General features: G+C 72.3%; 110 protein-coding genes, 1 tRNA gene, 1 pseudogene and 1 riboswitch (2 of these 113 running past the window's edge). Of the genes and pseudogenes, 58 read left to right on the top strand and 54 right to left on the bottom strand.

Translation table 11 applies throughout. From position 1 onward, the window contains the following. Window positions 1–132 carry the end of an ATP-binding protein gene (locus tag ABTW95_RS04230; RefSeq protein WP_396448912.1) on the top strand. The gene continues 279 nt to the left of window position 1, outside the view, so the window shows 132 of its 411 coding nt (coding positions 280–411); its start codon lies beyond the left edge, outside the window; its stop codon occupies window positions 130–132. A 35-nt stretch (window positions 133–167) separates the two neighbouring features. On the opposite strand, the gene ABTW95_RS04225 is transcribed toward ABTW95_RS04230, so the two are convergent. From ABTW95_RS04225 to ABTW95_RS04195, 7 genes are all read right to left on the bottom strand, one after another. Then, window positions 168–812: a choice-of-anchor P family protein gene (locus ABTW95_RS04225; RefSeq protein ID WP_500224441.1), complete on the bottom strand. Its 645-nt coding sequence runs from the start codon at window positions 810–812 to the stop codon at window positions 168–170. 24 nt (window positions 813–836) lie between these two features. Beyond that, on the bottom strand, window positions 837–1,664 hold the full coding sequence (locus tag ABTW95_RS04220; protein ID WP_500224439.1) for a L,D-transpeptidase: 828 nt from the start codon (window positions 1,662–1,664) through the stop codon (window positions 837–839). 144 nt (window positions 1,665–1,808) lie between these two features. Next, window positions 1,809–2,282: a MarR family winged helix-turn-helix transcriptional regulator gene (locus ABTW95_RS04215; RefSeq protein WP_396448915.1), complete on the bottom strand. Its 474-nt coding sequence runs from the start codon at window positions 2,280–2,282 to the stop codon at window positions 1,809–1,811. A gap of 100 nt (window positions 2,283–2,382) precedes the next feature. Further along, window positions 2,383–2,820 carry a response regulator gene (locus ABTW95_RS04210; RefSeq protein WP_500224435.1) on the bottom strand — a complete coding sequence of 146 codons (438 nt, stop codon included), beginning with the start codon at window positions 2,818–2,820 and terminating at the stop codon, window positions 2,383–2,385. Next, on the bottom strand, window positions 2,817–4,484 hold the full coding sequence (locus ABTW95_RS04205; RefSeq protein WP_500224433.1) for a sensor histidine kinase: 1,668 nt from the start codon (window positions 4,482–4,484) through the stop codon (window positions 2,817–2,819). Before ABTW95_RS04205 ends, ABTW95_RS04210 begins: the two co-directional genes overlap by 4 nt. Then, window positions 4,481–5,677: a PP2C family protein-serine/threonine phosphatase gene (locus ABTW95_RS04200; RefSeq protein ID WP_396448917.1), complete on the bottom strand. Its 1,197-nt coding sequence runs from the start codon at window positions 5,675–5,677 to the stop codon at window positions 4,481–4,483. The genes ABTW95_RS04205 and ABTW95_RS04200 overlap by 4 nt, the downstream gene beginning before the upstream one ends. Window positions 5,678–5,806: 129 nt before the next feature. After that, window positions 5,807–6,352, bottom strand: coding sequence for a CGNR zinc finger domain-containing protein (locus tag ABTW95_RS04195; protein ID WP_396448918.1), 546 nt, complete (start codon window positions 6,350–6,352; stop codon window positions 5,807–5,809). A gap of 84 nt (window positions 6,353–6,436) precedes the next feature. On the opposite strand from ABTW95_RS04195, the gene ABTW95_RS04190 reads away from it, so the two are divergent. The 3 genes from ABTW95_RS04190 (at window position 6,437) to ABTW95_RS04180 (ending at window position 9,164) form a co-directional block, all read left to right on the top strand. Beyond that, window positions 6,437–7,333: an alpha/beta fold hydrolase gene (locus ABTW95_RS04190; RefSeq protein WP_500224431.1), complete on the top strand. Its 897-nt coding sequence runs from the start codon at window positions 6,437–6,439 to the stop codon at window positions 7,331–7,333. Between the two features lie 140 nt (window positions 7,334–7,473). After that, window positions 7,474–8,022: an RNA polymerase sigma factor gene (locus ABTW95_RS04185; protein WP_500224428.1), complete on the top strand. Its 549-nt coding sequence runs from the start codon at window positions 7,474–7,476 to the stop codon at window positions 8,020–8,022. Then, window positions 8,019–9,164, top strand: a complete 1,146-nt coding sequence (locus ABTW95_RS04180; protein WP_500224425.1) for a CU044_5270 family protein — start codon at window positions 8,019–8,021, stop codon at window positions 9,162–9,164. Before ABTW95_RS04185 ends, ABTW95_RS04180 begins: the two co-directional genes overlap by 4 nt. Window positions 9,165–9,234: 70 nt before the next feature. Here ABTW95_RS04180 and ABTW95_RS04175 read toward each other — a convergent pair whose 3' ends face one another. Beyond that, complete coding sequence (locus ABTW95_RS04175) at window positions 9,235–9,561, bottom strand: hypothetical protein (RefSeq protein WP_396448922.1); 327 nt, start codon at window positions 9,559–9,561, stop codon at window positions 9,235–9,237. Window positions 9,562–9,695: 134 nt separating this feature from the next. Between ABTW95_RS04175 and ABTW95_RS04170 the strand changes: the two genes are divergently transcribed. From ABTW95_RS04170 to ABTW95_RS04160, 3 genes are all read left to right on the top strand, one after another. Continuing rightward, window positions 9,696–11,162 carry a pentapeptide repeat-containing protein gene (locus ABTW95_RS04170; protein ID WP_500224422.1) on the top strand — a complete coding sequence of 489 codons (1,467 nt, stop codon included), beginning with the start codon at window positions 9,696–9,698 and terminating at the stop codon, window positions 11,160–11,162. 127 nt (window positions 11,163–11,289) lie between these two features. Next, the gene (locus ABTW95_RS04165) at window positions 11,290–13,374 is read left to right on the top strand and encodes an RNA degradosome polyphosphate kinase (RefSeq protein ID WP_396453919.1); all 2,085 of its coding nucleotides are present in this window, start codon (window positions 11,290–11,292) and stop codon (window positions 13,372–13,374) included. Continuing rightward, window positions 13,367–14,236: an NUDIX domain-containing protein gene (locus ABTW95_RS04160; protein ID WP_500224419.1), complete on the top strand. Its 870-nt coding sequence runs from the start codon at window positions 13,367–13,369 to the stop codon at window positions 14,234–14,236. Before ABTW95_RS04165 ends, ABTW95_RS04160 begins: the two co-directional genes overlap by 8 nt. Before the next feature lie 12 nt (window positions 14,237–14,248). On the opposite strand, the gene ABTW95_RS04155 is transcribed toward ABTW95_RS04160, so the two are convergent. Beyond that, the gene (locus tag ABTW95_RS04155) at window positions 14,249–15,739 is read right to left on the bottom strand and encodes a CYTH and CHAD domain-containing protein (protein WP_500224417.1); all 1,491 of its coding nucleotides are present in this window, start codon (window positions 15,737–15,739) and stop codon (window positions 14,249–14,251) included. A 130-nt stretch (window positions 15,740–15,869) separates the two neighbouring features. Here ABTW95_RS04155 and ABTW95_RS04150 point away from each other — a divergent pair, with 130 nt between their 5' ends. From ABTW95_RS04150 to ABTW95_RS04135, 4 genes are all read left to right on the top strand, one after another. After that, entirely contained in the window at window positions 15,870–16,562 is a 693-nt protein-coding gene (locus ABTW95_RS04150) for an HAD family hydrolase (RefSeq protein WP_500224415.1), read from the top strand. Between the two features lie 152 nt (window positions 16,563–16,714). Further along, complete coding sequence (locus ABTW95_RS04145; protein ID WP_396451043.1) at window positions 16,715–17,023, top strand: hypothetical protein; 309 nt, start codon at window positions 16,715–16,717, stop codon at window positions 17,021–17,023. A gap of 62 nt (window positions 17,024–17,085) precedes the next feature. Then, complete coding sequence (locus ABTW95_RS04140; protein ID WP_396451042.1) at window positions 17,086–18,036, top strand: ATP-binding cassette domain-containing protein; 951 nt, start codon at window positions 17,086–17,088, stop codon at window positions 18,034–18,036. Continuing rightward, window positions 18,033–18,854, top strand: coding sequence for an ABC transporter permease (locus tag ABTW95_RS04135; RefSeq protein WP_396451040.1), 822 nt, complete (start codon window positions 18,033–18,035; stop codon window positions 18,852–18,854). Before ABTW95_RS04140 ends, ABTW95_RS04135 begins: the two co-directional genes overlap by 4 nt. Here the strand turns inward: ABTW95_RS04135 and ABTW95_RS04130 are convergent. The 4 genes from ABTW95_RS04130 to ABTW95_RS04115 all read right to left on the bottom strand — a co-directional run bounded on the left by ABTW95_RS04130 (window position 18,836) and on the right by ABTW95_RS04115 (window position 23,703). Beyond that, a complete protein-coding gene (locus ABTW95_RS04130; RefSeq protein ID WP_500224410.1) occupies window positions 18,836–21,865 on the bottom strand; it encodes an AfsR/SARP family transcriptional regulator in 3,030 nt (1,009 codons plus the stop codon). The two genes, ABTW95_RS04135 and ABTW95_RS04130, sit on opposite strands and share 19 nt — an antisense overlap. A 21-nt stretch (window positions 21,866–21,886) precedes the next feature. Further along, window positions 21,887–22,171 (bottom strand): putative quinol monooxygenase, encoded by a 285-nt coding sequence (locus ABTW95_RS04125; RefSeq protein WP_500224408.1) that lies wholly within the window; start codon window positions 22,169–22,171, stop codon window positions 21,887–21,889. Between the two features lie 86 nt (window positions 22,172–22,257). Further along, window positions 22,258–22,686, bottom strand: a complete 429-nt coding sequence (locus ABTW95_RS04120; protein ID WP_500224406.1) for a DUF6069 family protein — start codon at window positions 22,684–22,686, stop codon at window positions 22,258–22,260. An 18-nt stretch (window positions 22,687–22,704) separates the two neighbouring features. Further along, window positions 22,705–23,703: an RNA polymerase subunit sigma-70 gene (locus tag ABTW95_RS04115; RefSeq protein ID WP_500224405.1), complete on the bottom strand. Its 999-nt coding sequence runs from the start codon at window positions 23,701–23,703 to the stop codon at window positions 22,705–22,707. A 211-nt stretch (window positions 23,704–23,914) separates the two neighbouring features. On the opposite strand from ABTW95_RS04115, the gene ABTW95_RS04110 reads away from it, so the two are divergent. Beyond that, window positions 23,915–24,334, top strand: coding sequence for a hypothetical protein (locus tag ABTW95_RS04110; protein WP_396451038.1), 420 nt, complete (start codon window positions 23,915–23,917; stop codon window positions 24,332–24,334). Window positions 24,335–24,540: 206 nt separating this feature from the next. On the opposite strand, the gene ABTW95_RS04105 is transcribed toward ABTW95_RS04110, so the two are convergent. Continuing rightward, window positions 24,541–25,329 carry an SDR family NAD(P)-dependent oxidoreductase gene (locus tag ABTW95_RS04105; RefSeq protein ID WP_500224401.1) on the bottom strand — a complete coding sequence of 263 codons (789 nt, stop codon included), beginning with the start codon at window positions 25,327–25,329 and terminating at the stop codon, window positions 24,541–24,543. Window positions 25,330–25,591: 262 nt separating this feature from the next. Continuing rightward, window positions 25,592–25,797: riboswitch (cobalamin riboswitch) on the top strand. Between the two features lie 97 nt (window positions 25,798–25,894). Here ABTW95_RS04105 and metE point away from each other — a divergent pair. Further along, window positions 25,895–28,132, top strand: coding sequence for a 5-methyltetrahydropteroyltriglutamate--homocysteine S-methyltransferase (metE, locus tag ABTW95_RS04100; protein ID WP_500224398.1), 2,238 nt, complete (start codon window positions 25,895–25,897; stop codon window positions 28,130–28,132). 63 nt (window positions 28,133–28,195) lie between these two features. Here the strand turns inward: metE and ABTW95_RS04095 are convergent, their stop codons facing one another. The 5 genes from ABTW95_RS04095 to ABTW95_RS04075 form a co-directional block, all read right to left on the bottom strand. After that, window positions 28,196–28,951 carry an ATP-binding protein gene (locus ABTW95_RS04095; protein ID WP_396451030.1) on the bottom strand — a complete coding sequence of 252 codons (756 nt, stop codon included), beginning with the start codon at window positions 28,949–28,951 and terminating at the stop codon, window positions 28,196–28,198. A 344-nt stretch (window positions 28,952–29,295) separates the two neighbouring features. After that, window positions 29,296–29,493, bottom strand: a complete 198-nt coding sequence (locus ABTW95_RS04090) for a DUF397 domain-containing protein (protein WP_396451028.1) — start codon at window positions 29,491–29,493, stop codon at window positions 29,296–29,298. A gap of 6 nt (window positions 29,494–29,499) precedes the next feature. After that, complete coding sequence (locus ABTW95_RS04085) at window positions 29,500–30,342, bottom strand: helix-turn-helix domain-containing protein (RefSeq protein ID WP_396451026.1); 843 nt, start codon at window positions 30,340–30,342, stop codon at window positions 29,500–29,502. A 124-nt stretch (window positions 30,343–30,466) separates the two neighbouring features. Beyond that, window positions 30,467–30,682, bottom strand: a complete 216-nt coding sequence (locus tag ABTW95_RS04080) for a DUF397 domain-containing protein (protein ID WP_396451024.1) — start codon at window positions 30,680–30,682, stop codon at window positions 30,467–30,469. Then, window positions 30,679–31,509 carry an SAM-dependent methyltransferase gene (locus ABTW95_RS04075; RefSeq protein ID WP_396451023.1) on the bottom strand — a complete coding sequence of 277 codons (831 nt, stop codon included), beginning with the start codon at window positions 31,507–31,509 and terminating at the stop codon, window positions 30,679–30,681. The genes ABTW95_RS04080 and ABTW95_RS04075 overlap by 4 nt, the downstream gene beginning before the upstream one ends. Before the next feature lie 188 nt (window positions 31,510–31,697). Between ABTW95_RS04075 and ABTW95_RS04070 the strand changes: the two genes are divergently transcribed. After that, a complete protein-coding gene (locus ABTW95_RS04070; RefSeq protein ID WP_396451021.1) occupies window positions 31,698–32,525 on the top strand; it encodes an MBL fold metallo-hydrolase in 828 nt (275 codons plus the stop codon). Here ABTW95_RS04070 and ABTW95_RS04065 read toward each other — a convergent pair. The 7 genes from ABTW95_RS04065 to ABTW95_RS04035 form a co-directional block, all read right to left on the bottom strand. Then, window positions 32,516–32,782 carry a hypothetical protein gene (locus ABTW95_RS04065; protein WP_500224391.1) on the bottom strand — a complete coding sequence of 89 codons (267 nt, stop codon included), beginning with the start codon at window positions 32,780–32,782 and terminating at the stop codon, window positions 32,516–32,518. The genes ABTW95_RS04070 and ABTW95_RS04065 overlap by 10 nt on opposite strands. Then, on the bottom strand, window positions 32,775–35,378 hold the full coding sequence (locus tag ABTW95_RS04060) for an MFS transporter (protein WP_500224389.1): 2,604 nt from the start codon (window positions 35,376–35,378) through the stop codon (window positions 32,775–32,777). The genes ABTW95_RS04065 and ABTW95_RS04060 overlap by 8 nt, the downstream gene beginning before the upstream one ends. A 161-nt stretch (window positions 35,379–35,539) precedes the next feature. Continuing rightward, window positions 35,540–36,103 (bottom strand): hypothetical protein, encoded by a 564-nt coding sequence (locus ABTW95_RS04055; protein ID WP_396451015.1) that lies wholly within the window; start codon window positions 36,101–36,103, stop codon window positions 35,540–35,542. A 197-nt stretch (window positions 36,104–36,300) separates the two neighbouring features. After that, on the bottom strand, window positions 36,301–36,744 hold the full coding sequence (locus ABTW95_RS04050; protein WP_396451014.1) for a pyridoxamine 5'-phosphate oxidase family protein: 444 nt from the start codon (window positions 36,742–36,744) through the stop codon (window positions 36,301–36,303). Beyond that, on the bottom strand, window positions 36,741–36,968 hold the full coding sequence (locus ABTW95_RS04045; RefSeq protein ID WP_396451012.1) for a non-oxidative hydroxyarylic acid decarboxylases subunit D: 228 nt from the start codon (window positions 36,966–36,968) through the stop codon (window positions 36,741–36,743). Before ABTW95_RS04045 ends, ABTW95_RS04050 begins: the two co-directional genes overlap by 4 nt. A 13-nt stretch (window positions 36,969–36,981) precedes the next feature. Beyond that, complete coding sequence (locus ABTW95_RS04040) at window positions 36,982–38,406, bottom strand: non-oxidative hydroxyarylic acid decarboxylases subunit C (RefSeq protein ID WP_500224387.1); 1,425 nt, start codon at window positions 38,404–38,406, stop codon at window positions 36,982–36,984. After that, on the bottom strand, window positions 38,396–38,989 hold the full coding sequence (locus tag ABTW95_RS04035; protein ID WP_500224386.1) for a non-oxidative hydroxyarylic acid decarboxylases subunit B: 594 nt from the start codon (window positions 38,987–38,989) through the stop codon (window positions 38,396–38,398). Before ABTW95_RS04035 ends, ABTW95_RS04040 begins: the two co-directional genes overlap by 11 nt. Before the next feature lie 99 nt (window positions 38,990–39,088). Between ABTW95_RS04035 and ABTW95_RS04030 the strand changes: the two genes are divergently transcribed. Further along, window positions 39,089–39,994, top strand: coding sequence for a helix-turn-helix domain-containing protein (locus ABTW95_RS04030; RefSeq protein ID WP_396451006.1), 906 nt, complete (start codon window positions 39,089–39,091; stop codon window positions 39,992–39,994). 3 nt (window positions 39,995–39,997) lie between these two features. Here the strand turns inward: ABTW95_RS04030 and ABTW95_RS04025 are convergent, their stop codons facing one another. Together ABTW95_RS04025 and ABTW95_RS04020 are read right to left on the bottom strand one after the other, a co-directional pair. After that, window positions 39,998–40,468, bottom strand: a complete 471-nt coding sequence (locus tag ABTW95_RS04025; protein ID WP_500224383.1) for an STAS domain-containing protein — start codon at window positions 40,466–40,468, stop codon at window positions 39,998–40,000. 126 nt (window positions 40,469–40,594) lie between these two features. Continuing rightward, window positions 40,595–41,293, bottom strand: coding sequence for a GAF domain-containing protein (locus ABTW95_RS04020; RefSeq protein ID WP_500224380.1), 699 nt, complete (start codon window positions 41,291–41,293; stop codon window positions 40,595–40,597). A 1,048-nt stretch (window positions 41,294–42,341) separates the two neighbouring features. On the opposite strand from ABTW95_RS04020, the gene ABTW95_RS04015 reads away from it, so the two are divergent. Together ABTW95_RS04015 and ABTW95_RS04010 are read left to right on the top strand one after the other, a co-directional pair. Then, window positions 42,342–42,779, top strand: coding sequence for an Hsp20/alpha crystallin family protein (locus ABTW95_RS04015; RefSeq protein ID WP_396452752.1), 438 nt, complete (start codon window positions 42,342–42,344; stop codon window positions 42,777–42,779). A gap of 97 nt (window positions 42,780–42,876) precedes the next feature. After that, window positions 42,877–43,197: a MerR family transcriptional regulator gene (locus ABTW95_RS04010; RefSeq protein ID WP_396452751.1), complete on the top strand. Its 321-nt coding sequence runs from the start codon at window positions 42,877–42,879 to the stop codon at window positions 43,195–43,197. Window positions 43,198–43,215: 18 nt separating this feature from the next. On the opposite strand, the gene ABTW95_RS04005 is transcribed toward ABTW95_RS04010, so the two are convergent. The 3 genes from ABTW95_RS04005 to ABTW95_RS03995 form a co-directional block, all read right to left on the bottom strand. Then, entirely contained in the window at window positions 43,216–45,093 is a 1,878-nt protein-coding gene (locus ABTW95_RS04005) for a glycoside hydrolase family 97 protein (RefSeq protein ID WP_500224374.1), read from the bottom strand. 264 nt (window positions 45,094–45,357) lie between these two features. Then, window positions 45,358–45,834: a nitroreductase family deazaflavin-dependent oxidoreductase gene (locus ABTW95_RS04000; protein ID WP_500224371.1), complete on the bottom strand. Its 477-nt coding sequence runs from the start codon at window positions 45,832–45,834 to the stop codon at window positions 45,358–45,360. Between the two features lie 202 nt (window positions 45,835–46,036). Further along, window positions 46,037–47,353, bottom strand: a complete 1,317-nt coding sequence (locus tag ABTW95_RS03995) for a cytochrome P450 (protein WP_500224370.1) — start codon at window positions 47,351–47,353, stop codon at window positions 46,037–46,039. Window positions 47,354–47,470: 117 nt separating this feature from the next. Here ABTW95_RS03995 and ABTW95_RS03990 point away from each other — a divergent pair, with 117 nt between their 5' ends. Then, window positions 47,471–48,124 (top strand): TetR/AcrR family transcriptional regulator, encoded by a 654-nt coding sequence (locus ABTW95_RS03990; protein ID WP_500224367.1) that lies wholly within the window; start codon window positions 47,471–47,473, stop codon window positions 48,122–48,124. A gap of 193 nt (window positions 48,125–48,317) precedes the next feature. Here the strand turns inward: ABTW95_RS03990 and ABTW95_RS03985 are convergent, their stop codons facing one another. Both ABTW95_RS03985 and ABTW95_RS03980 read right to left on the bottom strand, forming a co-directional pair. Beyond that, on the bottom strand, window positions 48,318–49,508 hold the full coding sequence (locus tag ABTW95_RS03985; protein WP_500224365.1) for an RNA polymerase sigma factor: 1,191 nt from the start codon (window positions 49,506–49,508) through the stop codon (window positions 48,318–48,320). Then, window positions 49,498–49,836, bottom strand: a complete 339-nt coding sequence (locus ABTW95_RS03980) for a YciI family protein (RefSeq protein WP_500224362.1) — start codon at window positions 49,834–49,836, stop codon at window positions 49,498–49,500. Before ABTW95_RS03980 ends, ABTW95_RS03985 begins: the two co-directional genes overlap by 11 nt. A gap of 140 nt (window positions 49,837–49,976) precedes the next feature. On the opposite strand from ABTW95_RS03980, the gene ABTW95_RS03975 reads away from it, so the two are divergent. Together ABTW95_RS03975 and ABTW95_RS03970 are read left to right on the top strand one after the other, a co-directional pair. Further along, the gene (locus tag ABTW95_RS03975) at window positions 49,977–51,392 is read left to right on the top strand and encodes an MFS transporter (RefSeq protein ID WP_500224359.1); all 1,416 of its coding nucleotides are present in this window, start codon (window positions 49,977–49,979) and stop codon (window positions 51,390–51,392) included. A 30-nt stretch (window positions 51,393–51,422) separates the two neighbouring features. Next, the gene (locus tag ABTW95_RS03970) at window positions 51,423–51,965 is read left to right on the top strand and encodes a YciI family protein (RefSeq protein WP_500224358.1); all 543 of its coding nucleotides are present in this window, start codon (window positions 51,423–51,425) and stop codon (window positions 51,963–51,965) included. 9 nt (window positions 51,966–51,974) lie between these two features. Here ABTW95_RS03970 and ABTW95_RS03965 read toward each other — a convergent pair whose 3' ends face one another. Then, on the bottom strand, window positions 51,975–52,898 hold the full coding sequence (locus ABTW95_RS03965; RefSeq protein ID WP_396452924.1) for a Rieske (2Fe-2S) protein: 924 nt from the start codon (window positions 52,896–52,898) through the stop codon (window positions 51,975–51,977). A 177-nt stretch (window positions 52,899–53,075) separates the two neighbouring features. On the opposite strand from ABTW95_RS03965, the gene ABTW95_RS03960 reads away from it, so the two are divergent. Further along, entirely contained in the window at window positions 53,076–53,294 is a 219-nt protein-coding gene (locus ABTW95_RS03960) for a hypothetical protein (RefSeq protein ID WP_500224354.1), read from the top strand. Here ABTW95_RS03960 and ABTW95_RS03955 read toward each other — a convergent pair. The 3 genes from ABTW95_RS03955 to ABTW95_RS03945 all read right to left on the bottom strand — a co-directional run bounded on the left by ABTW95_RS03955 (window position 53,246) and on the right by ABTW95_RS03945 (window position 55,069). Then, window positions 53,246–53,596 (bottom strand): DoxX family protein, encoded by a 351-nt coding sequence (locus ABTW95_RS03955; RefSeq protein ID WP_396452922.1) that lies wholly within the window; start codon window positions 53,594–53,596, stop codon window positions 53,246–53,248. The genes ABTW95_RS03960 and ABTW95_RS03955 overlap by 49 nt on opposite strands. Before the next feature lie 3 nt (window positions 53,597–53,599). Next, complete coding sequence (locus tag ABTW95_RS03950; RefSeq protein WP_396452920.1) at window positions 53,600–54,436, bottom strand: sigma-70 family RNA polymerase sigma factor; 837 nt, start codon at window positions 54,434–54,436, stop codon at window positions 53,600–53,602. 393 nt (window positions 54,437–54,829) lie between these two features. Continuing rightward, a complete protein-coding gene (locus ABTW95_RS03945) occupies window positions 54,830–55,069 on the bottom strand; it encodes an Lsr2 family DNA-binding protein (protein ID WP_396452918.1) in 240 nt (79 codons plus the stop codon). A gap of 158 nt (window positions 55,070–55,227) precedes the next feature. On the opposite strand from ABTW95_RS03945, the gene ABTW95_RS03940 reads away from it, so the two are divergent. Both ABTW95_RS03940 and ABTW95_RS03935 read left to right on the top strand, forming a co-directional pair. After that, on the top strand, window positions 55,228–55,635 hold the full coding sequence (locus ABTW95_RS03940) for a hypothetical protein (RefSeq protein ID WP_500224352.1): 408 nt from the start codon (window positions 55,228–55,230) through the stop codon (window positions 55,633–55,635). Continuing rightward, entirely contained in the window at window positions 55,632–56,282 is a 651-nt protein-coding gene (locus ABTW95_RS03935) for a class I SAM-dependent methyltransferase (protein WP_500224350.1), read from the top strand. The genes ABTW95_RS03940 and ABTW95_RS03935 overlap by 4 nt, the downstream gene beginning before the upstream one ends. Before the next feature lie 606 nt (window positions 56,283–56,888). On the opposite strand, the gene ABTW95_RS03930 is transcribed toward ABTW95_RS03935, so the two are convergent. Together ABTW95_RS03930 and ABTW95_RS03925 are read right to left on the bottom strand one after the other, a co-directional pair. Then, window positions 56,889–57,170 carry a hypothetical protein gene (locus ABTW95_RS03930; RefSeq protein ID WP_500224349.1) on the bottom strand — a complete coding sequence of 94 codons (282 nt, stop codon included), beginning with the start codon at window positions 57,168–57,170 and terminating at the stop codon, window positions 56,889–56,891. Window positions 57,171–57,280: 110 nt separating this feature from the next. Next, a complete protein-coding gene (locus ABTW95_RS03925; RefSeq protein ID WP_500224347.1) occupies window positions 57,281–57,511 on the bottom strand; it encodes a hypothetical protein in 231 nt (76 codons plus the stop codon). 353 nt (window positions 57,512–57,864) lie between these two features. Here ABTW95_RS03925 and ABTW95_RS03920 point away from each other — a divergent pair, with 353 nt between their 5' ends. Both ABTW95_RS03920 and ABTW95_RS03915 read left to right on the top strand, forming a co-directional pair. Then, window positions 57,865–58,173 (top strand): putative quinol monooxygenase, encoded by a 309-nt coding sequence (locus ABTW95_RS03920; RefSeq protein WP_500224346.1) that lies wholly within the window; start codon window positions 57,865–57,867, stop codon window positions 58,171–58,173. After that, window positions 58,170–59,372 carry a helix-turn-helix domain-containing protein gene (locus tag ABTW95_RS03915; RefSeq protein ID WP_500224344.1) on the top strand — a complete coding sequence of 401 codons (1,203 nt, stop codon included), beginning with the start codon at window positions 58,170–58,172 and terminating at the stop codon, window positions 59,370–59,372. Before ABTW95_RS03920 ends, ABTW95_RS03915 begins: the two co-directional genes overlap by 4 nt. 290 nt (window positions 59,373–59,662) lie before the next feature. On the opposite strand, the gene ABTW95_RS03910 is transcribed toward ABTW95_RS03915, so the two are convergent. Continuing rightward, window positions 59,663–59,733, bottom strand: a tRNA-Gly gene (locus ABTW95_RS03910). Window positions 59,734–59,815: 82 nt separating this feature from the next. Between ABTW95_RS03910 and dcd the strand changes: the two genes are divergently transcribed. The 4 genes and pseudogenes from dcd (at window position 59,816) to ABTW95_RS03890 (ending at window position 63,690) form a co-directional block, all read left to right on the top strand. Beyond that, window positions 59,816–60,391 carry a dCTP deaminase gene (gene dcd, locus ABTW95_RS03905; protein ID WP_396448406.1) on the top strand — a complete coding sequence of 192 codons (576 nt, stop codon included), beginning with the start codon at window positions 59,816–59,818 and terminating at the stop codon, window positions 60,389–60,391. Window positions 60,392–60,565: 174 nt separating this feature from the next. Continuing rightward, window positions 60,566–61,813 (top strand): quaternary amine ABC transporter ATP-binding protein, encoded by a 1,248-nt coding sequence (locus ABTW95_RS03900; RefSeq protein ID WP_396448407.1) that lies wholly within the window; start codon window positions 60,566–60,568, stop codon window positions 61,811–61,813. A gap of 169 nt (window positions 61,814–61,982) precedes the next feature. Continuing rightward, window positions 61,983–62,630, top strand: a pseudogene (locus ABTW95_RS03895) (ABC transporter permease); the annotation flags it as partial. Window positions 62,631–62,802: 172 nt separating this feature from the next. Next, window positions 62,803–63,690, top strand: coding sequence for a glycine betaine ABC transporter substrate-binding protein (locus tag ABTW95_RS03890; RefSeq protein WP_396448408.1), 888 nt, complete (start codon window positions 62,803–62,805; stop codon window positions 63,688–63,690). Window positions 63,691–63,757: 67 nt separating this feature from the next. Here ABTW95_RS03890 and ABTW95_RS03885 read toward each other — a convergent pair whose 3' ends face one another. Beyond that, window positions 63,758–64,501: a ZIP family metal transporter gene (locus ABTW95_RS03885; protein ID WP_396448409.1), complete on the bottom strand. Its 744-nt coding sequence runs from the start codon at window positions 64,499–64,501 to the stop codon at window positions 63,758–63,760. 103 nt (window positions 64,502–64,604) lie between these two features. Next, a complete protein-coding gene (locus tag ABTW95_RS03880; RefSeq protein WP_500224338.1) occupies window positions 64,605–65,363 on the bottom strand; it encodes a hypothetical protein in 759 nt (252 codons plus the stop codon). Window positions 65,364–65,547: 184 nt separating this feature from the next. On the opposite strand from ABTW95_RS03880, the gene ABTW95_RS03875 reads away from it, so the two are divergent. After that, window positions 65,548–67,350: a BTAD domain-containing putative transcriptional regulator gene (locus tag ABTW95_RS03875; protein ID WP_500224336.1), complete on the top strand. Its 1,803-nt coding sequence runs from the start codon at window positions 65,548–65,550 to the stop codon at window positions 67,348–67,350. A gap of 77 nt (window positions 67,351–67,427) precedes the next feature. Here ABTW95_RS03875 and ABTW95_RS03870 read toward each other — a convergent pair whose 3' ends face one another. Next, complete coding sequence (locus ABTW95_RS03870; protein ID WP_500224335.1) at window positions 67,428–69,584, bottom strand: (Fe-S)-binding protein; 2,157 nt, start codon at window positions 69,582–69,584, stop codon at window positions 67,428–67,430. Between the two features lie 285 nt (window positions 69,585–69,869). Here ABTW95_RS03870 and ABTW95_RS03865 point away from each other — a divergent pair, with 285 nt between their 5' ends. The 5 genes from ABTW95_RS03865 to ABTW95_RS03845 all read left to right on the top strand — a co-directional run bounded on the left by ABTW95_RS03865 (window position 69,870) and on the right by ABTW95_RS03845 (window position 75,254). Then, window positions 69,870–70,469: a TIGR03086 family metal-binding protein gene (locus ABTW95_RS03865; protein WP_396448413.1), complete on the top strand. Its 600-nt coding sequence runs from the start codon at window positions 69,870–69,872 to the stop codon at window positions 70,467–70,469. A gap of 85 nt (window positions 70,470–70,554) precedes the next feature. Next, entirely contained in the window at window positions 70,555–71,079 is a 525-nt protein-coding gene (locus ABTW95_RS03860) for a PadR family transcriptional regulator (protein ID WP_396448414.1), read from the top strand. Beyond that, complete coding sequence (locus tag ABTW95_RS03855) at window positions 71,076–71,816, top strand: ABC transporter ATP-binding protein (RefSeq protein WP_396448415.1); 741 nt, start codon at window positions 71,076–71,078, stop codon at window positions 71,814–71,816. The genes ABTW95_RS03860 and ABTW95_RS03855 overlap by 4 nt, the downstream gene beginning before the upstream one ends. Before the next feature lie 5 nt (window positions 71,817–71,821). Next, complete coding sequence (locus ABTW95_RS03850; protein WP_500224331.1) at window positions 71,822–73,615, top strand: ABC transporter permease; 1,794 nt, start codon at window positions 71,822–71,824, stop codon at window positions 73,613–73,615. Window positions 73,616–73,721: 106 nt separating this feature from the next. Continuing rightward, window positions 73,722–75,254 carry a 3-hydroxyacyl-CoA dehydrogenase gene (locus tag ABTW95_RS03845; RefSeq protein WP_500224330.1) on the top strand — a complete coding sequence of 511 codons (1,533 nt, stop codon included), beginning with the start codon at window positions 73,722–73,724 and terminating at the stop codon, window positions 75,252–75,254. Window positions 75,255–75,297: 43 nt separating this feature from the next. Here the strand turns inward: ABTW95_RS03845 and ABTW95_RS03840 are convergent, their stop codons facing one another. Beyond that, window positions 75,298–76,776 (bottom strand): MFS transporter, encoded by a 1,479-nt coding sequence (locus ABTW95_RS03840; RefSeq protein WP_500224328.1) that lies wholly within the window; start codon window positions 76,774–76,776, stop codon window positions 75,298–75,300. Between the two features lie 105 nt (window positions 76,777–76,881). On the opposite strand from ABTW95_RS03840, the gene ABTW95_RS03835 reads away from it, so the two are divergent. Further along, window positions 76,882–77,583 (top strand): TetR/AcrR family transcriptional regulator C-terminal domain-containing protein, encoded by a 702-nt coding sequence (locus tag ABTW95_RS03835; RefSeq protein WP_396448419.1) that lies wholly within the window; start codon window positions 76,882–76,884, stop codon window positions 77,581–77,583. A 135-nt stretch (window positions 77,584–77,718) separates the two neighbouring features. Here the strand turns inward: ABTW95_RS03835 and ABTW95_RS03830 are convergent, their stop codons facing one another. From ABTW95_RS03830 to ABTW95_RS03815, 4 genes are all read right to left on the bottom strand, one after another. Beyond that, entirely contained in the window at window positions 77,719–78,924 is a 1,206-nt protein-coding gene (locus ABTW95_RS03830) for a hypothetical protein (protein ID WP_396448420.1), read from the bottom strand. Then, a complete protein-coding gene (locus tag ABTW95_RS03825; protein ID WP_396448421.1) occupies window positions 78,921–79,526 on the bottom strand; it encodes an RNA polymerase sigma factor in 606 nt (201 codons plus the stop codon). The genes ABTW95_RS03830 and ABTW95_RS03825 overlap by 4 nt, the downstream gene beginning before the upstream one ends. A 126-nt stretch (window positions 79,527–79,652) precedes the next feature. Further along, on the bottom strand, window positions 79,653–80,831 hold the full coding sequence (locus tag ABTW95_RS03820) for a hypothetical protein (RefSeq protein ID WP_500224325.1): 1,179 nt from the start codon (window positions 80,829–80,831) through the stop codon (window positions 79,653–79,655). After that, a complete protein-coding gene (locus tag ABTW95_RS03815; RefSeq protein WP_500224322.1) occupies window positions 80,824–81,435 on the bottom strand; it encodes an RNA polymerase sigma factor in 612 nt (203 codons plus the stop codon). The genes ABTW95_RS03820 and ABTW95_RS03815 overlap by 8 nt, the downstream gene beginning before the upstream one ends. Before the next feature lie 178 nt (window positions 81,436–81,613). On the opposite strand from ABTW95_RS03815, the gene ABTW95_RS03810 reads away from it, so the two are divergent. From ABTW95_RS03810 to clpB, 6 genes are all read left to right on the top strand, one after another. Continuing rightward, a complete protein-coding gene (locus ABTW95_RS03810) occupies window positions 81,614–82,336 on the top strand; it encodes a class I SAM-dependent methyltransferase (protein WP_396448424.1) in 723 nt (240 codons plus the stop codon). A gap of 291 nt (window positions 82,337–82,627) precedes the next feature. Beyond that, window positions 82,628–84,487, top strand: coding sequence for a molecular chaperone DnaK (gene dnaK / locus ABTW95_RS03805; RefSeq protein WP_396448425.1), 1,860 nt, complete (start codon window positions 82,628–82,630; stop codon window positions 84,485–84,487). 38 nt (window positions 84,488–84,525) lie between these two features. After that, window positions 84,526–85,146 carry a nucleotide exchange factor GrpE gene (gene grpE, locus ABTW95_RS03800; RefSeq protein WP_500224319.1) on the top strand — a complete coding sequence of 207 codons (621 nt, stop codon included), beginning with the start codon at window positions 84,526–84,528 and terminating at the stop codon, window positions 85,144–85,146. Between the two features lie 89 nt (window positions 85,147–85,235). Continuing rightward, window positions 85,236–86,393, top strand: coding sequence for a molecular chaperone DnaJ (gene dnaJ / locus ABTW95_RS03795; protein ID WP_500224316.1), 1,158 nt, complete (start codon window positions 85,236–85,238; stop codon window positions 86,391–86,393). 3 nt (window positions 86,394–86,396) lie between these two features. Then, window positions 86,397–86,843, top strand: coding sequence for a heat shock protein transcriptional repressor HspR (locus ABTW95_RS03790; protein WP_500224314.1), 447 nt, complete (start codon window positions 86,397–86,399; stop codon window positions 86,841–86,843). Between the two features lie 42 nt (window positions 86,844–86,885). Further along, on the top strand, window positions 86,886–89,483 hold the full coding sequence (gene clpB, locus ABTW95_RS03785) for an ATP-dependent chaperone ClpB (RefSeq protein WP_396448428.1): 2,598 nt from the start codon (window positions 86,886–86,888) through the stop codon (window positions 89,481–89,483). Between the two features lie 19 nt (window positions 89,484–89,502). Here the strand turns inward: clpB and ABTW95_RS03780 are convergent, their stop codons facing one another. Beyond that, entirely contained in the window at window positions 89,503–89,955 is a 453-nt protein-coding gene (locus tag ABTW95_RS03780; protein ID WP_500224308.1) for a hypothetical protein, read from the bottom strand. Window positions 89,956–90,451: 496 nt separating this feature from the next. Here ABTW95_RS03780 and ABTW95_RS03775 point away from each other — a divergent pair, with 496 nt between their 5' ends. The 3 genes from ABTW95_RS03775 to ABTW95_RS03765 all read left to right on the top strand — a co-directional run bounded on the left by ABTW95_RS03775 (window position 90,452) and on the right by ABTW95_RS03765 (window position 92,983). Continuing rightward, window positions 90,452–91,240, top strand: coding sequence for a lytic polysaccharide monooxygenase (locus tag ABTW95_RS03775; RefSeq protein WP_500224301.1), 789 nt, complete (start codon window positions 90,452–90,454; stop codon window positions 91,238–91,240). Next, entirely contained in the window at window positions 91,225–91,824 is a 600-nt protein-coding gene (locus tag ABTW95_RS03770) for a DUF305 domain-containing protein (RefSeq protein WP_396448431.1), read from the top strand. Before ABTW95_RS03775 ends, ABTW95_RS03770 begins: the two co-directional genes overlap by 16 nt. A 163-nt stretch (window positions 91,825–91,987) precedes the next feature. After that, entirely contained in the window at window positions 91,988–92,983 is a 996-nt protein-coding gene (locus ABTW95_RS03765) for an NAD-dependent epimerase/dehydratase family protein (protein ID WP_396448432.1), read from the top strand. A 39-nt stretch (window positions 92,984–93,022) separates the two neighbouring features. On the opposite strand, the gene ABTW95_RS03760 is transcribed toward ABTW95_RS03765, so the two are convergent. Then, the gene (locus tag ABTW95_RS03760; RefSeq protein ID WP_500224297.1) at window positions 93,023–93,637 is read right to left on the bottom strand and encodes a DUF6058 family natural product biosynthesis protein; all 615 of its coding nucleotides are present in this window, start codon (window positions 93,635–93,637) and stop codon (window positions 93,023–93,025) included. Window positions 93,638–93,927: 290 nt separating this feature from the next. Here ABTW95_RS03760 and ABTW95_RS03755 point away from each other — a divergent pair, with 290 nt between their 5' ends. The 3 genes from ABTW95_RS03755 (at window position 93,928) to ABTW95_RS03745 (ending at window position 97,999) form a co-directional block, all read left to right on the top strand. Then, window positions 93,928–95,550, top strand: a complete 1,623-nt coding sequence (locus ABTW95_RS03755; protein WP_500224294.1) for a DUF7800 domain-containing protein — start codon at window positions 93,928–93,930, stop codon at window positions 95,548–95,550. A 377-nt stretch (window positions 95,551–95,927) separates the two neighbouring features. Beyond that, complete coding sequence (locus ABTW95_RS03750) at window positions 95,928–97,268, top strand: NYN domain-containing protein (RefSeq protein ID WP_500224292.1); 1,341 nt, start codon at window positions 95,928–95,930, stop codon at window positions 97,266–97,268. Window positions 97,269–97,348: 80 nt separating this feature from the next. Next, a complete protein-coding gene (locus tag ABTW95_RS03745) occupies window positions 97,349–97,999 on the top strand; it encodes a tetratricopeptide repeat protein (RefSeq protein WP_396448436.1) in 651 nt (216 codons plus the stop codon). Between the two features lies 1 nt (window position 98,000). Here ABTW95_RS03745 and ABTW95_RS03740 read toward each other — a convergent pair whose 3' ends face one another. Then, a complete protein-coding gene (locus ABTW95_RS03740; protein ID WP_396448437.1) occupies window positions 98,001–98,513 on the bottom strand; it encodes a hypothetical protein in 513 nt (170 codons plus the stop codon). A 57-nt stretch (window positions 98,514–98,570) separates the two neighbouring features. On the opposite strand from ABTW95_RS03740, the gene pyrE reads away from it, so the two are divergent. Continuing rightward, complete coding sequence (gene pyrE / locus ABTW95_RS03735) at window positions 98,571–99,104, top strand: orotate phosphoribosyltransferase (RefSeq protein WP_396448438.1); 534 nt, start codon at window positions 98,571–98,573, stop codon at window positions 99,102–99,104. Here pyrE and ABTW95_RS03730 read toward each other — a convergent pair. Together ABTW95_RS03730 and ABTW95_RS03725 are read right to left on the bottom strand one after the other, a co-directional pair. Beyond that, window positions 99,101–99,466, bottom strand: coding sequence for a hypothetical protein (locus ABTW95_RS03730; protein WP_396448439.1), 366 nt, complete (start codon window positions 99,464–99,466; stop codon window positions 99,101–99,103). The two genes, pyrE and ABTW95_RS03730, sit on opposite strands and share 4 nt — an antisense overlap. Window positions 99,467–99,571: 105 nt before the next feature. Continuing rightward, the gene (locus ABTW95_RS03725; RefSeq protein WP_396448440.1) at window positions 99,572–100,297 is read right to left on the bottom strand and encodes a DedA family protein; all 726 of its coding nucleotides are present in this window, start codon (window positions 100,295–100,297) and stop codon (window positions 99,572–99,574) included. A 173-nt stretch (window positions 100,298–100,470) separates the two neighbouring features. Here ABTW95_RS03725 and fbaA point away from each other — a divergent pair, with 173 nt between their 5' ends. The 7 genes from fbaA to ABTW95_RS03690 all read left to right on the top strand — a co-directional run bounded on the left by fbaA (window position 100,471) and on the right by ABTW95_RS03690 (window position 106,492). Further along, entirely contained in the window at window positions 100,471–101,493 is a 1,023-nt protein-coding gene (gene fbaA / locus ABTW95_RS03720) for a class II fructose-bisphosphate aldolase (protein WP_396448441.1), read from the top strand. Between the two features lie 74 nt (window positions 101,494–101,567). Beyond that, a complete protein-coding gene (locus tag ABTW95_RS03715; RefSeq protein ID WP_396448443.1) occupies window positions 101,568–102,017 on the top strand; it encodes a winged helix-turn-helix transcriptional regulator in 450 nt (149 codons plus the stop codon). Window positions 102,018–102,062: 45 nt separating this feature from the next. Beyond that, window positions 102,063–102,587 (top strand): GNAT family N-acetyltransferase, encoded by a 525-nt coding sequence (locus tag ABTW95_RS03710; protein WP_500224284.1) that lies wholly within the window; start codon window positions 102,063–102,065, stop codon window positions 102,585–102,587. Between the two features lie 230 nt (window positions 102,588–102,817). Beyond that, a complete protein-coding gene (locus ABTW95_RS03705; protein WP_500224283.1) occupies window positions 102,818–103,681 on the top strand; it encodes a hypothetical protein in 864 nt (287 codons plus the stop codon). 103 nt (window positions 103,682–103,784) lie between these two features. After that, the gene (locus ABTW95_RS03700) at window positions 103,785–104,207 is read left to right on the top strand and encodes a DUF3151 domain-containing protein (protein WP_500224280.1); all 423 of its coding nucleotides are present in this window, start codon (window positions 103,785–103,787) and stop codon (window positions 104,205–104,207) included. Window positions 104,208–104,345: 138 nt separating this feature from the next. Further along, the gene (locus tag ABTW95_RS03695) at window positions 104,346–105,629 is read left to right on the top strand and encodes an adenylosuccinate synthase (RefSeq protein ID WP_500224278.1); all 1,284 of its coding nucleotides are present in this window, start codon (window positions 104,346–104,348) and stop codon (window positions 105,627–105,629) included. A 44-nt stretch (window positions 105,630–105,673) separates the two neighbouring features. Next, window positions 105,674–106,492 (top strand): glycerophosphodiester phosphodiesterase family protein, encoded by an 819-nt coding sequence (locus ABTW95_RS03690; protein WP_396453913.1) that lies wholly within the window; start codon window positions 105,674–105,676, stop codon window positions 106,490–106,492. Window positions 106,493–106,848: 356 nt separating this feature from the next. Here ABTW95_RS03690 and ABTW95_RS03685 read toward each other — a convergent pair whose 3' ends face one another. After that, window positions 106,849–107,934: a magnesium and cobalt transport protein CorA gene (locus ABTW95_RS03685; protein WP_500224276.1), complete on the bottom strand. Its 1,086-nt coding sequence runs from the start codon at window positions 107,932–107,934 to the stop codon at window positions 106,849–106,851. 368 nt (window positions 107,935–108,302) lie between these two features. Here ABTW95_RS03685 and purD point away from each other — a divergent pair, with 368 nt between their 5' ends. Together purD and purB are read left to right on the top strand one after the other, a co-directional pair. After that, the gene (purD, locus tag ABTW95_RS03680; protein ID WP_500224274.1) at window positions 108,303–109,550 is read left to right on the top strand and encodes a phosphoribosylamine--glycine ligase; all 1,248 of its coding nucleotides are present in this window, start codon (window positions 108,303–108,305) and stop codon (window positions 109,548–109,550) included. Window positions 109,551–109,624: 74 nt separating this feature from the next. Next, window positions 109,625–109,695 carry the 5' portion of an adenylosuccinate lyase gene (purB, locus tag ABTW95_RS03675; protein ID WP_500224272.1) on the top strand. 1,240 nt of this gene lie beyond the right edge of the window, so 71 of the gene's 1,311 nt are visible here — the first part of the coding sequence; it begins with the start codon at window positions 109,625–109,627; its stop codon lies off the right edge, out of view.

Below are 109,695 nucleotides of genomic sequence, written 5' to 3'. Positions count from 1 at the left end.
CAGGTGCCGCCGCTCGCCGAGCACGGCCGGGGGCTTCAGTTGATGCGGGCGTTCACGGAAGAACTTCATATAGCCGATCGGGTGCACCGCAACGGCTCGGTGGTGCATTTCGAGAAGTCCCTGGCGGGCTGACGGCCCGGCGGTCGCCCGCCGGGCCGCCGGGACGGTCAGCCGGTGACCGGGAGGTCGTGCCGCACCGGGGTCGGCGCGGGCGCCTCCGCCGGGCCCTGCGGCACGCCGCGGCCGCAGGTCGCGGACGCGACCCGGAGCGCGCCCTTGCCGCCGGGCAGCATCAGCTCCATCGCGGTGACGGCGAGCCGGCCGTCCGCCATGCGCCGCTGCTTGTTGAGGGTCAGCGACGCCCGGCCGACGCCGTCCACGTCGACCGGGACGGTGGTGTTCGGCGGCGGCGTGGAGTCGAGCCGCTTGCCGGCGAGGACGGCGTTCGCGAGGTTCGCGCTGCCCTGGCCGTCCGCGCACTTCGCGGAGACGGCGCCGGCCGCCAGCTTCGCCGCCGGGACGGCGAGCCGCGCGACGGACGAGCGCGCGCGGGCGGCGGAGGCGCTGACGTCCAGCCCGGACGCCCGGACCAGCTTGGTGCGGTCCTCCCGGAGGAGGCGCTTGCTGACCTCGCCGCTGCTGGACGAGACCGCGGGCACCGGCGGGACGGCGAGCGGCCCGGTGACCGCCAGCCCGTACGCGGAGCCCTCGCCCGCGGGGGCGGCGGCCTGGGCCGGCATCCCCGCGGCGACGAGTCCGCCGGCGAGCAGGCCGGCCGCGGCGAGGCGCATGACGGCATGGCTATAGCGCATGGATGTTCGCTCCGTTTCTTGAGATCAGGCGGTGATGAGCACCAGCGAGCCGAGCGGGACGCGGGACAGCGCCTTGAGCGCGTCCGCGGGCACCCGCACGCAGCCGTGCGTGACGGCCTTGCCGAACACGGACGCGTCGGGCCAGCCGTGCAGGGCGACGGTGCCGGGACCGCCGCCGAAGGTGTCCAGGGTCGCCGAGTGCGTGCCGAGCGGCAGGACGATCGGGCTCTGCTTCCGGTCGGACGGCACGATCGAGGCCATGACGAACGTCCGGCCGACCGGGGTCGGGGTCTCGGCGCCGCCGACGGCGACCCGCCACCGGCCGACCCGCCGTCCGGCCCTGTCGAGGGTGAGCCGCCGCTTCCGGAGCTCGACCCGGACGGTGTAGGGCGTGTGCGCGGTGCGGAGCCCGGCGCCGGAGATCCAGCCGCTCGCCTGGTTGGGGCGGCTCGGCAGCAGCACGCGCCGCCACTCGCCCGAGCTCTCCACCACGGGCACCCAGGTGGGGCCGCCCAGCTCGGTGGTGGGGAGCGTGGCGACACGGCGGCCGCCCGGCCGGTCCAGCACCGGCGCCGGCGCGGTCGGGTGGACGACCAGGCCGTCGGTGACGCCCTCGGGCGATCCGTCCCGGGGGACGCCGGAAAGGGTGCTGAACGTGGTGGCCTCGGGGACCTTGGCGGCCCCGGCCTCCACCGCCGGCGGCGCCGGCCCGGTGCTCTTCGCGGGCGCCGTGCCGTGCGCGGTGGAGCCGCCGCATCCGCCGAGCAGCAGAACGGCGGCGGCCGCCACCGGGAGCGCCCCGGCGGCGGTGCCGGCGCGGCGGGAATGCCGCGCTGCTTTTGTGGTCGCCATGGGCGGCGATATTAGCGGCGGCGGAGGCGCGCGTATGGGGAATGGCGAAAACGCGGCGCGAGTCGCCATTGCATAGAATGATAACCGCCATTTTGGCGGACGCTTAACGCGGCGTCGCAATTTGTCCGAATAAGGGTGGACGAGTCAGGCGAGCATGGAGAAGGGGCCGCCGTCGCCGTCCGGCCTGGAGGCGGCCTCGTGGAACTCCGCGAGCCCCCACAGCAGCGCGGCGCGTGCGGACGCCGGCATCTGCTCCAGCACGCGGGAGAGATCCTCCAGCCGGCGCACCCGGAGCCGGTCGAGCAGCGCCTGCCCGTCCGCGCTCAGCCGCAGGGTGACCTCCCGGCGGTCCCGGCCGGGGTCGCGGGCGAGCAGCCCGGCCGCCTCCAGCCGGTCGCACAGCCGGCTCGCGGAGGACACCAGCGCACCCAGCTCGCCCGCCAGGCTGCTGACGTTCACCGGGCCGCGCTCCAGCACGAAGAGCGCCCGCAGTTGCGTGGACGGGACGGGCACATCGGGGGCATTGTGGGCGCGCGACCAGATGTCCATGAGCGTGGATGCGGCGCCGTCCAGGGCCGCCGCGGAATTCGCGGCTCCCTCACCCGGCGTGTCCACCATGCCTTCCACTGTTACATACGACCTCGCCGAGGGCATCCCCCGGACCTGCGGGTCCGCCCGGCACCCCGCCCGGCACCCCGCCCGGCACGCGGCCGCGGTGTCAGCGCGGCAGCTTCACCACGGTGACGAAGAAGTTGTCGATCTGGCGGACGACGGAGATGAACCGGTCGAAATCGACCGGCTTGGTGACGTAGGCGTTGGCGTGCAGGTGGTAGCTGCGCAGGATGTCCTCGTCGGCCTCGGACGTGGTCAGCACGACGACGGGGATGCTGCGCAGGTCGTCGTCCGCCTTTATCTCGCCGAGCACCTCGCGGCCGTCCTTCCGCGGCAGGTTGAGGTCCAGCAGGATCAGGTCGGGGCGGGGCGCGTCCGCGTACTCGCCCTCCCGGCGCAGGAACGCCATCGCCTGCTCGCCGTCGTTGACGACGCTCAGCGTGTTGTTGACCTTGTTGTGCTCGAACGCCTCGACGGTCAGCAGGACGTCGCCGGGGTCGTCCTCGACGAGCAGGACCTCGATGGCGTGCGGGGATTCGTTCACGTGTCGTCTCCGTCGTCGGTGATGTGCGGCCGGACCGGCAGGGTCCAGCGGAAGGTGGTGCCCGGCGCGTCGCCGCGGTCGCCGGTGTCGAGCCAGATCCGGCCGCCGTGGAACTCGACGATCTTCTTGCAGAGCGCCAGGCCGATGCCGGTGCCGGTGTACTCGTCCCGCGGGTGCAGCCGCTGGAAGATCAGGAAGATGCGGTCGGCGTAGCGGGGTTCGACGCCGATGCCGTTGTCGGCGCACGCGAACACCCATTCGTCGCCGTCCCGGCGGGCGTCGATGACGACCCGGGGCGGCACGCCCTCGCGGCGGAACTTGATGGCGTTGCCGATGAGGTTCTGGAACAGCTGGGTGAGCTGCGTGCGGTCGCCGGGGACGCTCGGCAGGTCCCGCAGCTCCACCTCGGCGCCGGTCTCCTCGACCAGCGCCCCCAGGTTGTCCACCGCCCGCCGCGCGACGGCCGCGAGGTCGACGGACTCCTCGGGCTCGTTCAGCCGCCCGACCCGGGAGAAGCTCAGCAGGTCGTTGATGAGGGCCTGCATGCGCTTGGCGCCGTCGACGGCGAACGCGATGTACTTCCGCCCCCGCTCGTCGAGCTGGTCCCCGTAGCGGCGCTCGATCATCTGGCAGAAGCTCACGACCTTGCGCAGCGGCTCCTGCAGGTCGTGGCTCGCGACGTAGGCGAACTGCTCCAGCTCGGCGTTGGACCGGCGCAGCTCCTCGGTCTGCTCGTTGAGCAGCCGGGTCTTGTCCTCGCTGCTGCGCCACTGCCGGATGATCCGCTCCCGCATCGCGTCGATGATCACCGCGAGCTCGTAGATCTCGGCCGGTCCCGGGACGTCCAGCGGCGCGTCGAAGTCGCCCTGGGACACGGCGCGGACCCGCCCGGTCAGCGAGGACACCGGCGTCAGCACCGTCCGGCGGAACAGCACGGCGAGCAGCAGCGCGGCCACCACGACCATGAGCAGCGCGGCGACGGTCGACCACAGGGCGATGGACGCGCGGGACCGCAGGCTCGCGGCGGCCCGGTCGTGCAGCTCCGTTATGCCGACCTGGAGCGGGGTCATGTCGCCGCGCGCCTGGTTGAGCAGCCGCCGCGCCTCCCGGCTCCGCGCGGCGTCGATGCCCTGCCCGCCCGGGCCGGCCGCGATCTGGTCGGCGAACGCGGCGCGCCACACGTGCGAGTCGGCGGTCGCCTTCTCCAGCAGCCGGTAGACGTCCTCGCCGCCCTCCACCCCGGACAGCAGCCGGCGGATCCGGGCCGCGGACTCCGCCTCCCGCTGCACGGCCGCGCGGTATTGGACGAGGTGCTCGTCCCGGCCGTCCTGCGCGTAGTCGCGGATGGCGGCGTCCTGGTTGGTGACGGCGGTGGACAGCCGGAACTGCTCCAGCGTCGCCGGGTCGACCTGGTCGACGAGGACGTCCCGCGCCTTCCCGTTCCCGTACAGCGCGGTCCCGGCCTGCGCGAAGGCGGCCAGGAGCAGCAGGCCGAGGACGAGCGCGCCGATCTGGTAGATCCGGACGAGCCGCAGCCGGCCCATCCCGTGCCCCTCGGGCAGGTCCTCCGCGGGCAGCACGACGGCCGGCCCGCCGAGCCTGAGCTTGCGGGGGATCCCCCCGCCGCGCTCCTCCGGCCCGCTTCGCGGCCCCTCCGCGGTCATGCGCCGTCCCCCCGGCTCAGCAGCAGGACGGCCAGGTCGTCGGACAGGACGTCCCCGTTCAGCCGCTCCGCCTCGGCGATGAGGCCGTCGATGAGCACGTCGCCGCGCTGCCCCTCGCCGTGCGCGTGCTCGGCCAGCTCGACCAGCCCGGACAGGTCGAGGTACCCGTCGCCGTCGTGGCCCTCGATCAGCCCGTCGGTGTAGAGCAGCAGGGCCCACGACTCGCCGAGGTCGAGGTCGAGCGCGGGCCATTCGACGCCGGGGATCAGCCCGAGCGCCGGGCCGCGCGGCTCGTCCGGCACGGCGGCGACGCCGCCCGGCCGGAAGATCAGCGGCGGCGGGTGCCCGGCCCGGTACATCCGGGCCGCGCGCCGGTCGGGCGAGATCGTGAGCATGCACAGGGTGGTGAAGATCTCCTCGGCCCACCGCTCGTGCTGCAGGACGGCGTCGAGCGTGTCGAGGAGCCGGGGCCCGGTGTGGCCGGCGAGGACGAGCGTCCGCCACGCCATGCGCAGCCGCACCCCGAGGGACGCCTCGTCCGCGCCGTGCCCGCTGACGTCGCCGATGATGACGTGGACGGCGCCGTCGCCGGTCTCCACGGTGTCGTGGAAGTCGCCGCCGAGCAGCGCCCGGTCGCGTCCGGGCCGGTAGCGGGCGTGGTGCCGGAGGGCGGCGTCGTGCAGGATCGGGACGGGCAGCAGGCCGCGCTCCAGCCGGGCGTTCTCCCGGCTGAGCGCGCGCGCCTCGACGAGCTGCCGCTCGGACTCGTCGGCCCGCTGGCGCTCGATCGCGTAGCTGATCGCGCGGGTGAGCAGCGCGCCGTCCACGTCCTGCTTGACGAGGTAGTCCTGGGCGCCGGCGGCGACGGCCTCCACGCCGACGTGGGCGTCGGCGAGGCCGGTCAGCACGAGGACGGCGGTGGTGGGGGCGTGCGAGCGCACCTGGTGGAGCGCGTCGAGGCCGTCCGCGTCCGGCAGCGACAGGTCGACGATGACGCACTGGATCTCGGGCCGCAGCGCGTCGAGCGCCTCCCGCAGCGTCGTCGCGACGGTGATCCGGATGCCCGGCTGCGCCTCGGTCAGCAGCTCCTCGAACAGGAAGGCGTCGCCCGGGTCGTCCTCGACGAGAAGGAGGTGCGGGGAGCCGGCGACGCCGAGGAGTCGCTCCGCACCGCGACTGTGCATCGCGGCCATCTCTCAGCTCCTTCGTCCGGCGCGGCGGGGGATCAGGCGAGGGCTGTGCTTGTCGTCGTGCAAATATTAGGCCCGGTCGATCACCGCGATGCACGGCCGGCGCCCGAACGGCCGTCCTGGCCGCCCAACCTACTTGCGCCGCGCGTAGTAGCGCGCGACTCGTGCGCGATTTCCGCAGCGGGCGGCGGAGCACCAGCGGCGGCGGGGGTGCGCGGGCAGGAAGAGCATGACGCAGCCGTCCGCCTCGCACTCCCGGACGCGCCCGACCGCCGGATCGGCGAGCAGGTCGGCCACCGCCTCGGCGAGGTGCGCGGCGAGCCGCACGCCGTAGCGGCCCGTGCGCTCCGGCGTGGCGGTGACGGCCGTCCCGTCCCAGCCCAGCCGTTTGACCGCGGGTGCCCGCCGCTGCGCCTCGGTGAGGCCGGCGAGGGCGTCCTCGGGCGGGCGTCCGGCGCGGCGGGCGTGCCCGATGGCGATGGCCGCGCAGTCCCGGACGGCGTGGACGGGCGGCAGGTCGGCCGCGGTGAGGGTCTCCGGCTGCGGCACCCGCTCGCCTTCGAGGGCGAGCCAGGCGGCGAGCGCGTCCACGGTGGAGAGCAGGTCGGCGCCGGCCGGGCGGGTGTTGACGAGGTCCAGCGCGAGCGGCTCGCCGGTCAGCGGGACGGGATCGGTCATGACCTAATGCTACATCTGCCCATTGACGCATTAGGTCGTCCTGGGTTACTACTAATGCATCTTCGGACTCAGGAGGCATGTGAAATGACGGTCCCGGCCCTCGCCCGCACCGCGCACCGGCACGTCGACGTGGACGGGATCCGCGTCTTCTACCGCGAGTCGCTGCCCGCCGCCCCCGGCGCGCCGGTGCTGCTCCTGCTGCACGGCTTCCCGTCCGCGTCGCACCAGTTCCGGCGCCTCTTCGACGTGCTCGGCACCCGGTACCGGCTGATCGCGCCGGACTACCCGGGGTTCGGGCACAGCGACGTCCCCGAGCCCGCGTCCGCCGGAGGGACGTTCCGCTACACCTTCGACGGCCTCGCCGATGTCATGGAGGGATTCGTCGAACGCCTCGGCCTGGCCCGCTTCGCCATGTACGTCTTCGACTTCGGCGCGCCGGTCGGCTTCCGGCTGGCGCTGCGCCATCCGGAATGGATCGCGGGCCTCGTCGTGCAGAACGGCAACGCCTACGAGGAGGGCCTGTCGCCGGGGGCGCGGGACTTCATCGCGCTGCGTCCCGGCATGGAGGGGGCGGAGAAGACCGTCCGGGACCTGCTGACGCTTCCGGCCACGCGCGGCCAGTACGAGGGCGGCACCCGCGACCCCGAGCTGATCGCCCCCGACGGCTGGACGCTCGACCAGCACTTCCTCGACCTGCCCGGGCGGACCCGGCCGCAGCTCGACCTCGCCTTCGACTACCACTCCAACGTCGAGCAGTACCCGGCCTGGCAGGCGTGGCTGCGCGAGCACACCCCGCCGACCCTGATCGTCTGGGGGCGGAACGACCCGTTCTTCCCGGAGCCGGGCGCCCGCGCCTACCTGCGCGACGTGCCGGACGCCGGACTCCACGTCTTCGACACCGGCCACTTCGCCCTGGAGGACCACCTCAACGAGATCGCCCCGCTGATCGCCCGCTTCCTCGACTCGCTCTCCCCCGCGTGAGTCCGCGCGCGGGGAACTCGTCGGCGAGACCGCTCCCGGTGTAACAATGCGCCGTCCCCGGCCACTACCTCATGTCATGAACACCTGGACGGACGGAGGCGCGGTGGCGGACGACAGCGGACGACGGGCGGTGGCGCGGCGTGACCCCGGATGAGCGGCGCTTCACCGCGATCTACGACGCCTGCCGGCAGAACGTGTGGGCGTACGCCGCCGCCCGCGCCGGGCGGCAGGCCGCGGACGAGGCGGTGAGCGAGACGTTCGCGATCGCGTGGCGGCGGCTCGCCGACGTCCCCGACCCGGCGCTGCCGTGGCTGCTCGGCGTCGCGCGGAACGTGCTGCGCGACGGGCACCGGGCGCGGGTGCGGCGCGAGTCGTCCGCCGCCGAGCTGGGCCGGGCGGCCCGCCCGGCCGGCGACATCGCCGAGGACGTGGCCGAGCGGCTCGCGGTCCTGCGCGCGATGGCGGCGCTCCCGGAGGCGGACCGGGAGGTCCTGATCCTGATCGCCTGGCAGGGGCTCACGCCGCGCGAGGCGGCCGAGGTCGTGCGCTGCTCGCCCGCCGCGCTGCGGGTGCGGCTGCACCGCGCCCGCCGCCGCCTCCTCCGCGCCGCCGAGCGGGAGATGGCGGGCGAGCGGGAACCCGGCGGGGCGCGCCGGCAGGTGGGGATCGTCAGCGAGGAGATGTCATGAGGGACGTACTGCACACCCTGCGGCAGGCCAGGCCCGCCGAGCTGGACCCGGACGCGCCGGTGGACGAGGGCGTCCGGCGGGCGGAGCTGGCGCGCGCCATGGCGGGCGGCCGGGACGTCCACGGCGCGCCGCGGCGGCGGGTGCGCCCGGTGTGGGGGCTGAGCCTGGCCGGGGCGGTGGCCGCGGGGGCGATCGCCGCGGCGACGCTGGCCACCGCCGGCGGGGACCCGGCCGGCCCGGCGCCGCAGTCGGCCGAGCCCGTGCTCGACGCCAGGACCGTGCTGCTCGCGGCGGCGGACAAGGCGGCCGCGCAGCCCGAGACGATGCGGGCGTACTGGCATCAGTCGACCGTCTCCTCCCACCTCTACATGGTCGGGAAGGGCGCGGACCGCTACGGCGTGGTCGTCCGGGACAGGGCCGAGACCTGGACGCCCAGCAGGCCGGGCATGAAGACCTGGACGCTCCAGCAGAACCTCGGCGCCGCGCCGGCCACCCCGGCGGACGCGGCGGCGTGGCGGCGCGCCGGCTCGCCGGCCGCGTTCGAGATCGAGGTGCCCGTGGCGCCCGGCGCCGAGCCGGGGACGGGACGGGTGAAGACGTTCCAGGCGAAGACCGCGCCGGGCCGTCCCCAGGTGAGCAGTTCGCCGCTGGTCGACGGCGACAAGGTGTTCTGGCTGGGCCGGAACGTGACGATGAAGGAGCTGCGGTCGCTGCCGTCCGACCCGGAGCGCCTCAAGGCCGGGCTGCTGCGCCGGTACGAGGGGCACGGAACCGAGTCGGACCGGCCGATGGCGTCGGACGAATGGCTCTACCAGGTGGCGCGCGGCCTCGTGATGGACATGCCGGTGAAGCCGGAGGTCCGGGCGGGCGCGTTCCGGATGCTGGCCGGTCTGCCCGCGGTGAAATCGGTCGGAAGGGCCACCGACCCGAAGGGCCGGAAGGGAAACGCGATCGCGGTGGACGAGCAGACGGGCCGCGGCGTCATCCGCCATCAAATGATCATTGATCTGTCCTCGGGCGCCGCGCTGGCCAGTGAGGACATCGTGCTGAAGCCGGCCGCCGGGAGCGGGCTCGCCGCCGGGCGGACGGCGGACTCCACCGTCGTCCTCACCACGGAATGGACCGACGCGCACCCGAGGTGACGCGGCTGCGGAAGGGACGGTGCCCACTCGCGGTGCCGTCCCTTCCCGGCGTTTAGTGGCCGAGATGTGATCAAGCGCTTTTCGGGGTGCGGCGCGCGGTTCTCTGCGCGGCCCGGCGCTGCGCGGCGGCCGCCTTCGCGCGGTTGAGGCTTTCCCTGACCTTGGCGGCGCCGCGGGCCGCGGTCACGGTGTCCTTGGCGCGTCCCGCGTAAACGGCGAGGACCTCGGCGACGGGCGGCGGCTGCCATTCCTCCTTGGCGACGATGGGCACCGCGGGGACGGACGCGGGGACTGATACGGCGGAGTTTCCGGGCACGGCGTTACCAGGCACGGGGACGAGCGCGAGATGCGATTGGCAGTGCGGGCACTGCACCCCCGGATGGGTGTCTCTGCTCATAACAGAAATCATTACGCAAGGGTCTGACAAAACAACCCCGCCCTTTTATCGCGGCGCGGGTGGCCCCGGGGTCGCACGCACCTGACCGCGGGGAGACCTTCACTCCGCGCAGCGGCGTGGGTACAACGAGAACCGTGACCTATCCCGAGCCTTCCCCGCCGTCGGTGTTCTGGCCTCGATGTTCGGCCGTCCGAGGATGCAGCGGACGGGCGGCGGGGCGGTCCGGCGGCTGCCCCGCCCACCTGCGCCCCGGCGAGTTCGAGGAGTTCGTGCGCGCGCTGCGGCCGGGCGGCGACCTCGATCTGCGCGGCGTGACCGTCCCCGCGCGGCTGCTCGACGCCGTGCTGGACGCGGTGACCGGGCCGGACGGCCGCCCCCACCTCGGCCGGACGCGCTTCGACGGCGCCGTGCTGGCGTCCGACGCGGCGCTGCGCGGGGTGTGCGCAGAGGGCGACAGCTCGTTCGACGGCGCGTGCTTCCTAGGCGCGGTGTCGTTCTACGATGCGCGGTTCTTCGGCAACGTCTCGTTCCGCGGCGCCCGGTTCGGCCGCAACGCGTCGTTCCACGAGGCGCGCTTCCACCGCTACACCACGTTCGAGGAGGCCGTCTTCACCGGCGACGCGCTGTTCGGGGAGGCCCGCTGGCACGCCGACGCCTCGTTCCGGAAGGCCGTGTTCATGGGCGCGGCCTGCTTCGACCGCGCCCGGTTCGGCCGGGACGCGGCGATGCAGGCGGCGCGCTTCGCCGGTCCCGTGTCGTTCAAGCGCGTCCAGGTGGCGCGGCACGCCCGGTTCGAGCGGACGCGGTTCCGGCAGGGCGCGTCGCTCGGCCCGCTCGCCGCGGGCGGCCGGGTCGGGCTGGCGGACGCGACCGTGCACGGCCGGCTCCGCGTCCACGCCGCGGCCCCGCAGGTCGCGGCGCGCGGGGTGACCGTGCACGGGGAGGCGGGGTTCCGGCTGCGGCACGCGGAACTCGACCTGGAGGGCGCGGTGTTCGACGGCCCGGCGGCCGTCCGGTCGCTCGCGCGCCCGATCCAGGGGCTGACGCCCCCGCCCGGCCCGGCGGGCGTCCGGGTCACGTCGCTGCGCCGGGTGGACGCGGCCCGGCTGCACCTCGCCGACGTCGACCTGAGCGGATGCGGCTTCCTCGGCCTGCGCCGCCCCCACACGCTGGCGATCGCGGGCGACTGCTCGTTCGCGACCGTCCCGTACCGGCGGACGCTGCGGCCGTGGACGCGCGGCGGCCGGGCGGTGCTCGCCGAGGACCTGCGCCGGGCCGCCGGCGACGCGCCCGACGACGGCCGCCTGCACGCGCTCTACCTGGAGCTGGCCCGCGCGAGCGCCGCCGCCGACCGGGGCCGGCTGGCCCGCGACTTCCGGTACGGGGCGCTGGAGACGCGGCGGCGCGGCGAGCGCGACCCGCTGCGCCGGCTGGGCCTGCACCTGCTCTGGATCACCTGCGGCTACGGGCTGCGCGCGGGGCGCATGGTCGCCTGGCTGGCGGTGATCGTCGCGCTGGTGTGCCTCGGCGCGTCCGCGGTAAGCCACGGCGACCCCGCCGACACCGCGCACATCGCGCACCTGGGCGGGGGCGGCACGTAGCCGGCCCGCCCGGCGCGCCGGAAGACCGAATGATCAGCGGGAACCCTGGGCATGATCAAAGGGTCTGACACTTCGGAGAAACATCCGAGTTCGACCGCCGTTCATCTTGGTCAGGGAAAATCAGGGCATGACCGTCAATCCAGGACCGCTCCCCGCGCAACCCGATGCGCTGCCGGACGACCGCTTCCTCGATCGCGAGGAGAGCTGGCTGAGATTCAACCAGCGCGTCCTGGAACTCGCCGAGGATCCGAGCCTGCCCCTGCTGGAGCGCGTCCGGTTCCTGTCAATCTTCTCCAGCAACCTGGACGAGTTCTTCATGGTCCGCGTCGCCGGCCTCGCCCGCCGGATGGCGACCGGGCTCGCCGTCCAGTCCGCGAGCGGCCGGCAGCCCCGCGAGGTGCTGGAGCGCACCGGGGAGGTCGCGCACGAGCTGATGGCGCGGCACGCGTCCTGCTTCCGCGACGAGATCCGCCCCGCGCTCGGCGAGGAGGGCATCGACATCCTGCGCTGGGACGAGCTGGCCGAGACCGAGCAGGAGCGGCTGCGGCGGCTGTTCCGCGACCGGATCTACCCGGTGCTCACCCCGCTCGTGGTCGACTCCGCGCACCCGTTCCCGTACATCTCGGGGCTGTCGCTGAACCTGGCGGTGATCGTCCGCGACCCGGAGACCGACGCGACGATGTTCGCCCGCGTCAAGGTGCCGCCGCTGCTGCCGCGCTTCATCGAGGCGTCCCCGGACCGGTTCACCCCGCTGGAGGACGTCATCGCGGCGCACCTCGGGCAGCTGTTCGTCGGGATGGAGGTCGTCGAGCACCACGCGTTCCGCGTCACCCGCAACCAGGACCTGGAGATCGACGACGACATCAGCGAGGGCCTGCTGCAGGCCCTGGAGCGGGAGCTGCTGCGCCGCCGGTTCGGCCCGGTCGTCCGGCTGGAGGTCGAGGAGTCGATCTCCGAGGGCGTGCTGGAGCTGCTCACCTCCGAGCTGTCGGTGGACGACAGCCAGATCTACCGCGTGATCGGGCCGCTCGACCTCGGCGGGCTCGCGTCCATCGCCGACCTCGACCGCCCGGAGCTGAAGTACCCGCCGTTCGTGCCGTCGAAGGAGGCGCTGCCCGAGGACGCGAGCATCTTCAGCGCCATCCGCGAGCGGGACGTGCTCGTCCACCACCCGTACGACTCGTTCACCACGACCGTCCAGCGGCTGATCGAGGACGCCGCCGCCGACCCGCGCGTCCTCGCGATCAAGCAGACGCTGTACCGGACGAGCGGCGACTCCCCGATCGTGGACGCGCTGATGAGCGCCGCCGAGGCGGGCAAGCAGGTCGTGGTCGTCGTCGAGCTGAAGGCGCGGTTCGACGAGCGCGCCAACATCGCGTGGGCGCGCAAGCTGGAGACGGCCGGCTGCCACGTCGTGTACGGGTTCGTCGGGCTGAAGACGCACTGCAAGCTCGCGCTGATCGTCCGGCAGGACGACGAGGGCCAGCTGCGCCGCTACTGCCACATCGGCACCGGCAACTACCACCCGAAGACCGCCCGCCTCTACGAGGACTTCGGGCTCCTCACCGCCGACCCCGAGGTCGGCGAGGACGTCAGCGCCCTGTTCAACCACCTGACCGGCTATTCGCGGCAGAGCTCCTACAACCGGCTGCTGGTGGCGCCGAACAGCCTGCGGTCGGGGCTCGTCCAGCGGATCGAGCACGAGATCGACAACCGGCGGGCCGGGCATCCCGCCCGCATCCGGATCAAGTGCAACTCGCTGGTCGACGAGGTGGTCATCGACGCGCTGTACCGGGCGTCGCAGGCGGGGGTGCCGGTGGACGTCTGGGTGCGCGGCATCTGCGCGCTGCGTCCCGGCGTGCCCGGCCTGTCGGACATGATCCGGGTGCGCAGCGTCCTCGGCCGGTTCCTGGAGCACTCCCGCGTGTTCGCGTTCGAGAACGGCGGCGAGCCGGAGGTGTGGATCGGCAGCGCCGACCTGATGCACCGCAACCTGGACCGCCGCGTCGAGGCCCTCGTCACCGTCACCGACCGCGCCCAGCGCGACGACCTGCTCGCCCTGCTCGACCGGGCCATGGAGCCGGGCACCCACGCGTGGTCGCTCGCCGGCGACGGCACGTGGACGCGGGCGCGGCCCCGCCCCGGCGAGACGCTCCTCGACATCCAGACGCACCTCGTCAAGAGCCGCCGCTGGAGGACGATCGATGGCTGAGGTCATCCGCGCGGCCGGCGCGCTGCTGTGGCGGGACGGCGCGGAGCGCGGACCCGAGTTCGCGCTGGTCCACCGCCCCCGCTACGACGACTGGTCGTTCCCGAAGGGCAAGGTCGACCCGGGCGAGCACGTGCTGCGCGCCGCCGTCCGGGAGATCGAGGAGGAGACGGGCATCGTCGCCCGCCTCGGCCGCCGCCTCCCGACCAGCCGGTACCCGGTCGGGGACCGGACGAAGCAGGTCGACTACTGGGCGGCCCGGCCCGTCTCGGAGGGCGCCTTCACCCCCGGCCGCGAGGTCGACGAGCTGGTCTGGCTGCCGGCCGCCGAGGCCGAGGCCAGGCTCAGCTACCAGCACGACATCGACCTGCTGGACGAGTTCCTGCGCGGCCCGTCGCGGACGTCGCCGCTGATCATCCTGCGGCACGCGTCCGCCGGGCAGAAGCACGAGTGGCGGGAGGCCGACTCGCTGCGCCCGCTGGACGCCGCCGGCCGGCGCGAGGCCGCCGCCCTCGCGGAGCTGCTGCACGCCTACGGTCCGCTGCGGGTGATCAGCTCGGCGACGGCCCGCTGCCTGGAGACCGTCCTGCCGTACGCGCGCCTGGCCCGCGCTCCGATCACCACCGAGGCGGCGTTCACCGTCGGCGACGCCGGCCCGGAGGAGGCGGTGGAACGGCTGATCTCGCTGGCCGGCGCCCCGACCGTCGTGTGCACCCACGGCGAGATCGTCTCCGGGCTCGTCGCCGGGCTGTGCAAGGCGCTCGGCGAGAAGGTCCCGGACGATCCGAGCCTCGGCAAAGCGGAGTTCTGGGCCGCGCACGTCACCGGCTCGTCGATGCCGGCCCTGGAACGCCACAGCCCCTAGAACGCACAGCCCCTAGAACGACGGCCCGAGAGTCTGCGACCAGGTCGTCGCCAGCCGGTCGCGCGCGCTTTCGGCCTCGCACTGCTCCCTGCCGTACAGCACGCCGAGCGTGAACGCCTCCGCCGGGATCTTCGTGCGCTTCGCGGCGGCGGCGAGGTGCTCCATGGCGATCACGCCGTCCTGGTGGGCGCCGAGGACCTCCTGGATGCGCTTGGCGTCCTTCACCACGCGCTTCGCGGCGACGCCCAGCACCGGGACGGCCAGTTCCGCCGCGTACCGGGCGCGCTTGGCCGCCTTCCGGGTCTCGTGGCGGGCGGCGTCGGGGTCGTCGGCCGTCCTGATCGACGCGTACTCCCCGGCCATCCGGTCCCAGGCCCGCTCGACGAGGCCGGGCAGCTCCTTGCGGGCCTTCTTGCCCGCCGCGGCGGCCAGCGGCGGGTCCATGACCAGTTCGTCGAGCCGGTCGAGCAGGGCGAAGTACCTCGGTTCCTTCAGGCACAGGTTCAGCCGCCGGTACGCGGACCGCTCCTGCCTCTCCAGGTCGTCCAGGAGGAAGGCGGGGGCGCCCTGAAAGCGCATGCGCAGCACCTCGCGATCCCGGACCTCGCCGAGCTCCTGGGCCAGCCACCTCAGCTCCGGCCCCAGCGGCACGGTCCTCTCCGCGTCCAGGACGGACCGGTAGCTGCGCAGAGTGCTCCGCGTCCTGCGCACCGCGACCCGCATCCGGTGCACCGCGTCGTGCTCGCCCAGCCGCGCCTTCGGGTCGAAATGCATGATCGCCTCGACCTGCTCGGCGAGGTAGGCCATGACGACCTCGCCGGTCGTGATGGAGGGCGCCTTCCCGTTGCAGGTGGCCGCCGCGATCCGCGACCGGGCCGCGGCCCGCGCTGCCGCCGCCTCCGCCGGCCCGACGGCGTCGCCGAGCAGCCGCCCGAGCTTGGACGACGACTTGGCCTTCTTCGCGCCGGCCTTGCGGAGCCGCTTCCCCGCGGCCTTCAGCAGGTCGGGGGCGCCCGCGCCCAGCTCGACCTCGATCTCCCGCCACGTCCGCGGCCCGGCGTCGCCGCACCGCCCGGTCACCAGGTCGTCGGCGACCTCCGCCAGCTCGGTCCCGTCCGCGCCGAGCAGCCGGACGACCGTCCGCCGCGTCTCCAGCGTCGCGACCGGGCGCAGCTCCGCGCCCCGCGTGTACGCCGCGACCAGCCCGGCGAGCCGCGCCGGGACGACCAGCGGCCGGCCGAGCGGCGCCCGCAGCTCCCGCTTGCTGTCCGGCCCGGCGGGCATCTTCAGGTGCCATCCCGCGTCCGGCCCGCCCCTCCGCCGCCGCAGAGTGATCTTGTGGGCGGCCAGCCGGAGGTCCGCGGTGTCGAAATAGGTGGCGTGCAGCTCGTGGACGTGCGGCTCCCCGACCGACGCCACGCCCGGCAGCCCGTCCAGCTCCGGCAGGACGAAACCGGCGGCGGCGTCGTACTTCTGCTCGATCTCGAGATGCCCTTCGGCCACGCTCCGCTCCTTCGGGGACGCCCGGTGATCTACACGTACACCCAGATAACCAGCATTTCACGCCCAGGTCAGCGGCGGTGGAAACCTTTACCTGCGCCTTTCGCCCTGACATGCGCCCTACGATGCGATCGTGCGGACACTGGTGCTCTGGGACATCGACCACACGCTGATCGACGCCGGGGGCGTCAGCGCCGACATCTACGCGGCGGTCTTCCACCGCCTCATCGGGCACCGCCCCGCGAAGGTCGCCTCCATGGCCGGGCGCACCGACCTCGCCATCACCACCGACACGCTCCGCCACCACGACATAGACCCGACTCCCGCCCTGCTGACCTCCTTCACGACGGCCCTCGCCGAGGCGTTCGCGTCCCGCGGCCACGAAATCGCCTCAAGGGGCCGCGTCCTGCCGGGCGCCCTCGCCGCCCTGGAGGCCCTCGCCGCCCGCCCCGATGTGATCCAGTCGGCCCTCACCGGCAACATGCGGCAGATAGCGGCCGTCAAGCTGACCGCCCTCGCCCTCAGCGGCTACTTCGACCTGGACGTGGGCGCGTACGGCATGGACGGCGTCGAACGCCCGCCCCTGGTGCGCCTCGCGCAGCAGCGAGCGTCCGCCAAGTACGGCGACGCGTTCACGCCCTCCAACACGGTGCTGATCGGCGACACGCCGCACGACGTCCGCGCGGGCCACGAGGGCGGCGCCCGCGTGGTGGCGGTGGCGACCGGCGCCACCCCGGCCGCCGCCCTGCGCCTCTCCGGCGCCGACCTGGTCCTGCAAGACCTGACCGATACCCCCGAAGTCATCCGGGCCGTCCTGGACACCTGACGCAGGACCGGATGCGCGGTGCCCCCGTTGTCCCGTCCGGCACCGCCCCGGCCGCTTCACGCTTGCTGGGCCGCTTCGTGTCGGTTCGGCATGGAACCGGACGGGCGGGCGGCGCATCCATATGTCGACATTCATTCGACATGGGGGTTTTTGTGAAGCGTGCAGTTCCGGTTGTCGCCGCAGCCGCGCTCGGGGGCGTGCTGCTGCTCAGCGGATGCCAGACCAACTCGCACAGCTGCGTCAACGGCAAATGCCACGTGACCGTGAACGGCGCCGGGCAGACCGTTGAGGTCAACGACGTCGACGTCACCGTCTCGCAGATCTCCGACCAGGGGATGACGGTGTCGGCGGCCGGGTCCGCGCCGGCCGTGATCGCGAACGGCGAGCGCGCGCAGGTCGGGCCGGTACTGATCAGGGTGACCTCGATCGAGGGCCAGAAGGTCAAGTTCGACCTGGAGTAGCGGCCGGGGGCGGGCGCCGCCGTGTGAGCGGTTTGTGAGCGGCGCCCGGCAGCCTCCGAGGCATGGATTACGCGTTTCAGGCCGACGGCCTGGTCAAACGGTTCGGGAAGACGACCGCGCTGGCGGGGGTGGAGCTGGCGGCGCGTCCGGGGACGGTCCTGGGCGTCCTCGGGCCCAACGGCGCGGGCAAGACGACGGCGGTACGGATCCTCGCGACCCTGCTGCGCCCCGACGCGGGGCGGGCCGAGGTGTGCGGGCTGGACGTCGTCCGGGACGCGGCGAAGGTGCGGGAGCTGATCGGGCTCACCGGGCAGTACGCGTCCGTCGACGAGGACCTCACCGCGGCGGAGAACCTCGTCCTCATCGGGCGGCTCCTCGACATGCGGAAGGCGGAGGCGCGGGCCCGCGCCGCCGAGCTGCTGGAGCGGTTCGAGCTGACCGAGGACGCCGGGCGCCGCGTCTCCACCTACTCGGGCGGGATGCGGCGCCGCCTCGACCTCGCCGCCAGCATGATCGGCCGTCCCGCCGTCATCTACCTGGACGAGCCCACGACCGGCCTCGATCCGGGACGGCGGGAGGAGGCGTGGCGGCTGATCCGGTCGATGACGGACGGCGGCGGGACGGTCCTGCTGACCACCCAGTACCTGGAGGAGGCGGACGCCCTCGCCGACGAGATCACCGTCATCGACCGGGGGAGGGTCATCGCGTCCGGCACGCCCGCCGAGCTGAAGCGGATCGCGGGCGGGCAGACGATCACCGTCCGGCCGCGCGACCCGGGGCGGCTCGGCGAGGTCGCCTCGATCCTGCGCGCGGTGTCGGGCCGGGAGGTCGAGCCGCCGCGCCGGGACGTGGTGTCGGTGCCGGTCGGCGGGGACGGCGACTTCACCGAGACCGTCCGCCGCCTGGAGGCCGCCGGGATCGGCGTCATCGAGCTGTCGCTGCGGCTGCCCAGCCTGGACGAGGTGTTCTTCACGCTGACCGGCCACCACACAGACGAGGAGACCGCGGCATGACCGACATCGTTCTGGAATCCGGCACGACGGCGCGGGGCGCCTCGGCGGGCAGGCGGCGCTACCGGCTCGTCCGGCACAGCCTGCTGCTCGCCGGGCGGAGCCTGACCAAGACGCGGCGCAGCCCCGGCGTGCTGAGCGACGCGCTGTTCATGCCGATCATCTTCCTGCTGCTGTTCGTGTACCTGTTCGGCGGCGCGGTGTCCGGGTCGACGCACGCGTACCTGCAGTACGTGTTCCCCGGCGTGCTGGTCATGACGATGCTGCTCGCCGGGATGCTGGCGACCGGGCTCAGCATCAACACCGACATCAAGAAGGGCGTGTTCGACCGGTTCCGGAGCCTGCCGATCGGGCGTTCGGCGCCGCTCATCGGCATCGTGCTCGGGGACGTGATCCGGTACGTGGTCGCGGCCGTGGTGCTGTTCGCGACCGGCTACCTGATGGGCTTCCGCGTGGAGACCGACGCGGTGTCGGCGGTGGCGGCGGCCGGCCTGGCGACCGCGCTGGGCTTCGCGATGGGCTGGATCAACGTGCTCATCGGCGTGCTGATCAAAGAGGAGGTCATCGTGCAGACGGTGGCGTTCCTCGGCATCTTCCCGCTCGCGTTCGGCACGAACATGGTCGTCCCGACCGGCACGATGCCCGGCTGGCTGCAGGCGTGGGTCAAGGTCAACCCGGTCAGCGACGCGGTGGACGCCTCGCGGGGGCTGCTGCTCGGCGGGCCGGTGGCGCATCCCGCGACGGCGACGCTGCTGTGGTCGGCCGGATTCCTCGTCGTGTTCGGGCCGCTCGCCGTCCACGCCTACCGGCGGCGCAGCTGATCGTGCAGGAAGGCGAGCGCGCCGGCCACGTCCAGCCGCCGGCCGCGGTCGTAGGCGTCGCGGTGGGCGCGCTCGCCCAGGTCCTTGCGAAGCCGGCGGGTCAGCCGGACGACGTCGGGGTTGTAGGCGTCCGGCGCGCCGCGCAGCACGGCGGCGGCGCCGAGAGCCTCGGCCGCCGCGCGCGGATCCCCGGCGGCGGCGCGCAGCCGGGCGATCCCGTACCCGGCGACGGCGGCGATCGGCATGTCGGGCGCGGCGGCGGCGAGCGCGAGCGCCTCCCGCAGGTGCCGGCGCGCCGCCGCCGGGTCGTCCCGCTCGATCGCCAGCTGGCCGTACGCCGCCTCCAGCAGCGAGCGGGACTGCGGGTAGGACGGGACGCGGTCGAGCTCGCGTCCGGCGGCGGCGTAGTGCTCGCGGGCCTCGTCCGCGTCGCCGGCCTGCCGGGCGAGGTCGCCGAGCGCGAGCCGGGCCTGCACCAGGTGGCGGGACGGGGTCGCGGCTCCCGGCGCGACCATCGCCGCCAGTTCGTCCCGCGCTTTGCGGACGTCGCCGGAGCGGGCCCGCGCCATGGCGAGCATGACCCGCTGCATGCCGGTGCCGCCGTCCTGCCCGAGTTCGCGCAGCAGCCCGATCGACTCCTCCAGCGCGGCGACGGCGCCGTCGAAATGCCCGTCCACGGTCTGCACCTCGGCCGCGAACATGAGCGCGAGCGCCAGCCCGGCCCGCTCGCCCGCCGCGCGGAACCCGGCCTCGGCCGCGGCGATGTCCTTGCTCGCGGCGCCCATCTCGCCCCGGTTGCCGTTGAGCATGGCGCGCATCAGGCGCAGCGCGGCGCTCGTCCAGGCGTCCGGGTGGGGGAGGCGCCGGTCGATCGCCTCGACGCCGCCGGCGGGGTCGTCGTTCAGCAGTGCGGCGGCGGGCTCGATCAGCGCGGCGAGCGGGTGCCCCGACTCGGGGCGCTCGCCGATCAGCGTGTCGTCGCGGGCGCCGCCGCCGGACAGGACGGTGTTGAACGCGTAGCCGCCGAGGGCCGCCGCCTCCCCCGGCACCGGGCCGGAGCGCGGCACCCGCAGCGCGAGGCGCAGCCGCCGGGCCGCCTCCGCGTGGTCGCCCTGGATCATCCAGAACGTGGCCAGCGCGGCGCCCATCCGGACGGCCGTCCCCGCGTCGCCCTCGTCCACGGCGTGCTGCAGCGCGGCGAGGAGGTTGTCGCGCTCCGCCGCGAGCAGCGAGATCCACGTCAGCTGCTCGGGGCGCCGCAGGTGCGGCTCCGCCCGTTCGGCCAGCGCGAGGAAGCACTGGACGTGCCTCGCCCGCATCCGGTCGAGTTCCCCGGCGTCCGCCAGCCGTTCCAGCCCGTACTCCCGGATGGTCTCCAGCATGCGGAAGCGCGGCTCGGGTCCGTCGACGGCCTGGAGGAGCGACCGGTCGACGAGCGAATCGAGGAGGTCCAGGGCGTCCCCCATGCCGGTCACCTCGGCCGCGGTCTCCGGCGCGATCGTGCCGGGGAACACCGACAGGCCCTCAGCGAACCGGCGTTCCGCGTCGTCGAGGAGGTCCCAGCTCCAGCCGACGACCGCGCGCAGCGTCCGGTGCCGGGGCAGGGCCGTCCGGTTCCCGCCCGCCAGCAGGCGGAACCGGTCGTCCAGCCGGGCCGCGAGCTGCTCGACCGGCATCGACCGCAGCCGGGCGGCGGCCAGCTCGATCGCGAGCGGCAGCCCGTCCAGGCGGCGGCAGATGTCCTCGACGACCCGCCGGTCGGCCGCGAACCCCGGCTGGACGGCCTTCGCCCGCTCGGTGAACAGCCGGACGCACGACTCGGGTTCGAGCGGCGGCACCGGGCAGAGCGCCTCGCCGTCGACGCCGAGCCGCTCCCGGCTCGTCGCGAGGACGCGCAGGCTGGGGCAGGCGCCGAGCAGCTCGTCCGCCAGCGCGGCCGCCGCGTCGACGACGTGCTCGCAGTTGTCCAGGACGATCAGCGTCTCGTCCGCGGACAGCGCCTCCACCAGCCGCCTCGTCCCGCCGCGGATCCCGAGGGCGCTCGCGACCGCGCCCGGCACCTCGGCGGCGCTCTCGACCGCGGCCAGCTCGACGAGCCACACCCCGCCCGGGAACCGCCCGGCCAGATCGGCCCCGGCCTTCGTGGCGAGCCGGGTCTTGCCCGCCCCGCCCGGCCCGACCAAGGTGACGAGCCGCCCGTCCCAGAGCGCCTGCGCGACCCGCGCGCACTCGGCCGCCCGCCCGACGAAGCCGGTCGGCGGCACCCGCAGGTTGCCGCGCACCCGCTCCCTGGGGGCGGCCCGCAGGACCGCCAGGTAGGCGTCCTGCAGCTCCTTTCCCGGATCGGTGCCCAGCTCCTCCGCCAGCGACGCCCGGAAACGCTCGAACACGGCCAGCGCCTCGGCGGACCGCCCGTCCTCGCGGAGCGCCTCGATGAGCAGGGCCCGGGGGCGCTCACGCAGCGGATGCAGCGCCGCCAGCTCCTCCAGTTCCGCGATCAGCGGGGCCGGCTCGGCCCCGAGGGCCAGCTCGGCGGCGACCCGGTCCTCGACCGCCGACACCCGGAGCGCCTCGTAGCGCACGGCCGCCGCGTCCGCGAACGGGAGCCCGGCCGCATCGGCCAGCGCGTCCCCGCGCCACAGGCCGAGCGCCTCCCGCAACCGGAGCGCCGCGCCGCCGGCGTCCCCGTCCCGGAGCGCCCGGCGCCCCTCCCCCGCGAGCCGCTCGAACTCGGGCGCGTCGACCCATTCGACGTCCAGGACGTAGCCGCCGGGGACCGACCGCAGCCGCCCGTCCGGCAGGCACCGCCGCAGCCGCGAGACCAGGGCCTGCAACGCGTGCACGCCCGGCCCGCCTTCCGGCCACAGCGCCTGGACGAGGGCTTCGGCGGTGACCGTCCGCCCCGGCTCCAGCGCCAGCCGGATCAGCAGCGCCCGCAGCCGCGTCCCCCGGACGGCGGCATCCGCGCCCCGGTCCGTGACCGTCAGCGGCCCGAGGATCCCAACCCGCACCCCTCAACTCTGCCATCGCGGCTAAGGGGCCTCGACCCCCGAGATGGAATAGCGCATCACCTCGGCGCGCCGGATCTGCGCCGCCTGCTCCGGCTCCGGCCCCGCACCCCGGAACCGCTCGACGTCCTCACCGCTCTCCCACCGCTCGTACACGTTGATGCGATCGGGCTCGACGAGATCGGCCGACAACGCGAAGTCGAGGCATCCGGGCGCGGCCCGCGCCTGCTCGACGACCTCCCGGCACCCGCCCAGATAAGCGTCACGAGCGCCGGCGTCCACGTACAGCGCTCCCGAAATGATGATCACCTGGCCTCCCTCCAAGACCCGCCCGCAAGTCTGCCGCGCCGCACCGACACTCCGACCACCCGCGCGCACCGTCGCATCGCGGTTCGTCAGCCGATTCGGGGGCGGAGGGCGCGGGTCAGGGTGGGGATCATCACCGCTGCGGAGACGAGGTGCAGGCCCAGGAGGGTCGCGATGGTGGCGGCGTCCGCCCCGGAGAGGAAGGGCGGGACGAACGAGAGCGCGGTCAGCGGCACCGCCGTCCACAAGAACCGCGTGGCGGGGCGGGCGCTCCAGCGGAGCAGCGCGGCGGCGATGGCGACGCCCACCGCCGAGAAGAAGCCGGTCACCACGGCGAACCCGGGCAACGGGATCGACTCGCCGCCATCGGGGATCTCGAAGTCGACGCCGGCGGCCTGGGCGAGCGCCGCCGCGACGGTGGTGGCCGCCATCGCCGCGAGCACGGCGACCGCGCCTGCGGCGGCGAGTCTGCGGTAGCCGGCCCGGCTCGTCGTCGAGCCTACGACGGTGTCAGTCATGTCGTCTTCCATCCGGGGCTACTCCGCGCCGTCCGCCGGCAGGCGCTCCGGCAGCCCGAGCCGCGGGAACCGGTCGCCGTGGAACATGATGATCTCGGTGATCGCCCCGCCGGTGACGCGCAGGGCGTCGATCGTCAGCGGCAGGTACGCGCCCTCGTGCTCCCGCCACAGGTAGAAGGCGACGGCGGGCTGCCGGTTCACGGCGGTCTGGACGGCGCGCAGGCCCGACATGCTCTCGTAGCCGTCCGCGATCCAGTCGTCCACCACCGCGTCGCGGCCGATCCGCAGGCCCGGCGTGGGCGGCATCGAGCAGCGGACGTCCTCGCGCAGCAGGGCGGCGAGCCCGGTCACGTCCACGGCCACGGCGGCGTCGGTGAAGCGGCGCACCAGCTCGCGGGTCGCGGCGTCCTCCTCGCCGCCGGTCCAGTCCTGCCGCTCGGCGGGCAGGTGCTCCCGCATGCCGGCGCGGGCGCGCTGCAGCGCGCTGTTCACGGAGTTGACCGAGTCGCCGAGGAGTTCCGCGACGTCCTTCGCCGGCCAGCCGAGCACGTCCCGCAGGATCAGCACGGCCCGCGGGCGCGGCGCGAGGTGCTGCACCGCGACCAGGTACGCCAGCTCGATCGTCTCCCGCGCGAGGGCGGCGCCCTCCGGCCCGTCCGCGTCGCCCGCGGGCAGCTCGTCGAGCAGCCGGTCCGGGTAGGGCTGCAGCCACGGCACCTCGCCGCCGGCCGCGGGCTCCGGGCGGCGCTTGGCGAGCAGGTCGAGGCAGGCGTTGGTGGCGATCCGGTACAGCCAGGCCCGGATCGTCGACCGCCCCTCGAAGGTCTCCCGCCGCCGCCAGGCGCGCAGGAACGTCTCCTGCACGGTGTCCTCGGCGTCCTCGAACGACCCGAGCATCCGGTAGCAGTGCACGTGCAGCTCCCGCCGGTGCCGCTCCGCGAGCCCCGAGAACGCCGGCTCGTCGACCTCGTCCAGCCCGCTCACGCCCAGCTCCTTCAGCCGCGTGTCCGCACCCATCACGTCATCCTTTCCCCGTCGTGTCCCGTCGTAGGTGTGACGGGTCCGGGCGCGACAACTCATCACTCGGACGGCTGGACGACCGGCCGGGGCCGATGGCCCGGCGGGGAGCGCCGCCGCCAATAGGGTTGGACCGATCTCGGAGGTGGGGATGGATCGGCTTTACGAACGCTCAAGCAGGCGATGCGAGCCCGGGAGTCTCGACCCGGCGGTGCGGGACGCGATCACCGCGCATGCCGAGGAGCATCAGCTCGGGGACGTGCTGGGCGCCGCGGTGCGGTGCTGCGCGACCCGCAGCGTCCGGCTGAAGCGGCCGGGCCTGCTGGCGAGGCTGACGAAATCGGGCGACCCGGACACCGAGCACACGACGATCGCGCTCCTGCTGCCGCGCTACCTGGTGGTGGCGGTGGCCGGAGAGCAGCGGGGCGTCCACGTCCTGTCGATCAGGCTGGAGGACGTGAGCATCGGCTCGCCGCTCGCCGGGGGCCTCGACACGGGAGTCAGCGCGACCGGACGCTGGTCCGGAAGCCCGGAACCCTCCTCATTCCACATCGGCCTCGGCGACGACGCCGACGGCAAGGCGTTCCTCGCCGCCCTGCGCGAGGCCGTCACCGAGGCGAAAACCGCTTGAAAAGACCGCGGCCCGGCCCCGTGTGCGAGGGCCGAGCCGCGGTGCGGAAAAGGTCAGCAGTACTTCGAAGAGCCCTTCTTCCCCCGGGAGCACTTGTCGGCGAGCCGGTTGGAATGGAATCCCTATTTGTACCGGTATCCCGCGCCGGTCGGGAGGTCCTGGCCAGCTCTGGGTCTGCTGTCAACCGGGCCCGGCGCCGGCGCGTCCTACTTTTCGCGTTTCTGCAGGTCGTCCGGGAAAACACGGACTTCTTCGGGGTCCCGGCCGACCGCGTGCCGCCCGCCGTCCACGGGCAGGACGGCGCCGTTCACGAAACTCGCCTCGTCCGAGAGCAGGTACGCGACGGCCGCGGCCACCTCGGCCGGACGACCGACCCGGCCCAGGGGATGGAGCAACCGCATCTCCTCCTCGATTCGCGCCCTCTCCTCCGGCGCCTGGTTTTCCAGGAACGCCTCATAGCGACCGGTCGTGATCGAGCCCAGGGCCACGACGTTCGTGCGGACGCCATGCGGCCCGTAATCGACGGCCATGGCCCGGCTGAGCCCCTCAATGGCCGCCTTCGCCGTCGCATAAGGCAGCGATCCCCGCACCGGGCGCTGCGCCTGATGGGACGAGACATTCACAATGGCGCCGCCCGTCCCGGCCTCCAGGAAACGGCGGACGGCGGTCACGCACCCCACCACCGCCGGGTTGAAGTTGAGCGCGACCAGATCCAGGATCTCGCCCGCCGAGGGTGAAGGCACATCACGGAAAACGGCGGCGTTGTTCACCCACCCGGTCAGCGTCCCGGCCTCCTGCGCCAGATCGGCCGCGCGCTCGGCGACGTCCTCCTCCGCCGCACTTCCCACGACCGGGATCACCGGGCCGTCCGCCCATTCCAGAGCCGCCGGATCGAGTTCGACCACGACGACCTTGCCGCCGTCCGCGACCAGCCGCTCGACGATGCCGCGCCCGACACCGCGTCCACCGCCCGTGACCACATAACTCCGCCGCACAGGGACCTCCTCGAATTCCGGAACGCCCCCATGATCACCCTGCCCGACGGCGCCCGTTCACGGCCGGGTGGGCGGCACTAGCCGACCTTCCATTCGGCGGCGGAGCCGAAGCCGGACGACGCGGCGAAGCGGATGCGTTCGATCGTCGCCTTCTTGCCGACTTCGAACGTCACGCAGCCGCGCTGGGTCTCTCCCTTGGTCAGCCGGTCGTCTGTACCATGCGCGGCCGCCCACTCCGCGGGGGCGGGCGGTGGGAGGTGGGTAGGGTGTGTGGTGCGGATGGTTCGCTCGATTTGAGTGTCGTAAGAGGGAACCCGGTGCGAGTCCGGGACTGCCCCGCAGCGGTGAGCGGGAACGACCGCCGTCATATGCACTGGGCCCGCGCGGCCTGGGAAGCGACGGCCAGTAGGACGCCTCGAAGAGGCGGTGCCCGCGAGTCCGAAGACCTGCCTCCGCCCGCGCACCGGCCGGTGCGCGGTGGTCTGCGGCCTCGCGGGAAGGCCCGGCGGCGGCCCGTCGTCGCGCCGTTCCCGGGGTCGCCCGTGGCACAGCGAGGGAAGCCGCCATGAACACGACGATCCTCGGATACCCCCGAATCGGGGCGGACCGGGAGCTGAAGGTCGCCACCGAGAACTACTGGGCGGGACGGGCGGGCGCCGACGACCTCGGCAGGACCGGCGCCGAGCTGCGCGCCGAGGTGTGGACGGGCCTGCGCGACGCCGGCGTCGACGCGATCCCGTCCAACACCTTCTCGTTCTACGACCAGATGCTCGACGCCAGCGTGCTGGTCGACGCCGTCCCCGAGCGGTACCGGCACCTGGACGGGTTCGACCGGTACTTCGCCATGGCCCGCGGCGTCCAGGACGTCCCGCCGCTCGAAATGACCAAGTGGTTCGACACGAACTACCACTACATCGTCCCCGAGCTGGGGCCGGACACGCGGTTCCGGCTGGCGGACGGCGCAGCCGCCAAGCCGCTCGCCGAGTACCGGGAGGCGAAAGCGCTCGGCATCGAGACGCGGCCCGTGCTCATCGGGCCGCTCACCTATCTGCTGCTGGCGAAGCCGTCGGCGCCGGGATTCCGGACGCTGGAGCTGCTCGACGGGCTCGTGGACGTGTACGCCGAGATCCTGGAGCGGCTGGCGGGGTCGGGCGCGCAGTGGGTGCAGCTGGACGAGCCCGCGCTCGTCGAAGACCGCGGCGAGGAGGAGATCCGCGCGCTGGCGCGGGCCTATGCGCGGCTCGGGCAGCTGAGCTGCCGGCCGCATCTGATGGTCGCCACCTACTTCGGCGCCATCGAGGCGGACGCGTTGCGCGTGCTGGCCGGGAGCCGCGTGGAGGCCGTCGCGCTCGATTTCGTCGCCGGGCCGGGCAACGTGGACGTGCTCGCATCGGTGGGCGGGCTACCGCGCAAGACGCTCGTGGCGGGCGTTGTCGACGGGCGGAACGTCTGGCGCACCGACGTACGGAAGGCGCTGTCCACGTGCGCGTCCGTGCTGGGGCTCGTCGATCAGATCGTGGTCGGGACGTCCTGCTCGCTGATGCACGTACCGCTCGACCTCGACCGGGAGACCGCGCTCGACCCGCGGGTCCGCGGGCGGCTCGCGTTCGCGCGGCAGAAGGTCGACGAGGTCGTCGCGATCGGGCGGGCCCTGCGGGAGGACGCCCCCGTCCAGGAGGCCGCGCCGCTCCCGGAGGCCGGTGTCGACCGGGCGGTCCGCGAGCGGCTCGGGTCGGTGGGCGAGACGCGGCGCAGCGGGCACGCCGTCCGGTACGCCGCGCAGCGGGAGGCGCTCGGCCTGCCCGATCTCGCGACCACCACGATCGGCTCGTTCCCGCAGACCGCCGAGATCCGCCGGATCCGCGCCGACCGCCGCGCCGGGCGCATCGGCGAGGACGAGTACGTCGCCGCGATGAAGCGGGAGATCGCCCGCGTCATCGCGCTCCAGGAGGACCTCGGCCTGGACGTCCTCGTGCACGGCGAGCCCGAGCGCAACGACATGGTGCAGTACTTCGCCGAGCAGCTCGACGGGTACGCGGCGACCGAGCACGGGTGGGTGCAGTCGTACGGGTCGCGCTACGTGCGGCCGCCGATCCTGCACAGCGACGTCTCGCGGCCCCGCCCGATGACCGTCGAGTGGGCCGCGTACGCGCAGTCGCTGACGGGCAAGCCGGTCAAGGGGATGCTGACCGGGCCGGTGACGATGCTCGCCTGGTCGTTCGTCCGCGACGACCAGCCGCTCGCCGAGACCGCCCTGCAGGTCGCCCTCGCGATCCGGGACGAGATCGCCGACCTGGAGGCGGCCGGGATCCGCGTCATCCAGGTGGACGAGCCCGCGCTGCGCGAGCTGCTGCCGCTGAAGCGGAAGGACCGCGCCGCCTACCTCGACTGGGCGGTCGGCGCGTTCCGGCTGGCCACGTCCGGCGTCCAGGACACCACCCAGATCCACACGCACATGTGCTACTCGGAGTTCGGCGAGATCATCGGCGCGATCGGGGCGCTGGACGCCGACGTCACCAGCGTGGAGGCGGCCCGCTCGCGCATGGAGCTGGTCGGCGACCTGCGCGCCGCCGGGTACGAGAACGGCATCGGGCCCGGCGTGTACGACATCCACTCGCCGCGCGTCCCGTCCGCCGAGGAGATCGAGGAGAACCTGCGCCGCGCGCTGCGGGCCGTCGAGCCGGGGCGGCTGTGGGTCAACCCCGACTGCGGCCTGAAGACCCGCGCCTACCCGGAGACGGAGGCGTCGCTGCGCAACCTGGTCGCGGCGGCCCGCCGGGTGCGGGCCGGGCTGGCCGGCTGATCCCCCCCCCGCCGCCGCATGGCCCGCCCCCACCCCGGGCCATGCGGCGGCCGACCGGCGGCCTCAGTCGTGCATGCACTCCCAGATCCGGACGAGCTGCTCGCACACCTCGGTGATGTCCTCGATCGGAAGCTTGCCGGACTCCCCGGACGCGGCGCACCAGCGGAACGTCGCCGACTCGCACCAGACGGTCAGGTCACCGCGCCCGGACAGGAGGGAGATGCCGAGTTCGTCCCGCAGTGAGAGCTCGTCGATGCCGCGCTGGAGGAGCAGCGCGTGCAGGTCCTTGGCGGCGTGCGGCTCGTCCATCCGGACGGTGCGCCGGTGGCGGCGGGCGGTGCGCGGCAAGGGCAGCGCGAACCAGGTCGCCTTCCCCCGGACGGCCGGCGTCCGGAGCCGGGAGCGGGACGGGTGGTGCCCCCACCGCCCCTGGGTCAGCAGGTCGATGATCTCCAGGCCGCGGCCGTGTTCGAGCATCGGCCCGGCGGGCGCCTGGGGACGCCAGGAGCGCAGCGTGTCGAACGCCTTGACGACGAGCTCGTCCCGGCCCCGCCCGTCCGTCCGCTGGTAGACCCACAGCTCGGCGCCGGACTGCCCGTCGCCGGGCGTGGCGTGCTGTAAGACGTTCGTGGCCAGCTCGCTGACCATGAGGATGACGTCGTCGACGTCCTGGACGCAGAGCCCGAGCGCGGGGAGAAGGCCGGTGACGTGCGCGCGGGCGACCCTGGCGATGGAGTCGTCCGCGGGCAGCGGCAGGGCGGCGCAGCCGCCGTTCTCCAGCCTCCACGGAATCCCGCACGTCGCTGCGGCCTTCGTCATGACGCCACCTCGGTGGTTACGGAGACATTCGCGATTCAGGCATTCGCGGCTTGAACCTCAACGGTTCGCGACTCGCTATGTGTGAATCACAGAACCCAGCTTCGCACATTTCTGGCCGTCTGGCGCGGCAGACGGCAAGGATCATGCATTTGAAGTTGAGACGTTCACCGATGTGCCCCAAAGCGTCCAAACCACGTTGCCGTCCGGTTCCGCAAGCGTGTACCGGCGGACATGGGACGGCCGGGCCGCGGCGCTGTAGCGTTGACCGCGCCTGAGAGAGGGCCGCACACATGAAGATCCCCCAGGGGTGCCGCCCTGGGGGATCGTGTGTGCGGCCCGGTCAGTCAGCGGTCGTACCTGCCCGCCCGCACGTCTTCGAGGAACGCGGCGAAGACGGATCGGGGCACGACGTGCGCCCCGGCCTCCGGCGTCCTGCTGTCGCGCAGCCCGGTGGCGGTGTCCAGGTCGGCGACCTCGACGCACCCCCCGTTGCTGCTCGCGCTCGCGGTGGCCTTGAACCACCGTGCCTGAGAGAGGTCCATGAGTTCTTACTCCAGCTTCGCGATGAGTGCCTCCAGGTGAACCGCGGTGTCGGCGGGGCTCAGCGCCGCCGCGCGGATCTCTTCGAAGATCTCGCCATACGCCTCCACTTTGCTCGCGTCGTCGATCTCCTGGATGTCGGCGTCGTTCTCCAGGAAGACCATGGACGGTTCGTCGCCGGGGAAGTCGAAGATGTTGACCAGGGTCGACATGCCGGGGTGCAGGCCGTCCGACAGGCGCAGCAGCCGCAGCTCGACGTTCGGCCGGCCGGACATGGTCAGCAGGTGGCGCAGCTGGGCGCGGCGGTCGCCGGGGTCGCCCCACTCGTACATCAGGGACGCCTCGGTGATCAGCGCGACCAGCTCCGGCGCGTTGCCGTCGTCGCGGTCGAGGATCTGCTGGCGCCGCAGCCGGGCCCGCAGCGCCTGCTCGCGCCACTCCGGCGACTGCTGCCCGGTGCTCAGCAGCGCCTGCATGTACGGGAGGGTCTGCAGGAGCCCCGGCAGCACCAGCGGCATGACCACCCGGATCCGCGACGCGTCCCCCTCGTAGCCGGGGAACTCGTTGTGGAACACGTCCGGGTAGTCACGCCACCAGGCCCGCTGCCTGGCGCGCGTCGCGAGTTCCTCGAGCTCGTCGAGGTCGCTGCCCTCGTAGATGCGCGCCAGGTCGCGGATGTCACTGAGCTCCGGACGAACCCAGTTGTTGGCCTCGAACCGGCCGACCTTGCCCCTTCCCCAGTTCAGCCGGTCGCAGACCTGGTTGGCCGTGTATCCGGCCTCGACGCGCAGCTCCCGCAGGCGGCGCGCCAGCCCCCGCTTGGCGATCGTGGCGCCGTACGCCTCACTCATCGGCGCCACCTCCCTTGACATACGGCCGGCATCAGCATACGCCTTCCGAATTTGTGAATCACAGATTTGGCCGGATCAGGAAGCGCATCACGAATCCCGTCGGGTAACAGCACGGGAGCCCGCCTCAGGATGCGGCCCGGTCGAACTCGCCCTTCTTGACGCCGTCCAGGAAGCACGCCCATTCGTGCTGGTCGAAGACCGAGATCAGCTCCCCGGACGTACGCAAAAGCGTCCATTCCCTGACAAAAGCGACTTCGATGCCGCCCTCGTCGCTCCCCGAACGCTGCCAGTCGAGGGCGTCCGGATCGACGCCCAGTTCCTCCGCCGTCGGCTTCCTCATGCCGGCTTCCTCGCCACAGCGGCATAACCCAGCCGTGAGCCATCACTGTTGGCCTCGTCAGGGTCCTCGGCGCCCCAGACCCCGATGTGGCACACCTCCGCGGGCGCCCCCTCATACGGCGGGACGATCTCCAGACCGGTGAAGAACCGCTCGATCTCGGCGCGCGGCCGGGGGTAGGCGCCCTGGGACGACGACTTGGCGTACACCGCGGTCACCTGGTCGAGCTCCTCGCTGACCTGGCGGTCGCTGCTGATCGCGGACAGCGCGATGTAGCTGCCCGGCGCGATCTCGCTGACGTACCGCCGGACGAGGCCCCACGGGTCGTCCTCGTCCGACACGAAGTGGGTCACGGTGACCAGGAGGAGCGCCACCGGCTGCGTGAAGTCGATCATCGCCCGGGTCTGCTCGTGGCCGAGCAGACCCTCCGGGTCGCGGAAGTCGGCGGTGATGAACGCCGTCCCCGGCACCCCCTCCAGCAGGGACTTCGCGTGGATCTCGACGAGCGGGTCGTTGTCGACGTACAGGATCCGCGCGTCGGGCGCGACCCTCTGCACGGCGTCGTGGGTGTTGTTTCCGGTGGGCAGGCCGGCGCCGATGTCGATGAACTGCCGGATGCCGTTCTCGGCCAGCCACTTGACCGAGCGCTGAAGGAACCCGCGGTTCGCCCACGCCGCGTCCTCCAGGTCGGGCATGTGCGCGCGGACCTTCTCGACGGCCTGGCGGTCGACCTCGTAGTTGGCCGTGCCGCCGAGGATGTAGTCGTACATTCGAGCGGGGCTGGGGACCGTGCTGTCCACCCCGGGTGGAGCCTGCTCGATGTCGCTCACGCTTCGCCTCCATTGCCACAACTTGTGATGCACGAATTATGAGGCCTCTGTCCGCCCGAGGCGATGCCGCGGCACCGAACGGTATCCGTCCAGTGCGGGGGACATCGCCCGTGGCCTGCGCATGGTCCCGCCCAGGATTCGACGCGGCACCCCAGGGCATCACGGGGCCGAAAAGGGGGGAATCGAGCATGAAGACCGCACCTGACCTCGCACTACGCCAGCTCACGATGCAGTTCGTCGGCAATGCCACGACGCTGCTGCGCTGCGGGCCGTTCACCTTGCTGACCGATCCCAACTTCCTGCACCGCGGGCAGCGCGCCTATCTGGGGTTCGGGCTTTCGTCCAGGCGGCTGACCGAGCCCGCGCTGCGCATCGAGGAACTGCCGCGGCTCGACGCCGTCGTCCTGTCCCACCTGCACGGCGACCACTGGGACCGGGTGGCGCGCACGAAGCTCGACCGCGGCCTGCCGATCGTGACGACGCCGCACGCGGCCCGCCGGCTCCAGGGGTGGCACCGGTTCCGGCACGCGACCGGGCTGCGCTCCTGGGAGTCGCACACGATGGTGAAGGACGGGGCGCTCCTCCGGATCACCGCCATGCCGGGACGGCACGCGCCCGGTCCGGCCCGCATGCTGCTGCCCCCGGTGATGGGCAGCCTGCTGGAGTTCGCCCCGGCGGCCGGCGAGGTGCAGTTCCGCCTCTACATCACGGGCGACACGCTGATGTTCGACGGCATCCGGCAGATCGCCCGGCGGAACCGGGACATCGATCTCGCCATCCTCCACCTGGGCGGGACCAAGCTGCCCGGCGGGCTCCTCGTCACGATGGACGCCGAGCAGGGCGCCGACCTTTTCGAGACGGTCCGCCCCGGGCGCGCCGTGCCCGTCCACTACGGCGACTACGGCGTCTTCACGTCACCTCTGGACGACTTCCGCCGCGAGATGGAGCGCCGCGGCTTCGGCGACCAGGTGTCCTACATCGAGCCGGGCCAGACCCACACGTTCCTTCAGTCCTGACGCCGGCTCACGCGGTCGCGCATGGCGCGGGCCATGCGCAGCGGGAACAGGCCGACGAGCGGTGCGCGCCGCCCGAGGGCGTCGGTGTCCTTGCGGTCGAAGGCGCGGGCGTAGCGCTGCGCCCGCGCCGCCGTGTCGTACTCCTTCGCCCCTCCGGCGCCGCACCCGCGGACGCACGACCAGCGCAGCGTCGTGCCCTCGGCGGTGAACTGGTAGTCGTGCCCGAATATCCGGCAGGCCAGCATGGGGTCACTCACTCTCACTCCCGGTGTTCCCGGGAGGCCCGTACCGGTTGCGGGCGAGCGGCCTGGCCCGCCCCTCGTGGACGGCCTCGCGCAGCGCGGCGCGGAACCGCCCCGGCCCCCAGTAGCGCGCGCCGACCAGGTCGGCGAGCCGGTTGCGCGGCGTCGGCCCGTGCTCGGCGAGCGCCTGCGCGATGGTGTTGACCTCCCGGTCGAGGGCGAGGTCGGCGTCGGACGCCCAGTCGGTCGTCCACCCGGTCATCATCGTCGGCGAGTAGAACGCGCGGCCGGGGCCGGGACGGAACCGGCGCAGCCCCGCGCGCTCCTCCCGCTCGCGGCGCAGGACCCGCCGGCGGATGCGCTCGTCGCGCTCGCGGGCCGCCCGCTCCCGCTCGGCCGCCGCGGCGCGTTCGCGCTCCTCCTGCTCCATCGAGCCGGACTCCGCGGCCAGCGACTCCGCGGTGGAGCGGTGCTGCGCGGCCTCCATCCGGTCGGCGGCGGACTCGGCGCGCATCCGGTGGACGCCGGCCTCCCGCTGATGCCTCTCGGCCGCGTCGCCGTCTCCTTCGGCGCGGGCCGCGTGCGCGAGCGCCAGCTCGGTGTGCATGCGCTCCCACTCGTCGTAGGTCTCGGCCTGGCCGAGCGCGATCTCGGCCTCGGTCCCGTCGAGCCCTTCGGCGCGGCCGCGGGTCTCGGCGGCCATGGCCCGCTGCTCGCGGGCCCGCGCCCGCTCCGCCGCCGCCTCCGCGAGCGCCGCGTGCACCTCGGAGTCCCGGTCGTTCTCGGCGGCCAGCGCCTCCGACCGCTCGCGCAGCGCGCGAGCACGCTCGTCCGCCGCCGCGGCGCGCTCCAGGGCGCTCGCCCGCTCGGCGCCGGCGCCGGCGCGCTCGGCGGCGTCGCGCTCGTCGTGGGCGGCGGCCTCCTCGATGAGGCGTTCGGCGTCCCACTCGGCGATCTGCGCGAGGACCTCCTCGGCGCGCAGCCGGGCGGCGGCGCCGTCGCCCCCCTCCTCCGCGCGCGGCCTGAGCTCGTGGATGGCGGCGCGGTGCTCGGCGGCGCGCGCCCGGGTCTCCTCGGCGTGCCGCCGCGCCTCCAGCGCGGCGTGGCGCCCCGGGCCGCCGCCGGCCGCCTCCGCTTCCTCACCGGCCGGCGCTTCTTCCTCGTCCGCCTCGTGGACGGTGAGGGGTTTGGCGATGTTCTCCAGCGACGCCTGCTCGGCGCGGACGCCGTAGACCACCTCGGCGATGCCGCCGAGCATCATGATCACGGCGCCGATGAGGAAGCCGATGGCGACCCGGCTCACCATGCCGCTGTCGATGAAGCTGCCGAAGATCAGCGGCCCGGTGATGCCGCCGACCGCCGTGCCGACCGCGTAGAAGAACGCGATGGCGAGGGCCCGGGTCTCCATCGGGAAGATCTCGCTGACCGTCAGGTAGGCGGAGCTGGCGCCCGCCGAGGCGAAGAAGAACGTCACGCAGACGAGCAGGATGAACGACCAGTTCGACAGCGCCTCCGTCCACAGGAAGACGCCCAGCAGGATCGTCAGCGCGGCCGACATGAAGTACGTGCCGGAGATCATCGGCTTGCGGCCCACCGTGTCGAACATCCGTCCGAGCAGCAGCGGGCCGAGGAAATTGCCGATGGCGAACAGGGCGATGTAGTACGGCACCGCCCCGGACGCCACGTCGAAGTACTTGCTCAGGATCGTCCCGAGGTCGAACGTCACCGCGTTGTACAGGAACGCCTGCCCGACGAACAGCGCGAACCCGAGCGTCGCCCGCTTCGGGTAGACCTTGACCGCGACCTGGGCGATCTCCCGGAACGGGATGGCCTTGCGCTGCCGGACGGTGATGCTCTCGCCCGCTTCGTCCAGGACGTGGTCGGTCTGCTCGCGCACCTCCGCCTCGATGTCGTCGACGATCCGCTCGGCCTCCTCCTCGCGGCCGTGGATAAACAGCCAGCGCGGGCTCTCCGGGACGTGCCGCCGGACGAGCATGATCGCCAGCCCGAGGACGGCGCCCATGCCGAACGCGTACCGCCAGCCCATGTCCTGGGCGAAGATCGAGGTGTTCAGGAAGAGGACCGCGGCGAGGGCGCCGAGCGCGGACCCCACCCAGTAGCTGCCGTTGATCGCGAGGTCGACGCGGCCGCGGTTGCGGGCCGGGATCAGCTCGTCGATCGCCGAGTTGATCGCCGCGTACTCGCCGCCGATGCCCATCCCGGTCACGAACCGGCACGCGAAGAAGTACCAGGGCGCGAACGCGAACGCGGTCGCCACCGTGGCGAGGATGTAGACGGCGAGCGTGAGGATGAACAGCTTCTTGCGGCCGAACCGGTCGGTGAGCTGCCCGAAGAACAGCGCGCCGAGGCACGCGCCCGCGACGTAGATCGCCGCCGCGACCCCGATGTCGCCCGCGGTCAGCCCGATCCCGCTGCCCGACTCGGTGAGCCGCGCCGCGACGGACCCGACGATGGTGACCTCGAGGCCGTCGAGGATCCACACCGTCCCCAGGCCGACGACGATCATCCAGTGGAACCGCGACCAGGGCAGCCGGTCCAGGCGCGCCGGAATTCTCGTGGTGATGGTCCCGACGCGCGTATCAGCGGTCATGGTGCAGCCCTTCCGACGAACCGGCGGTCGATCACGACCGGCGAAACACCGGTATGGCTACCCGCCACCCGGAATTCACACCTGGCGGCGCCGCCGGAAATGCGGTGCGCTCCGGGCACGCGAAAAGGCGCCCGCCGCGGCGGGCGCCTCTCGGATGGGTGTCACTTGAGGAACGGGAGCCGTTCGACCAGGCGGGTCTTGCCCCACCAGCGGCCGAGGCCCAGGGTGTCGCCGGCGCTGACCAGGGCCAGCCCGACGATCAGGAGTGCGTAGATCAGGTGGTCGTCCATGAAGACGTTGTTCTCCGGGGGCAGGACCGCCGTCCACATCAGGACCAGCAGCGCCGCGCCCGCGGCGGCGGCGATCCGCATCCCGATGCCGAGCAGCAGCGCCGCGCCGATCCCGGCGAGGCCGATCATGAACAGCCAGTCGGCCCAGGCCGCGCCGGCCAGGTCGTTGTAGAACCCCGCGAACGGGCCCTTGGGCGCGTGCGCCAGGAACCCCTCGGTCGGGCTTCCGCCGTCCAGCCATCCCTTGCCCGCCGGGGTCTCGTGGCCCAGCCCGAACAGCTTGTCCACGAACGCCCAGGCGAACACCCAGCCGAGCGCCAGCCGGGCCGCGGCCCAGATGTAGCGGGCGGCGGGCGTCTCGGTCAGCGGTTTGGGGGTCACCACCCGGATCAGAGTGCTGCGGCCCGCGTGCGTCTTGTGCTCTGAGACTGCCATCGCCGTCTCACCTTCCATCACGTCGCCGGTTTCTTTCACCTCCTACTCAACTCCGGGGGGCGATTTCGCCGTAGGCCCGTTCGGTCCGTTTTCAGCGGGACCAACGTCCCCCTTATCCGGGCGGCGTCCCCGGATTTACGGCGCACCCGGCAAATGGACGATCGGAATGGCGGGCCCCGAATGTGACCGGCGTCGCTCTACGGCCATTCGGTCTTGTGGCCGAAGCCCCGCGAGTTGTCGATGAGCCGGAGCCACGCCGGGCGGACGCCCCAGTGGTCGGCCGCCGCCAGCGCCCGGGCCGGCCCGGCGTCGTCCGCCGCGAAGGGGAAGCGGGCGGCGTAGGCGGCGCGGGCGGCGTCCAGGTCAGCGCCGGTCAGGCGGCGGCAGAGGCCGCGCCCCTGGACGCCGCGCAGCGTCCGCCAGTCCTGGTCGTCGGCCTGGACGGTGAAGGCCACCGGAACGCCTCCGGGGTCGGACGCCAGATGGCGGCCGTGCCGGGTCTCGCGCGAACTGACGAACACCAGGCCGCCGTCCGGGGCCGGGGCGAAGAAGACCGCGCAGACCTGCGGGCCGTCCGCGTCCGCGTAGGCGAGGTTGAGCACGGTGCAGGCGGCCAGCGCATCGCGGAACGCGCCGGTCATCGGTTCTTCAGCGGCGGGACGGCCGGCACTTCCGGGGCGGACGCGATGTCCTCGGCGGTCAGCTTGAAGGCGTCGGGGTAGCGGTCGCGGCGGGTGCGGCGGTCGGGCTCGGTCGTGCGCCAGCAGTACAGGCAGCGCTCGCACTGCAGCACCTCCCACACCCCGGGGACGGGGGAGGCGAACAGCAGCCCGATCTCCTCGTGCGCGCAACGCGGGCAGATCATGTCAGGACTCCGTTCAGCGATCGGCGGCCAGGGCGCGGAGGCGGGTCAGCCATTCGGCGGCCTCGGGCAGGTCGCGGACCTGGTTCCCGTAGTTTCCGCGCGGGTCGGGGGCGACGGGGGTGGTGGCGTCGATGACGAGCTTGTCGGTGATGCCGGGCGTGGTCGCCTGCGGCGCGAGGCCCAGCACGGGCATGTTCGGCACCCGGATCAGGTCGCCGGCGGGGTTCATCTTGGTGGACACGGCCCACATGACCTGCGGGAGGTCGAACGGGTCGACGTCCTCGTCCACGACGACGACCGTGGCGGCGTAGCCGAGCCCGTGCGGGGTGCTCAGCACGCGCAGCCCGACGGCCTTGGCGAAGCCGCCGTAGCGCTTGGCGGTGGAGACGATGACGACGAGGCCGTGCGTGTACATGGCGTTGACCGCGCGCACCTCCGGAAACTCGGCCTTGAGCTGCTGGTACAGCGGCACGCAGGTGTTGGCGGCGATCAGGTAGTCGACCTCCGTCCACGGCATGCCGATGTAGAGGTGCTCGAAGACCGGGTCGGTGCGGTGGGAGATCCGGTCGACGCGGATGACGGTCATGTTGCGCCCGCCCGAGTAGTGCCCGGTGAACTCGCCGAACGGCCCCTCGATCTCGCGCTTGCGGCCCTCGATGACGCCCTCGATCACGACCTCCGACCCCCACGGGACGGGCAGCCCGGTCAGCGGCGCCGCGGCGATCGGGGCGGGCGCGCCGCGCAGCGCGCCCGCCAGCTCGTACTCGTTCTCGTCGTAGCGCATCGGGGTGGACGCGGCGATGGAGATGACCGGGTCGTTGCCGATGGTGATGGCGACGGGCAGATCTTCGCCGGCCTCTTCGGCTTTGCGGAGTTGCAGCGCGATGTCGTGCATCGGGACGGGCTGGAGCGCCAGCTTGCGTTTCCCCTTCACCTGGATGCGGTAGATGCCGACATTCTGCTTGCCGCTGTTTTCCGGGTCTTCGGGGTCCCGGGAGACGACGGCGGCCTTGTCGATGTAGAAGCCGCCGTCGCCGTCATTCAGCCGGACGAGGGGCAGCACTTCGAAAATGTTCACGTCGTCGCCGTCCATGACGTTCTCCGCCCACGGCGGGGAGTCCCGCCATTCGGGTGCGACGGGGAACGCGTCCCAGCGGCGGCTGAACTCGCCGACCTGCTCCTTGACGCCCGTCCCCTTGGGAAGGTCCAGCGCGAGCGCGTGGTTGGCCCACGACCCGTGGACGTTCATGGCGATGCGCGCGCTGGTGAATCCGGCGACGTTGTCGAAGTACAGGGCAGGGGCGCCGTCGCCCATCCGGCAGGCCGCGTTGGCCGCGGCGGCGATGTCGGGCTCGGGCATCACCTGGTCGGTGATGCGCAGCAGCTGCCCCTCCTTGTCGAGGGTCTCCAGGAAACTCCGCAGGTCGTCAAAGGGCATGTTTGTTGTTCCTTTCACGGGCGGCCCGCATTCCCGTCCAGCGGCGTGCCGGGGCGGGCAGGTCGAACTGGTCGAGGACCCTGGCCGTGATGTGGTCGACGATGTCGTCCACCGTTTCGGGATGGTTGTAGAAGGCGGGCATCGGCGGCACCATCCGCACGCCCATGCGGGACAGCGTGAGCATGTTCTCCAGGTGGATCTCGCTGAGCGGCGTCTCCCGCGGGACGAGGACGAGCCGGTGCCGCTCTTTCAGCACCACGTCGGCGGCCCGCGCGACGAGCCCGTCCGAGTAGCCGGTCCGGATCGCCGCCAGCGTCTTCATGGAGCACGGGGCGATGACCATGCCGTCCGTCCGGAAGGAGCCGGACGAGATGGGCGCGCCCTGGTCGTCGGGCGCGTACACGGCGTCGGCGAGCGCGCCGACCTCCCGCGCCGACAGCCCGGTCTCCAGCTCGACGGTCGCCCGCGCCCACCGCGACAGGACGAGGTGCGTCTCGACGTCCGGGAGCCGGGCCAGGTGCTCCAGCAGCCGGACGCCCAGCACCGCCCCCGTCGCGCCGGTCATCCCGACGATGAGTCGCATGGCCGTCCACTCCCCTGAGATTTCGGTCACGCCTGTCCGGCGCCGCGACTCACGCTAAGGCGGGGTCAGATAATCGCTGTCATAGATCAAGGACAGCGGATGAAGAAAAACGGACAACCTCTGCGGGCGGACATTCCGCAGATCCCGTACCGTCCCGCCGCGGGCGCGCCTCCCGGCGTGGAGGTCCTGGACCTGCCCCGGCTGATGGAGCGCGCCCGGGGCCACGAGGTCGACATCTACGCTCCGCGGCGTCCGGTGTTCCACGAGTTCATCGCCGTGAAGGCGGGCACGGTGCACTGCTCGGTCGACTTCAACGAGTACCGCGTGCCGGCCGGGAGCTGGTTCTGGATGCGCCCCGGCCAGATCCACCGCTACATGGGCGACCTCACCCGGGCCGAGGCGACGGTCGTGCTGTTCACCTCCGACTTCCCGGACGCCGCGACCCGCGAGGCCGTGGGCCTCGACCTGCGCGTCCACCACCGTCCACTGACCCCGGCGGGCCCGCAGAAGGCCGCGCTGGACGGCACGCTCCGCCTCCTGGAGGACGAGGCCGGACGTCTCGCCGACCTCCCCCTCGAAGCGCACATCGACGTCATGCGCCACCTGCTCGGAGTCATCCTGCTGCGGCTGACCCACCTGAACGGCGGGCCGGGCGACCCGGCCGCCGACAACGAGGTGTTCCGGCGTTTCCAGCAGGCCGTCGGCGAGGACCTCTCCTCCAGCCACCGCGTCGCCGACTACGCGGCCCGCCTCGGCTACAGCGTCCGGACCCTGACCCGCGCCACCCGGGCCGCGACGGGATGCGGCGCCAAGCGCTTCATCGACGACCAGCTCCTGCTGGAGGCGAAGCGCCTGCTCTCGCACACCGACCTGCCGCCGTCCGCGATCGCCGAGCGCCTCGGCTTCAGCTACCAGACGTCGTTCAGCGCGTTCTTCCAGCAGCGCACCGGGATGCCGCCGACCGCGTTCCGCGCCGTCTCGCGGGGCGCCGCCGGCGGGCCGTGACGGTCAGCGCGCGAGGCGGCGGTGCGCCCCGGCGGCGCTCCGGGGGCCGACCGGGGTCGACTCTGTGATGTGCAGGCGGGTGTGGAGGCCGGTGATGTGCAGGACGCGGAGCACGCGCCCCTGCGGGTGCTGCAGGCGGAGCTGGCGCCCGCGCGCGGTCATCGCCTTGTGCGCCCACACGATCGCGGCGAGGCCGCTGGAGTCGGCGAAGGTCAGTCCGGAGAGGTCCAGCAGCAGCCGGTGCGGATCGTGCTCGACGATCACGTCCTCGATGTGCCGGCGCAGCGTGTCGGCGCCGCTCACGTCGAGCTCGCCGGTCAGCCGCAGTTCCACGGTCGTCCCGTCGGAGAGGGCGCCGATGGAGAGCAGCAGGGTGCCGCCCGCGTAGGTGGCGGGTCTTTCGGCCGGCCCGCCGGGGGGTTGGGCGGGTGTGGATTGCAGGGTGCCGGGGGGGCACCTGTCTGCCTGGGTCATAGAGCCTCCAAAGAGGTGAGGGAATCTCCGACCGGGCAGGGACAGGGACCGGACCGAGGTATCGGATGGAAGGTCGGGTTGGGGGAGCGCACCGGACGGCCGTGGGGGCGCGCCGGTGCGCCGTGGCTAGGCGGCGCCGTCGCTGAGGATCTCGGCGGCCAGGTCGGCGACCCGGCGGCGGCTGTCCCGCGCCTGCTTGCGCAGCAGGTTGAACGCCGAGACGGCGTCCAGGCGGTGGGTGGCCATGAGGTAGCCGATGGCGCGTTCGATGACCACCCGGTAGTCCAACGCGTACTGGAGCTGTGAGGCCGTGGTGCTGTGCTCATGGGACGACAGCGCCGCGGCCATGAATTCACCGATCAGCCCGGCGTAGGCGTGCAGCGCCGCGATGTCCGAGTCGTCCCACCCGTAGGGCTGGGACCGGTAGACGTTCAGCGTGCCGACCGGGCTGCCGCCCAGCAGGAGCGGGACTCCGGCGACCGCGCGCACCCGCTCGTCCAGCACGTCCACGAGTTGCGGCCAGCGGGGATCGGAGCGCACGTCCTTGGTGGAGACGGGCCGGCCTTCGACGTAGGTGTCGTAGCAGGGCCCCTGGTCGGCGTGCGCCTGGGCCTCCTCCAGAGATCGTCCGACCTCGTCCGAGGCGGCCACGTAGAGCAACTGCTCCTTGTCGTCGATGAGCATGATTCCGGCGCCGTCGTGGCCGAACAGGCGCCCGACCGAGCCGACCACCCGTTGGAGAACGCGGGCGACGTCAGCCTCGTGCTGCGCCTTGCGCAGCACTTCCAGGCTGGCGTCCAGCGCTCGGGTGTCGATATGCAACATGCTCCACATCCTTGAACGAGAGAACCGCAGGAACAAGATGTGGAGGCACCACGGCCGACCCCGGACGCCGTCCGCGAGCGGACGGGCCGGAAGGGAAGATCGTCGTCATCGAGTTCGGGGCGCGCCGGGCGGCCGCGACCCTGGTCGCGCGCTGGTCGTTCGCCATGTGCGATCACCTCGGACAGCACTCCGTGGCCGATCCGCGGACACAGGACGGAACTTCTGAACGCCACACTACCCGCTGCACGCCGTTCTAGGCGTCCCGCGCACGAGGAGATCGGCGGCGGCGCCCGCCCCGGCGCCGCCGCCGATCTGGTCCGAAGCTGAGGAATGGCGATATACGGACTGGTCCGATGCTGCTGGGTCCCTCCTTTCCCTGACGATCGGGACGGGACGTCTTCGCGGAAATCGGAGGGGAGCGCTGGCGGCGCGGCGGACGCCGCCGCCCGGCCGCGCGGCCGGGCCGGCCCGGCATCGGGGCGTCGGGGACACCGGGGGGATATGGGTACGGCCGACCGGACGGCGGCGTGCGGGGAGGCGCGGGCGGACCGGGCCTGCCGGGTGAGGCGCCGAAGTTCGCCGCGACCAGGGCGTCGAACGCGTCCCGGACCCACTGGTCGTCGGCGCGGATCAGGTCCGCGAACCTTGCGCCCGCCGGCAGGGTGCCCGAGACCGCCATGTCGATCACTCCCCGGAACCACTCTCAGCGCCACCAGGTCATTGACCGCTTCTATTGTTCCTATAGCCGAAGCTATAGGTAGTTGTCAAGTGCTTCCTCAGCTTGACGGAGGCTCCGCGGTGTCCGCCTCCACTAGATGTATTGCCGAGTCCGCAGATCAAGTAACATCCCGCGGCCTGCGACGCCGACCCGGCCACCCGGACAGCGGCCGTCGAGCGACCGCGTGCACCGGGCGGACTCCCGACTCGGAGGCGGTGCGGGTTGACATGGTGCGCGAAGTAACCTATAAATGAAGTTGAAGGTTTCCTCTTCTGCGAGGAGCAGGACATCGGCGCCCGCCAGGCGCCGACGATCTTCGGAGGTGATGGCATGTTGCTGACGTCGATCGACCCGTTCGTGCAGGAGTTCGAGCGCCAGTTCGACCGGGCCGTCCGGCAGTTCAGCGGGCTGGCCGACGGGAACCTCATGCCGATGGACGGCATCCGCCGCGCCGACGACGTCGTCCTGCGGTTCGACCTGCCGGGCATCGACCCCGGCTCGATCGAGGTCACCGTGGACCGCGGCGTGCTCTCGGTGACCGCGCGGCGCGAGGAGGAGTTCGGCGAGGACGAGCGCGTGTTCGTCCGCGAGCGGGCGATGGGCTCGTTCACCCGCCGGGTCTACCTGTCGGAGCACCTGGACGCCGACGGCATCGAGGCGGCCTACAACAACGGCGTCCTCGCCGTCCGCATCCCGGTCCTGGAGCAGGCCCGGCCCCGCAAGGTCGCCGTCCAGCAGGGCGACGCCCTGAAGGCGATCAAGAGCTGACCGCCACGGTTCCGGAGCCGGCCCCGGCCCGCGCCGGTCCCCCCGAGCGCGCCGGGGCCGTTCTGGTGATCGCGGCGCAGGTGAAGGAGGAACCCCCATGACCCTGCCGATCGACGACGAGCACGCCGCCCTGTTCACCGTCGGCCAAGTCGCGGAGATGCTCAACGTGCAGCAGGCGTTCCTGCGCCGCATCGACGTCCACCGCGTCGTCTCGCCGCAGCGCTCCGCCGGCGGGCAGCGCCGCTACAGCCGGCACGAGATCGGGCGCATCCAGGAGGTCGTCACCATGATGGGCGACGGCATGACCCTGCCCGCCATCCGCCGCATCTTCGAGCTGCAGCACCGGCTGGCCGAAGTGACCCGCGAACGCGACGAGCTCGCCCGCCGCCTCGCCGCCCGCGAATCCGGCGACGCCTGACGCCTTCGCCGGCGGCGCTCACGTCACGCGCCGGAACCGGACGGCCTGGCCGCCGCCGCTCTTGAGGACGGCGGTGAAGGCGTCGTCGCGGGTGACGGCGGACCGGCGGACGTCGAGCCCCGCGTCATCGTCTCCCGCGTCGGAGTAGGACTCCGCGGTCCACGTGCCCTTGCCGAGGAAGGACAGCGGGTAGCGCAGCGTCTGCGCCCGGTCCCCCGTCATGGAGCCGACGTACCAGTCCGCGCCCGAGCGCCGCGCGACGACCAGATGGTCGCCGATCCCGGCTGAGAGCACCCTGGTCTCGTCCCACGTGACCGGCACGTCCTCGATGAACTTGAGTCCGGGCGACCTCGCGTAGTGCTCGGGCAGGTCGGCGGCCATCTGCATGCCCGAGAAGTAGGTGACGTAGTAAGCGAGCTGCTTGGCCGCGGTGGTGTGCACCCGGTGCCCGTCGCGGCGCGGGTCCCACAGGACGTCCATGATCCCGGGCGTGTAGTCCATCGGGCCGGACAGCATGCGCGTGAAGGGCAGGATGAGGGTGTGCTCGGGGGTGTTGCCGTCCCCGATGGCGTCCCATTCCTGCCCGCGCACGGCCTCCCTGGCGAGGGCGTTGGGGAACGTCCGGGCCTCCCCGGTCGCGTGGACGCACTCGTGGCAGTCGACGTTGATGCGATGCCGCGCGGCCTTTTCGAGGACGAGCCGGTAGTGGTTGACCATCCGCTGGTCGTAGTGGTGGTGCCCGGTGATGTTCCCGACGTAGCCGGTCTTCACGTAGTGGATGCCGAGCCGCTCGTACAGCGCGAACGCCGCGTCGAGCTGCTGCTCGTAGTTCTCGACCCCCGCGCCGGTCTCGTTGTGGACGATGAACTCGACGCCCTTGCTCTTCCCGTACGCGACGACCCCGGGGAGGTCGAAGTCCGGGGTGGCCTGCGTGAAGTCCTGGTCGGCCCACGAGCCCTCCCACCCCCGGTTCCACCCCTCGACGAGCAGGCCCTCAATGCCGTGTTCCGCCGCGAAGTCGATGTACTCCTTGGCGCGCTCGGTCGTCGCCCCGTGCCGCGGCCCCGGCTTCCACGTGGCCTGCCCGTGCTGGATCAGCCACCAGATGCCGGCGTACTTGATCGGCTTGATCCACGACGTGTCCCCCTTGCAGATCGCACACGGCGGATTGAGGTTCTCCACCAGGTGCGACTCGATCAGCCCGCCCGCGTTCCCGGCGATGGTCAGCACCCGCCACGGGGTGGCGCGGCCGGTACGGGTGATGACGGCGGCCGCGCGCCCGGGCGTCGGCACGAGCTCGACCCGCAGCCGCCCGAGATCCGGTGCCACGGTCATGGCCGCGTAGTCGTCCAGATCCGCCTCATGGATCGACAGGTAGGTACCGTCCTCGTACCGGAAGGTCACCGGGGTATTGGACGCCCCCATGGCGCTGTAGGGGGACGACTGCCAGGTGTTCTCGTCAGTGTCGAAGTCCCGCCGCGTCCACCAGGCGGTCGGGTTCCCGGCGAGGGCGAACTCGGTGGCCTCGTCCACGATCTCCAGCGACCGCAGGCCGGCCTGCTCCGGCACCTGGTAACGGAACGCCACCCCGTCGTCGTAGGCGCGCGCGATGACGTTGAAGACCCTCCCGCCGGCCTGCCGCAGCCGGACGGTGAGCTCCCGGTAGTGATCACGCACCCGCGAGTCGGCGCCCCACAGCGGCCGCCACGTGCCGTCCCCGGCGGTGACCCGGGCGCCGGTCACCTCCACGTCGCCGCCGAGCACCGACCCGTCGGTGAGCCTCAGCCCCAGGACGGACCATCCGACCAGGACGGACCCGCCCCGGCTGACGGAGTACCCGAGCCGCCCGCCCTCGGCGGACACCGCCAGCGCCAGAACCCCGTCCGGCGACCGCACGGTCGGGCTCCGCGGATCCTGTGCCCGGACGGCCACCGCGCCACCGGCAAGCGTGACAAGCGAAACGAAGGCCGCAAACAGGACGCGAAGCACACGAGATCCCAACAGCGCCCTTCGCACACCACAAACCTCGGCGCAACGCACCCCCCACGTCAAGATCCCTTCCACCCGAACCCGCAGCCCACACGCCCAGAGGCGCTCGCCGGCCCGGGTTCGCGGGTGGTGGTCCGTGCGCCGCCGGAGCCGAACCGTCCGCCCGGATGATCAGGCGGGTTCGCAGATGACGACCGGGATGGCGCGGTCGGTCCAGCGCTGGTAGTCGCCGTACTCGGGATAGAACTCGACCAGGCGGCGCCACAGGCCGGCGCGCTCGTCGCCCTCCGCTATGCGGGCGATCATCGGGCGGGGCCGGCGGCCCGTCTGGACGGCCACCTTCGGGTTCGCTTCGAGGTTCAGGTACCACTGGGGATGGCGCCCCGTCCCTCCCCTGGACGCGACCAGGATGACGCGGTCGCCGTCCGGGAGGTACAGCAGCGCCATCGTCCTCGGCTTCCCGGATTTGCGGCCGCGCGTGGTGAGCAGGCAGACCGGCACTCCGGACGGGAAGGCGCTGCCGAAACGGAAACGGCTCCCGAGCCGTCCGCCGGTGGCGCGGAAGAGTGCGACGTGCCCGCGCGTGAGGGCCTTCATCGCCGGGGCGAACAACGCGGAATCGAAGAACTTCGGCCTGTCGTCGGGCACCGCTCACTCCATCCTCGGGGACGCGTGATCATTGTCCTTCGTCCGCCGGGCGGGGGACGGTACTTCCCCACGGCAAGCCACTTCCTGATGGCGAGAAGTACACGTCGACTCTTACTCCGAAGCCAGGGCAGAGGACCCGTCACATCTGATTAGCTACGGTCCGTGATGCGGAGGGACGGACCGGGGGGGCCGTCCCTCCGCGTCAGGACGCCGGCCGGGTGAAGGTGCACGGCAGCCGTTTGTAGCCGTTGATGAAGCCGGACATGAGGCGGTCGGGTTCGCCGGCGGCGATGTCGGGCAGGCGGGTGAACAGCTCGCGGAACATCACGGTGATCTCGCGGCGGGCCAGGTTGGCGCCCAGGCAGAAGTGCGGGCCGGGGCCGCCGAAGCCGACGTGCGGGTTCGGTGAGCGCAGGATGTCGAAGCGGTCGGGGTCGGCGAAGACCGCCTCGTCGCGGTTGGCGGACCAGTAGAACAGCGTCACCCGCTCGCCCTTGCGGTAGGTGTGGCCGTTCATCTCGTAGTCGCGGGTGACGTTGCGGCGCATGAAGATGACGGGGCTGCTGTAGCGGACGATCTCCTCGACGGCCCCGGCGATGCGGCCGTCGAAGTCCTCCAGCAGCAGTTCGCGCTGGTCCGGGTGCTCGGTGAACAGCTTCAGCCCGTGCGCGATGGCGTTGCGCGTGGTCTCGTTGCCGGCGACGACGAGCAGGAGGAAGAACGCGGCGAACTCGCGCGGGCTCAGGCGTTCGCCGTCGACGTTGGCGTTCACCAGGGCCGAGGTCAGGTCGCCCGTGGGGTTGGCGCGGCGCTCCCGGCCGAGCTTGAACGCCAGCCGGTGCAGCCGCCACCCCGCCGACGCGATCGTGCCCAGCATGCGGAGCGTGGCGAGCCGCCCCAGCCGCGGCCCGTCGCCGCCGTACTCGACGGTGGCGCCCACGTACTCGGGGTCGCTGTACCCGACGATGACGTTGGTCCACTCCACGACCCGGCGGTGGTGCTCGACGGGGATGCCGAGCATGTCGCAGATGACCTCGACCGGCAGCCGCGCCGCGCACCGGGACACGAAGTCGCCGCCGCCCGCCTCGATCAGCTCGTCCACGATCCGGGCGGCCCGCCGCGCGATGTCGTCCTCGGCCTTGGCGAGCATCTTCGGGGTGAACGCCCGCGACACGATCCGGCGGATCTTGGCGTGCCGCGGATCGTCCATGTCGATCATCGAGTTGAAGTACTTGTCCATCCAGCGCGGCATGTCGGCCGGGCTGGTCGCGCTGGGCTCGCTGCTGAACACCTCCGGGTTGCGGCTGGCCTCCGTCACCTCGGCGTGGTGGGTCAGCGCCCACGAGCCGGGGCTCTGCGGGAGGAACGGCAGCTTGGGCAGGGTGAAGAACACCGGCCCCGGCTGGGCGCGCAGCAGCGCGAACGCCTCCGCCCGCTCCGTCAGGGGGCGGGCCCAGAACCGCAGGTCGCTCACGTCGATGTCGGCCAGTGTCAGCTGTCGGGGGGTCTCCGTGGCCACCGGACCTCACGCTCCCGTCTCGACCGCGATTTCTGGTGAAGCCATACACCAGAAATATCCGTGCTCAGCGTCCTCAGATTCGCGGGCGAAGTCAAGGGATGCGGCACAATCGGGGCTGTGACGTCCGAGCCCGCGCCCGCGCGCCCGTACCGGGGCGTGCCCGCCGACCAGCGCCGGGCCCGCCGCCGCGCCACGCTGCTGGCGGCCGGGCTGGAACTGCTCGGCACCCAGGGGTGGGGCGCCACGACCGTCCGGAAGGTGTGCGCCGAGGCCGGGCTCAACGACCGCTACTTCTACGAGAGCTTCCCGGACCGGGACGCCTTCCTCCTCGCGGTCGTCGACGAGCAGGTCGCCCTGGGCACGGACGTGATCCTTTCCGCGGCGCGCCGGGCGCCCCGCGACCCGCAGGCCCGCACCCGCGCCGTGGTGACCGCCGTCCTCGACTTCCTGACCGACGACCCGCGCCGCGCGCAGATCCTCACCCATGCGTTCCCGGCCTCACCCCTGCTCCAGCGCCGCCGCATCGAGATCATCCGGACGCTGGCCGCGATCTTCGCCGCCGAGACCCGCGAGACGCTGGACCGGGTCCTCCTCTCCGACATCGACGTGGAGCTGACCGGCCTCACCCTCACGGCCGGTCTCTGGGAGCTGTTCACCACCTGGTTCCGCGGAGACCTCGACATCGACCGCGACCACCTGACCGATTACACGGTCGCCTTGATCCTGAGCACCACCGAACTGGCCGCCCCCCTCCACCACCGCCTCCGCTAGCCGCCCGTGCCGGACGGATCGGAGCAGGTCGGACTCCTCCTTCAGGTTCCCGGCCCCGGAGCCGAGGACCAGCCGCACGCCGCGCGGCCGGCCGAGCGTCCCGCAGCGCTCGGCGATCTCCAACTCCGGCGCTGCGGCTGAGCTTCGCGCGGCGGTTCCCGGCGGCCGTCCGGATCCCGTCCTGCGGGACGGTTCAGCCTTCGGCCGGGGGTCTCAGTTCGGCCAGGCGGGTCTCCAGGAAGCGGCGCTCGGGGGCGGTCCGGGTGAGCTCCAGTGCGCGCCGGTAGGCGCGTTCGGCTTCGGCCGTGCGGCCGGCGCGGCGGAGCAGGTCGGCGCGGGTGGAGTGGAAGTAGCGGTACTGGCCCAGGTCCAGGCGGTCGAGGATCGCGAGGGCGGCTTCGGGGCCTTCGAGTTCGGCTATCGCGACGGCCCGGTTCATCTCGACGACCGGGGAGCCGGTCCGGCGGGCCAGGACGTCGTAGAGCGCGGCGATCTGCCGCCAGTCGCGGGGCTGCCGCAGGTGCAGGTCGGCGATGGCCGCCTGGATCGCATAGGGGCCGGCGGTGCCGCGGGCCAAGGCGCGCTGGAGGACGCGCCGGCCCTCGTCGATCTGGCCCGCGTCCCAGAGGGATCTGTCCTGGTCGTCCAGGAGGACGAGGCGGCCGTCGCGGAAGCGGGCGGCGCGGCGGGCGTCGTGCAGGAGCATCAGCGCGAGGAGCGCGAGCACCTCCCCCTCGTCCGGCATGAGGTCGGTCAGGGCCCTCGCCAGGTGGATCGCCTCGGCGGCCAGGTCGACGCGGCCGCCGCCCCAGCCCTCGTTGAAGATCAGGTACACGACCGCGAGGACGGCCGCGAGGCGGTCCGGGAGCTGATGGTCGGGCGGCACGGCGAACGGGATGCCCGCGTCGCGGATCTTGCGTTTGGCCCGGGTCAGCCGCTTGCTCATCGTGTCGGGCGGGACGAGGAACGCGAGCGCGATCTCCTCGGTCGACAGGCCGCCGAGCGTGCGCAGGGTGAGCGCCACCTGCGCCTCCAGCGCGAGGGACGGGTGGCAGCAGGTGAAGATCAGCTCCAGCCGCTCGTCCCGGAAGGCGGGCGGGTCGTGCATGGTCGCCTCCGGTGCGGTCTCCAGGCCGCGCGCCAGCAGCCGGGTCTTCTCCGCGAGCAGCCGCCGCCTGCGGAGCTGGTCGACGGCCCGGTTGCGCGCGGTCACCACCAGCCAGGCGTTCGGGTTCGCCGGCTCGCCGTCGCGCGGCCAGCGCTCGGCGGCGATCGCGAACGCCTCCGCGGCGGCCTCCTCGGCCAGCTCGATGTCGCCGAGGATGCCGACGAGGGTCGCCAGGACGCGCGCCCAGTGCTCGCGGAAGACGGCGTCAAGCGCCACGCGGGCACCCCTCGCGGAGCGGGCGGACCTCGATCGCGCCGCCCTCCCGCGTCTCCTGCAGCTCGGCCGCGACGGCGAGCGCGCCGTCCAGGTCGTCCGCCTCGATCATGACGAGCCCCGCGAGGAACTCCTTGCTGTCGACGAACGGCCCGTCGGTCAGCAGCATCCCGGCCTCACCCGCCCGGACGGTCGTGGCCGAGCCGGCGGCGTGCAGGCGGGCCCAGCCGGTCACGTACGGGCGGGCGAGGACCGCGGCGACGGCCTCGTCCATCGGGCGGTCGGGCGGGGCGTCCGGGTCCCCGCCGTAGATCAGCAGTGCGTACTGCATCGGCTCTCCTGTCGGTCGCGGGTCGGTGCCTTCCGAGTATTGGACGAACGGGCGCGCCGCGAACGGACATGCCCGCGGGCGTCCGTCCGGCGCCCGGTCGTTCGTCATCACTCCGAGCCGTCCAAGACTGGAGAAGAACGATGACATCGACCGCGCCACGGCCGGGGTGGGTTCTGGTCCTCACCTCGACCGCGTATTTCATGGTGGTCCTCGACTCGAGCGTGGTGCTCACCGCGTTGCCGCGGATGCGGCTCGACCTGCACGCGGACCTGGCGTCCCTGCAGTGGACGGTCAACGCGTACGGCATCGCGTTCGCCGCCGGGATCATCACCGCCGCCGCGCTGGGCGACCGGTTCGGGCGCCGCCGGACGTTCAACGCCGGGCTGGCGCTGTTCACCGCCGCGTCCGCCGCGTGCGCGGTGGCGCCGCACTCCGCCGAGCTGATCGCCGCGCGCACCCTGCAGGGCCTCGGCGCCGCGGTGGTCACGCCGCTCAGCCTGACGATCCTGACCACCGCGTACCCGCCGCACCGGCGCGGCATGATCGTCGGCGTCTACGGCGGGCTGGCCGGGCTGGCGGTGGCGGCCGGGCCGCTGATCGGCGGCGCGGTCACCGAGGGCCTGGACTGGCACTGGATCTTCTGGCTGAACGTCCCGATCGGGCTGGTCGCGGCCGCCCTCGCGACCCGGCTGCTCCCGGAGAGCCACGGCGCGCCGGAGCGGCTCGACCTGACCGGCGTGGCGCTCGGCACCGCCGGCGTCGTCGGGCTGGTGTGGGCGCTGGTGCGGGCGGACGGGGCCGGCTGGTCCAGCCCGGAGGTCGTCGGCACGCTGGCCGCGGGCGCCGCGCTGCTGGCGGCGTTCGCCGCCTGGGAGCACCGGGCCGCCGCGCCGATGGTTCCGCTGCGGCTGTTCCGCGACCGGGCCTTCGCCATGGGCAACGGGACGATGTTCTTCATGTCCGGCGCCACGTTCGCGGCGGCGTTCCTGATCGTCCAGGAGTTCCAGTTCGCCCGCGGGTACTCGCCGATCTCGACCGGCGTCCGGCTGCTGCCGTTCTTCGCCACCCCGATGGTCGTCTCGCCGGTCGCCGGCGTCGTGTCCGACCGCGTCGGGCGGCGGCCGGTGATGGTCGCGGGCCTGACGCTGCAGGCGCTCGGCTTCGCGTGGGTCGCCGCGCGCGGCTCGCTCGCCGCGAGCTGGGTCGAGGTCACGCTCGCGCTGCTGGTCGCGGGCGTCGGGATCTCGATGGCGCTGCCGACCGTGCCCACCGCCGTCCTCAACGCCGTCGCGCCGGACGAGATGGGCAAGGCGTCCGGCGTGACCAACATGGCCCAGCGGCTGGGCACCGTCTTCGCCATCGCGATCGGCAGCGCCGTCTTCTCCGCCAACGGGCGCCTCGGGTCACCGGACGCCGTCACCGCCGGTTTCCGCGCCGCGCTGTGGTCGGCGGTCGTGTTCGCCGCACTCGCCGCGGCGTGCTCGACGGCCATCGCCTCCCGGGTCCCGGCCGGCGCCGCCGAAGCTCGGCCGGCCGACACCCTCACGAACGCCTGACCGGGGCCGGCGCCGTGGATACTGCCGGGCATGGAGTTCTTCTGCTACCACCGCGACCGGCCCGGTTCACTGGCGCTGCGCCTCGAACTCGCCGAGGCGCACTGGTCGTACATGGACCGGTTCGCGAAAGAGCTGATCGCGCGGGGGCCGACGTTCGCGGACGACGGCGAGACGCCCACCGGCAGCGTCCACATCGTCGACCTGCCCGACCCCGCCGCCGCCCGCGCGTTCGCCTTCGACGAGCCCAACTACCAGGCCGGCGTGTACCGGGACGTCCTGCTGCGCCGCTGGCGCAACCTGCTCGGCCGGACGATGTGGGACTTCCCGGGCGACCCCGGCGACCGGTTCCTGGTGCTCGGTCTCGGGTCGGCGCCGGCCGCCGACCTCGACGTGCCGTCCGGCCGGGACGACCTGATCGCCTACGGGCCGCTGCTCTCAGACGACGGCGCCGCCTGGCTGGGGACGGCCGCGCTCGTCCAGGCGCCCGGCCCGGACGCGGCGCGCGCCGTCCTCACCCGGGAGCGCTACGCCGCCGTCGAGGTCCACCGCTGGCAGTTCGGCGGCCGCCGCTGACCGCCCTCGTCAGGGCGTGTGGACGGGGATGCGGCGGCTCGCCCGGCGGGGGCGCGCCTCGTCCGCTCCCCCCGGGAGACCGGCCGGGGCGATGCGCACCTCGATGCGGCCGCCCTCGATCCGCGTCTCGTAGCAGGGCTGCGGCGAGCTGGCCGGGCCGCGCTCGATGCCGCCGTCGGAGAACCGGAAGGTGCTGCCGTGCCACGGGCAGGTGACGCAGCCGTGCTCGAACGTCCCGTCGCCGAGGGGGCCGCCCATGTGGCTGCAGGTCGCGGCGATGCCGTACACCTTGCCGTCCATCTTGTGGAGCAGGACCCGGACGCCGCCCGCGTCGACCGTGCGGTGGTCGCCCTCGGCCAGCGAGTCCTCCGTGATCGTCGGCGTCCACTCCTCCGGGCCCTCCTGCCAGGCGGTCCGGTTGACGTTGACGCCCTTGACGAACGCCAGGTGCCCGCCGAGATAGGCGCTCACCGTCAGCATCCCGAACCCGGCGAACCCCAGCGCCTTGCCCATCCCGCGGTTGCCGCGGGCACGGGACACGAGCGACGCCACGTACAGGGACAGCGCCGTGGTGTTGGCGGCAGCGTGGACGAACCCGACCCGCCTGTCCCCGCCGATGGTGTCGGACCAGTCGTTCAGGCCGGTCAGCGCGGTGGGCACCGCGGAGATCACTCCGGTCGCCACCAGGATGTCGGACGCCATCTCGGTGTCGCGTCCGCCGGCGGCGTCCAGCAGCGCGGACATGCACCACGCGCCGACCGTCACGTCCGTGAGCGGAGGGTGCGCCGGATGCCCGGCATATGTTCCGCTGAGCAGATTGCGAATGATGCGGGGCTTCACTGCCCACTGGGTCGCCTTGCTCACCGGTTTGGCGACCCTGTCGAGCGCCTCCGCCCGCTCCAGCCGACGTACCATCCTCTGCGGCATGCTCATCCCGGCCTCCCCCAGGGGCACGACATCACTGGTCGGCAGCACCCTTACCCCCCACCGCCCCCCAAAACCTGCCCCGAGCGGAGCACCGTTGAGCAGCGGGCACGGCCGCTCGACCGGGCCGCCGCCACCGAGTACGCGTCCTGGTTCAAGGCCCCGGCCGACCCGGCGCGGATCCAGATGGTGTCGCTGCCGGCCCGCCGCATCGTCGAGTCCGTGGACGTCGGGCAGTCGACCGTCTCGGCGCACCTGAAGGTGCCGGCCGATACACGCGGCACGGCCCGCTTCTACCGGATCAACGACGAGGGCGCGGTCTTCGCCGCCGACGCCATCATGGGCCGCCCGGCCCCTCAGTTGGCGAGGGCGAGGCCCAGTGAGGAGGCGGCCAGGGCGAGATAGGCGCCGGGGAAGGCGATGTTGTAGAAGACGCGGGCCCGCACATGAGCGGCGACCGCGCAGATGAAGAAGGCCACGAGGCCGGCCGCCGCCGCTATGCCGATGGCGTCCAGGCCCAGCAGGCCGAGGACGAGACCGGCCGCGCCGGCGCCCTTTAACGCGGCCAGCAGCGGCAGCGCCTCGCGCGGCACGCCCACCTCGGCCGAGTTGGCCACGACGAACCGCGCCTTGGCGAGGTCGGCGGCGACGATCGCGGCATTGATCGCGACCGTGACAAGGGTGACGGCGACGTAGGTGCTGAACACGGGTCAGTCCTCGATGTGCAGCAGCGCCAGCCGCAGTGGGTCGGCGACGACGTCGTAGCGGACGATGAGGCCGTCGGCGATGTGGAAGACCAGGGCGGCCTGCGGGCCCGTCCCCACGGCGATGCCGGGCCGCCCGTCGATGAGGGCCAGGCGCGCCCGCTGGGCACTGGCCTGCATCATGCGGGTCTCCTCGACCACGGCCTTCCTCCCGCGCACCCGCTGCGGGGCGCCCGGCCGGAGGACCTGCGGGTCGGCCGTCCTCGTCACGTCCGGGTGGAGGACCTCGACGAGGCCGTCGATATCGCCCTGCCGCGCCGCCTTCATGAAGGCGCTGACCACCCGGTGCGCCTCGGTGGACTCCACGTCCGGCCACGCGGTCCGCCGCACCCGCCCCCGGGCGCGGCTGGCGAGCTTCTTCGCCGACTCCGTGGTCGTCCCCAGGATGTGGGCGATCTCCTCGAAGGGCGCACCGAACACGTCGTGGAGGATGAGCGCGACCCGCTGCGGAGGCGTCAGCTCCTCGACCACCACGGTGAAGGCCGCGGTCAGCTCACCGGCGAGCAGCACCACCTCCTCCGGGTCCTCCCCGGCGCCCGGCTCCGGCAGCTCCTCGGGACGCCGGGGCTGCTCACGGGAGCGCCGCAGCAGATCCAGGCACAGCCGCGTCACCACGGTGGTCAGCCACGCCTGCGGGTTGCGGATCTCGTCGACGTCGGCGCGGACGTACCTCGTCCACGCCTCCTGGACGACGTCCTGCGCGTCGGCGTCCGAACCGAGGATGCGGAACGCCACCGCCAGCAGATGCCGCCGCTCCCGATCGAAGACCGCGACCCGATCCATGCACTCCCAACCTTCCGTTGTCACCTACCCACCAGACGCACCGGACGCGCAAAAGGTGACCCGGCCACCCCGGATCACGCCCACGGACGCATCCAGGCGGGCCCCCTTCGCCAGGCCCGGAGGAGCGGTCACCGGGTGCGGCTCGCCGCGGAAGGCGGTCTTCTCGTCCACGTAGATGACGACGTAGGCGAGTCTCGCCAGACAGCCTCGCCCGCCTCAACGGCCTGGCTGCCCCGCTACGAGCCGTCCGGCGCGCTCGTGTCCGCCCGCGAACGCTTCCCGTCCCTCGCGCCGCGGGCCGAGAGGGTTCATGCTCGGCACACCGGCCGACGAGACCGACCGGCACGCCGCACTGCTCCACGGGGTCGCCCCGCTGCCGTGACCGGAGGTCAGTCAGTCGGTGCCGCCTTGCCCATGCTCCCGGTCGATGCGCGCAAGCGTCGCGGTGAGATCGTCCCCCGTGGCCTCGGTGTACATGGCCACGACGGCGCTAGGGATACGCCCTCTCGTGTTCACGCTGATCCCCTGCTCCTCCGCCCATGCGCGCAGCCTTCTCGCATACTCGGCATAGGCGATCCGGCGCGCATAGGAGTGATCGGTCTCCGACTCGTCTCGCTCGTAGATGTCGGACATGGTGATCACTCTGCACGTTGAAGGCGGACGACGTACAGCGAAGAAAGAGGCTCGTGAGCGAGCATCCGGCGGTGGGGAGCGTGCGAAGCCCCGTTTCGCGGACGCCCGACCAAGCACCACTGGCATAGCATCGGATGCCGCAGCGATGTGAGGTGTTCATGGCGGTTAAGCAGCCAAGTGCTCGACGCCTCGCCCTCGTCGGGCTGGGTGCGTTCCTGCCCGTGGCCGTGATCGCCAAGATGGCGCTCGATGGCGATACCAAGTCCTACGTCCTGCAACTCGGCGCGTTCTTCCTCGGCGCGGGCGGGATGATGCTGATGTTCCACCGGTGGCGGCAGCATAGAGATACGCGTGCGAGGGCGTTGCTCTTGGCGGCGTTCGCGGTATGGACGCTGTCGGTCGGCGTTGCCTCAGTCACCGACTCGGGGGCGAGCCTCGGCGGCCCCGGCTCCTGGCTGGCGGGCCTCGCCCTTATGATCGGCTTCGGGGGCGGCGTGATCACTCTGTGGACCATGTACCGCGACCGGCCGAAGAGCGACGACCTCGCCTCTCAGGTGGACCAATGACACTGACCTTGCCGCGCCTACTCCCGAGCCCGCCCGACAAGCCCATCCCGCCACCGGACACCACCGATCTGCTGCGCACCTTCGCCCGTGACCTCGCCACCGGTCACCAGGCCTGGACGCGGGAGACCGCACAGTTCTTCCGGGACCTGTTCGATCAGCTCGCCGCCACCTGGGACACGGGCCAGGCCACCGGACGCGATGACCCGGTACGTGACGCGCTGGCCCGCGGCGGCCCCTTCCCCGACCAGTCCGCGGCGCCGTGCCTGGAACTCGGCTCGGGCACCGGTGCCTACACCCCTCTGCTGACCGACGCCTTCGGCCGAGTGGTGAGCCTGGACATCTCCGCCAACATGCTGCGGCAGGCGGCCGGACGCTCCCCGTCCCGCATCCAGGCCGATGCCGCCGCCCTGCCCTTCCCCACTGGCTCGATCGCGGTCGTGGTCGCCATCGACATGCTGCTGTTCCCGGCAGAGATCAATCGTGTTCTGGCCCCCGGCGGTGTGCTGCTCTGGATCAACCAACTCGGCACTGATGGCCCCCTGTACCTGCCTGCTGCGGACGTCGCCGACGCCCTACCCGGGCAATGGGATGCGGTAGAAGCCGAGGCCGGCTGGGGGACCTGGGCCACCCTCCGCCCGACGGGCTGACCGCCGTGCAGCACGGGGAACGGTGCGGGCACCGTGGGTTCCTATGCCGCGCGGTCATCAGTCGACGCCGGGCTGGAGGCTGGCAGGACGGCTCAGATTCCCCTGCCGGCCCATGCTCCGACCTTCTGGGCGTGCCTGCCTGCTCATGATGCGGGTTCCGCCAGCGCCGAACCAGCGCAGCCGCCCAGCGGCCTCGTAGGAGGCGCTGACAATCCCCCTCCGCCTCACCACGTAAGGAGATCGTACGGGTGTGGGAAGGTCCGGGTCGGCGGGTGATCACGCTGGCTGGATCGCAGATCAGCTTGGGTCGGGTGCTGTTGTAGCGCGGGGCCTTGGCGGTCCTAGTCGACAGGTTCAGGCATGGCGACGTCCAGATGGGGCGGGTGGTGGTCGGTGTGGTTGTTCACCTGGGTTGCCATGCGCGGGCCGTCACGTTGGTGATCTCGTCGCGTAGCTGACGGACGTCGGGGGCGGACAGGAGGCGGTGGCCGCCTGGTAGGGGGACCATGGCCCACCACTGCCGGGTCTGCTGGCCGTACCAGGCGTGGACGCCGGGGAACTGTTGGGCGAGTTGATAGGCGGCTCGCCGGTGCTCAGGGGTGGTGTTCATTGCGCGGGGCCCGTGTCGGGGCTGGCCTTGGCGAGGCGTCGCCAGATGATGTGTTCGATCTCGGTGACCGCGTCGGCGAGGTCAGAGCATGGGATGGGGAGGGGGCTGCTGCGGGCGAGATAGACCCACCGGCCGAAGCGGACGGCGGTGAGTTCCTCGGTCGCCGGCGCGTGTTTGGTCGGGCCGACTCGCAGTGTTGCCGGGGTGACGTGGAAGCGGCGTCGTATCCGCCATCCGTTTGCGGCGAGTGCTTCGGCGAGGCGGTCAAGGTGCCACATCGCCAGGCGGTCGTGGCGGTCTCGGGTGCCGATCCAGCGGACGAATCGGCGGGCGCGGCGGCCTCATAGCCGCAGGGTCAGGGTGGATTCGTCGATCATTGGTCGCTCGCTTAGGTGAGGGCGAGGACGCGTCGGATGCGGTCGGCGGCGTGCTCGGTGTCCCAGAGAGGGCAGAGCGGTTCAAGCTCGGGTTCGGACTTGCGGGTCGGGCCGGTCCAGACCCAGTGCCACCACAGGGTGCCGTCGGGGCCGTGCGGGCGGCACCTGATCTCTTGGCGTAGGCCGGGGCTCATCGCCTGGCCCAGCGGGTTGTCGGGTGCGGGTTCGCCGTTCGGGTTCACGGCCAGGATGGCGCCGTGGCCCCATACCTTGGCGGTTAAGCCGCGTTGGTCCAAGGCGGCTATCAGGGCTGTGGCCGCGTCTCGCCACTCGCGTTGGCTGCTGGGCGGGCGCGTGTGCGCATCGGTGGTGTCCGGCATTGGGGCATCTGGTTGGAGAGTCATCGGGGTCCTTCGGACGTCTGCGTGGAGTGCTCTTGGCGTGGGCTCCTCATCGTGATCTTGCTGGTCAAGAGCCCTGCACTCAGCGGCTGATACTAAAAGTACGTGTACAGTACTTCAAGTACAAGCTACTTACAGTACTTGCGCCGCACAATAAGTACTGGTCTGCTGGAGATCGACGGAGGAGGGTGCCGATGTTCGGCTTGATGGTCCGGTTCACCTGCAAGGACGAAGCGAGCGCCGGAGCGTTCGACCAGTTGGTGAACGAGACGATCGGGAAGATCGAGACGCAAGAACCGGGCACGCTGATCTACGCGGTGCATAAGGTCGACGGGCAACCGCTACAGCGGATCTTCTACGAGCTGTACCAGGACCGGGCGGCCTTCGACGCGCACGAGGAACAGGAACACGTCAAGCGGTTCCTCAGCGCCCGTGAGGAGTTGCTCGCCTCGGTGGAGGTCGACTGGTTGGACCTCCAGGTAGGCAAGGGAACGACAGGGTGAGCACTGAGTACCAGAGAGCGCTCGGGCGACGGATCGCTCAGGAGCGCAAGCGGCGGGGGCTGTCTCAGCCTGAACTGGCGCGGCTGATCGATCGGTCGGTTGCCTGGGTCTCCCAGGTGGAGCGCGGCGTGCGTAAGGTCGACCGGATGTCGGTCTTGGAGAAGGTCGCCGAAGCGCTGGAGCTTCCGCTCTCGGAGTTGGCGGCTGAGGCGCCGGTCGTTGCCGCGACCACTGAGGAACTGCCGGGGTCAGCCGGGCTGCGGCTCGTCCTGTCGGGGGCTCACTCGCTGCGGGCCATGCTTCACCCGGCGCCCGTCCCGCCTACAGCGGAGATCAAGCCGCGGGTGGATCGCGCCTGGGAACTGACGCATGAGAGCCAGTACGTAGAGCTGGCGGACCTGCTTCGGGGACTGGTGCCCGCGCTGGAGTCGGCCGTGCGCTCGGCACCAGACGAACGGCGGGCAGAGCTGTTCGATCTGCTGGCGACGACCTATCAAGCGTGTTCGGCGGCGCTGTCCAAGCTCGGCGAACCGGAAGCGGCGTGGATCGCCGCCGATCGCGCCATCGTGGCGGCCGAACGCGCGGGCGACCCGCTGATGATGGCCGCCGGCGCCTTCCGACTCGGATTCGTCTTCCTGGGGGCGCGCCACTTCGACCAGGCCGAGGAGAACGCCCGGACGGCTGCTGAAGCGTTGTGGTTCCTGGTCGACCAGGGCAAGCCCGAAGCGATGTCGCTGTGGGGCGGCCTGACGCTGCAACGCGCCGTGACCGCGTCCCGTCTCAATCAGGCCGACGAGGCTTACCGGCATCTCGCGCGTGCGCGGCAGGTCGCCGAGCGGCTCGGGGAGGGGCGCAATGACTACAACACCGAGTTCGGCCCGGCGAACGTGGCCCTTCATGAGATCGCCGTGGCGGTCGAACTGGGGGACGCCGGTCATGCGCTCCGAGTGGGCGGCGAGGTCGACACCTCGACGTTGTCCGGGGAGCGTCGAGCGCGGCTGAAAATCGACCTGGCGCGTGCGCATGCCCAGCGGCGGCAGGTCGACGAAGCGGTTGCGGCGCTGCTGGAGGCCGAGTCGATCACACCGGAGCAGATACGGAACCACCGAACCGTGCGTCAGGTCGTGTCCGACCTGCTGACAATGCAGGATCCACCCTCGTCTGACCTGCGGGAACTCGCTGACAGGGTGGGCGCATAGGACGAAGCGGAGCGTTCGTGTTGGCCCTGAAAGCACTCCTGATGGAGGTGAAGGCCCGACACGAACGCGCCGCGTGCGGGGTGCCGGCGCCGAAGAGCCATCCTCACCGCGGCGCACGTCTTCGAGCTGGCTGAGGGTCGGCGTGCGGCCGGTCGGCAACATCCGCAGACTCGACACCGGCGGCCGGGGGGCTGGTGGGCTAGTTGCACGCACGGCGGGCTCGTGGGGGTGCTGACAAGAATGAGGCCCGGGTCGGGGGTGGTGCCCTCGACCTGGGCCTTTGCGCTGCGAGCGGGTGACGGGAATCGAACCCGCGTTATCAGCTTGGGAAGCTGAAGTTCTACCATTGAACTACACCCGCGTGGGGCCTCTGGGAGGCCGCCATGGCTGTGGATACTGTACCGGATCACCGGGTGGGGTGCCGCCTGAGATAGCTTTTCAGCGTGCTGCTCTCCGATCGCGACATCAGGGCCGAGCTCGAGACCGGGCGGGTGAAGATCGACCCGTACGAGCCGGGGATGGTCCAGCCCTCCAGTGTGGACGTCAGGCTGGACCGGTACTTCCGGGTGTTCGAGAACCACAAGTACCCGCACATCGATCCGGCTGTGGAGCAGCCTGACCTGACGCGGCTGGTGGAGGTCGAGCCCGACGAGGCGTTCGTGCTGCACCCCGGGGAGTTCGTGCTCGCGTCGACGTACGAGGTGTTCGGGCTGCCGGAGGATCTTGCGGCGCGGCTGGAGGGGAAGAGTTCGCTGGGGCGGCTCGGGCTGCTCACCCATTCGACGGCCGGGTGGATCGATCCGGGGTTCAGCGGGCACGTGACGTTGGAGCTGTCGAACGTGGCGACGCTGCCGATCAAGCTGTGGCCGGGGATGAAGATCGGGCAGATGTGCCTGTTCAGGACCAGCTCGCCGGCGGAGTACCCGTACGGGTCGCAGCGATACGGGTCGCGGTACCAGGACCAGCGGGGGCCCACGCCGTCGCGGTCGTACCTGAACTTCCACCGGACGAAGGTGTAGCCGGTTTGTGACCCGAATGTGACGCAAGTCCCCGAAAGATGAAACATGTTCTCCGGCCGGGTAGTTTCGGGTGACGCACGTGTACAGCGTCCGGTTTACGGTCTCTTCGACTGAGACCCCGGCGCTCAGGGCGACCCGTTTCCGCGCGTCGACGTGGAAACCCGGAAGGAGATCGTGTCAGTACTCCGCGCGGAAAGCGTCACCAAGCTCTTCGGCCGTAAGGCGGCAGAGGCACAACGGAAACTCGACGCGGGCGCCGATCTGAAGGCGATCCGCGACCTCGGGGTCACACCGGCGGTGGTGGACGCCTCGTTCGAAGTCCGGCAGGGCGAGATCTTCGTGGTCATGGGCCTGTCGGGGTCGGGGAAGTCGACCCTCATCCGGATGCTGAACGGGCTGCTCGGGGTCACGTCGGGAAGCGTCGAGATAGACGGCCAGGACATCGCGAAGATGTCGCCGAAGGCGCTGCGGGCGCTTCGGCAGAACAAGGTCAGCATGGTCTTCCAGCACTTCGCGTTGTTCCCTCACCGGACGGTTCTGGCGAACGCCGCGTATGGGCTCGAGGTCCGCGGTGTCGCCAAGGAAGAACGAGAGAAGAAGGCCCGGGAGTTCCTGGCTCTGGTGGGTCTCGAAGGCTGGGAGGACAGGCTTCCCGGGCAGCTGTCCGGCGGCATGCAGCAGCGGGTCGGGCTCGCGCGGGCGCTGGCGTCGGGCACCGACATCATCCTGATGGACGAGGCGTTCAGCGCCCTGGACCCGCTGATCCGGCGGGAGGTCCAGGACCTGCTGCTCGATCTGCAGGGCCGCTTCGGGAAGACCATCGTCTTCATCACGCACGACCTGAACGAGGCCATGCGCATCGGCGACCGCATCGCGGTGATGCGCGAGGGCCGGATCGTGCAGATCGGCACGGCCGAGGAGATCCTCACCGACCCGGCCAACGACTACGTCGCCCAGTTCGTGGCGGATGTGGACCGTACCAGAGTGCTGACGGCCTCGTCCGTCATGGAGAAGCCGCTGGTCACGGTGCTGGCGTCCACGGGCCCGCGGACGGCGCTGCGGACGATGCGCGAGCACCAGACGTCGGCCGCGTTCGTGGTGGGACGCGACCGCAAGCTGGTCGGCCGCGTGCGGGCGACGGTGATCGCCGACGCGGTGCAGGAGAACGTCCAGAAGCTCGACGGGCTGATCGACCCCGAGGACCCGGTGCCGGTGGCGCCGGACACGCCGGTCGCCGACCTGTTCGGCCGCTGCGCCGAGAGCGACCTGCCGGTGCCCGTCGCGGACGACGACGGGACGCTGCTCGGCGTCATCCCGCGGGTGACGCTGCTGGCGGCGCTCGGCGCGATCAACGCGCACGTGGAGGACGTCGTCGAGGAACCGGAACTCGCGCTGGCGAAGGAGGGCGGCGACGGTGATTGACGCGATCGAGCTGCCCCGGGTGCCGGTCGGCGACTGGTTCGACAGCCTGGTGAGCTGGTGCACCGACAACCTGTCGTGGCTGTTCGACGGGATCGGGTCGGCGATCGAGACGTCCGTCGACGCGCTGACGGACGTCCTGACGGTCCTGCCGCCGCTGGCGCTGACCGGGGTACTGGCGGTCATCGCGCTCGTGATCAGCGGCTGGAGGCTGGGCGTGTTCACCATCGCCGGCTTCGCGCTGATCGACAGCATGGAGCTGTGGGACGCGTCCATGGACTCGCTGGCCCTGGTGCTGGTGTCGGCGCTGGTCTCGACCGTGCTGTCGATCCCGATCGGGATCGCGGCGGCGCGCAGCGACATGGTGAGCCGGGTCGTCCGGCCGGTCCTGGACTTCATGCAGACGATGCCGGCGTTCGTCTACCTGATCCCGGCGATCTTCTTCTTCAGCATCGGCTCCGTGCCGGGCGTGGTCGCGACGGTGATCTTCGCGATGCCGCCGGGGGTGCGGCTGACCGAGCTCGGCATCCGCGGCGTGGACCCGGAGATGGTGGAGGCGGGCGAGGCGTTCGGCACGCCGCCGAACCGTATCTTGACCCGGATCCAGATCCCGCTTGCCATGCCGTCCATCATGGCGGGTATCAACCAGCTGATCATGCTGTCGCTGTCGATGGTCGTCATCGCGGGCATGGTCGGCGCCGGCGGTCTCGGCGGCGTGGTGCTGGAGGGCATCAACCGGGTGGACGTCGCGAAGGGCTTCGAGGGCGGCATCGCCGTCGTCATCCTGGCCATCTACCTGGACCGCCTCACCGGCGCCCTGGGCGGAGGCCCCAGCATGCTCCGCGCGCTGTTCGCGCGCGGCAAGGCCACCCGCGGAGCGGCCCCCCGCGACGTGGCCACCCCGTCGGCCGACCTGGTCGGCTGATCCCACCGGCGGCGTAATGCCCCCGCTCCCCCTACCTCTCACGATGCAAGCCGACGAAAGGACGGGCATGCGTTTCAAATTCAAGGGTCTTACGGTCGCGGCGTTGGCGCTGACGCTCGGTATGAGCGCCGCCGGCTGCGGCGACTCCGACTCGGGTGGGGGTGAGAACGACAAGAGCATCACCATCGGCATGGTCTCGGGCTGGGCCGAGGGCGAGGCGGCGACGCAGCTGTGGAAGCGGCTGCTGACCGACAAGGGCTACAAGGTCGAGGTGAAGACCCTCGACACCGGCCCGCTCTACGCCGGCATGTCGAAGGGCGACGTCGACCTCTTCCTGGACTCGTGGCTGCCCGGCACCCACGAGGACTACTGGAAGCAGTACGGCGACAAGCTGGAGAAGGTCGGCGCCTGGTACGACTCGGCGCCGCTGACGATCGCCGTCCCGGACTACTCGCCGCTGCAGTCCCTTGAGGACCTCAAGGGCAAGGGCGACCAGTACGGCGGCAAGATCGTCGGCATCGAGAAGAGCTCCGGCCTGTACCGGGTGTCGCAGGAGAAGATGCTCCCCGCGTACGGCCTGCAGGACGAGTACAAGGTGACGACGTCCTCCACGGCGGCGATGCTGACCGAGCTGAAGAAGGCCATCGACGCGAAGAAGGACATCGTCGTCACCCTGTGGCGTCCGCACTGGGCGTACGCGAAGTTCCCGATCCGCGACCTGAAGGACCCGAAGGGCGCGATGGGCAAGCCGGACGCGATCTACACCGTCGCCCGCAAGGACTTCGCCAAGGACCAGCCCGATGTCGCGGGCTGGCTGAAGAAGTTCAAGATGGACGACGCGAAGCTGGGGACCCTCGAGGACCTCATGGAGAACAAGTACAAGGGCAACCCCGACCAGGCCGTCGACGAGTGGCTCAAGCAGAACCAGAGCTACGCGACGTCCCTGACGGGCTGACCGTCCGGAAGTCTCCACCAGCGGAGGAAGGGCCGCCCGGCGATCCCGGGCGGCCCTTCGCCGTCCGTCAGCGGGCGAGGCCCACGATGAACAGGACGGCGGCGAGCCCGGCCCCGGTGGCGCAGAGCGTCATGATCCGCGGGTGGACGCTGTGCGCCTCCGGCAGGATCTCCGCGGCGGCGAGATACAGCAGGACACCGGCGAACGTCCCCAGGTAGGGGCCGAGGACGGCGTCGGGGACGGTCGCCAGGGTGCCGAGCGCGGCCCCGGCGACGGGCGCGGCGGCGTCCGCGAGCAGCAGCAGCACGGCGGGCCGGTGGTCGGCGCGGTGCAGCGAGGCCGCGGTGAAGGTGTTGAAGCCGTCCGCGAAGTCGTGCGTGACCACGGCCAGCGCGACGAGGAACCCGACTTCGGCGCCGGACTGGAAGCCGAGGCCGATGCTGATGCCGTCCACCAGGCTGTGCAGGACGAGCGCGGACGCGGCGAGCAGCCCGCCCGCCCCGGCCCCGACCCGGTGCGCGTGGACGTGCGGCGCGTACTCGTCCTCGTGCGCGCGGTGGATCGCCACGGCCTGCTCGACGACGTGCAGCAGCACGAACCCGGCCGCGAAGCCGATCATCGGCGCGGGCACGCCGAGCGGGCGGTGCCGGGTCATCTCCAGCGACTCGGGGATGAGGTCGAAGGCGACGACGCCGAGCATCAGCCCGCCGGCCAGCCCGAGGACGAGGTGCCGCCGGTCCCGGACCCGCATCGCCGCGAGACCTCCGGCGAGCGTCATCACGAACGCGAGGACGGACACGAGCACGGCCATCCCCGTGTCCTACCAGGAACACCGCCGGCAGAACATCACGGCGCGGGAAGGCCGCCCGCCCGGCGGGCGCACGCGGCCCCGAGGCCGCCGGGCGGGCGGCCGGTCATTTCAACCCGTCGACGTCGACCACGGTGCCGGCGGGCGGCCGCCGGATGTCGGCCGGCGACTCGGACGGGAGGTACTCGATGCGGTTGCCGGGGCCGCCGTCCACCGTCAGGACGTACGGCGCCCCCCGCGTCGCCACCTGCATCTCGTCGCCGGTCGCCGCGACCAGGCTGATGGTCGGCGTGCCGCCGACCATCCCGGCCTTGCCCTTCTTCCAGGGCTTCCCGGCCTTCACGGCCTCGTCGAAGATGGCCGTGCTGTCGGTGAAGAACGACAGCTCCTTGAAGCCGGCGGACTTGACGGTCGTCTTCATCTGCTTGCCGGCGAGCAGCTGCACCGCGCTCTTGCCGCCGACCGTCTTCAGGAACGCCTTGTTGCCCTTCAGGTAGACGTCCTTGCCGACCCTGATGATCTCGACGCGCTGGGCGCCGTTCCGGAACCAGCCGGACGCCTTCGTCTTGCCCGCGTAGCGGAAGTCGAACGCGTACTTCTCGCCGTCCTCCTCGCTGGTGCCGCGCACCCGCAGCGCGCGCGCCGAGGCGGTCGCCTTGCGGGCGCGGGCGAGGATGGCGGCGCCGTCGAGCTTCTCCACGCCGTTGGACGCGGGCGCCGCCGACGCGGCGGAGGACGCCGCGGGCGCGGAGCCCGTCTTCGACGTCGTCGCGGCGTCCTCCGCCGGCCCGCAGGCCGCGGCGGTCGCGAGCGCGAGAACGAGTGCGGCGGGCGCGTGACCGCGCCGCAGCCGGTGATCTGGCATCTGAGGACCCCTTCATGTACTTCACGGACATCACCCCCGATGTCCGGAAAGATCCTGTTGCCGATCAGTGCGGGACCAATGTCGTTATGCTGCGGTCACTGCGGCCCCGCTGCCGAACGACTGCGGCAGCGCGCCGGAGCAGGGGTACTGGGAGGTGGTCGCGCTGCCGGGGAAGGCACCAGCGGTGCGCTTCGAGATCCTGGGCCGACCCGCCGCCTGGCGGGACGGACGGGAGCTCGACCTCGGGCCGGGCAAGCAGCGGGCCGTTCTCGCCGTGCTGCTGCTGTCGCCCGGTCAGCCGGTGCCGACCGCCTCCATCGTCGAGGCGGTGTGGGGGGACGAGCCGCCGGACAACGGCGCGAACGTCGTCCAGAAGTACGTGGCCGGGCTGCGGCGCGTCCTGGAGCCGGACCGTTCCCCGCGCTCTCCGGGACGGCTGCTGACCCTGACCGGTGGCGGGTACGCGCTGCACGTCCCGCCGGAGTGCCTCGACACCGAGGTCTTCGAGGAACGGGTGAAGGCGGCGCGGGCCGTGCACGCCGAGGGCGACCCGAGGCAGGCCGAGGCGATGCTGCGCGAGGCGCTCGCCATGTGGCGGGGTCCGGCGCTGGCGGGGCTCAGCGGCGCGTTCTTCGACGCGGCGCGCGGCCGCCTGGAGGAGATGCGCGCGGGGGCGCTCGAAGCGTGCGCCGAGGCCGCGCTGGACGCCGGCGAGCACGCGCGGCTGGTGCCCGAGCTGCTGCGGCTGGTCGCCGAGTTCCCGCTCCGGGAGGGCTTCCGGTACCTGCTGATGCTGGCCCTCTACCGGTGCGGCCGCCAGGCCGAGGCCCTCGCCGCCTACCGGGACGCGCGCGACTTCTTCGCGGACGAGTTCGGCGTCGAGCCCGGCGAGCGGCTGCGGAACCTGCACCTCGGCATCCTGCGCTCCGACCCGTCGCTGGCGTCGCCGCCCGAACCGGAACCGGCACCCGAACGGGAACCCGCGCCCGAACCGGAACCGGCGCCCGAACCGGCACCGGCACCGGCACCGGACGAGGCGAAGGAACGTCCAGAACCGCCCGCCGCCGCTCCCGGCTTCGCCCCGCCCGACTCGCCGCTCGCTCCCCACGCGCCGACCGGCCTGCTCCCCCCGCCCGCCGACGCCCTCTCCCCGCAGCCCATCGGCTTTCCGCAGCCCATCGGCTTTCCGCAGCCCGCCGATCCCATGGCGCACCACCACCTCGCCGGCGGGCCACCGGGGTGGGCGCCGCCGCCCCCCGGGCGGCGGATCGCATGGCCGCTGCGCGCGGTCCTGATCGCGCTCCCGCTGTTCAGCCTGGGCGTGGCGACGTGGGCGCTGATCACCTACTACGCGGCGCGCGGCCGGAGGCGGCTGCTCGGCCTGATGGCCGCCGGCTACCTGGCGCTCACGGTCGTCTTCCTCGTCGGCGCCGTCAACAGCGACCCGGACGGGACCGGCCCCTGGGAAGGTCCGATCACCGTCGCGCTGCTGGCCACGACGGTCGGCGGCGCCGTGCACCTCGCGATCCTCACCGCCGACCCGCTGCCCGCCGCGCCGCAGAGCGGCACGCCCGTCCCGAACGTCCAGATGATCGAGCGGAGGGTCCGCCGGGAGCAGGCCCGTGCGCTGGTGCGGCACCACCCGTCGATCGCCCGCCGGCTCGGAATCGGACGTCCCGACATACCGGGCGAGTTCGACGACGGCGGCCTCGTCGACGTGAACTCGGCGCCCGAGCACGTCCTCGCCTCGCTGCCGGGCATGGACGCCTACCACGCGAGGCTGATCGTCGTGGCCAGGGCGACGCACGGACCGGTCGCCTCGGTCGGCGAGCTCATCACCCGCGGTGTCCTGCCGTACCAGGCGGCCTACGCCCTCGGCGACGTCCTGACGGCCATCCCCCCGGCCGGGGAGGCGGGACTCGACCTGCGGAAGCCTCCCGTAGAGCCCGCCCCCGGCCCTCCGGTGGAGCCCGCCCCCGGCCCGTAGACCCGCAGGGGCGGGCGCGATGCAGACGCGGAAGGACCCCGAGCCCTGGGGGCGCGGGGTCCTTCCTCTTCTCTTCGCTATTCGGCGGCCACGGTCTCCTTCTCGGGGGCGCGTCCCTCGCCGCCGCCCTTGATGGAGCGGATCAGGAGCTGGGAGACGTCCACGACTTCCAGCGACTCCTTCGCCGCGCCCTCGTTCTTCTTCTCGTTGATGGCGTCGCCCAGCATCACCAGGCAGAACGGGCAGGCGGTGGAGACGGTGTCGGGATCGGTCTCCAGCGCCTCGTCCACCCGCTCGGTGTTGATGCGCTTGCCGATGCGCTCCTCCATCCACATCCGGGCGCCGCCGGCGCCGCAGCAGAAGCCGCGGTCCTTGTGCCGGTGCATCTCCCGCGTCTTCACGCCGGGGACGGTCGCCATGATGTCGCGCGGCTGCTTGTAGACCTTGTTGTGCCGGCCCAGGAAGCAGGGGTCGTGGTAGGTGATGTTCTCCTCGATCGGCGAGACCGGGGTGAGCTTGCCCTCCTCGACCAGGTGCGCGAGCAGCTGCGTGTGGTGGACGACCTCGTAGTTCCCGCCGATCTGCGGGTACTCGTTGGCCAGGGTGTTGAAGCAGTGCGGGCAGGTCGCGACGATCTTCTTGACGCCCGCGTCGTTCAGCGTCTCGACGTTCTGCTGGCCGAGCATCTGGAAGAGGAACTCCATGCCGAGGCGGCGGGCCGGGTCGCCGGTGCACGCCTCCATGGGGCCGAGGACGGCGAACTTGACGCCCGCGATGTGCAGCAGCTCCGCGACGGCCTTGGTGGTCTTCTTGGCCCGGTCCTCAAGGGCGCCGGCGCAGCCGACCCAGAACAGGTACTCGGTGTCCTCGGAGACCTTGTCGTCGACGACCTCGACCTCGAAGTCCAGCTCCTCGATCCATTCGAGGCGCTTCATCTCGGACATGCCCCACGGGTTGCCCTTGTTCTCCAGGTTCTTCAGCATGACGCCGGCCTCGCTCGGGAACGAGGACTCGATCATGACCTGGAAGCGGCGCATGTCCAGGATGTGGTCGATGTGCTCGATGTCGACCGGGCACTGCTCGACGCACGCGCCGCAGTTGGTGCAGGACCACAGGACGTCCGGGTGGATGACGCCGTCCTCGCCGACGAGCTCCTTGTCGACCTGCATGGCGGCCTTCTGCTCGTCGGTGAAGGCGCCGCGGGCCTCCTCCGAGGCGAGGATGTACGGCGCCTTGGCGAGCGCGTGGTCGCGCAGCTCCAGGATGAGCATCTTCGGCGACAGCGGCTTGCCGGTGTTCCAGGCGGGGCACTGCGACTGGCAGCGGCCGCACTCGGTGCAGGTCGCCATGTCGAGGAAGCCCTTCCAGGTGAAGTCCTCGATCTTGCCGCGGCCGAAGACGTCCTCGTCGGGGTCGGCCTCCTCGAAGTCGAGCGGCTTGCCGCCCGACATCATCGGCTGCGCGGCGCCGAGGCCGTCCGGGCGGCGCTTGAACATGACGTTCAGCGGCGCCAGGAAGATGTGCAGGTGCTTGGAGTGGACGACGAACACCAGGAAGACGAGCGCGACGCCGATGTGCAGCAGCAGCCCGACCGACTCCAGGACCTCCAGGGTCGAGTCGCTGCCGATGCCGTCGAACAGCTTGCCGGTCAGGTGCGAGAAGTACGCGGCCCCGCCGTAGCCGAAGTTGTCGCGGGCGACCTCGACGCCGCGGAAGAAGAACATCGTCCAGATCACGTTGAAGATCATGAACAGCGTGATCCAGGCGCCGGACAGGTGCGAGCCCTTGAACCGCGACTTGCGGCCGATGCGCTTCGGCGAGTTCTTGATCCGGATGGCGGTGAAGACGACCAGGCCGGCGAGGCACGCCAGCGCGATGGTGTCCTGGACGAACCCGATCGGGCCCCACGTCTGCAGGCCGGGGATGTGCGCCTCAAGCCCGAAGAGCAGCTGGACGCCCGCTTCCAGGTACACGGTGGCCAGCAGGAAGAACGCCCACATGACCGCGAAGTGCGCGGCGCCGGCGACCGTCCACTTCAGCAGCTTGCGCTGCCCCAGGACCTCGACCGCCTGGCCCTCGACGGCCTTCGCCGGCTCCCGCTTGACCTGGAGCGTCCGCTCGGGGTCGGGCTGCCCGCTCATGGCGATCCGGTACAGGAACAGCACCCGCCGGCCGGCGAGCGCGAGAGCGACCGCCGTTCCGGCGAGCCCAATGACCAACGTGATCCAGAACACTGTTCCGTCCTCCTGGGGTACGGGCGATGGCAGTCAGCGTAGGGCTCGCGACAGACTGCTCGTCATCCGGGTCCCGAATACTACTCGGTAGTAGCTTACGCGTCACATGCCCTGGTCAGACCGCTCCCGCCCCTTTCCCGGCCCCTCTCCACGCCGACCGGACGCGTGCCGTCCGTCATACCTTAGAGATTTCGCGCACCGATGAGTATCGGCGGGTTCCCGAGTCCATACCCCCGGACGGGACGCGTCCAGCCCCGTCCCGCGGATCGGAACGGAGGAATCCGGATGAGCTCGACGCCCGACCTGGCTCCCGCGGCCCGGCGGATGGCCGCGCTGCTCGCGAACGTCCCCGACTACCGGCTCACCGCCCCCACCCCCTGCGCCGACACGTCCCTCGGCGCGCTCATCGACCACGTGAACGGCCTGGCGCTCGCCTTCACCTGGGCCGCGGAGAAGGACTTCCCCGAAGGCGGCTCGCCGCCGCCGTCCGCCGACGCGGCCGGCCTTCCCCCGGACTGGCGCGCCCGCATCCCCGAGCGGCTCGACGCCCTCGCCGCCGCGTGGCGCTCCCCGGACGCCTGGCAGGGCATGACGAAGGCGGGCGGCATCGACCTCCCCGGCCGGGAGGCCGGCCATGTCGCGCTGAACGAGCTGGTCGTGCACGGCTGGGACATCGCCCGCGCCGCCGGCCAGTCCTACGCCGCCGGCGACGACGAGATCGAGGCATGCCTGGCCTTCGTCGCCCCGGCCGTCGAGCAGAGCAACGGCGAGGGCGTCCCCGGCCTCTTCGGCCCCGCCGTCGACGTCCCCGCCGACGCCCCGGCCCTCGACCGGCTCATCGCCATGACCGGCCGCAGCCCGTCCTGGACCGCCTCGCAGACCTGACCGGCCGCACGCGGACCCGGCGCCCTCCGGCTTGACGAACCCATCAGCTAACCGCTAGCTATTGGCTAGCCGTTAGGGGTGGTGCATGCAGGACGCGTTGCTGGCGATGCTCGCGAAGGAACCGTCGCACGGGTACGGGCTGCGCATGCGGCTGCGGCGGGCTCTCGGGCCGCTCGGCGAGTCGATGAACGCGGGCCAGGTCTACGTCACGCTGGCCCGGCTGGAGAAGGCCGGGCTGGTCGTCTGCGAGCGGGCGGACGGGCTCCCCGACCGGCCGGACCGCAAGGTGTACGCGCTGACGCCGGCCGGGCAGCGGCGCGTGTCGGCCTGGCTGACCGAGGTGAACTGGCCGAAGCCGAACCTGGCGGAGTTCCATCTCAAGCTCGCCGCCGCGGCGGCGGCGCGGCTCGCCGACCCCGTGGAGCTGGTGGACGCGCAGCGCCGCGAGCTGCTGCGGCGCCTCGCGGAGGTGCAGCGCGCGGTGCTGGCCGAGCCGGACGGCTCCACCGCCGGCCTGCTGCTGGAAGGGGTCGCGCTGCGGCTGCAGGCGGACCTGCGCTGGCTGGACGCGTGCGAGCGCGTCTGGTCGAGGACGGGGGACGGCGCGTGAACGAGTCCGGCTGCGTGCTGCAGGTCCGCGGCCTGTGCAAGGAGCACGGCGAGGGGCAGGGCCTGGTCCGGGCGGTCGACGAGGTCGACCTGGACGTCCCGGCGGGGCAGACGCTGGCGGTGATGGGGCCGAGCGGCTGCGGCAAGTCGACCCTGCTGCACCTGATGGGCGGCCTGGAGCGCCCCACCCGCGGGGAGGTGCGGCTCGCGGGACGGCGCATCGACACCCTGAGCGAGCGGGCGCTGGCCCGGCTGCGACGCCGGTCGGTGGGCTTCGTCTTCCAGTCGTTCCACCTGGTGGAGGAGCTTTCGGCGGCGGAGAACGTGGAGCTGCCCGCGCTGCTGGCCGGGTGCTCGCCGCGCGCGGCCAGGCGCCGCGCCGCCTCGCTCCTGGAGCGGTTCGGGCTGGCCGACGGCGCCCGCCGGCTGCCCTGGCAGCTGTCGGGAGGGCAGCGGCAGCGGGTCGCCATCGCCCGCGCCATCGCCAACGAGCCGCTCGTCCTGCTGGCGGACGAGCCGACCGGCAACCTCGACACCGCGGCGACGCTCGACGTGCTGCGGCTCTTCGGGGAGCTGCGGGCCGCCGGGCAGACCCTGGTGATCGTCACGCACGACGAGCGGGTCGCCTCCACCGCGGACCGGCTGATCTCCATGCGGGACGGGGCGTTCGTCGACGACACCCGGCTGGCGGGGCACGGCCCCGGGCGGCTCGGCGGGATGCTCGGGCTGGGGGACTGACCGCCGTGGGCCGCATCCTGCTCGTCCTGCGCCTCGTCGTGGCCGACGTCCGGCGGCATCCGGCCCAGGCCGCGATCCTGCTCGTCTCGATCACCGCCGCCACCGCCATGCTCAGCCTGGGCGGGTCGCTGCACGGCGCGACCGAGAAGCTCTACCGGCACACGCGGGCGGCCACGGCCGGACCGGACGTCGTCGCGTATTCACCCGGCACGCGCCGGACCACGATCACGGCCCTGGAGTCGCTGGGGCGGGCGCCCGGGGTCGTCGCGCACAGCGGACCCCACCGCCAGTACTACACGACGCTCACGGCGCACGGCGCCACGGGCGCCGCGGTGGTCCAGGTCGCCGACCAGGCGCCGGGCCCGGTCGGCCGTCCGCTGCTGACCTCGGGCGGCTGGGTCCGTCCCGGGGGCGTCGTGATCGAGCGCGGCTTCGCCACCGCGCTGGGCGTCCGCGTCGGCGACCGCGTCACCGTCGCGGGCCGATCGCTTCCCGTCACCGGGATCGCCGTGACCGCGGCCCGCTCGGTCTACCCGTGGGCGCCGGGGATCGGTCCGCACGGCGGGCCGAGCGACGGCGGCGGCCTGGTCTGGGCGGCCGAACGGGACACCCGGGCGCTGGAATCGCCCGATGTGCCGGTGACGTCCTTCATCAACCTGAGGCTGCGGGATCCCGCCGCGGCACGGGCGTTCACCACGCGCGATCCCGCGATCGCACCGGCGTTCGAGCACACCTGGGTGAACGTCCGCGCCTGGCAGGACGTGGCCCGGCAGGACTCGGTCATGCTCCGCGACAGCCAGCCGATCCTGGTCATCGGCAGCTGGCTGCTCGCCTTCCTGGCCATCGGCGGCCTGGCCACGCTGGCCGCGGGGCGCGCCGCCGCGCAGACCCGCCGGGTGGGGCTGCTCAAGGCGGTCGGCGCCGCTCCCGGCCTCATCGCCGCCGTCCTGTTCGCCGAGTACGTGACGCTGGCGCTGCTCGCCGACGCGCTGGGGCTGGCGGCCGCGCGCCTGATCGAGCCCGCGATCGTGAACCCCAGCGCCAGCCTGATCACCACGGCCACCGGACCGAGCGCCGGCACCATCGTCCTCACGACCACCGCCGCGCTGGCGGTGGCCGTCCTCACCACGCTCGGCCCGACCGTCCGGGCCCTGCGCACCGAGACCGTGGCCGCGCTCGCCGACGGGGCCCGCGAGCCGCAGCACCGGGCCCACCTGACGAGGATCTCCGCGCTGATGCCGACCTCGCTCCTGCTGGGGATACGCCTGATCGCCCGCCGTCCCGGCCGCGCGGTCCTGCACGCCTGCGGCACCGCCGCCACTATGGCCACGGTCACCGGCCTGATGGTGATCTACGCCCAGCCCGCGAAGGGCTACCCGGGCTCCCCCATGGCGAACGAGCTGCGGGACGCCCAGCAGCACCATGTGATCCTGGCCGTCACCGCCGCGCTGATCGCCCTCGCCGCCGTCAACACCCTCACCGCCACCTGGACCACGGCCGAGGAGGCCCGCCGCACCATGGCCGTCGCCCGTACCCTCGGCGCCACCCCCGGCCAGGTCACCGCCGGGCTGTCCGCCGCGCAGGTGCTGCCGACCCTGCCCGGTGCCCTGGCCGGCATCCCGATGGGCCTCATCCTGTGCCTGCCCTTCTCCGGCCCGGACACGATCTGGCCGCCCGCGTGGTCCCTGCTCGCCGCAGCGCTCACCGCGCCGCCGGTCACGGCCGCCCTCGCCGCCATCCCCGCGCGCGCCGCGGCCCGCCGCCCGGTGGCATCGACGCTGAGCGCCGAAGTGCCGTGAACCGTCCCCGGCCGTCCGGGTGCCGGGCCGGTTCCCGAGCCCGGAGCCTGCCGTGTTGAACCGCCATGCTGAAATGCGTGGTGAGCGGAACGAGCGAGGAGGCGGCGTGGAGCAGTGGGCGCGGCGGGCGGCGACGGTCCGGGTGATCGGCACCGGGGCGATGGGGCGCGGGATCGCGCAGCTCGCCGCGGCGGGCGGGCTGACCGTGGAGCTGGCCGACATCCGGATGGAGGCCGTGGTCGCCGCGACCGAGTACATCGGCGCCATGTTCGACAAGCTGGTGGCCAAGGGACGGATGACCGCCGAGGAGGCGGAGGCGGCCAAGGGGCGGCTCCGGCCGGTCGGCGAGCCGCTCACCCCGTTCCAGGAGTGCGACCTCGTGGTGGAGGCCGTCCGCGAGGACATGGACACCAAGCGGGAGCTGTTCAGCTCCTTGGAGAAGGTGTGCCCGAAGCACACGATCCTGGTGACCAACACCAGTTCGCTGCCGGTGACCGCCATCGCGGCCGCCCTGGAGGATCCGTCCAGGGTGGCGGGGCTGCACTTCTTCAACCCGGTGCCGCTGATGCGCCTCGTGGAGGTGATTCCGGGGGCGCGCACGGCGGAGTGGATCCCGGACGCGCTGGCCGATCTCGTCAGGCGCCTCGGCCACGAACCGGTGCTCGCGCCGGACGCGCCAGGATTCCTCGTCAACCACGCCGGGCGCGGCCTGGTGACGGAGGCCCTGCAGATCCTGTCCGAAGGCGCCGCGGAGCCCGTGGACATCGACCGGATCGCGCGGGACGTCCTGGGCCTCAAGATGGGGCCGTGCGAACTGCTCGACCTCACCGGGATGGACGTGTCGCACCCGGTGATGGAGTCCATCTGGACGGGGTTCTACACGGAGCCGCGGTTCCGTCCGTCCAGGATCGGGCGGGCGCGCCTGGAGGCCGGCCTGTACGGGCGCAAGACAGGCGAGGGCTTCTACAAGTACGTGGACGGCGCCAAGCAAGAGCCACCGGAGGTCACGGCCCCGGCGGTGGAGCCGCGCCCGGTGTGGGTGCACGGCGACGTCCGCGAAGAGCTGGGCGCGTTGCTCTCCAGCGCGGACGTGGAGGTCGAGTCGGGGGACCGGCCGTCCGAGCGCGCCGTCGTCCTGGTCGCACCGTTCGGCCAGAGCACCGCGGCCGCCGCCGAGGGCCTTCCCCTGGAGCGCACTTTGGGCGTCGACCCGTTCGGCGGGTTCTTCACCCGCCTCACCGTGATGGTGCACCCGGGCGTGGACAAGGACGCGGGACGCGCCGGCCTCGCCGCCCTCGCGGCCACCGGACGTGCCGTGACGGTCGTCCGCGACGCCCCGGCCCCCGTGGCGCAGCGGCTCCTCGCCTCGATCGTCAACGTGGGCTGCGGGATCGCCGAGCAGCGCCTCGCCCGGCCGCAGGACATCGACACCGCCGTCCGGCTCGGCCTCGGCTACCCGCGCGGACCGCTGGAGTGGGGCGAGCACGCCGGCGCCGACCGCGTCCTGACCATCCTGCGCGGCCTGCACCGAGGCACCGGCGACCCCCGCTACCGGCCGAGCACCTGGCTGACCGAGCGGGCGGCGCTCGCCCTCCCGCTGACCGAAGCGGGCACCTCCCCGTCCGACCTCACCCCCTGACCTCGTCCCCCGGCCTCGTCCCCCTGACCGCTGCGCTCCAGCCTCAGACCTCGACGGGATCCGGGACGTCGGCGGGAGCCGGGCGGCGCGGCCGGAGGACCGCGGCGGCGAAGAGCGCGGCGGTCAGCATCGCGGCGCAGGCGGCCCAGGAGGCGACCGCGACCGCGTGGGTGAAGGCTTCGCGGGCCGCGCCGGCGAGGGCGGGGTCGCCGAGCGCCAGCGCCTCGCCCAGCGAGTGGCGGGCGGCGGCGGAGGCGGTGCCGGGGAGGGCGCCGGCGTAGGCGGCGGAGACGATGCTGCCGAGGACGGCGACGCCGAGCGCGCTGCCGAGTTCCTGGCCGGCGTCGTTCACCGCCGAGCCGACGCCGGCCTCCTCGCGCGGGACGGCGGCCATCAGCGTGCTGTACGCGGGCGGGGTGCCGAGCCCGGCGCCGAAGCCGAGGACGGTGAGCCCGGCGGCGAGCACGCCGTAGCCGCCGTCCCCGGTGACGGCGAGGACGCCGAAACCGGCCGCGACCGTGGCGAATCCGGCGATGAGCGCGGGACGGGCGCCGAAGCGCGACTCCAGGGACACGCCGAGGCCGTTGCCGAGCCCGGCGGAGACCGCGACCGGCAGCAGCGCCAGACCCGCCTTGAGCGGGCCGTAGCCGAGGACGAGCTGGAGCTGCTGGGTCAGCGCGAACAGCATCCCGGCGAGCGCGAAGCCGAACAGCGCGATCATCGTGGCGGCTCCGGCGAAGTTCCGGTCGCGCAGCAGGCGCAGGTCGAGCATCGGTTCGGGGTTGCGGTGCTGCCACAGGGTGAACAGGCCCAGCGCGGCGGCCCCGGCGAGCAGCCCGCCGGCCGTGCGGGCGCCCGTCCAGCCGTGCGCCGGGCCGGAGATGATCGCCCAGACCAGCGCCGCCATGCCGGCCGTGGACAGGACGGCGCCGAGCACGTCCGGGCGGCGGCGCGGACCGCGCGACTCGGGGACGAGCACCAGCAGTCCGGCGACCGCGGCGGCGGTGACGGGCACGTTCACCAGGAAGACCGATCCCCACCAGAAGTGCTCCAGCAGGAACCCGCCGAGCGTCGGCCCGGCGGCGAGCCCGACCATGGACGTCGCGCCCCAGATCGCGAACGCCTTGGCGCGCTCGTCCGGCCCGAACACCTGCGCCATGATCGACAGCGTCCCGGGCATGAGGAGCGCGCCGCCGACGCCCATGAGCCCGCGCATCGCGACGAGCTGGGCGGGGCTCGCGGCGAACGCGGCGAGCAGGGAGCCGGCGCCGAAGAGCGCGAAGCCGGCCAGCATGGCGCGGCGTCGCCCGAAGCGGTCGCCGAGGCTGCCCGCGGTGATCAGCAGGCCGGCGAAGACCAGCGAGTAGGCGTCGATCACCCACTGGACGTCGGAGGTGGTGGCGTCCAGGTCCTTGAGCAGGGACGGGATCGCCACGTTGAGGATCGTGTTGTCCACCACGACCACGAAGAGGCTGAGGCACAGGACGCCGAGGATCTGCCAGCGCCGCGGATGGGGAGTCATGTCGATTCCTTCTCGTACACTGTTCGAGATAACTCGCACACTGTACGACTATCCTCGTACAGTGTTCAAGTCTCGTACCCTGTACGAGAGAGGAAGGGGCATGCGATGGCCGAGGAGAAGGCGGCGTCCGTCTGGCTGCGTCCGGAGCGGCCGCGGCGCGCGCAGCCCGCCCTCACCCGGACGCAGATCGTCGACGCCGCGCTCGAACTGCTCGACGCCGAGGGGCTGGACGGCCTGAGCATGCGCCGCCTCGGCGCCCGGCTGAACTCCGGCGCGACCTCGGTCTACTGGCACGTCGCGAACAAGGACGAGCTGCTGGAGCTCGCCCTCGACCGGGTGATGGCGGAGGTGGCGGTCCCGTCGGGGGGCGGCTGGCGGGACGCCGCGACCGGCTACGCGCGCAGCCTCCGCGCGATGATCCACCGGCATCCGTGGACCGTCACGCTGTTCGGCGGCCGCCCGATGATCGGCCCGAACGCCACCCGCGTCCTGGACGAGGTGCTCGCCGCGTTCGGCGCCGCCGGGTTCACCGGATTCGACCTCGAATACGCCTGGTCGGCGGTGGTCGACTACGTGATCGGCGCGGCCGGCAGCGAGGCGAGCTGGCAGCGCAACCAGCCCGGCACGTCGTCCGCCGACTGGATCCGTGAGCTCGGCCCGTACCTGTCCCGGCTGGACGAGGAGCGGCCGGGCCTCGCGTCCCACATCCGCGACATCTGGATGAAGGAGACCGGCGACGTCCTGGAGGGCCGGTTCGCGTTCGGCCTGGCCTGCGTCCTCGACGGCCTCGAAGCCCGCCGCCCCTGACGACGCCGCCCCTGACGACGGACGCACCTGGCGCCGCGATGCCCCCCGCCCGGACGGTGGGCGGGGGGCATCGCGCAGGGAGGCGGCTTTCGCCAAAGGGACAACGCGGCGGTCACCGCCCCCGGTCCGGACGGGTCAGAAGGGCAGGTCCGCGGGCGGCTCCGGCTTGGTGTCGGTCCAGCCCGACGAGCGGACCGCCACGTAGTTGATGACGAAGCCGGGCCTCATCTCCGCGTACGGGCCCCCCGGCCTGGTCAGCGTGTCCTGGACCGACAGGACGCCCCCGGTCTTCTCGTCGAAGACGATGACCAGGCGGTGGCCGTAGGCGCCCCGCTCCGCCTTCGGCCCACCGTACTCGCCGGTGATCGTGGCGGTGCGCTCGGGGGCGGCCAGCGCGACGCCGCGGCGGCCCAGCGGGTCGGCGACGCGGCCGATCGCCTCGATGCCCGGCCGGGAGGCCAGCGCCCGCATCAGCCCCGCCCGCACCTTCGGCGGGACGGGGGTGCCGCCGAGGATCGACGACGTCCGCCAGATCCCGGCGGAGGCCGCCTGCGCCGGGCTCGGCGTCCGGCCGCCCTTCGCCCCGGGGTCGATGCCCCGGGCCGCCTCCTCGCCGCTCAGGAACCGCTCGGCGAGTTCGGCCGGGTCGGTCGGCAGGTTCTGCCACTCCTCGGCCGGCCTGCCGAGGAACTCGCCGCCGCCCTCCGGGTCGATGCCGACCTCGGGGCCGTCCGACCGCCACTGCGTGGCCTCGGCGGTGTAGGTGTAGTAGTGGTCGTTCGACCAGACCCGGAACCTCGACGGCGACCCGGCCTTCTTCCACAGGGCCTCGTCCCGCGCCGTGAGCGGCCGGGCCGGCAGGTCGCGGCCGTAGTACGCCTCGCCGGTCCCCTTCTTCACACCGGTCCAGCCGAACGACTCGCTCGCCGCGCCGACGATCGCGTACGTGCCGGTCTTCGCCCGGATGACGTACGACTGCCCGTCGACGCGGTCGGTGTACCAGTACTTGCCGGTCGGGGTCAGCTCGGCCTTGGCCGCCGCCGCGAGCACCGCCTGCTTGTCGAGGTCGACGCCGGCGGGCGTGCCCGGCGAACCCGGCGAACCCGGAGTCCCCTGGCCGGTGAGCGCGACCGCGACGGCCGCCGCGGCTCCCGCCGCGACCAGCCCGAGCCCCAGCCCGGCCGGCCGGCCGAGCCGGCGCCGTCCCGCCCGGGACGTCCGTGCGCGCCCGCCCGCCATCTCGTCCTCCAGCACGGCCAGCGCCTTCGCCGACGCCTCCGCCGACGGGGGCGGCGCCTCGCGCAGCAGGCTCCGGACCCGGTCCATCTCGTCCATGTTCATGCGGGGCTCTCCTCAACGATCAGCGCGGGGTCGGTTCCGCCGAGCGCCTCCCGCAGGCGGCGCCGGGCGCGGTGCAGCCGGGACGCGACCGTGCCCGTCTTCAGGCCGAGCGCCTGCCCGACCTCCTCGTAGGACAGGTCGGCCAGCGCCACCAGCAGCAGGACGTCCCGGTCGCCGCGCGGCAGCCGGGCGAGCGCGTCCGCCAGGTCCGCGCCCGCGCCGCCCGCCGTGACGCGCGCCGCGACGGCGTCCTCGTGGCCGTCGTGGAAGCGGTCGGCGGGCGTGCGCGCCAGGGCCCGGTACCGGCGGCCCTCGGCGCGCCGGTGCGACCCGATCAGCCGGGTCGCGATCCCGTACAGCCAGGGCCGGACCGTCCCGCGCTCGGGGTCGAACCGGCCGCGCCTGCGGAACGCGGCGAGGAAGACCTCGGCGGCGACGTCGTCCGCCGCGTCCGCGCCGAGCCGCCGCGCCGCGTAGCCGTGGATCGCGGGGAAGTGGCGGTGGAAGATCTCCGCGAACGCGGCGGGATCGCGCCGCGACCGCACGATCGCCTCCGTGTCGGGGTCGTCCCCGCCGGGATCCGGCGGGCGCTGCTGGGCCATGGAGTGATCCTCGCTGTGGGGGTGCTCGATTGCTCGGTCACCCCGTTCTCCGCCGAACCCCCGATCCGCCTTCGCGCCGGGACGCCCGGCCGCCCGGACACCGGGCCGCCGGGCGTCCGCACCCGGTCAGAAGGGCGGTTTCGCGGGCGGCTCCGGCACGGTGTCCGTCCAGCCCGTGTCCCGGACGATCCCGTAGCTGATGACGAACCCGGGTTCCCGGTCCCTGTACGGGCCGCCGGGCGCGGTGAGGACCCTCTGCGTCGCCAGCACCCCGCCCGTGGCCCGGTCGAAGATGATCTCCTCGCGGCTGCCGAACTCGCCCTGCTCCTCCGGCGGCGCCCCCCACTCGGCGGTGATCTTCGTGGTGCTGCTCGCGGACGCCAGCGCGACGCCCTTGCGGCCCAGCGGGTCGGCGGTCTCGCCGATCGCCGTGATCCCGGGCTGCGCGGCCAGCGCCCGGATGAACGCGGCGCGCACGTCCGGCGGGACCGGCGAGCCGCTCAGGACGCGCCCGACCAGGAGCACCTTGTTGCGGGGCCCCATCACCGCCTCGCGCTTCTGCCTCCGCATCTCGGCGAGCTTCCGTTCGCGCTCGTTCGTCGGCGGTTTCGCCGGCTCCCGGCTCTCGTCCGGGTCGAAGAACATCTCGGCGAGCGCCCCGGGGTCGGCGGGCAGGGCCAGGATGTCCTCGGTGGTCCTGTCATCGTTCAGCCACGTGCCGCCGCCGTGCGGGTCCGGGGCGTTCGCCCGCCATGGCGTCCTCGACGTGTCGTAGGTGTAGTAGTGGTCGTTCGACCAGACCCGGAACTTCGCCGGGGAGCCGGCCTTCCTCCACAGCCTCTCGTCCCGCGGGGTCAGGGGCCGGGCCGGCAGGTCGCGGCCGTAGAACGCCTCCCCCGTCCCCGCCTTCGCCCCGGCCCATCTGAAGGACTCGAAGTGCGCGCCGACGATCGCGTAGCCGCCGGTCTTCGCCCGGACGATGTACGACTGGCCGTCGATCCGGTCGGAGAACCAGTACGTGCCGGTCGGCTGGGCCGCGGCCTTCTCCGCCGCCGCGAGCACGGCCTGCCGGCCGAGATCGACCCGGGACGGCGGGGCCGGCGAGCCGGATCCGGTGACGGTGACGGCTACGGCGACGGCCGCACCGGCGGCGACCGCGCCGAGCCCGGCCTTGATCCGCCATCCGTGGCGCTTCCGGCGGAGCCCCGGCTCCGCCAGCACCCGGGCGCGGGCCTCGGTCATCTGCCGCGGGGTCGGCGGCTCGGGCTCCCCGTACGCCTCGCGGATCATCTGCAGTTCATCCATGGTCGTCCCGCCCTTCGCGCATCGGGTTCGTCCCGCCGAGTGCCTCGCGCACCTTTCTCCTGGCCCGGCTCAGCCGCGACCCGACCGTCCCGTAGGGGATGTCCAGGGCCGCCGCGACCTCCTCGTGGGTGAGGTCGGCGAGCGCGACCAGGAGCAGCACGTCGCGTTCGCCGGACGGCAGGCCGGCGAGCGCGGCGGCCAGCCGCCCGCGCAGCCCCTGGGCGCTGACCCGGGCGTCCACGCGGTCGGCGTGCCCGCCCTCGTCCCGGACGGGACCGAGCCGCGAACGCGCCCGCAGCCCGCGGACCTCGTCGCGCCGGTGCCTGCCGATGACGTTGGTGGCGATGCCGTACAGCCAGGTCCGCACGTTCGCCCGCGCCGGGTCGTAGCGGTCGCGGTGGCGGAACGCCTCCAGGAACGTCTGGGACGCGATGTCGGGCGCGGCGTCGGGGCCGAGCCGCTTGGCGGCGTACCCGTGGATCTCGGCGAAGTGGGCGTCGAAGACCTCGCCGAACCGTTCGGGGTCGTGCAGGGAGGGCCGCGCCGCGGCCGGGCCGGCGGGAGGCCGGTCCGGCCGCGCCGCGGCGAGGGGGTTCCCCGTCATGTGGTGCCTTTCCGTCGCGCGGATGGCGGTCGCAGACGTATCACCCGGAGCCTCGCGCCGCTTTCGTTCCCGGCCCGCGCCCGCCGGACGCGGTGGGCGCGGGCCGCGCGGTGGCGGGCGCATTCGCCGGGGGCGTACGGCATGCCGAGTCCGGGCCGCGTCAGTACGATCTTGAGCCATGGGACGGGCCCGTTATGGTGTCGATGCCCCAGGCGCCCTGATCGGGCAGATATCGGGCGGCCTCGCCGGCTCGCTCGTCGCCGCGGGGCTACTGGCGGCCGGCTGGTGGATCGGCTGGATCGTGCTCGCCGGCGGGCTGTTCGGCTTCGCCTCCGCGGCCGTCTACCTGCACACCACCCTGCGCGGCAAGTTCGCGGTCTGGGCCCGGGAGCTGCGGCGGCTGGAGCTGGACGGCGGCGAGCGGGCGCTGGACCTCGGCTGCGGGCGGGGCATGGTGCTGATCCAGGTCGCGAAGCTGCTGCCGCGCGGGCGGGCCGTCGGGATCGACCTGTGGCGCGGCAAGGACCAGTCGGGCAACACCGGCGAGGTGGCGCGGCGCAACGCCGAGGCCGAAGGGGTGTCCGGCCGGGTGGACCTCGTCACCGGCGACATGCGCTCGCTGCCGTTCGAGGACGGTTCCTTCGACCTGGTCGTGTCGAGCCTCGCCGTCCACAACGTCCCGGACGCCGAGGGCCGCGCCCGCGCGGTCGCGGAGGCGTACCGGGTGCTCGCCCCCGGCGGGCGGCTGCTGCTGGCCGATTTCCAGCACGTCCGGGACTACGCCGCCGAGCTGCGGGCGCTGTCGGGCACCGAGCCGGCCGTCCGCGGTCTCGGGTGGCGCTTCTGGTACGGCGGCCCGTGGTTCGGCACGCGCATGGCGACCCTCCGCAAGCCCGGCTGAGCGGCCCGCGGGACGTGCGGAGGAGACGCTCCTCCCAGCGGGTGACGGCGGCCGGCCCGGCCCTCCTCCATCTGGTCGATATGTGAATCGACGGGCCCGTTCGGGGAACCGGAATACGGGGCTCAATCGTCCTGTTGTAGAGGTCGTCAGCAAAGTTGAGTCGGGTACGCTCAAGTCATTTGACAGCGGGGCGGGCGTCCGGGCAACCTTGCGGGCAGAGAAGACGAACCGGCCGCGCCCTGGGGGCGACCGGGGCTGCGATAACCACCGGAAACGACGGAGGACGAGAACATGGCACGTGCGGTCGGCATCGACCTCGGGACGACCAACTCGGTCGTCGCGATCCTGGAGGGCGGCGAGCCCACGGTCATCGCGAACGCGGAGGGGTCGCGGACCACGCCGTCCGTCGTCGCCTTCGCCAAGAACGGCGAGGTTCTGGTCGGCGAGGTCGCCAAGCGCCAGGCGGTCACCAACGTGGACCGCACCATCCGGTCGGTCAAGCGCGAGATGGGCACCGACTGGAAGACCAAGATCGACGGCAAGGACTTCAACCCGCAGCAGATCAGCGCGTTCGTGCTGCAGAAGCTGAAGCGGGACGCCGAGGCGTACCTGGGCGAGACCGTCACCGACGCGGTGATCACGGTTCCCGCCTACTTCTCGGACCACCAGCGGCAGGCCACCAAGGAGGCCGGCCAGATCGCGGGCCTGAACGTCCTGCGCATCATCAACGAGCCGACCTCGGCGGCGCTGGCCTACCACCTGGAGAAGGAGAACGAGGCCACCATCCTGGTCTTCGACCTCGGCGGCGGCACGTTCGACGTCTCCCTGCTGGAGGTCGGCGACGGGGTGGTCGAGGTCAAGGCCACCAGCGGTGACAACCACCTGGGCGGCGACGACTGGGACAACAAGATCGTCGACTGGCTGGTGGACAAGTTCAAGAACGCCAACGGCGTCGACCTGTCCAAGGACAAGATGGCGCTGCAGCGGCTGCGCGAGGCCGCGGAGAAGGCGAAGATCGAGCTGTCCGGCTCCTCCGAGACGCAGATCAACCTGCCGTACATCACCGCGTCCAGCGAGGGCCCGCTGCACCTGGACGAGAAGCTCACCCGGGCCGAGTTCCAGCGGATGACCTCCGACCTGCTCGACCGGACCAAGGCGCCGTTCCACTCGGTGCTGAAGGACGCCGGCATCTCGGTGAGCGACATCGACCAGGTCGTCCTGGTCGGCGGCTCGACCCGCATGCCCGCCGTGTCCGACCTGGTGAAGGAGCTGACCGGCGGCAAGGAGCCCAACAAGGGCGTCAACCCGGACGAGGTCGTCGCGATCGGCGCCAGCCTCCAGGCCGGCGTGCTCAAGGGCGAGGTCAAGGACGTCCTGCTGCTGGACGTGACCCCGCTGAGCCTCGGCATCGAGACCAAGGGCGGCATCTTCACCAAGATCATCGAGCGGAACACCACGATCCCGACCAAGCGGTCGGAGACGTTCACCACCGCCGACGACAACCAGCCGTCCGTGGAGATCCAGGTCTACCAGGGCGAGCGCGAGATCGCCGCGTACAACAAGAAGCTCGGCACCTTCCAGCTCACCGGTCTGCCGCCGGCGCCGCGCGGCGTCCCGCAGATCGAGGTCACCTTCGACATCGACGCGAACGGCATCGTGAACGTCAGCGCGAAGGACCAGGGCACCGGCAAGGAGCAGTCGATGGTCATCACGGGCGGCAGCGCGCTGCCCAAGGAGGACATCGAGAAGATGGTCCGCGAGGCCGAGCAGTACGCCGAGGAGGACCGCAAGCGCAAGGAGGAGGCCGACGTCCGCAACCAGGCCGACACCCTCGCGTACTCGACCGAGAAGTTCCTGCGGGAGAACGACGAGAAGGTCCCGGCGGAGCTGAAGACCGAGGTCAACGACGCGGTCGCCGAGGTGAAGAAGGCGCTGGAGGGCACCGACGTCGACGCCATCAAGGGCGCGACGGAGAAGCTCGCCCAGGTCAGCCAGAAGATGGGCGCGGCCATGTACGCGCAGAGCCCGGACGGCGCCCAGGCGGGCGCCGAGGACCACGGTCCCACCGCCGACGCGCAGGGTCCGCAGGACGACGAGGTCGTCGACGCGGAGATCGTCGACGACGACAAGCCGAAGGGTGATGCATCGTGACGTCCTCTCCCAATGAGGGTGAGGAGAAGGAGGGCCCGGTGATCCGCGACAAGCGGCGCATCGATCCCGAAACGGGGGAGGTCCGGGTGCAGGCGGGGGGTTCGCCTGCCCCGGAGGCCCCGGCCGACGGGGGCGACGGCGACGGCAAGGCCGAGCAGGGCGGCGAGGAGGTCGCCGAGCTGCGCAGGCAGCTGGCGGAGCGGCTCGCCGACCTGCAGCGGCTGAAGGCCGAATACGACAACTACCGCAAGCGGGTCGAGCGCGACCGGGTCGCGGTCCGCGAGCAGGCCCTCGGGCAGGTGCTGTCCGAGCTGCTCCCGGTCCTGGACGACATCGGCCGCGCCCGTGATCACGACGAGCTCACCGGCGGGTTCAAGTCCGTCGCGGAGAGCCTGGAGGCGATCACTGGCAAGCTCGGCCTGGTGCGGTACGGGGAGAAGGGCGAGCCCTTCGACCCGACCGTGCACGAGGCGCTCATGCACTCGCTCTCGGCGGACGTGACCGAGACGAGCGTCGTGGACGTCCTCCAGCCCGGCTACCGGATCGGCGAGCGCATCCTGCGGGCGGCGCGCGTCGCGGTGGCCGACCCCGACCCGGAGGCGGGCTCGGACGAGCCCGCCGACGAGCCGGACGGCCCGGACGCGGAATCGGGCGAGTGAGCCCCGCGGGCCCGTCCCCTTCCAGGGGGCGGGCCCACTACGGGGGATGAAGGCAAGCAGTAAGTGGCGATAGCAGAAGGCGGGGCGCCGTGAGCACCAAGGACTACCTGGAGAAGGACTACTACAAGGTCCTCGGTGTCGCGAAGACGGCCTCACAGGAGGAGATCAAGAAGTCCTACCGGAAGCTGGCGCGCAAGTACCACCCGGACGCCAACAAGGGGGACTCGGAGGCCGAGGAGCGCTTCAAGGAGGTCTCCGAGGCGTACGACGTGCTGTCCGACGAGAAGCGCCGCAAGGAGTACGACGCCGTCCGGTCGATGCCGGGCGGGTTCCGCGGCCAGCAGGGCGGCGGGTTCGGGTTCGACCTCGGCGACCTGTTCGGCCAGGGCGGCACGCAGCCGGGCGGCGCCGGGGAGCGCATCGGCGACCTGTTCGGGGGCCTGTTCGGCCGCGGCACCCGCACCACGGGGACGACGCGGCGCGCCCGGCGCGGCGCGGACGTCGAGACCGAGGTGACGCTGTCGTTCGGCCGCGCCATGAACGGGGTGACCGTCCCGATCAAGCTGACCAGCGAGGCGGCGTGCAACGCGTGCCGGGGGACGGGCGCGAAGGCCGGCACGGTCCCGCGGGTGTGCCCGAACTGCGAGGGCACCGGGCACGAGACCCGCAACCTCGGCAGCTTCGGCTTCCAGGAGCCGTGCCGGGAGTGCCGCGGCCGGGGCCTCGTCGTCGACGACCCGTGCCCGGTCTGCCACGGCAGCGGCCGCGCGACCGGCACCCGGACGATCCAGGCCCGCATCCCGGCGGGCGTCGCGGACGGGCAGAAGATCAGGCTGAAGGGCAAGGGCGCGCCCGGCGAGAACGGCGGCCCGGCCGGCGACCTGTACGTGAACATCAAGGTGCGTCCGCACGCGGTGTTCGGGCGCAGCGGCGACAACCTCACCCTGACGGTCCCGGTGACGTTCCCCGAGGCGGCGCTCGGCGCCGAGATCCGGGTGCCGACGTTCCAGGGGCAGCCGGTCACGCTGAGGCTGCCGGAGGGCACGCCCAACGGCCGCAGGTTCCGGGTGAAGGGCCGCGGCGCGCCGCGGCGGGACGGGACGCGCGGCGACCTGCTGGTCACCGTCGACGTCCAGGTCCCGCAGAAGCTGGACGACCAGACCCGCGAGGCCCTCGCGAAGCTCCGCGCGGCGGGCGAAGGCGAGGAGCTGCGCGCAGGCATCATCCAGCAGGCCAGGCAGGAGTGAGGCATGGACCCGTTCGGCGATGACACTCCGGTCTACGTGATCTCGGTGGCGGCGCAGCTGTCCGGGCTGCATCCGCAGACGCTGCGGACGTACGACCGGATGGGCCTGGTGTCCCCGGGCCGGACGGCGGGCCGGGGGCGCCGCTACTCGATGCGCGACATCGTGATGCTGCGGGAGATCCAGCGGCTCTCCCAGGAGGAGGGCATCAACCTCTCCGGCATCAAGCACATTCTGGAGCTGCAGCGCGACAACGTGCGGCTCCGCGAGGAGCTCGCGAAGGCGCACGCCGCGCTGGAGGAGCTCGCCAACGAACTCGAGTCGACCCGTGCGGTCGCGGCGCGGCTGGCGCAGCAGCGGCGGCACGGCGGGTCCGCCGGCGCCCCCGGCGCCGACCTGGTGCCGATCCGCCGCACCGGCGTCGTCGTCTGGCACGAACGGCGCTCCGACTAAGCGAGTCTGGGCAACGCAGAGCACTTTCCACGGGGACGGGACATGGACTACAAGCTGACGCAGAAGAGCCAGGAGGCGCTGTCGGTCGCGGTCCGCAGGGCGGCGGCCGAGGGGCACCCCGAGGTCGAGCCGCAGCACCTGCTGGCGGCGCTGATCGCGCTGCCCGACGGGACGGCGGTGCCGCTGCTGGAGGCGATCGGCGCCGACTGGCAGGCGATCCGGCGGCGCGCCGAGGAGCAGCTCGCCGCGAAGCCGCGGGCGCAGGGGTCGACGGTGTCGTCCCCGCGGCTGTCCGCGCAGCTCCAGCGGTCGATCACCACGGCCGCGAACCGGGCGCAGCAGCTGGAGGACGAGTACGTCTCGACCGAGCATCTGCTGGTCGGCCTGGCCGCGGACGGCGGCCCGGCGGCGGGCCTGCTGAAGGAGTTCGGCGCGACGCCGCAGGCGCTGCTCGACGCGTTCGAGAAGGTGCGCGGCCACGCCCGCGTCACCAGCGAGAACCCCGAGGGCACCTACCAGTCGCTGGAGAAGTACGGCGTCGACCTGACCGCGGCGGCCCGCGACGGGCGGCTCGACCCCGTCATCGGCCGCGACGCGGAGATCCGCCGGGTCGTGCAGGTGCTGTCGCGCCGGACGAAGAACAACCCGGTGCTGATCGGCGAGCCGGGCGTCGGCAAGACCGCGGTGGTGGAGGGCCTCGCGCAGCGCATCGTCGCGGGCGACGTGCCCGAGTCGCTGCGCGGCAAGAGGCTCGTCGCGCTCGACCTCGGCGCGATGGTCGCGGGCGCGAAGTACCGCGGCGAGTTCGAGGAGCGGCTGAAGGCCGTGCTGAACGAGATCAAGGAGTCCGAGGGGCAGATCGTCACGTTCATCGACGAGCTGCACACCGTCGTCGGGGCGGGCGCGGCCGAGGGCGCGATGGACGCCGGCAACATGCTGAAGCCGATGCTGGCGCGCGGCGAGCTGCGCATGATCGGCGCGACGACGCTGGACGAGTACCGCGAGCGCATCGAGAAGGACCCGGCGCTGGAGCGCCGCTTCCAGCAGATCTTCGTCGGCGAGCCGACCGTGGAGGACTCGATCGCGATCCTGCGCGGGCTGAAGGGCCGCTACGAGGCGCACCACAAGGTGCAGATCAACGACTCGGCGCTGGTCGCGGCGGCGACGCTGTCGGACCGCTACATCACCTCCCGGTACCTGCCGGACAAGGCGATCGACCTCGTGGACGAGGCCGCGTCCCGGCTGCGCATGGAGATCGACTCCCGCCCGGTGGAGATCGACGAGCTGCAGCGCCAGGTGGACCGGCTGAAGATGGAGGAGCTGAACCTCGCCAAGGAGACCGACGAGGCGTCCCGGCAGCGGCTCGACCGGCTCCGCAAGGACCTCGCCGACAAGCAGGAGCAGCTGACCGCGCTCGTCGCCCGCTGGGACAAGGAGAAGGCCAGCCTGAACCGCGTCGGCGAGATCAAGGAGACGATCGACCAGCTGCGCGGCGAGGCGGAGCGCGCCCAGCGCGACGGCGACCTGGAGACGTCCGCGCGGCTCACCTACGGCGAGATCCCGGCGCTGGAGAAGCAGCTGGAGGAGGCGTCGGAGGCGGCCGAGCACCGCGACGCGATGGTCAAGGAGGAGGTCGGCCCGGACGACGTCGCCGACGTGGTCGCGTCCTGGACGGGCATCCCCGCCGGCCGGCTGCTGGAAGGCGAGACGGCGAAGCTGCTCCGCATGGAGGACGAGCTGGGCAAGCGCCTCGTCGGGCAGGAGACCGCCGTCCGCGCGGTGTCGGACGCGGTGCGCCGCGCCCGCGCGGGCATCTCCGACCCGGACCGCCCGACCGGCTCCTTCCTGTTCCTCGGCCCGACCGGCGTCGGCAAGACCGAGCTGGCGAAGGCGCTCGCGGAGTTCCTGTTCGACGACGAGCGGGCGATGACCCGCATCGACATGAGCGAGTACTCCGAGAAGCACTCCGTCGCCCGGCTGGTCGGCGCGCCGCCCGGGTACGTCGGCTACGAGGAGGGCGGTCAGCTCACCGAGGCCGTCCGGCGCCGCCCGTACTCGGCGGTCCTGCTGGACGAGGTGGAGAAGGCCCACCCCGAGGTCTTCGACATCCTGCTGCAGGTGCTGGACGACGGCCGGCTGACGGACGGGCAGGGCCGCACGGTCGACTTCCGCAACACGATCCTGATCCTCACCTCCAACATCGGGTCGCAGTTCCTCGTGGATCCGACGCTGGAGAACGGGGCCAAGCGCGAGGCGGTGTGGAACGCCGTCCGGAACTCCTTCAAGCCGGAGTTCCTGAACCGCCTCGACGACGTGATCCTGTTCGACGCGCTCTCCACGGACGAGCTGACCCGCATCGTGGACCTCCAGGTCGAGAAGCTGGCCGAGCGCCTCGCCGAGCGGCAGCTCACCCTCCAGGTGACGCCCGCGGCCCGCGAGTGGCTGGCCCTCACCGGCTACGACCCCCTCTACGGCGCCCGGCCGCTGCGCCGGCTGGTGCAGACGGCGATCGGCGACCAGCTCGCCCGCGAGCTGCTGTCCGGCGAGGTCCGCGACGGCGACGAGGTGGTCGTCGACCTGGACGAGGCCGCCGACAAGCTGACCGTCCAGCCGTCCCGGGGCCTGACCCTCACCAAGTGACGAGGCCGGCGCTCCGGGTTCACGGCCAGAACCCGTCGTCGCGAGCGACGACCGCGTCGGATGCCGTGCGCAGGAGCTCGGCCAGGTGGTCGTGCAGATCCTCGGCCGGGACGGCCTCGATGAGGGCCCTGCGCATGGCATGGTCGTGGTTCGCGGCGGCGGCCAGCAGGTACCCGACCCATCGGGCGGTCGGCGGCCTCTGGCCGGCGTCGGCAGCGATGGCGAAGTCGCAGGTGATGGGCACCTCCCGGACCCCCTCGCGGGCGGGCGCGGCGGGCGGCAGGCCGGCCAGGACGGCCTCGGTCCAGACCGTGACGAGCTGTTCGACCGCGACGGGTCCGCGGCGGACCGCGCGGGCGGTCAGGTCGCGGCCGGCGTCATCGTCGCCGTAGGTGGCGGCCGTCAGCGCGCGCCCGGCCAGCAGCCCGGCGTACCAGCGGACGGCGCGGTCGGCCAGTCTGCGCCGGATCATCACACTCCCGTCGACCGGGCCCGCGGCCCTCTCCGAAAGGCCGCACCGGGGGTACGGCGCCCGAGTCGCCGGCTGGGCGGCGGCGCCCCGTCCTCGCAGCCCGTGATCCACGACCATGCTCAATCGCACTCCGTCCGGATGAGGGCGGTCGACCGCGCCGCGACGAACGCGCTGAAGATTTCGCGGGCCTCTCGGTTCACAGGACCTCCTCGGTGGCGTCACCTCCTCAGACACGGCAGAGGCCCGGAACTATGCCGCCGCCGATGATTGCCTTCGGTGCTTCACCGGCCCGTGTGACCGGGGTCCGGCCGGCGCACCCGGTGCGCCGGTCCGCTTGTTTTCCCAGCTTGTCGGCCTGCGGCGGGCGGCCCGGGATGCTTTCACGGTCTCTTCGAGAATTATTAAAGTTTCTTTATGGATACTGCCAGTAGCGTCCCACGGCATTGCGGCGCACCGAAATCCGGTGGCCGCGGAACGACCGTTGGGAGTGTTCTTCATGCGCAGGTCCGTCGCCTACCCCCTCGCCGCCGTGGCGGCCGTCGCGGCGCCGGTGCTCGTCGCCGCACCCGCGTCGGCGCACGGCTACGTCTCCGCACCCCCGAGCCGGCAGGCGCTCTGCGCGACGGGGGCCGTCCCCGACTGCGGCCCCATCCAGTTCGAACCGCAGAGCGTCGAGGGCCCGAAGGGGCTGAAGAGCTGCGACGGCGGCCTCAGCCAGTTCTCGGTGCTCTCCGACGAGAGCCGCGACTGGCCGGCCACGTCGGTCGGCACCAGCGTCCCGTTCCGGTGGGTGTTCACCGCCCGGCACCGGACGTCCAACTGGGAGTACTTCGTGGACGGCACGAAGGTCGCCACGGTCGACGGCGGGAACCAGCAGCCGGACGCGGTCGTGACCCACAACATCGACCTCAGCAAGTTCAAGGGCCGGCACACCGTCCTCGCGGTGTGGAACATCGGGGACACGCCGAACGCGTTCTACAGCTGCATCGACCTGAACATCGGCGGCGGGGGCGACGGCGGTTCGCAGCCCGCGCCCACCGGCGAGCCGACCCGGGCCCCCGCCCCGACGACGCAGCCCACCACCCCGGCGCCGGCGAGCAGCAGCCGCCCGCCGGCGCCGACCGGGGAGCCCGCGTCCGGCAGAACGTGGAAGGCGGGCGAGACGTACAAGACGGGCGACGTGGTGACCTTCAACGGCGCCCGGTTCCGCTGCCGGCAGGGGCACACGGCGCTCCCCGGCTGGGAGCCGTCGCAGTTCACGCTGGCCCTGTGGCTGCCGCTGTGAGCGCCCGGCGCCGCGCGATCCTGCTGGTCGTGCTCGCCGCCGCCCTTCCGCTGACCGCCTGCGACGGCGACCCGGCGGAGACGAAGGCGGCGAGCGCCGCGTCCAAGGCCCCGTCCTCCGGGTACAACGACCAGGACGTGATCTTCCTGCAGATGATGGTCGCGCATCACGAGCAGGGGCTGGAGATGGTGCGGCTGGCCGCCGACCGCGCCGAGCGCGAGCAGGTGCGGACGCTGGCGTCCGCCGTCGACGCGACCCAGACCGAAGAGCTGAAGCTCATGAAGTCCTGGCTCGCCAAGTGGTCGAAGCCGACCACGTCGGAGGCGGCGGAGAACGCGCACCTGCACCACGGCGCCGCGCCCGCCACCGGCGCCAAGGAGATCGGCGCGCTGCGGAAGGCGAAGGGCGCCGGCTTCGAGCCCGCCTTCCTCAACCTGTTCATCGGGCACCAGGGCAGCGCGGTCGAGATGGCGCGGACGGAGCAGAGCAAGGGCGCCAGCTCCGACGCCAAGGCGTTCGCCGGCCGGGTCGTCGAGTCCCGGACGGCGGAGATCCGGCAGATGCTGCGCCTGCTCAACAGCTGACGGGCGGCGGCCCGTCCACCGGCCGCACCGGCCGGTGGACGGGCCGCCGGCGTCACACCTCCAGGTTCTCCTCGATGTCGCGGAGGCGGTGCCGGGGCGGACCGGTTACGCCGTGAGCGTGCAGGCGTTCCGTACAGTACGTACAGACTGCATAGTTCTGCCCATGAGGATGCTGATGCTGGGCGGGACGGAGTTCGTGGGACGGGCCATCACCGAGGACGCCCTTGCGCGCGGCTGGGATGTGACCGTCTTCCACAGGGGACGCCATGCGGCGCCCGAAGGCGTCGAGTCGCGGCACGGCGACCGCACCGCCGAGGACGGTCTCAAGGCGCTCCGCGACGGGGAGTGGGACGCGGTCGTCGACACCTGGTCGGCCGCGCCGTCCGCCGTGCGGGACACCGCTCGGCTGCTGCGCGGGCGCGCCGGGCGGTACGTCTACATTTCGAGCCGCTCCGTGTACCGGTTCCCCTCGCCGCCCGGGCTCGGCGAAGAGGCCGACGTGGTGGACGGCTCTCCAGACGACGGCGACGTCGACTACGCGGCCGCGAAGCGCGGTGGCGAGCTGGCGGCGCTCGACGCGTTCGGGGGCGGGGCGCTGCTGGTGCGGGCGGGCCTGATCCTTGGCCCGTACGAGAACATCGGACGCCTGCCCTGGTGGCTCACGCGGATCGCCCGAGGCGGCGCCGTTCTGGCGCCCGGTCCCCGCGATCTCGGCATCCAGTACATCGATGTCCGCGACCTCGCCGCTTGGACGCTGGACGCGGCCGAACGCGGCCTCAACGGCCCTTACAACCTGGTCAGCCCGCCCGAGCACACGACGATGGAGGAGCTGCTGCGAGCCTGCATACGGGTGACGGGGGCGAACGCCGACCTCGTGTGGACGGCCCCCGAAACGATCCTCGAAGCGGGCATCCAGCCGTGGACGGACCTTCCGGTCTGGCTTCCACCGGGCGAGGCCCACGACACCATGCACCGCAGCAACGTCACCAAGGCTCTCGAAGCGGGGCTGCGTTGCAGGCCCGTCCAGGACACGGTCGCGGACACCTGGGAGTGGCTCCAGTCGATAGGCGGCCAAGCACCGCAACGCCCCGACCGCCCCACGGTGGGGCTGGACGCCGGCAAGGAGGCCGAACTCCTGCGCTCATTCCCCACCGAATGAAAGAAAAAGAATTCGGCCATGAGCCACTAATAAATCCCGCTAGGCGATACGCGATGCCGCACGCGGGAAGCGGGTGCGCATCGCGACGATGCACCTGTCGCGGGAGGTGGGGCCGTTGAACCGGAGGCGGTCATAGGCCGTGAACGCGGGCTCCAACGCGTCGAGTTCGTCGATCAGAGCGTGCAGGCGCTCGGTCCATTCCGCCGAACCGGCATCCGGCTCGTCGGGCGCGGCGCTGATCGCGCCCGTCAGGTAATCCTTGCGCTGTATATTGGCCGGGGTGACCGAGTGCAGGCACACATACTGGCCGCTGATGTACGAATTCCACTCCTCCCTTCCCGCGGCCCGGTCGGCCCAGTGAGCGGTGAACCAGGCTTCGAGGCGGTCCACGCCGCCCGCTTCCTCGGCGAGTGCGAACAGATCGGCCGGCACCATTTCCGCTCCATCGGAGCGCAGGTATCCCGGAAGCGGCAGACGCCGCTCCAGCATCAACCGGCGAACCTCGTCGGCATCACGGCCCTGAGCGGCGCACAGATCCTCCAGAACGACGAATTGCGCGCTGACGTACGCGTCGTCTTCACCGGTCATCGGATGGTCCCCGTTGACTTCGCGGAACCGCGCGGCAATCTGCTGTTTCAGATCCGTCTCCGCCATGAGCATCCCTTCATCGTCGCCCGCGCGGGATCTGCCGAGCGCCGTTCCCCGGACGTTAGCAGCCATATATTTCGGCCCCCGCCGAACTATCCGGGAGCGTGCGGCCGCATCGGCCCTGGCTCCGGATCGAAGCTGTCCATTCTCAGGGTGAAAAGCGGGCATGCCGAGGGCGGCCGGACGGTGCCCCGGGCGCGGGTGGCGCGCTCGGCACCGGCCTTCGCGGCGTGCGCCGCCCCGAGGCCGGCCCGGCCGGGTAGACGCGGCGGGGTCCGGTCCGCTAGAGACGGTCTATGAGCGCATTGGTACTCGGGCCCCATCTCCGGCATGTGAGTCACCACACCGCGACGATCTGGGTGGAGACCGAGCGGCCCTGCGAGGTGCGGGTCGTCAACGAGGAGCACGGCGTCGACGCGTCCGCCCGGACGTTCACCGCGCACGGCCACCACTACGCGCTCGTGGAGATCGAGGGGCTCGCGCCCGGTTCGCGCATCCCGTACCAGGTGCTGACCGACGGCGAGGCCGTGTGGCCGGAGGACGACGGCTTCCCGCCGTCCCAGATCAGGACGCTCGGCGACGACGGGAACCTGCGCATCTCGTTCGGGTCGTGCCGCCGTTCGCCCGGCACCGTGGAGCAGTTCGGGTACGACGCGCTGTCCGTGTTCGCGGAGCGGCTGCGCACCGGCGGCGACGCGGTCGCCTGGCCCGACGTCCTCCTCATGGTCGGCGACCAGGTGTACGCGGACGAGCTGAGCGACGAGATGCGCGCGTTCATCGGCGGGCGGCGCGGCCCGGACGAGCCGCCCGCCGACGAGGCCGCCGACTTCGAGGACTACACGCACCTCTACCAGCTGGCCTGGCACGGCGACCCGGCGGTCCGCTGGCTGCTGTCGACCGTCCCCACCTTCACGATCTTCGACGACCACGACATCCGGGACGACTGGAACACCTCCTACACGTGGCGGCGGGAGATGTGGGCCCAGCCGTGGTGGAGGGACCGCATCACCGGCGGCATCGGCTCCTACTGGATCTACCAGCACCTCGGGAACATGTCGCCGCAGGAGCGCGCGGCCGACCCCCTGTTCGAGGCGCTGCGCAAGGCGTCGGACGCGACGGGCGACGCCGGCGCCGTCCTGGACGAGTTCGCGGAGAAGGCCGACAAGGACCCTGCCAGTACGCGTTGGAGCTATGCCCACGACTGGGGCGGCACCCGCCTGATCGTCGTCGACAGCCGCTGCTCCAGGCTGCTCACCGGGGACCGCCGCGGCATGCTCGACGACGAGGAGTTCGAGTGGCTGGACGGCCAGTGCCAGGGCGGCATGGACCACCTGCTCATCGCCAGCTCCCTCCCCTACCTGCTCCCGATGGCGATCCACCACGCGGAGTCGTGGAACGAGGCCGTCGCCGAGGGCGCCTGGGGCAGGCGGGGCGCGGCGCTGGGGGAGAAGATCCGCCAGGCCGCCGACCTGGAGCACTGGGCCGCGTTCGAGCGGTCGTTCCGGGACGTCGCGGCCGACGTCGTCGCCGTCGGGCGCGGCGAGCGCGGCCCCGCGCCGGCGAGCATCTCGTTCCTGTCCGGCGACATCCACTACTCCTACCTGGCGCGGGTCACCGAGCCCGGCACGCGGTCGAAGGTGTCGCAGATCGTCTGCTCGCCGCTGCGGAACCCGCTGCAGGGCAGGTTCAGGTGGGCGAACCGCATCGCGTACTCGCGGGCGTCGGGCGGCCCGTTCCGGCTGCTGGCGAAGCTCGCGAAGGTGCCCGCGCCGCCCATCCGGTGGCGCATGACCGACGGCCCCTGGTTCCACAACGCGATCGCGACCGTCGAATTGTCGGGCCGCGACTGCGACGTGCGCTGGGAAACTCCGCACGACGGCGGCACGCTCACCGAGATGGGCCGCGCCCGTATCACATGACGCCCGGCCATGGCCCGGCACGAGGAAAGGAAAACACGTCCGAAAAACTTAACGGTCGGTGGTCAAGCCACCACAACGAGCAAGAAAGCGAAAGGTTTCGAGAATCCCGCGGCTCCCGGACCTGAGCCTGCGACCTGCTTCTTCCCGTAAAGATCATGCTGAAGCGCCGGGCCGGGCCGAAACGGCTGGTAGCGTCCCGCGCGGCTGCCCAATTCGTTGTTACCGAGCAGTCGCCAACGGGCGGTCCGTCATGAAAGAGTGGCGAATCGCCGTATCGACCTACTGGGCTGCAGGGCTTCACTACGCTATAGGCGCCCGGGGTCGCTACATCGAGTGGGCACGCTGTGAGCTCCCGTGTTGAGGAAGGACGGTGCCGCATGGATCGCTGCGCGCTGTTCGTAGACGCCGGCTATCTGCTGGCGGACGGCGCCATGGCTGTGCACGGCACGCGCCACCGTGAGACGGTCTCGTGGGACTTCGGCGGGCTGCTGCAACTCCTGGGCAACCTCGCGCGGGAGCGCACCGGCCTGCCCCTGATGCGCTGCTACTGGTACGAGGCGACGATCGAGGGCCGCCGCTCGCCGGAGCACGACGCGCTCGCCGACCTGCCCGGGCTCAAGCTGCGGCTCGGCCGCGTCCGCCCCGGCCGCCGCGAGGGCGTCGACACCGAGATCCACCGCGACCTGATGACCCTGGCCCGCAACGGCGCGCTCGCCGACGCCGTCCTGGTCAGCGGCGACGAGGACCTCGCCCAGATCGTCGCCGACGCGCAGGACCTCGGCGTCCGCGTCACCGTCGTGCACGTCGCCGTCGACGGCAACTGGACGATCTCCCGGGTGCTGCGCCAGGAGTGCGACGACCTCATCGAGATCGGGGCCGGCCACCTGCGCCCCTACGTCAACCTGCTCGCCGGCGTCGACGGGGCCTCGTCCGGGTCCTCGCTGTCCGGCTCCTCGTACGGGACGAGCCCGCTGTCCAACGGGCACGGCGGCGCCAACGGGCACGGCGGCTCGCTCGGCCCCCTGCAGACGGCCTCGCAGAACGGGCCGCCGCCCGCGTCCCCGGTCAGCGGGCCGGCGGCGCCGTCCGGCTCGCCCGTCCGCGACCTCGGCCCGGCGATGACCGGCGGGCTGAACAGCGGCTCCTCCGGCGGCAACACCGGCCCGATGCCCGCGCCCGGCGGATCCGGCGGCCTCCCCGGATCGTCGTACAGCACGGGCGGCCAGCAGGCCCCGCTCCAGACCGCCACGACCTCCGGCCCTTCGCCGCTGCCGCAGCCGTCGCCCGCCCCGGCGCCCTCCGCGCCGCCGATGCCGGCGCCGCCGAGCCCCGGCCCGCAGTACAGCTCGTCGCCCGTCCCGGCGCCGTCGCCCCCGCCGCCCCCGCAGACGATGCCGGCGCAGCAGCAGGGCGGGCAGCACGGCCCCTACACCGGCCCGCAGCAGATGTCCCCCGTCCCGGCGCAGAACACCCCGACGCTCGCGGACGCGGTCAAGGCCGCCCACCAGGAGGGCCAGGACTTCGGCGAGTCCGTCGCCCGGGACGCGCCCGCGCTGTGGCTGGAGGCCGTCCTCGCCCGCAAGCCGCGCATGCCGTCCGACCTGGAGGCGCGGCTGCTGCAGGGCTCCTCCCTGCCGATCGACTTCCTCCTGCACGACGAGGTGCGGCACGCGCTGCGCCGCGGTTTCTGGGACGCGCTAGAACGTTCCCGCAGGTGAGCTGACAGGTACGCGGCGGTATTCGACGATCATCGTTGATTCGCCCGCTTCGGCCGCACGCCGCCGGGTAGCGTGGAAGCGTGACGCATGTGACGGAAGACGATCTCGACGACCTGGAGTTCGACACCCTGCGCACCGGCGATCACATCTCGGCGGCCCGCCGGCTGTCCGAGCTGGCCGAGTCGGTCTCCGGTGGGGTGTCACGCGCCAACGTCCTGCTGCGCGCCGGCGAGCAGTGGCAGCACGCCGGCGACCACGAGCGCGCCGCCGAGCTGTACCGCAAGGCCATCGAGGACGGCGGCGAGACCTACGGCGACCCCCGCGCCTACCTCGCCGACGCGCTGTTCGAGCTGGGCCGCGCCGACGAGGCCCGCACGCTCCTCGACCAGATCCGCGCCGACAGCCCGCGCGACCCCGAGGTGTACCGGGCCGTCGCCGAGGTGCTGTACGCCCAGGGCGACGCGACCGGCGCCCACGAGTGGGCCACGAGCGGCGCCGACGTCGTCCTCGCCCTCCGCGACCGCGCCGTCGGCACCGGCATGGGCGGCGGCCCCGACGAGGCCCCGGCCTCCGGCGACGCCGACTCCCTCACCCCGGGCCCGGACGACGTCGCCATCGCCGAGGACAGCCTGGAGGCGCTCCTGCGGCTGCGCTACCGGGCCCGCGTCGACCTCGGCCGCGGCGAGGACGACTACGACGCCCTCCTGGACGACCTTCTCAAGAACGCCTGAGTCAGAGCCCGGCGATCAGCTCGCTGAGGGATTGGGCGACGGACGCCGGAGGCTCGTGCTCGATCACCTGCCAGCCGCGCAGACGCGCCTCTCTGCCCGCTTCCTCGTGCGCCCGGTCCGAATGGGTACGGAGGTAGCCGCAGGGCGCCTCGGGCCAATCTGGGGCCGTGGGGAGGGCATCCTGCGGGGACTCGTGGTCATGCGCGCCCCGCCGCGGCAGGTCCGCGTCCACGAACACGAATCCGGCGATGGGCCGGTGGGCCGCGCGCTGCGCGAGGGCGATGCCCGGCAGGAGGGGGCCGGCGGCGCCGTGTGCGACGAGGACGAGCGGCACCGCCGGATCGGTCGCGGTGATGATCAGCGAGACGCGCGCGATGTAGCGGGGGCCGGTCGCGTCCGGGACGTCCGGCGCCACCACGTCCAGACCGTACGAGCGGAGCATCTCGGGCATATCGCCCCAGGAGGACGCCTTGGCCTCCGGGGCGTGCAGCAGGACGACGGTTCCGGGTGTCACGCGCCGAACCTACACGGCGGTCCGCGGGCGCGTGAGCGGGGTCAATAGGCTCTGAGCGTGAGCGATCGCGACGAGCTGCTGCAACTGATCAAGGACAAGGCCGTGGTGCACGGCGACTTCGTGCTGTCGTCGGGCAGGCGCGCGTCCTGGTACGTGGACCTGCGCCGGGTCACGCTGGACGGGGCCGCGGCGCCGCTGGTGGGACGGGTCATGCTGGACGAGACCGCCGACCTCGACTACGAGGCGGTCGGCGGGCTCACCCTGGGCGCCGACCCGGTCGCGACCGCGATGCTGCACGCGGCCGCCGCGCGCGGGCGGAGGCTGGACGCGTTCGTCGTCCGCAAGGCGGGCAAGGCGCACGGGCTGCAGCGCCGCATCGAGGGGCCGGACGTCGCCGGGCGGCGCGTCCTCGCGGTCGAGGACACCTCCACCACGGGCGGGTCCGTCCTGACGGCGGTGGAGGCGCTGCGGGAGGCGGGCGCGGAGGTCGTGGCGGTCGCGACGATCCTGGAGCGGGGCGCGGCCGGACGCATCGCGGAGGAGGGCCTCGCGTACCGCCACCCCTTCGACGTGGCGGATCTCGGGCTCTAGCTCTTGGCCTTCACGAACCACTGCCCGCGCTGGCCCGCGGGCTTCTGCGGCTGCACCTCGCCGTAGATGACGACCTTCAGGGAGCCGCCGTTGGTGGCGACGACCTGGAGGGGCGCCTGGTCGTACTTGAGCGTCACCCCGGTCTGGAGCGTGCCGTTGGTGAGCACCTCGCCGCGGGTGTCGGCGACGCGGACGACCACGTTCGTCGGCTGGCCGGTCACGCTGATCACCAGCGGCACGTCGGCCGCCGGCGTCGTCTTCTCCTTGCTGCTCGGGGACGTCTTGCCGCCGCCGTCGGACGGTGAGGCGACGGATGGTCCTGCCTGGTCGGGTTCGCCCGTTACCGCGTTGAACAGAGCCATGCCGCCCACCACGAGGAGGGCCAAGGCGGCCACCACGGCCAGTGCCGCGATCAGAATGCGCGCGAGACCCCTAGGGTCCGACCGATGACGTCCCACATGGGGAGGTTAGCGATAAGTGTCACCGCTGAGCGACGGACGTGACTCTTCGGGACCATTCTTATTCGGACCCTGGTCCGCTTTACGCCCCTTGAGCACCTCCCGGATGATCGGAATCACCGACAGGATCAGGATCACCGCGACCCCGGGCAGGATGTACCGCTCGATGTCCGGCACCTCGGAACCGAGGAAGTGGCCGAGCAGGAACAGGGCGTCCGTCCAGGCGATGCCGCCGATGGCGTTCCAGACGAAGAACCGCTTCGCGTCCATGCCCAGCATCCCGGCGAGCGGGTTCAGGAACGTCCGGACGATCGGGATGAACCGGGCCAGCACCACGGCCTTCGCCGGGCCGAACCGGTTGAAGTAGTACTCGGCCTTCTCGACCCACTCCTGCTTGAAGATGCGCGAGTCGGGCCGGTCGAACAGCTTGCGGCCGTACCTGGCGCCGAGCCAGTGGCCGAGCTGCGCGCCGGCGACCGCCGCGACCGGGCCGCCGACGAGCAGCCAGGGCAGCGACAGGGGCTGGAACTCCTGCCCGTTGACGGTCGAGACCGCCGTGAGGATCCCCGCCGTGAAGAGCAGCGAGTCGCCCGGGAGGATGCAGCCGAACAGCAGTCCGGTCTCCGCGAAGATGATGGCGAGCACGCCGATCGTCGCGAACGTACCGAAGAGCTGCAGCCATGCGGTCGGGTGCAGCCACTCGGTGATGCTTAGGGGAAGGGTCGTGAGATCCACACGGCGAGCGTACCTTTCATCGCACTCCGGGAAGGCGGGATACTGAGGGTGGACGGCATGCCCGACCCGGAGACCATGTGACCTGGGCGCTCACCTGGGTACACGGACGTCCGGGTGCCACCGCCCGGCTCCAGCTGCCCGGCGGCACCGCTGCGTATGAAAGGACGCTGACAATGCCCATCGCAACGCCCGAGGTCTACGCGGAGATGCTCGACCGTGCGAAGCAGGACGGCTTCGCCTTCCCCGCGATCAACGTGACGTCCAGCCAGACGCTGAACGCCGCGCTGCGCGGCTTCGCGGAGGCCGAGAGCGACGGGATCGTGCAGGTGTCCACCGGCGGAGCCGAGTACCTGTCCGGTTCCACCGTGAAGGACATGGTCACCGGGGCGACCGCGCTCGCCGAGTACGCCCGGGTGGTGGCCGACAAGTACCCGGTGAACATCGCCCTGCACACCGACCACTGCCCGAAGGACAAGCTCGACGGCTTCATGCGTCCGCTGATCAAGATCTCCCAGGAGCGGGTGGCGCGCGGCGAGGAGCCGCTGTTCCAGTCGCACATGTGGGACGGGTCCGCCGTCGAGCTGCACGAGAACCTGCGGATCGCCGCCGAGCTTCTCGACCAGTGCGCCAAGGCCCGGATCATCATGGAGATGGAGATCGGCGTCGTCGGCGGCGAGGAGGACGGCGTCGCCAACGAGATCAACGAGAAGCTGTACACGACGCCCGGCGACGCGATCGCGACCGCCGAGGCCGTCGGCGTGGGCGAGAAGGGCCGCTACATCCTCGCCGCGACGTTCGGCAACGTGCACGGCGTCTACAAGCCGGGCTCGGTCAAGCTGCGCCCCGAGGTGCTCAAGGAGATCCAGGACGCGGTCGGCGCCAAGTTCGGCAAGGAGAAGCCGTTCGACCTCGTGTTCCACGGCGGCTCCGGCTCGTCGCTGGAGGAGATCCGCGAGGCCGTCTCCTACGGCGTCGTCAAGATGAACATCGACACCGACACGCAGTACGCGTTCACCCGCCCGGTCGCGGACCACATGTTCCGCAACTACGACGGCGTCCTGAAGGTGGACGGCGAGGTCGGCAACAAGAAGCAGTACGACCCGCGCTCGTGGGGCAAGGCGGCCGAGGCCGCGATGGCCGCCCGCGTCGTCGAGGCGGCGGAGCACCTCCAGTCCGCCGGCAAGAAGCTGAAGTAAAGAACCCGCAACAGCGGCCCCAGGGATGCCCCTGGGGCCGCGTTGTTTGACGAAACTCGGGTAGTGTCCGGCGTGTGGCACTGCCCCGTACGTACGAGTCACAGAACTGCTCGGTCGCCCGCTCGCTCGAAGTCGTCGGCGACCGCTGGACGATGCTGGTCATCCGGAGCGCCTTCCAGGGCGTGCGGCGCTTCGACGACTTCCAGGACGTCCTCGGCGTGGCGCGCAACGTCCTCACCGACCGGCTGAACCGGCTGTGCGACGAGGGCATCATGCGCCGCGTCCCGTACCAGGAGCGCCCGGCGCGCTTCGAGTACCGCCTCACCCGCAAGGGCGTCGAGCTGTGGCCGGCGGTGATGACCCTGCTGATGTGGGGCGACCGCCACTACGCGCCCGACGGCCCGCCGCTGATCATCGGCCACCGCGGCTGCGACGGCCGGCTGACGCCGGACTTCACCTGCGACTCCTGCGGCGCGCGCCTCGGCCCGTCCGACGTGGCCCCGCGCCCCGGCCCGGCCGCCTGACCCAATGGGTTGCTTCAAGCAACTTTATGCGGTCCAATAAGTTGCATGAAGCAACTCGATGTGCGCGGCGCGGTCCACATTGACGACGTGCGGATCCGCCCGTACGGGATCACCGACGGCCCCCGCGTCCGCCGGATGTCCGAGCGGCTCTCGGCCGCCAGCCTCTACACGCGCTTCTTCTCGGGGACGCCCCGCATCCCCGACCACTATGTGGGCCTGCTCGACCGCCTCGACCACTGGGACCGCGACGCCCTGGTCGGCCTGGACGGCGACGAGATCGCCGGCATCGCCGAGTACATCCGCGCCCCCGCGCGGCCCTGGCGGGCGGACGTCGCCGTCCTCGTCACCGACCCGTGGCAGCACCAGGGCCTGGGCAGCACCCTCGTCGGCTACCTGGCGCAACTCGCGGCAAGGCGCGGCATCACCGAGTTCGACGCCGACGTCATCCTCACGAACCGGCAGGGGCTCCAGTTCGTCCACCGCGGCTGGCCGTCCGCCCGCTCCACCCTGGACGGAGGCGCGGCCCACTTCACCCTCCCGCTGCCGATCTCCTCCCCGGCCGGAACCTGAAGGCGCCCTCGCCCGCCGGGCAGGCCGAGCCGGGCTTCGAGATGCACGGTCCGCAGAAGCGCCGGATGCGTTCCGCGGCGACCCGGGCGTTACTGGCCAGTAGCGGCCGCCGGACAAGGCCGGAGACGGCACAAAGGATCTTGAAATCGGGGGAAGTCGATCTTTACAGTGCTACCGGCTGGAACGGTCCCAAGCGCCGCGACCGGCGCACCAGAAAGGCACCCCACCCCATGAAACCCTCCCCCCGTGCTCGGCTGCGGCCGCTGCTCCGGTCCGCCCGCCTGCTGTCCGCCCTCGCGCTGGCCGTCCCGGCCCTCCTCGCCGTCGGCGCCGCGCCCGCGGCCGCGGCCCCCGGCGAGAACGCGCCCGTCGAGTTCGACTTCGGCGACTGCCCCGACCAGCTGCCCGTCGGCGCCGACCCCGCCGACTGGCAGTGCGCGATCATCGTCCTCGGCAGCGGCACCATAAAGCTCGGCTCGATGACGCAGGAGATCACCGAGCCGATCTCGATCACCATGCAGAGCGGCTACGACCACGAGACCAACGAGCCCATCAACATCTTCGTGAGCATGCGGTCCAAGGCGATGACCGTGCCGGACGGCGCGCTCGGCATCCCGGGGACCGGGTCACTGCCGCTGCTCGGCCTCAAGGTCAAGACCAAGTACGTCGGCGACTTCAGGCTCTACACCACCGACCAGGGCCAGTACGCCTCCACGATCGACATGAGGATCAAGCTCAAGAACGATCTGCTCGGCGATGACTGCTACATCGGCACCAAGAAGGCGCCGGTCTCGCTCAACCTCATCGGCGACGACAGTTCGGTCGAGTGGTTCGACAACGCCATCGCCATGAAGATGAACGACACGGCGTTCTCCGTGCCCGCCAGCAGCTGCGGGCTCTTCGGCTGGCTCGTCGACTTCCGGGCCGGGCTGCCGTCGGCGTCCGGGAACAACGCCGCGAACTTCCAGATGTACCTGACGAGCAAGAGCTACACCGACCTGTTCCCGGCCATGCGCACCCGGGCCACGACGTCCGGTTCGGCGGCGCCGAAGCTGACCGACCGGGTCGCTTCCCTGTTCGGATCCGCCAAGTAGCACCCGCCCGGTGCGCGGGCGCATCCCGGTCCCGGGGCGTGCCCGCGCACGGGTCCGGCGGGGCGGGCCCCAGGTTGAGCCGCGCCCGCCCGGCCTGCTTACGATGGCCCGCATGACCCAGAACCTGCTCGGCGGCCCTCCTCCGACCGAACTGCCGGACAACATCGAAGCCCGGACGGCCTTGGAGAACGGCGTCGACCCGTTCGAAGTCGCCGCACGCCACCCGGACTACCCGGCCGCGTGGGCCGAGCTGGCCGACCGTGCCTTCGCCAACGGCTCCGTCATCGACTCCTACGCGTTCGCCCGCACCGGCTACCACCGCGGCCTTGACCAGCTCCGCCGGGCCGGCTGGAAGGGCCACGGACCCGTCCCCTGGGAGCACGAGGCCAACCGCGGCTTCCTGCGCGCCCTGCACGCCCTCGGCCGCGCCGCCGCCGCCATCGGCGAGGAGGACGAGGCCGAGCGCTGCAAGACGTTCCTGCGCGACAGCAGCCCCACGGCCGCCGACGTCCTCAACGGCTCCTGATCGAGCGCGCCCCACCTGACCAGCGAGGCGGATCGGGCTCCGGTTTCCTTGGCGCCGAGGTGCGGGTACGCTTTGATCGCAAGAGGCCCCTTCGCGCTTGCGGCGACCGGGGCCTTCGTCGTGGGAAGGGAAAGTGGCATGCCTGCCATCGTTCTTGTCGGTGCCCAGTGGGGAGATGAGGGCAAGGGCAAGGCAACAGACCTGCTCGGCGGGGACGTCGACTACGTCGTCCGCTACCAGGGCGGCAACAACGCCGGCCACACGGTGGTCATCGGCGACAAGAGCTACGCGCTGCACCTGCTGCCGTCCGGGGTCCTGTCGCCCGGCGTCGTCCCGGTCATCGGCAACGGCGTGGTGATCGACCCGGCCGTGCTGCTGCAGGAGATCGACGGGCTGCGGGAGCGGGGGATCTCCTGCGATCGCCTGCTGATCTCGGCGAACGCGCACCTGATCATGCCGCACCACCGGGCCCTCGACAAGGTCACCGAGCGGTACCTCGGCAAGGCCCGGATCGGCACGACCGGGCGCGGCATCGGCCCGACCTACGCCGACAAGATCAACCGGATGGGCATCCGCGTCCAGGACCTGTTCGACCCGAACATCCTGACCCAGAAGCTCGACCTGTCGCTGCGCGAGAAGAACCAGGTGCTGACGAAGGTCTACAACCGGCGCCGCATCGAGACGGGGCCGATCGTCCAGGAGTACCTGGGCTACGGGGAGCGGCTGAAGCCGTTCGTCGCCGACACCACGCTCGTCCTCAACAAGGCGCTGGACGACGGCAAGGTCGTCCTGCTGGAGGGCGCCCAGGGCACGCTGCTGGACATCGACCACGGCACCTACCCGTTCGTGACGTCGTCCAGCCCGACCGCCGGCGGCGCGTGCTCGGGCTCCGGCGTCGGCCCGACGAAGATCACCCGCGTGATCGGCATCCTGAAGGCGTACACGACCCGCGTGGGCTCTGGACCGTTCCCCACCGAGCTGCTGGACGAGCAGGGCGAGTACCTGCGCAAGACCGGCGGCGAGTACGGCGTCACCACGGGCCGCGACCGCCGCTGCGGCTGGTTCGACGCCGTCATCGCCCGCTACTCGACCCGCGTCAACGGCATCACCGACTACTTCCTCACCAAGCTGGACGTCCTGTCCGGCCTGGAGCGGGTCCCGGTGTGCGTCGCCTACGACGTGGACGGCACGCGCATGGACGAACTCCCTACGACCCAGACCGACTTCCACCACGCCAAGCCGATCCTGGAGTACCTGGACGGCTGGCAGGAGGACATCAGCGGCGCCAAGAAGTTCGAGGACCTCCCCCCGAACGCGCAGGCGTACGTCCGGGCCCTGGAGGAGATGTCCGGCGCCCAGATCTCCGCGATCGGCGTCGGTCCCGGCCGCGACCAGACACTTTCCCTACGGTCTCTTGTCTGACGTTCTTCACCGCGCGTCCGGTCACGGACGGTAACGTGCGTGCGGTGATCTCAACCGTCGAGGTGCACGGACACCGGGGGGCACGCGGCCTCCGTCCGGAGAACACCCTGCCCGGCTTCTCCCACGCCCTCGACCTGGGCGTCGACGCCGTAGAGCTGGACGTGGGCCTGTCGTCCGACGGCACGGTCGTCCTGAACCACGACCAGACTCTCCTGCCGAGGAACCTCACCGACACGGGCCCCGCCCAGCCCGACGACCCGGCCTTCCCCTACGTGGGCAAGCCGATCCGCGAACTGACCCTCGCCCAACTCCGCACGGTCGACGCAGGCGCCGGCGCAGGCATCCCCACCCTCGCCGAGGCGTGCACCCTTCTAGCCTCGACAGAAGTGGCGCTCTCCGTAGAACTCAAGACCGACCCCGAGTGGACGGACGAGGAGGTGGCCCTCTTCACCGCCGCCGTAGCGGACGTCCTGAGGTCGCACGGCGTCACAGGCCGCGCCCGCCTCCTGGCCTTCGACTGGCGCGTCCTGACCGAGGCCGCCGACCACTACCCGGACCTCGGCCGCGTGGCGCTCATAGAGCGCAAGACCCTGGTAGCGGACACCGCCTGGCTCGCGGGCCTCTCCCCGGCCGACCCCGTGGCCGCCGCCCTGGCCATCGGCGCCACGGCCCTCTCCCCGGAACACGCCATAACCACACCCGACCTCGTGGACGCGGCCCACGCCCTGGCCCTCCCGGTCATCGTCTGGACGGTCAACGACTACGAGGACATGACCCGCTTCATCAAGTACGGCGTGGACGCGATAGTCACCGACTACCCCGACCGCCTCCAATCCATCCTGGCGGCAACCCCAACGCCCTAACAAAGAACAACGACCACGAGCACAGGCACAACAGACCGCAACAAAGTCGCGAGGATCGCCTGCGTTACCGACGGGAATTCCAGCGGGTCGCCCCCTGGACCAACACAGCCCCTCTTGGACGAGCACGATTCACACGCTCTTGGACCAGACCCGAGCCGAAGCACCGACCGAAGCGACAGGCACGGGCAGGCACGCGGAGGGCGCTCTGCGCCCGGAGCGGGCATGCCCGGCGACGCAGGCGACCGCAGCGACCCCGCACACGCCCGTCACAGGCACGACAGACCGCAACAAAGGAGCGAGGATCGCCTGCGTCGCTAACGGGGGTTCCAGGGGGTCGCCCCCCTGGGCTAGCCGCGTTACAACCAGCCGTTCCTTCGGAAACCCCTGTACAGCGAGAAGCAGGCCAGCCCGATGATGCAGAGGATCATCGGGTAGCCGAACTGCCATTGGGTTTCGGGCATGTGCTTGAAGTTCATGCCGTAGATGCCCGCTATGGCGGTGGGGACCATGAATATGGCGCCCCAGGCGGAGATCTTGCGCATGTCCTTGTTGTCGGCGACGGTGACTTGCGTCATGTGCGCCTGGAGGATGGGGTTGAGGAGTTCGTCGTAGGACTCGACCTGTTCGCGGACGCGGGTGAGGTGGTCTTCGACGTCCCGCAGGTATTCCCTGATCTCGGCGGGGACGAAGCGGCGGCCGGAGAGGTTGCGGAGGGGGCCGGCGAGGGGGCCGACGGCGCGCTTGAGCTGGATGACTTCGCGCTTGAGGCGGTAGATGCGGCGGGACTCGTCGGTGCGTTCGGGGGAGAAGACGGCCTCTTCGACCTCGTCGATGTCCTCCATGACGGCGTTGGCGACGTTGACGTAGCCGTCGACGACGCGGTCGGCCACGGCGTGGAGGACGGCGGCTGGGCCGAGCGCGAGGCGGCCCGGGTCGCGTTCCAGGTCGCGGCGGACGGTGCCGAGTTCGCCGTGGGTGCCGTGCCGGACGGTGACGACGAAGTCGGGGCCGCAGAACAGCATGACCTCGCCGGTGACGACGGCTTCGTGGCCGCCCGGCTCGCTGGCCACGTATCCGACGGTCTTCATCACGACGAAGTGGACGTCGTCGTAGCGCTCCAGCTTGGGCCGCTGGTGGGCGTGGATCGCGTCCTCGACCGCGAGCGGGTGCAGGCCGAAGACCTCGGCGATGTCGGCGAGTTCGGCGGCGGTCGGCTCGTGGAGGCCGACCCATACGAATCCGGCGCTGTCGCCGTCCGCGACGAGGCGCCCGTCGCGGATCATGCGGACGGCGTCGGCGACGGTGTCGGTGCAGACCCGGTGGCCGTCGATGTAGGCGGCCCAGTCGATGACGGCGGAATCGCGGTTCGGAGCCTGCACGCCTGCGGGGCGGCCGCGCGTCTTGAACAGCGCGCGGCCCGGACGGACTCGTGTCATGGCCATGAGGTGCTCCTAACCCGCCGGCCACGCACGCAGCGCGCGCTCAACCCAGGCTGGTCAGCGAAGGGAGCGCGCGAGCACGGCGGCCGGACGCCAGATGGAGGCGGACGGAAGGGCAGTCCGGTACGGACTGTGGGGGTTTTCCGGCGAACTGCAAGGATCACCAGGACTCATCCCGACCACCTCCTTTCACGCACCTCGACACCGGGCGGTAAAGCCCGTGGCAGCTTACCAGCCGACATTTAGGACGCGGCCCATAACAGGCAGGTTCACCCACCCCGCTGTGACGGTCGCCTCACTCGGCTCGATCTCCGCAACGACCGGGGTCGCGCTCCTCATTCCCCGTGCCGGCATCTGTAAGCTCGCGTCACGTGCGAGTACTCGTCCTTGGATCGGGCGGCCGCGAGCATGCGCTCGCCCGCGCCCTGCACCGCGACCCCGCCGTCACCGCGCTCCACTGCGCCCCGGGCAATCCCGGCACGGCCGAGATCGCGGACAACCACCAGCTCGACCCGTGCGACCCGACGGCGGTGCGGGAGCTGGCGGAGCGCCTGCGCGCAGACCTCGTCGTCATCGGCCCGGAGGCCGTGCTGGTCGCCGGGGTCGGCGACGCCCTGCGCACGGCCGGCATCCCGTGCTTCGGCCCGGACCGCGCAGCCGCCCGCATCGAGGCGTCCAAGGCGTTCGCGAAGGAGGTCATGGCCGCGGCCGGGGTCCCCACCGCGGCGGCCCGCGTCTGCGACACGCCCGCGCAGGCCGAGGAGGCGCTGGACGCGTTCGGCCCGCCCTACGTGGTGAAGGACGACGGCCTCGCCGCCGGCAAGGGCGTCATCGTCACCGAGGACCGCGCGGTCGCGTCCCAGCACGCGGCCGACTGCGACCGCGTCGTCATCGAGGAGTTCCTGGACGGCCCCGAGGTCTCCCTGTTCGCGCTGTGCGACGGCCAGCACGCCGTGCCGCTCCTCCCGGCCCAGGACTTCAAGCGCGCCTACGACGGCGACGCGGGCCCCAACACGGGGGGCATGGGCGCCTACACCCCGCTCCCCTGGATCTCCCCCGACCTGGTGGACGAGGTCATGTCCACGGTCGTCCAGCCCGCGGTGGACGAACTCCGCCGCCGCGAGATCCCCTACGTCGGCACCCTCTACGCGGGCCTCGCCCTCACCTCGAAGGGCGTCCGCGTCGTGGAGTTCAACGCCCGCTTCGGCGACCCGGAGACCCAGGTCGTTCTGGACCGCCTGGCGACGCCGCCGGCCAAGCTCCTTCAGTCCTGCGCAATCGGCGGCCTGGACCCCGGCTTCCGTCCCGAGTGGCACCCGGGCTCCGCCGTCACGGTCGTCCTCGCCGCCGAGGGCTACCCGGCCGCGCCGGTCAAGGGCGACGAGATCACCGGTCTGGACGAGGCGTCCGAGGTGGACGGCGCCTACATCCTCCACGCGGGCACGAAGCTGGACGCCGAGGGCCGGCTCATCGCCAACGGCGGGCGGGTCCTGAACGCGGTGGGCACCGGCCCCGACCTCTCCGCCGCCCGCGCGACCGCCTACGAGGCCCTCTCCAAGATCGCCCTCCGCGGCTCCCACCACCGCACCGACATCGCCCTGAAGGCCGCCCTGGCCTGAGCTCTCGCGCACCGCCGGGGGGCGGCGGCGACCCGGGCGCGCGGAGCGGCCGCGGGACCTGGGAGAATGGGCGGGTGATCGAGCGGTACACACTTCCGGAGATGGGGCGCGTCTGGAGCGACGCGCACAAGTACGAGCTGTGGTG

The sequence above is a fragment of the Spirillospora sp. NPDC127506 genome (assembly GCF_040302145.1).
Classification (GTDB): Bacteria; Actinomycetota; Actinomycetes; order Streptosporangiales; family Streptosporangiaceae; genus Spirillospora.
This window is presented reverse-complemented; position numbering and strand designations above follow the sequence as displayed.

Coding starts and splice junctions, on each gene's coding strand:
- ABTW95_RS04225 (WP_500224441.1), bottom strand. CDS start 812: ATGCGCTATAGCCATGCCGTCATGCGCCTCGCCGCGGCCGGCCTGCTC.
- ABTW95_RS04220 (WP_500224439.1), bottom strand. CDS start 1,664: ATGGCGACCACAAAAGCAGCGCGGCATTCCCGCCGCGCCGGCACCGCC.
- ABTW95_RS04215 (WP_396448915.1), bottom strand. CDS start 2,282: ATGGTGGACACGCCGGGTGAGGGAGCCGCGAATTCCGCGGCGGCCCTG.
- ABTW95_RS04205 (WP_500224433.1), bottom strand. CDS start 4,484: ATGACCGCGGAGGGGCCGCGAAGCGGGCCGGAGGAGCGCGGCGGGGGG.
- ABTW95_RS04200 (WP_396448917.1), bottom strand. CDS start 5,677: ATGGCCGCGATGCACAGTCGCGGTGCGGAGCGACTCCTCGGCGTCGCC.
- ABTW95_RS04195 (WP_396448918.1), bottom strand. CDS start 6,352: ATGACCGATCCCGTCCCGCTGACCGGCGAGCCGCTCGCGCTGGACCTC.
- ABTW95_RS04190 (WP_500224431.1), top strand. CDS start 6,437: ATGACGGTCCCGGCCCTCGCCCGCACCGCGCACCGGCACGTCGACGTG.
- ABTW95_RS04180 (WP_500224425.1), top strand. CDS start 8,019: ATGAGGGACGTACTGCACACCCTGCGGCAGGCCAGGCCCGCCGAGCTG.
- ABTW95_RS04175 (WP_396448922.1), bottom strand. CDS start 9,561: ATGAGCAGAGACACCCATCCGGGGGTGCAGTGCCCGCACTGCCAATCG.
- ABTW95_RS04165 (WP_396453919.1), top strand. CDS start 11,290: ATGACCGTCAATCCAGGACCGCTCCCCGCGCAACCCGATGCGCTGCCG.
- ABTW95_RS04160 (WP_500224419.1), top strand. CDS start 13,367: ATGGCTGAGGTCATCCGCGCGGCCGGCGCGCTGCTGTGGCGGGACGGC.
- ABTW95_RS04140 (WP_396451042.1), top strand. CDS start 17,086: ATGGATTACGCGTTTCAGGCCGACGGCCTGGTCAAACGGTTCGGGAAG.
- ABTW95_RS04135 (WP_396451040.1), top strand. CDS start 18,033: ATGACCGACATCGTTCTGGAATCCGGCACGACGGCGCGGGGCGCCTCG.
- ABTW95_RS04120 (WP_500224406.1), bottom strand. CDS start 22,686: ATGACTGACACCGTCGTAGGCTCGACGACGAGCCGGGCCGGCTACCGC.
- ABTW95_RS04115 (WP_500224405.1), bottom strand. CDS start 23,703: ATGGGTGCGGACACGCGGCTGAAGGAGCTGGGCGTGAGCGGGCTGGAC.
- metE (WP_500224398.1), top strand. CDS start 25,895: ATGAACACGACGATCCTCGGATACCCCCGAATCGGGGCGGACCGGGAG.
- ABTW95_RS04095 (WP_396451030.1), bottom strand. CDS start 28,951: ATGACGAAGGCCGCAGCGACGTGCGGGATTCCGTGGAGGCTGGAGAAC.
- ABTW95_RS04090 (WP_396451028.1), bottom strand. CDS start 29,493: ATGGACCTCTCTCAGGCACGGTGGTTCAAGGCCACCGCGAGCGCGAGC.
- ABTW95_RS04085 (WP_396451026.1), bottom strand. CDS start 30,342: ATGAGTGAGGCGTACGGCGCCACGATCGCCAAGCGGGGGCTGGCGCGC.
- ABTW95_RS04080 (WP_396451024.1), bottom strand. CDS start 30,682: ATGAGGAAGCCGACGGCGGAGGAACTGGGCGTCGATCCGGACGCCCTC.
- ABTW95_RS04070 (WP_396451021.1), top strand. CDS start 31,698: ATGAAGACCGCACCTGACCTCGCACTACGCCAGCTCACGATGCAGTTC.
- ABTW95_RS04060 (WP_500224389.1), bottom strand. CDS start 35,378: ATGACCGCTGATACGCGCGTCGGGACCATCACCACGAGAATTCCGGCG.
- ABTW95_RS04055 (WP_396451015.1), bottom strand. CDS start 36,103: ATGGCAGTCTCAGAGCACAAGACGCACGCGGGCCGCAGCACTCTGATC.
- ABTW95_RS04050 (WP_396451014.1), bottom strand. CDS start 36,744: ATGACCGGCGCGTTCCGCGATGCGCTGGCCGCCTGCACCGTGCTCAAC.
- ABTW95_RS04045 (WP_396451012.1), bottom strand. CDS start 36,968: ATGATCTGCCCGCGTTGCGCGCACGAGGAGATCGGGCTGCTGTTCGCC.
- ABTW95_RS04040 (WP_500224387.1), bottom strand. CDS start 38,406: ATGCCCTTTGACGACCTGCGGAGTTTCCTGGAGACCCTCGACAAGGAG.
- ABTW95_RS04035 (WP_500224386.1), bottom strand. CDS start 38,989: ATGCGACTCATCGTCGGGATGACCGGCGCGACGGGGGCGGTGCTGGGC.
- ABTW95_RS04030 (WP_396451006.1), top strand. CDS start 39,089: ATGAAGAAAAACGGACAACCTCTGCGGGCGGACATTCCGCAGATCCCG.
- ABTW95_RS04025 (WP_500224383.1), bottom strand. CDS start 40,468: ATGACCCAGGCAGACAGGTGCCCCCCCGGCACCCTGCAATCCACACCC.
- ABTW95_RS04020 (WP_500224380.1), bottom strand. CDS start 41,293: ATGTTGCATATCGACACCCGAGCGCTGGACGCCAGCCTGGAAGTGCTG.
- ABTW95_RS04015 (WP_396452752.1), top strand. CDS start 42,342: ATGTTGCTGACGTCGATCGACCCGTTCGTGCAGGAGTTCGAGCGCCAG.
- ABTW95_RS04010 (WP_396452751.1), top strand. CDS start 42,877: ATGACCCTGCCGATCGACGACGAGCACGCCGCCCTGTTCACCGTCGGC.
- ABTW95_RS03980 (WP_500224362.1), bottom strand. CDS start 49,836: ATGCAGTACGCACTGCTGATCTACGGCGGGGACCCGGACGCCCCGCCC.
- ABTW95_RS03975 (WP_500224359.1), top strand. CDS start 49,977: ATGACATCGACCGCGCCACGGCCGGGGTGGGTTCTGGTCCTCACCTCG.
- ABTW95_RS03970 (WP_500224358.1), top strand. CDS start 51,423: ATGGAGTTCTTCTGCTACCACCGCGACCGGCCCGGTTCACTGGCGCTG.
- ABTW95_RS03965 (WP_396452924.1), bottom strand. CDS start 52,898: ATGAGCATGCCGCAGAGGATGGTACGTCGGCTGGAGCGGGCGGAGGCG.
- ABTW95_RS03960 (WP_500224354.1), top strand. CDS start 53,076: ATGGTGTCGCTGCCGGCCCGCCGCATCGTCGAGTCCGTGGACGTCGGG.
- ABTW95_RS03950 (WP_396452920.1), bottom strand. CDS start 54,436: ATGGATCGGGTCGCGGTCTTCGATCGGGAGCGGCGGCATCTGCTGGCG.
- ABTW95_RS03945 (WP_396452918.1), bottom strand. CDS start 55,069: ATGTCCGACATCTACGAGCGAGACGAGTCGGAGACCGATCACTCCTAT.
- ABTW95_RS03940 (WP_500224352.1), top strand. CDS start 55,228: ATGGCGGTTAAGCAGCCAAGTGCTCGACGCCTCGCCCTCGTCGGGCTG.
- ABTW95_RS03935 (WP_500224350.1), top strand. CDS start 55,632: ATGACACTGACCTTGCCGCGCCTACTCCCGAGCCCGCCCGACAAGCCC.
- ABTW95_RS03930 (WP_500224349.1), bottom strand. CDS start 57,170: ATGTGGCACCTTGACCGCCTCGCCGAAGCACTCGCCGCAAACGGATGG.
- ABTW95_RS03920 (WP_500224346.1), top strand. CDS start 57,865: ATGTTCGGCTTGATGGTCCGGTTCACCTGCAAGGACGAAGCGAGCGCC.
- ABTW95_RS03890 (WP_396448408.1), top strand. CDS start 62,803: ATGCGTTTCAAATTCAAGGGTCTTACGGTCGCGGCGTTGGCGCTGACG.
- ABTW95_RS03885 (WP_396448409.1), bottom strand. CDS start 64,501: ATGGCCGTGCTCGTGTCCGTCCTCGCGTTCGTGATGACGCTCGCCGGA.
- ABTW95_RS03880 (WP_500224338.1), bottom strand. CDS start 65,363: ATGCCAGATCACCGGCTGCGGCGCGGTCACGCGCCCGCCGCACTCGTT.
- ABTW95_RS03865 (WP_396448413.1), top strand. CDS start 69,870: ATGAGCTCGACGCCCGACCTGGCTCCCGCGGCCCGGCGGATGGCCGCG.
- ABTW95_RS03860 (WP_396448414.1), top strand. CDS start 70,555: ATGCAGGACGCGTTGCTGGCGATGCTCGCGAAGGAACCGTCGCACGGG.
- ABTW95_RS03840 (WP_500224328.1), bottom strand. CDS start 76,776: ATGACTCCCCATCCGCGGCGCTGGCAGATCCTCGGCGTCCTGTGCCTC.
- ABTW95_RS03835 (WP_396448419.1), top strand. CDS start 76,882: ATGGCCGAGGAGAAGGCGGCGTCCGTCTGGCTGCGTCCGGAGCGGCCG.
- ABTW95_RS03830 (WP_396448420.1), bottom strand. CDS start 78,924: ATGAACATGGACGAGATGGACCGGGTCCGGAGCCTGCTGCGCGAGGCG.
- ABTW95_RS03825 (WP_396448421.1), bottom strand. CDS start 79,526: ATGGCCCAGCAGCGCCCGCCGGATCCCGGCGGGGACGACCCCGACACG.
- ABTW95_RS03820 (WP_500224325.1), bottom strand. CDS start 80,831: ATGGATGAACTGCAGATGATCCGCGAGGCGTACGGGGAGCCCGAGCCG.
- ABTW95_RS03815 (WP_500224322.1), bottom strand. CDS start 81,435: ATGACGGGGAACCCCCTCGCCGCGGCGCGGCCGGACCGGCCTCCCGCC.
- ABTW95_RS03810 (WP_396448424.1), top strand. CDS start 81,614: ATGGGACGGGCCCGTTATGGTGTCGATGCCCCAGGCGCCCTGATCGGG.
- dnaK (WP_396448425.1), top strand. CDS start 82,628: ATGGCACGTGCGGTCGGCATCGACCTCGGGACGACCAACTCGGTCGTC.
- ABTW95_RS03790 (WP_500224314.1), top strand. CDS start 86,397: ATGGACCCGTTCGGCGATGACACTCCGGTCTACGTGATCTCGGTGGCG.
- clpB (WP_396448428.1), top strand. CDS start 86,886: ATGGACTACAAGCTGACGCAGAAGAGCCAGGAGGCGCTGTCGGTCGCG.
- ABTW95_RS03780 (WP_500224308.1), bottom strand. CDS start 89,955: ATGATCCGGCGCAGACTGGCCGACCGCGCCGTCCGCTGGTACGCCGGG.
- ABTW95_RS03775 (WP_500224301.1), top strand. CDS start 90,452: ATGCGCAGGTCCGTCGCCTACCCCCTCGCCGCCGTGGCGGCCGTCGCG.
- ABTW95_RS03765 (WP_396448432.1), top strand. CDS start 91,988: ATGAGGATGCTGATGCTGGGCGGGACGGAGTTCGTGGGACGGGCCATC.
- ABTW95_RS03760 (WP_500224297.1), bottom strand. CDS start 93,637: ATGGCGGAGACGGATCTGAAACAGCAGATTGCCGCGCGGTTCCGCGAA.
- ABTW95_RS03755 (WP_500224294.1), top strand. CDS start 93,928: ATGAGCGCATTGGTACTCGGGCCCCATCTCCGGCATGTGAGTCACCAC.
- ABTW95_RS03750 (WP_500224292.1), top strand. CDS start 95,928: ATGGATCGCTGCGCGCTGTTCGTAGACGCCGGCTATCTGCTGGCGGAC.
- ABTW95_RS03730 (WP_396448439.1), bottom strand. CDS start 99,466: ATGGCTCTGTTCAACGCGGTAACGGGCGAACCCGACCAGGCAGGACCA.
- fbaA (WP_396448441.1), top strand. CDS start 100,471: ATGCCCATCGCAACGCCCGAGGTCTACGCGGAGATGCTCGACCGTGCG.
- ABTW95_RS03710 (WP_500224284.1), top strand. CDS start 102,063: ATGAAGCAACTCGATGTGCGCGGCGCGGTCCACATTGACGACGTGCGG.
- ABTW95_RS03705 (WP_500224283.1), top strand. CDS start 102,818: ATGAAACCCTCCCCCCGTGCTCGGCTGCGGCCGCTGCTCCGGTCCGCC.
- ABTW95_RS03700 (WP_500224280.1), top strand. CDS start 103,785: ATGGCCCGCATGACCCAGAACCTGCTCGGCGGCCCTCCTCCGACCGAA.
- ABTW95_RS03695 (WP_500224278.1), top strand. CDS start 104,346: ATGCCTGCCATCGTTCTTGTCGGTGCCCAGTGGGGAGATGAGGGCAAG.
- ABTW95_RS03685 (WP_500224276.1), bottom strand. CDS start 107,934: ATGGCCATGACACGAGTCCGTCCGGGCCGCGCGCTGTTCAAGACGCGC.